This window comes from Micromonospora sp. H61, assembly GCF_018070325.1.
Lineage (GTDB): Bacteria > Actinomycetota > Actinomycetes > Mycobacteriales > Micromonosporaceae > Micromonospora > Micromonospora salmantinae.
The window spans coordinates 1-96,762 of record NZ_JAGPXY010000021.1 but is presented as its reverse complement, the minus strand read 5'-3'; the positions used below and the strand labels follow the sequence as shown (position 1 = coordinate 96,762).

The following is a 96,762-nucleotide window of genomic DNA, read 5'->3' as shown; positions in this document are numbered from 1 at the left end:
GACCCGCCACCGCGGCGGGCCGTCCGGCGCGGCCGAGTCGTAGGCGCTCAGCGTCGGCGGGTTCGGTTCGGGGTCGACGACCAGCAGCAGCGGCCCGGCGCCGAGCACTGTCGCCCGGGCGGGCACCGCCGGCCCGACCTGAGGCGTCAGGCGCGCGGGCGGGGCGGCACCGCCGAGCAGGACACAGGCCGCCACCAGCACCGCCACGCGCCACCGGCGGGACACCTGCGGCGGTGGGCGGCGCTCCTCCAGGGGCGCGCCCCGGTCGTCACCCAGCTCGATCAGCACCGACATGGGCGCCCACCCGTCCGCTCGCGCCGGCCGGTCAGCAGAGCAGGTCGAGGTGGCGGTGGGCGTCCTCGGCGATCTCCTCGTGCCGCAGCCAGCGGCGCGCCCACAGCCGGGCGGCCAACTCCGCCTGCTCGTCGCCCCACGCGGCGTGCTCGACGAGCAACGCGGTGGTCAGCGCGTACGCCAGGCGCAACGCCAGACCGCGGGCGCCCGCGAGCACCGCCGACGCGCCCGGGTCGACGGTCACCGCGGCGATGGTCTCCTCCAACTGCGCGGCGGCGGTGGCCAGGGTGTCGGCCAGCACCGGCGACAGCGGCCGCGCCAGGTCGACGGCGGCGGTCAGCCGGCTCAGCAGCGGCGCACCGGCGTCCTCCCGGGTCAGCGCGCGCAGCACGTCCAGGGCCAGCACATTTGTGGTGCCCTCCCAGATCGGCAGCACCTGGGCGTCGCGCAGCAACCGGGGCACGCCGGTGTCCTCCACGTAACCGGCCCCGCCGAAGCTCTCCACGTACTCGCTGGCGGAGCTGACGGCCAGCCGAGCGGTGGCCAGCTTCGCCAACGGCGCCACGATGCGCAGCTCGGCCGCGGCCTCCGGGTCGGCGCCGACCTCGACCCGCCCGAGCAGGGCGAAGGCGTGCCCAGCGAGGGCGAACGCGCCCGCCGCGTCGACCGCGAGGGTGCCCAGGGTGGCCCGGTGCAGAGGCGAGGACACCAGCGGGCCGCCGGCGACGTGCCGCACCTCGGCGTACGCGCGGGCGTAGGCGAGACCCCGTCGCATCCCGCCGGCCGCCGCCGCGGCGTTGTGCACCCGGGTCACCACGACCAGGGTCATCGCCCGGACCAGACCGGGCACCGCCGCGTCACCCAGCGGGAGGGCGTACGCGTCGCGCAGGCCGATCTCGGCGGTGGGCAGTGCCCGGGTGCCGAGCTTGTCCTTGAGCCGGTGCACCGTGACACCCGGCGCGGGTGCGCCCGGCGCCGCGCCGTCGGCCAGCGGTGAGTCGACCGCGTACCGGGGAACGAGGAACGGGGCGAGCACCCGGCTGCCCCGCCCGGCGCCCTCCGGCCGGGCCAGCGCCACCGCCATCGCCGCGTCGGCGGCGGAGCAGAACCACTTCTCCCCGGTCAGCCGCCACGAACCGTCCGCCGCGGGCCGGCCGAGTGTGCTGGAGCGGCCCAAGTCGGAGCCACCCTGCGACTCGGTCATCCACTGCCCGCTGGTGATCGCCGTGGCCGGGTCCGTGGAGATCAGCCGGGGCAGCCACGCGTCGCGGACCGTGGCATCGACGTCGGGCATGCTGAGCAGCGCCGCCGCCCCGTCGGCCATCGCCACCGGGCAGGAGAACGTCGCGGACTCCGGCCCGTACAGGTGCAGCAGGGCGTGTTGCACGACCCGCGCGGCGGCACCCCAGGTGCCCCGCGCGTCCGGCAGGTAGGGCAGCGCGACCACGGCGTGCCGGGCGGCGGCGGCGCGTTGCGCCTGCCAACCGGCGGAGGTGTCGATGCGGTCGATCCGGGCACCCCACGGGTCGTAGCGGACCAGCGTCGGCGGGTGCGCCTCCGCGTCGGCGTGCGCCGCGCGCAGTGGCCCGGTCACATCGGCGGCCAGGTCCGCGAGACGACCCTTCGCGGCGGCGTGCCCGCCCGGGCCGAGGTGACGCTCCAGCCAGGACCGCAGCAGGCCATCGCCGGCGTACGGGTCGACGGGGGGTGGTACCGGCTGCACGAAGCGGCTCATCGATCGGCTCCTGGCACTGCTCGGGGGTGTGCGCCGACGGTAGACGATGCGGGGCCGCCGCGAACAGGGCACGCCCGCCCATCGGGCGCACCCAGTTTCCGGCTTGTCGCCCGTCGGTGCGAGCGTGTTCTCTACGGTCGGTAGTCGTGGGTGCGGGCCAGTCGTGGAGCCGACCGGCCCGGCGTCACCGCCCGATGCGCACCGGGTTGGCGTTCGCCGGGTTCGGTGTGGCGCTGTGCTGCGTGGGGGTGGCCGGGTTGGGCGCCTGGAACCTGCAGACCGTCCGGCAGGCCGCCGGCCCGATCCGGGAGACCGCCGACGGTTTCCTCAGCGAGGTGGCCCTCGGCGACAGCGACCGGGCGTACGAGCGGCTCTGCGAGGACGCGCGCAGCCGGTGGAGCGCGATCGGCTTCACCAGTTGGGTGCGGACACCACCGATGGTCACCGACTACGAGATCACCGACGTGTCGGTCGCCACCCGCAGCGGCCGACCGCACGGCACGGTGACAGTGAAGGTGACCCGCAGCGGCGGGCTCAGCGAGGAACGTCGCCTGCCGGTCGTCCGTGAGGACGGAAACTGGCGGGTGTGCGGTGACCCCTTCTAGGCCCCCGGTCGCCGCCCCGACACGCCCACAGCTGCTGCGCCCACGCGAGGGGGTGCAGCCGACCACCTCGACGGAACTCTTCTTCGACCTCGTCTTCATCTTCAGCATCACCCAGTTGTCGCACTACCTGCTCGCGCACCTGGACTGGCGGGGCGCGGGGCGTACCGGCCTGTTGCTGGCGCTGGTGTGGCTCGTCTGGGTCTACACCACCTGGTTGACCAACTGGCTGCAACCGGACCAGGGGCCGGTGCGGACGATGCTGATCGGGGTGGGGCTGGGCAGCCTGCTGTTGTCGGCGACGATCCCGGAGGCGTTCGGTGCGACCGGCCTGCTCTTCGCGCTGGTCTACGTCACCGTGCAGGTGGGCCGCACCCTGTTCGCGTTGTGGGCGGTGCAGGGCAGCCCGTGGTTGGTGGCCGGATTTCAGCAGTCGCTGCCATGGATCACCGGGACGTCGGTGCTCGTGGTCATCGGTGGCCTGGTCGGCGGTGCCGCCCGGGACGCGGTGTGGACGGCGGTGATCGTGATCGAGGTGGTCGGCCTGTCGATCGGCTATCCGCTGCCACGACGGGGACGCAGCCGACCCGAGCGGTGGATGGTGGAGGGTGGGCACCTGGCCGAACGGTGCGCGGCGTTCGTCCTGATCGCGCTGGGGGAGTCGATCCTGGTCACCGGCAGCACCCTCACGTCGCACGTGGACCTGGTGACGTCCGGGGCGTTCCTGCTGGCGTTCGGCGGTTCGGTGGCGCTGTGGTGGGTGTACTTCGCCCGCTCGGCCCCGGCCGCCACGGAGTTCATCGCCCAGGCCGGGGAGCGCACCGGCGCGTTGAGCCGGGTCGCGTTCAACTTCCTGCACCCGGTGATCGTCGCCGGTGTCGTCGTCACGTCGGCGGCCGACGAGCGGTTGCTGCGGGAGCCCGGCGCGCCGGTCGCCACTGTCGACGTGCTGCTCACCCTGGGTGGTCCCGCGCTGTTCCTGGCCGGGCACGCCGCCTACAAGGCGCTGTTGTGGCGGACCCTGCCGATCAGCCGGGTCACGGCGGTGGCGGTCCTGCTGGCGCTGATGCCGGTAGGTGTGGTGCTGGAGGCACCCGTCGCGGTGTGCGCCGCTGTGGCGTTGGCGGTGACTGTCGCCGTGATCCTGACCGACCGGTTCCGGTCACCGGCGGCCGCGCGGTGACCGGCGCGTCTTTCGGGCAGCGAACCACTGGCAGGGTGATGGGTTGTCCGCTCAGTCGCGGGGGCCGAGGTCGCCGCTGCGGTAGTGCCGGCGGCAGAGCACCTGGTAGCGCACCTCGGCGGTGTCGACGGTGTCGCCGATGACGACCTGGGCGCCCTCACGGACGACCCGCCCGTCGACGACGCGGGCGTTGAGCAGCCCTTCGCGGCCGCACCAGCAGAGCACCTCGACCTGGATGCGGGCCACCTCGTCGGCCAGCTCGAACAGGCGTTGCGCGGCGGGGAACATCCGCGAGCGGAAGTCGGTGGCCAGGCCGAACGCGAACACGTCGACGTCGTAGCTGTCGACCAGCTCGGCCATCTGCTCGACGTGCTCGACGGTGTAGAAGCACGCCTCGTCGCAGATCAGATAGTCGACGCGTACCCCGTCGGCCCACCGGCCCCGCACCAGGGCCCGCAGGTCCAGGTCGTCGGTGACCTCGATGGCCTCGTGGGCCAGGCCGATGCGGGTGGTGACCTGCGGTCCCAGCGACCGGTCGATGCGGGTGGTGACCAGCCCGCGCCGGCCCTGCCGGGCGTGGTTGTAGTTCATCTGCAACGCCATCGTGGACTTGCCGCAGTCCATCGGCCCCCAGAAGAACTTCAACGCCGCCGCGTGCACCGGACGCCCGTCGAGCCCGCGCGCGGCCGCGCACCCGGCCGGGGCGTGTGGCTGGCCGGGGAACGGGTGGGCCAGGCAGGTCGGGGCGGTGGCGGCGTCGTCGGTCACGGTCGGGCAGCCTAGCCCATTGACCGGCCCGGATCGGTCGGGCGCGGGACCCGTGCTCAGAGCACCCGCGGTGGGGTGTTGCCCGCGGCCACGATGGCACGGCGGATCGGCACGGCGGCGAGGAGCAGGAACCCGACCACGAAGAAGATCAGCAGTGAGACCAGGCCCACCCGGTACGAGGCGGTGAGTTGGAACACCAGGCCGAAGGCGAGCGGGCCGAGCCAGCTGGTGCCCTTGTCGCTGATCTCGTAGAAGCCGTAGTACTCGCCCTCCTTCCCGGCCGGGATGAGCTGGCTGAACAGCGACCGGCTCAGCGCCTGGCTGCCGCCGAGGACCAGGCCGATGGCCGCGCCGAGGACCATGAACGGCACCGGTGCCTCGGCCGGCAGCCGGAACGCGCCGATGATCACACCGGTCCAGAGGACCAGGCTGAGCAGCACTGTCTTCCAGGCGCCGATGCGTCGGGCCAACGCGCCGAGGCCCAACGCGCCTCCGAAGGCGAGGAACTGCACCAGCAGGATGGTGATGATCAGGGTGCTCTGGTCCAGCCGCAGCTCCTCGGTGCCGTACTGGCTGGCCAGGGTGATGACGGTCTGGATGCCGTCGTTGTAGACCAGGAACGCCAGCAGGAAGAACAGCGTCAACGGGTACGCCTTGATCTCCCGCAGGGTGTGGCCCAGCTGCCGGAACCCGTCGGTGAGCACGTTGCCCCGCCGGGCCAGCGCCGCCGCCCTGCTGGGGCGTTCCCGCAGCCAGCGCAGCGGCACCAGGGTGAACACCGCCCACCACACCCCGGCGGAGACGATCGACCAGCGGGCCAGGTCCAGGGTGCGCTGCGGGTTGTCGTCCTCGCTGAACAGGGTGACCGCGACCAGGTTGAACGCCAGTAGCAGACCACCGCCCAGGTAGCCCAGCGCCCAACCGCGGCTGGAGATGCCGTCGCGTTCGTCGGGTCCGCCGAGCTGCGGCAGGAACGAGTTGTAGACCACGACGGCCGCGCCGAAGGAGATGTTGGCGACCAGGAAGAGCGCCCCGCCGAGCAGGTAGCGGTCACCGGTGACGAAGATCATCGCGATGGTCGCGCCGGCGCCGGTGAACGCGGCGCCGCCGAGCAGCCGCTTCTTGTGCTCCGACCGGTCGGCGATCGCCCCGATCACCGGCAGCACGAACACGGTGAGGAACACCGACAGCGAGATCAGGTACGGGTAGTAGGACCCGGCCGCCACCCGGATACCCAGCGGGTACACGTACCCGTCGCAGGTGTCCGCGCCCAACTCGCACCCGGCGGCCAACTCGGCGACGGTGGTGATGAACGGGCCCAGGAACACCGTGATGACTGTGGTCTGGAACGCGGAGTTGGCCCAGTCGTAGATGTACCAGCCGCGCCGCTCCCGGCGAGTGCTCGCCGGAGGCAAGGTGTCGTCCACCGTGGGGGTCACGGTCTCGGCCATCGGGGGTCCTTCGATCCTCAGGCGGCCCAGTGGCCGCGGCTGCGGTAGACGTCGCGCAGCACGCCGACGTGATCGGTCATGATGCCATCCACGCCACGATCCAGTAACTCGTGCATCTGGGCGGGTTCGTCGATCGTCCAGACGTGCACCTGCAGGCCGATGCGGTGGCAGTAGTCGAGGAACCGGCGGTCCACCACCGGCACCCGCCCGTAGCGCGGCGGCACCTGCGCGGCGACCACCGACGGCGGCAGCCGCAGTGGCCGCCCGTGCAGGGAGGCCAGCCGCAGCCGGGCGACGCCGCGCATGCCGAGGCTGGTGGCGACCCGGCCGTCGGTGAGCGCGCGCAGCCGGGTCAGCCGGGCGTCGCTGAACGAGGCGAGCAGCACCCGGTCGCCGGCGCCGGCCCGGGTCACTGTCGCGACCGTCGGTTCGACGCCGCCGTCGGCCTTCACGTCGATGTTGAAGCGGACCTGCGGCCACGCCCCCAACACCTCGTCGAGCCGGGGTACGACGGCAGCGCCGCCGACGCGTACCGAGGCGAGGTCGGCCCAGCTCATCTCGGCGATGCGCCCCGCCTCACCGGTGACCCGGAGCAGCGTCGGGTCGTGGAAGATCACCGCCACGCCGTCCGCTGTGGCGTGCACGTCGGTCTCCACGTACCGGTAGCCCAGCCCGACGGCCCGGGCGAACGCCTCGATGGTGTTCTCGTCGCCCTCGGCGGCGCCGCCACGGTGGGCGAACGCCAGCGGCGCGGGCGCGTCGAGGTAGCCGAATCGGGTCAACACGCGACGCAGTATGCCTGCGGTTGGTGGCCGGCGGGTGGCCGGCGGGGAGATTCCCTTGATCACCGGCTGCCCCCGTGCGGTGGCCTGCCGGCGTGAAGGGGTGCACAGGCCACAGGCCGTCCCCTTTGCTCTGCACCCCGATTCGCACCGGTCGCAGACCGTAGCCGTCGCACCCGCGGGTGCAGAGCAAAGGACAACCCGGCCATCACTCGCCCCAGCCGCCCCTCAGACACAGCAGCAGGGACGGTGAGTGATCACACTGGAAGCAGCGGACCGCACGCGCCGTGGTGGCTCAGTTCGACCGGCGGCGGTGGGTGCGACTGGGGTCGCTCGGGCGGCCGGGGTCGACGTGGCGCGGCACGTCCGGCTCGTCGGGGCGCAGCGGGGCGAGGGTGTCGGTGAGCGCGTCGATGATCCGGTCGGTGGCCCGGCGGGCCGCGCCGGGGTTGGCCGCCGCCGTTTCGCCCAGGTCGACGGGGGTGCCGAAGTGCACCCGGATCACCGGTCGACGCCACAGCGAGCGGGCGATGCCACGCAGCATTCCGCGCGGCGCCTGGTAGGGCAGTACCTCGTGCGAGCCCCACTGGGCGACCGGGACGACCGGGGCGCCGCAGGCCAGGGCGAGGCGGGCGGCGCCGGTCTTGCCGCGTTCGGGCCACAGGCCGGGGTCCAGGCCGATGCGTCCCTCCGGGTAGATGAGGATCACCGAGCCGCGCGCGACGGCAGTGGCGGCGTCGTCGAGGGCCCGGTGCACGGCGCTGGTGCCCCGGTCGACGCGGATGTGCCCGGCGTGGCGCATGGCGGCGCCGAACATGGGGACGCGAAACAGCCCGGCGGTCGCCATGATGCGCGGGGCGACGCCACGGGTCCGGCAGGCGGCGGCCATGACCACCGGGTCGAACGGGCTGATGTGGTTGGCGGCCAGCACCAGCGGGCCGCGACGCAGGTACGCCGGGACGTCGCCGGTGACCTCGAGGCGGGCGAGCAGGCCGACCAGGCCCCGGGCCAGCAGCAGGGCTGCGCGCCAGATCAGCGGCGGCCGCCAGGTGGTGTGTGCGGTGTTCATCAGCGCGCCATCGTCGCACGCGGCGGCGGGGCCGCGAGGGCGGGTCGGGTGATCAGGGTCATTGGTCCCGGGAGGGTGCGGGCCGTCCAACCTTCTACGACGAGCAGTAGTATTTACTACGTCTCGTAGTACGGATGGCTGGGGGTTTTCAGGTGGACGCGTTGGACGTTGCCCGCTGGCAGTTCGGTGTCACCACCGTCTACCACTTTCTCTTCGTGCCGCTGACCATCGGCCTCTCCGTGCTGGTAGCCATCCTGCAGACCATGTGGCACCGCACCGGCAACGAGCGCTACCTCAAGCTCACCAAGTTCTACGGCAAGCTGTTCCTGATCAACTTCGCCATGGGCGTGGTCACCGGCATCGTGCAGGAGTTCCAGTTCGGCATGAACTGGAGCGACTACTCCCGCTTCGTCGGGGACGTCTTCGGCGCACCCCTGGCCATCGAGGCGCTCGTCGCGTTCTTCCTCGAATCCACCTTCATCGGCCTGTGGATCTTCGGCTGGGACCGACTGCCCAAGCGGGCGCACCTGGCCAGCATCTGGGCCGCCGCGATCGGCACCAACCTCAGCGCGTACTTCATCCTCGCGGCGAACTCGTTCATGCAGAACCCGGTCGGCTACCGGATCAACCCCGACAGCGGGCGCGCCGAGTTGACCGACTTCCCGGCCGTGCTGACCAACAAGGTCGCCCTGATCACCTTCCCGCACACCCTGGCCGGCTCGTTCCTGGTCGCCGGGTCGCTGATCGTCGCGGTCGGCCTGTGGCACGTCATCCGCAACCGCGACTCCGCCGACGCCGGCGCGTACCGCTTCGCCACCAAGTTCGGCTCCTGGGTGGTCCTGGTCGCCTCCGCGGCCGTGCTGTTCACCGGCGACATCCAGGGCAAGATCATGACGGACGTGCAGCCGATGAAGATGGCCGCCGCCGAGGGCCTCTACACCACCGAGAGCCCCGCCTCGTTCTCCGTGCTCACCATCGGCAGCCTGGACGGCAGCCGCGAGGTGTTCGCCATCAAGATCCCGTACCTGCTGTCCTACCTGGGCACCGGCGACCCGAACGGCACCGTGCACGGCATCAACGACCTCCAGGCCCAGTACGCCACCCAGTACGGCGCGGGCAGCTACACCCCGATCATCCCGGTCACCTACTGGAGCTTCCGCTTCATGATCGCCTTCGGGATGGCGGCCGGCGCGATCGCCCTGCTGGTGCTCTGGAGTCAGCGCAAGGGCCGCACCCCGAGCAGCAAGTGGCTGCTGCGCGCCGGGCTGGCCATGCCGGTGCTGCCGTTGCTGGCCAACTCCTTCGGCTGGATCTTCACCGAGATGGGCCGTCAGCCGTGGATCGTCTTCGGCGAGATGCTCACCCGCAACGGGGTGTCCCGCAGCGTCTCGCTGGCCGAGGTGCTCACCTCGTTCACCGCCTTCACGCTGATCTACGCCACCCTCGCCGTGATCGAGGTCAAGCTGCTGCTGCGCTACGCCAAGGCCGGCGTGCCGGACGTCAGCGAGCAACCCCCCACCGACGACACCGACGACGCCGAGCGCCCGCTCGCCTTCGCCTACTGATCCCGGAGCCCATCGTGGAACTGACCACCATCTGGTTTCTCCTCGTCGCCGTGCTGTTCACCGGGTACTTCATCCTGGAGGGCTTCGACTTCGGCGTCGGCATGCTGCTGCCCGTGCTCGGCCGCGACGACCGGGAGCGCCGCGTCCTGATCAACACCATCGGCCCGGTCTGGGACGGCAACGAGGTGTGGCTGATCACCGCCGGTGGCGCCATGTTCGCCGCGTTCCCCGAGTGGTACGCCACCCTCTTCTCCGGCTTCTACCTGCCGCTGCTGCTGATCCTGCTGGCCCTGATCGCCCGGGGGGTCGCCTTCGAGTATCGGCACAAGCGCCCCGAGGCGTCCTGGAAGCGCCGGTGGGACGCGGCGATCGTGGTCGGCTCGCTGCTGCCGGCGATCCTGTGGGGCGTCGCCTTCGCCAACATCCTGCGCGGCGTGCCACTGGACGCCGACCACGAGTACGTCGGCGGCCTGCTGAACCTGCTCAACCCGTACGCCCTGCTGGGCGGCGCGACCACCCTCGCGCTGTTCCTCACCCACGGCGCGGTGTTCCTCGCCCTGAAGACCACCGGCGACATCCGCGAGCGCGCGGGCGCGCTCGCCGTGCGCCTGGGTGTGGGCGCCGCCGTGCTCGCGGTCGGGTTCCTGACCTGGACGTTGAGCATCCGCTCCAGCGCGGCCGCCGTCGTGCTCGCCGTCGGCGCGGCCCTCGCCCTGCTCGGCGCTCTGGCCGCCGCCCGGGTACGCCGGGAGGGATGGGCGTTCACCGGCACCGCCGTGGCGATCGGTCTGGCCGTGGCGACCCTGTTCGCGGCGCTGTTCCCGAACGTGCTGCCCTCCACCCTGGACGCGGCCGGCACGCTGACGGCCACCAACGCCGCGTCCACCCCGTACACCCTGAAGATCATGACCTGGGTGGCGGTGATCTTCACTCCGGTGGTGCTCGCCTACCAGGGCTGGACCTACTGGGTGTTCCGCAAGCGCATCGGCGTAGCCAACATCCCGCAGCACTGACCAACGCGGTGTCGCACCCGACACCCCGCCGATCTTGCAGTTTTGGTCGCCGTGATGCGTGGAATGCCCCGTATGCCGCGACAGAAACTGCAAGATCGCGTGGCGGGTTGATCATGGTGCGGTAAATCGGCTGTTGGTGCGGAGCGGCCTCGCTACGGTGTGCCGATGCCCGCCACTGTGCACGTACGCGAACTCACCGCCGACGACCTCGACGCCGCCTGGGAGTTGGGCCGGTTCGCGTTCGGCTCCGACCCGCAGCGGCCCGCGCAGACCACCGCCACGCCCGCCGGCCTGACCCGGTACGGCGCGTTCGACGACGCCGGTCGGCTCGTGGGCAAGGCAGTCGACCTGCACCACGACCAGTGGTGGTCGGGCCGGGCGGTGTCGGCCGCCGACGTGGCCGGGGTGGCGGTCGCTCCCGAGGCCCGTGGTCGGGGCGTGGCTCGGGCCCTGCTCACCGCCCTGCTGCAGGGCGCGCGCGAGCGTGGGGCGGCGGTCAGCGCGCTCTACCCGACCGTCGCCGCCCCGTACCGGGCCTGCGGGTGGGAGGCCGCCGGTGTGCTGCGTACCGTCGATCTGGCCACCGCCGCGTTGCCCCGGCACCGGCCCTGCCCGGATCTGGTGGTGCGGGCCGGCACGGTGGCCGACCTGCCCGCCGTCACCGACCTGTACGAGCGGGTCACCCGGCACCGCAACGGCATGCTGACCCGCCGGGGTGAGCTGTACGACTTCTTCGCCGCCGACCGCGGTCTGCCCGGCGACGGTCTCACCCTCGTCGAGCGCGACGGCGACCTGGTCGGCTACGCCACCTGGCAGCGGGGCCGGGGCTACGGCGCCGACTCCGTGCTCACCGTCGACGAGGCCCTGGCCGTCACCCCCGAGGCCGCCCGGGAGATCGTCGGGGTGCTCGGCAGTTGGGCAAGCGTCGCGCCCACAGTGCGGCTGTGCCCCCTCGACGGCGACGCCGTCAGCCCTCACCTGCCGTTGGAGTCGGCCCGCGACCACGAGCGGGACCTGTGGATGCACCGACCGGTCGACGTCGTCCGCGCGGTGAGCGCGCGGGGGTGGCCCGTCCACGCCCGGGGCGTCGTCGACTTCGGCCTCACCGACGCGCTCGCCGAGTGGAACACCGGTACCTGGCGGTTGACCGTCGCCGACGGCGCGGCCGAGCTGACCCGGGTCGACGGCGAGGCCGACCTGCGGTTGGACGTGCGCGGTTTCGCCCTGCTCTACGCCGGGGCGGCGCAGGCGCGCTCGGTCGCGCAGGCCGGCCTGTTGCATGGTGCCGGTGACGCCGACCCGGCCGCCCTGGACCTGCTGGGCGTCGGCGGCCCGGCGCAGCTACTCGACTACTTCTGACCGGCCGGACCCGGCACGTGGGCCGCTGACAGGTTGGCCGGGTCCGGCCCGGCGCGCGGGGCAGGACCGGACCCGCGCACCGTCGCGCTCTTGCCCGTCAGGTCGGGGTCGCGGCCAGTTCGGCATTGGCGCGCTGGGTGACCAGGGACAGCGCGCGGGCGGCGGCGCTCGCCTCGTTGGCGGGGATGTCCGCGTAGAGGCGCGCGCTGATGTTCGCGACGGCGTCGGCGATGCGGGCCTGCACGGCGTGACCAGCGTCGGTGAGCCGTAGCCGTGGGGCGTCGGCGTCGTGGTCGGCCTGGGCGAGGTTCGCGTCGACGAGGGTGGTGAGCACCCGTTGCACTTCCTGCTCGTCGACCTTGAGGGTGCTGGTGATCCGGTGCGTGAAGTGAGCGCGTTCGGTCGGGCCGTTGGCGAGGACATTGAGGGCGAGCAACTGGTTGAACTCGACGCCGAGGGCAGCGGTGGCCCGTTCGAGCAGGGCCCGGGTGGCGTAGTGGGCCTGGCCGATGACCTGGCCGTTGAGGGTGGGGATGGTGGACATGACGCCTCCTTCGACACGTTGGCAGAACCAACGTTGGTCTCACCAACGTAACATCCGATCGTGGGTCGCGCCAACGATCCCTGGTAGACTGCGCCACATGGACAACGCGGCCCCGCAGTCACCCGCCGGGCTCAGCACCACCCCGAGCTGGCTGCTCAACCAGACCGCCGGTCACGCCGCCCGCCTGCTCAGCGAGGGCCTCGCCGCGCACGACCTGCGCGGCTACCACTACCGCCTGCTCGCCACCCTGGCCGAGGACGGGCCTGCGAGCCAGGCCGACCTCGGCCGGCGCTGCGGCATCGACCGCAGCGACGTGGTGGCCGCCATCAACGACCTGGCCGGCCGAGGGCTCGTGGTGCGTGCCCCCGACCCGGCCGATCGCCGCCGCAACGTCATCAGCGCCACCGACGCCGGCGCCGACGAGGCCCGCCGGATGGGCGCGACCCTCGAGCGCGTCCAAGCCGACCTGCTGGCCCCGCTGTCCGCCACCGAGCGCGAGCAGCTGACGCGACTGCTCACCCGACTGCTGCGCCACCACAGCCGGAACTGACCCGCCTCAGCGAGCCTCGCGCAGCTCCGCCAGCCGCGCCTCGATCTCGGCCAGCTCGGCGCGCAGCTTCTCGGCCTGCTGTTCCGCCTCGGCCCGCTCGGTGCCGAGGATCTGCTCCACCGCCTCCTGCACCCCCGGCACGTCGACCAGGGCCACCATCTTCAACGCCTCCGCCGGCTTCACCACGTACGGCTTCGCCAGGGCCTTGCTGCCCTGCTGCGCGGCGACGGTCCACTCACCGTCGGCGTACGCCAAGGTCACGGTGAGGCCCGCGGGGCCCTTCGGCTTGACGGCCTTGACCGCCCGCCGCGCCGGCGGCTTCTCCGTCTGCTCCACCTTCGGCTCCTCCTGTCGCTGCGCGGGCACCCGCGGCGTGTCCAAAACGAACTCCGGCGCGGCCACCGCTGGCGGCTCGGGCTCGGGCTCCGGCTTCGGCTCCACCACCCGACGGGTGACGCCCTTGGGCGCCACGGCCAGGTCGGCGGGGGAGAACGGCAACTCGTCGCGACCGAAGCGCACCACCACGAACTCGTCGGACACCTCCGGGTCGGTCAGCTCGATCACCTGACCGACCTGACCGGCGATCTGCCCCGCCGACGCGGTGAACACCACCCGTGGTTTACGCCCGGCCGCCAACGACTCCCGGATGCTCTGCACCTCGCTAGTGGACAAACCCTGGCCGGCATCCATCACAACCCTCTTCCGTACACCTGTTTGATTGCTGTCTTGATAGCAGCCGACTGCGACACCCGCCGCACCGGGCTCACACCTCGCTCAGCCGCCCAGCGCCCGCAGCGCCCGGTCCGCGTGCTCGTTCATGCTGACCTCGCTGTGGATCACCTCGATGACCCGCTGGTCAGCGCCGATGACGAACGTCATGCGCTTCATGCTCAACGGCCCCAACGGCACCCGCCGCTTGACGCCGAACTGCTGCGCCACCGCGCCGTCGGCGTCCGACAACAGCGGATAGTCGAAGCCGTGCAGCTTCGAGAACTCGGCCTGCTTCGCCACCGGGTCGCGGCTGATGCCCACCCGCGTCGCGCCCAACGCCGTGAACTCCGCCGCGAGGTCGCGGAAGTGGCAGCTCTCCGCCGTGCACCCCCGGGTCATCGCCGCCGGGTAGAAGAACAGCACCACCGGCCCGGCCGCCAACAACTCCGACAGCCGCCGCGGCGTGCCCGTCTCATCCGGCAGCTCGAAATCCTGCACCACGTCGCCGACACCCACACCCGCCACCGCACACCTCCATCGTCTGATCGACAGCGCGGTGAGCGTAAGCGATCACGCCCAGAGCGCCGCCACCTCGTCGGCCTGGGTCCGCCCGGCCCGCGTCGCGGCGCACCGGGCCGGGTCCAGCGCATTGCGGCCGATCGCCGTGCGCGCCGCCGCGTCCGGCGTCAGCACCACCACCCGCGACCCGGCCGCCCGCAAGGCGCCCACCTGCGCCGACAGCCGTGGCATCGGCCCGAACGCCGTCGACGTCGGCGCGAGCACCAGCACCCTGCGCGCGTGCGCCGCCAGGTCCGCGTTCACAGTCGAGCACATCCGATCGTCGACGAAGCGGCGCGCGCCGATCGTCACCGGGTCCTCTGGACGACCGACCCGCGCCGGTCACGGTAGCGTCGGCACGACCATCGCGCAGCCGTCAGACTCCCCGGGAGGCAACAGTGGCACCCGTCACCGTCATCACCGGCGGCGGCCGGGGCATCGGCGCGGCCACCGCCCGCCGGCTCGCCGCCGCCGGTCACCACGTCGCCCTGTGCTACCGCCGCGACGAGGCCGCCGCCACCGCCGTCCTGGCCGACGTGCGGGCCGCCGGCGCACAGGCCGTCGCGGTACGCGCCGACACCACCGACCCCGAGCAGGTGCACGCCCTGTTCGACGCGGCCGCGCAGCTCGGCCCGCTCACCGGCCTGGTCAACAACGCCGGCGTCACCAGCCTGATCGGGCCGTTCACCGAGCTGCGCGTCGAGGATCTGCGCCGGGTCGTCGACGTCAACCTCGTCGGCTACGTCCTCTGCGCCCAACAGGCCGCCCGGCGGCTCACCGACGGCGGGGCGATCGTCAACGTCTCCTCGGCGGCCGCGACCCTCGGCAGCCCGGGGGAGTACGTGCACTACGCCGCCGTGAAGGCCGCCACCGACACCCTCACCGTCGGCCTGGCCAAGGAACTCGCCCCGAAGGGCATCCGGGTCAACGCCGTGGCCCCCGGCATCGTGCGCACCGACATCCACGCCGACTCCGGGGTGCCCGACCGTGCCGACTCCGCCGTCGGTCGCATCCCCCTGGGCCGTGCCGGCGAACCCGACGAGATCGCCGCCGCCATCGCCTGGCTGCTCGGCCCGGACGCCTCGTACGCCACCGGGACCGTGCTGCGCGTCTCCGGCGGCCTCTGACCACGCGTCCACCCGGCCGAAGACCGCCGGGCGTTCACGCGGTCGGAGACCGCCGGATCCGGCTCAGTGGGTGAACAGCTTCGCCGCGGTGACGGCGGTCTGGGCGACTCCGTAGCCGAGCAGCGCCGCCACCACCAACCAGGAGATCCACAACCGGGCCTGCTGCCCGGGTCGGCTGTCCGCACTCATCGCGTACCACTCCTCTGCGCCGTCGTGTCCTCGTCCACGTCCCGATCCGCGTTCTCATCCGCGCCCTGTTGCGCGTTCTGCTCCGTCGACGGTTCGTGGTAGCGCTGCGGCACCGGCCGCACCAGCAGGTTCGCCACGAAGCCCACGGCCAGCACAGCCACCATCGTGAACAGCGCCGGCCGGTACGCCGCGGCCGTCAGTGAGCCCGGCTCGCCCTGCGCGTCGAGGAACCCGTTGACGATCAGCGGACCGGCGATCCCCGCCGCCGACCACGCGGTCAGCAGCCGACCGTGGATCGCGCCGACCTGGAAGGTGCCGAACAGGTCCCGCAGGTACGCCGGCACTGTCGCGAAGCCACCGCCGTAGAACGACAGGATCACGCAGGCCAACAGCACGAACAGGGCCGTCGAGGTCTGCCCGACGAGCGCCAGCAGCGCGTAGAGCACCATGCCGACGCCCAGGTACACCAGGTAGATCGGTTTGCGGCCGATGACGTCCGAAGTGGACGACCACACGAACCGGCCGGCCATGTTGAACAGCGACAGCAGACCCACGAACCCGCCGGCCGCCGCGACGGTCACCGCCGAGGTGCCGTTGTCGCGGAAGAAGTCCTGGATCATCGGGCTGGCCTGCTCGAGGATGCCGATGCCGGCGGTCACGTTGCAGAACAGCACCACCCACAGCAGCCAGAACGAGCGGGTCTTCACCGCGTTCGCCGCCGACACGTTCGCCGTGGTGACCAGCGGCTTCGCCGCCACGCTCGCCGGGTCGAAGCCGGCCGGCCGCCAGTCCGGCGCCGGCACCCGCACGTTCGCCACCCCGAACATCATGATCACGAAGTAGCCCAGGCCGAGGGTCACGAACAGCCACACCAGGGCGCTGCCCGACGCCGTCGACCCCGCGTTGGCCGGGTCGTAGCCGGGGTCGTAGAACGACAACAGTTGCCGCGACAGGGGAGAGGCGACCATCGCCCCACCACCGAAGCCCATGATCGCCAACCCGGTGGCCAGCCCCGGCCGGTCCGGGAACCACTTGATCAGCGTGGAGACGGGGGAGATGTAGCCGATGCCCAGCCCGATGCCGCCGAGCAGCCCGTAGCCCAGATACAGCAGCCACAGCTGCTTCGTGGCGATGCCCAGCGAGCCCACCAGGAAACCCGCCGCCCAGAAACAGGCCGAGACGAACATGGCCTTACGCGGCCCGTTCGCCTCCACCCAGGTCCCGGCGACCGCGGCGGACAACCCGAGCATCACGATCGCGATGCTGAAGATCACCCCGATCGCCGTCTGGCTGGTGTCGAAGTGGGCGATCAGGGAGTTCTTGTAGACGCTGGTCGCGTAGACCTGACCGATGCAGAGGTGGATGGCCAACGCCGCCGGGGGGATGAGCCACCGGCTGTAGCCGGGCGGCGCGACGGTGTGCCGACGATCGAGTGCGGAAAGCATGCGCTGCTTCCTCTCCGACGAGGACGAGAAACGTCGCACCCAACGTGCCCGCAGCACTCGTAAGCGGCAAACCTCACCGTCGCCGGACGGTCGTCTCGCTGAGCTGAGCGGTCAGTCAGCGTCCGCGCGGCACGCTCCGTCAGGGAGCCGCCGGCGGCTCAGGCCGCGGCTACCGCAGGTCCGGAAGGTGCCAGCCGCCGGCCAGCGCCTCGGCGTCCGCCGGACCCCAGCTGCTCTTCTCGTACGACTGCACCGCCGTCGGCAGATCCAGGATCGGCTCGACGATGCGCCACTCCTGCTCGATCGTCTCGGCACGCGCGAAGCGCAGGTGCTGCCCGTCCATCGCGTCGTCGAGCAGCCGCTCGTACGCCTCCTGCCGGCGACCGAGGGCCGAGCCGAAGTCGACGGACAGATCCACCGGACGGCTCGCCACCTCGGCACCCGGGCTCTTCGCCTGGATCGACATGGTGATGCCGTCGCCACGCCCCAGGCGGAACCGCAGCAGGTTCGCGGCCCTCGCCGTGCCCCGCTCGGCGGGGATCAGCGAGCGCTGCGGCTGCTTGAACTCGACCACCACCTCCGTCGCCGTCCCCGGCAGCGACTTGCCGGTGCGCAGGTAGAACGGCACGCCCGCCCAGCGGGGGGAGTCGACAGTCAACCTGGTCGCCACGAACGTCTCCGTGTTCGAGTCCGCCGCCACGCCCGGCTCGTCGCGGTAGCCGGCATACTGCCCCCGGACGGTGGACTCCGGCGACAGCGGTGCGATCTGCCGCAGCACCGCGGCCTCCGCCTCCCGGAACGCCGTGGTGTCATCGCTGGCCGGCGCCTCCATCGCGATGAGCGCCACGACCTGAAGGATGTGGTTCTGCAGCACGTCCCGGGTCGCGCCCACCGTGTCGTAGAACCCGGCCCGGCCCTGGGTGCCGAAACCCTCGGCGAGGGTCACCTGGATGTTGTCGATGTGCTCGTTGTTCCACAGCGGCTCGAACAGCCGGTTGGCGAACCGGAAGGCGTAGAGACCCTCGACGGCTTCCTTACCGAGGTAGTGGTCGATGCGGAACACCCGCTCCGGCGCGAAGGCCGCGCCCAGGGTGCGATCCAGCTCGCGGGAGGACTCCAGGTCACGCCCGAACGGCTTCTCCACGATCACCCGACCCCGGTCGGCCAGGCCCACGGCCGCCAGGCCCTCGACGACGGAGCCGAACACCGCCGGAGGGATCGCCAGGTAGAACACCGGCCGCTCGGCGTCGCGCAGCCGCTCAGCCAGCCGCTGGTACGTCGTCGGGTCCGCGTAGTTGCCGGAGATCATCGAGAGGTTGTCCGCCAGCCGATCGAAGGTCTCGTCGTCGATCTCGTCATCGGCCTCGGTGACCGACTTGCGGGCCATGGTGACCAACTGCTGATCATCCCAGGCGGAGCGGGCCACGCCGATCACCGGAACGTCGAGGCGGTCGCGCCGGGTCAACTCGTACAGCGCCGGAAACAGCTTCTTCGAGACGAGGTCTCCCGTGACGCCGAACAGCACTACCGCGTCTGAGCGCACGTGCATCGCACTTCCCATTCGATCATCCGAACCTGATCTTCCGAACGGACAACGGCACGACCCACTCCAGGAATTCCCCAGCGTGCGGCGTACGTGAGGTCGGCGACAACACTGTGTCGACGAACCCCTATGTTAAGGAAGGTTTACAGTACAGGTGAAACGCCGGTAGCCTGCGACTCTAATCGACGAAGGTCGATCATCACGAGGCCTGGAGGTACCGTGCGTCGCCGACACACCACCACACGGCTGCTGGCCATAGCCGCACTCGCGCTACCAGTCATCCTGCCCGCAACGCCCGCCGCCGCCGCGGCACCCACCGCACCAACCCGACACCTCAGCGACGTCATCCCCGCACCCGTCGAAACCCACCCCGACGCGCACAACACCTTCCGGATCACCCCCCTGACCGTCATCCGCACCACCCCAGGCTCAGCCGCCGCCCGGCGCATCGGTCACCAACTCGCCACCACACTGCGCCCCGCCACCGGCCACCCCCTGCCCGTCCTGCCCGTACGCTCCACCCCGCTACCCGAGATCGCCCTGCTCATCGGCGGCGCCGACGACCGCATCGGCCAACAGGGCTACCAACTCGACGTCACCCGCCGCAGCGTCACAATCCGCGCCAACACCCCCGCCGGGCTGTTCGCCGGCACCCAGACCCTGCGCCAACTGCTCCCCGCCGACATCGAGGCACCCGACCGGCAGCGGACCACCTGGACAGTCCCCGGCGGACGAATCATCGACTACCCACGCTTCGCCTACCGCGGCGCGATGCTCGACCTCGCACGCCACTTCCACACCGTCGACGACATCACCGCCTACGTGGACCTGCTCAGCCAGTACAAAATCAACTACCTGCACCTGCACCTCACCGACGACCAGGGCTGGCGCATCCAGATCGACTCCTGGCCACGCCTCACCACCGTCGGCGGCGGACCCGGCACCGGAGTCGACGGCGTCGGCCCCGGATACCTCACCAAGGCCGACTACAAGGCCGTCGTCGCCTACGCCGCCGCACGACACATCACGATCATCCCCGAGATCGACATGCCCGGGCACACCAACGCCGCCCAGTCGACGTACCCCGAACTCAACTGCGACGGCGTCGCACCGGCCCCGCGCACCGACATCGCGGTCGGCTACAGCTCCCTCTGCATCAACGACGAACTCACCTACCGCTTCGTCGAGGACGTCATCCGCGAACTCGCCGCCATCACCCCCGGACCATTCCTGCACATCGGCGGCGACGAAGCCCACGCCACCACCGACGAGGACTACCGCACCTTCATGAACCGCGTCCTGCCCCTGGTCGCGAAGTACGGCAAGCGCGCCTCCGGATGGAACGAGATCACCCAGGCCGACCTGTCCACCGACGTCGTCGCCCAGTTCTGGGGCACCGGCACCACCAACGCCAGCCTCGCCGCGGCCGCCGCCCGCGGCAACAAGATCATCATGTCGCCGGCGAACAAGGCATACCTGGACATGAAGTACGACGCCAACACCCGCCTCGGCCTGCGCTGGGCCGGCCTGATCGAGGTGTCCGACGCCTACGGCTGGGACCCGGCCACCCGGGTCACCGGCGTCGGCGAGAACGCCATCCTCGGCGTCGAGGCCCCACTGTGGTCCGAGACGCTGCGCACCCTGGACGACATCGAATACATGGCCTTCCCCCGCCTACCCGCGATCGCCGAACTCGGCTGGTCCACCACCGCCAGCCACGACTGGGAATCGTTCCGAACCCGACTGGGGAAGCAGGCACCCCGCTGGCGACTGCAACAGGTCGACTTCTACCCGTCCCCACAGGTGCCCTGGATCTGAGCCCTACCCCCGGCGCACGACGTTCGTGGGCACCGGCCGACCCGGCCGGTGCCCACAACGGTCAGCGACCGCAGGCGGTGTCCAACGCCTTCAGCGGCGGGTCGAGATCCGGCGCCTCGATCTCGGCGGCCTTCGGACCGGCCAGGTGCTTCTCCACCCCGGCAGCCAGGGTCTCCAACGCGGTCCGCACCTGCGGATCGGCAGCGCTCGGCGCCGCCGCCTTGAGGTCCTGCAACAGCGCGGTGTAGTGGCCGCGAACCTTCACGCCCGCCTCCTTCGCGCTGACCGGCTTGTCGATGGCGGCGATCGCGTCGTCGGCCATCGCGATGTAGTGCTTCTTGACAAAATTGAGACTGGCGTCGCAGACCTGCTTGCTGTTCGCCGCCACGTCGACGGTCGGGCTGGGCGCCACTGTCGGCGACGGCGCGGCGGCCCCCGCGCTCTCCTTCTCGGCAGGCTGGCAGCCCACAACGAGGCCAACGGTCGCGACCAGGCCAACCACGATACGGACAGGCTTACTCGTCAAGGTGTTCCCCCGTGATGATGTGCGACCCCGCCGTTCGCGGCGAACGGCGGCGGCCAGAGCGCACCACTGTAGACAGCCCACGCCGATGTCGCACACCGCTTTCACGTCCGGCAACCCGCCCCGACCTCACCGGGCATGAGATGTTGGAGCACACAGCCATCCCCAGCGAGGACGCCTCCATGAACCTGGCGTACGACCAGTCAGCGGACACCGGACCAGCCGTGGTGTGCCTACCCATGTTCAGCATGAGCCGCGCCGCCACAGCCGCCGCCCTCAGCCCCGCCCTCGCGGACGCCGGCCTACGAGAGATCTACCTGGACCTACCCGGCCACGGAGACAACCCCGCGAACTGCCCACCCACCTCCCAGTCGATGCTGGACACCGTCTGCGCCTGGCTCGACCACCACGTCGACGCACCGGTCCTGCTCGCCGGCGGCTCCTACGGCGCGTACCTGGCCGCCGGCATCGCCCGCCAACGACCCGACCTCGTCGCCGGCCTGCTCCTGCTCTGTCCCGGTGTCACCATCGCCCGCCCCAGCCGGGACCTGCCCGACCAACCACCACTCGACGCACCCACAGGCTGGCTCGACACCGCTCCCACCGAACTGCACGCACACCTCGACGCCGCCCTGGGCCACCGCACCCCAACCGTCGTCGCGACGGTGCTCGCGGCACTGACCTCCGGCGGCCCCGGCGACCCGACCTTCCAACAGCAGTTGCAGAGCGGCCCCGGCTACGCGCTACCCGACGAAAACACCGAGGTCGTCTTCGACGGCCCGGTCAGCGTGATCACCGGCCGACAGGACCGGATCGTCGGGTACGCCGACCAGTTCCGCGCCATGCGCCGCTACCCGCGCGGCACCTACACCGTGATCGACGCGGCCGGACACTACCTGCCGTACGAACAACCCACCCTGCTGCGATCGCTCACCCAGGACTGGCTACGCCGTACGCGAGGCTGACAGCCCGAACTGGGGGAGCGAGCCTTGTCCAAGCGCATTCACAACTATTAATGTTCGCGGCGGCGCCAATCAATACGGGGTGCCGTACTGACCACCGGCATGACCCTCGTGCACGACTCCGGCGGCCCGTGGGACATTCACTGGCACGTCGAGATCGCTGACAACGGCGGTTACTCCACCCAGAACTACGACGAGTACGACGGCTACTACTGGCCGGGCCACACCCAGCCCGGCCAGCACCTTCGCGATCGCGCCCACTGGCACCGGCACTGGCACCATGGTGAACGGCAGCAGGGGACAGCCCGTACCGACGAGGAGGCCGGGATGAAACGCGACCCGTCGCCCGGCCCGGACGAACGCTTCGTACAACAGACCGAACGCGTCCGCCGGGAACTGCTGGACAGCGCGACACCGGTCGTTGCGCTCACCGGCCCCGACCGCCCGGCCGCCGAATGCTTCGCCGGCACCGAAACCGTCAACGGCACGATCACCGTCGTCCGGATCGTGCACGGCGACTCCACCGCCGGACCGTGGGCGAGCGTCGACACCGCCCGCTGGGCCGATCTCCCGGTCAACGCCGGCCCGTTACGCACGCACCTCGAACACGACATGCGACTCGCCGGAGACCGATTCTCCGACGTCGAATGGACCGAGAACGACACGACTGTCCTGGTCGACGAGCAGCCAGTTCCCGGCCGCACGGTACGAGCCGGCAACCGGTGGTGGGCGACCCGCTGCGAACGCGACGGTGTCGAGATCACCGTGACGGCCCGCGACTGGCACCCCGCCACCGTCCACCTACGCTCGGTCACGGACCTCACGCCACTGCTCGACGCACTGGGCACCCGACCCGCGGCGGAGACACCGCCCACGGAACCGGTCACCCTGCCGCCCGGCCTGGCCCGGGAACCACACCGGGCGCTCATCGACGCCGCCCTGCGTACCCGTCGGGATCACAACGCCTGGATGGCCGACGGGGGAGCACCACCGCAGCTGCCCCCGTACTGGTCAACGCTCTGGCAGGCCGCCGTACGCCGACAGAGGCAACTCACCGATCAGGACAAACCCGACGCCGAGCGTGCGGTGAGCGACATCGTCGCCCACGTCACCAGCCTCGCCGACGACACCACCTGGTTCGATGATCACCCGACGCTGCGTGACCGCGCCCTCAACGAGATCCTGCTGTACGGCACCGGGCTGGGCGAAGGTGTGTCCAGCCACCCGGCTCAACGCGCCTGGCGCGAACGGCAACACCTCATGCCCCGACAGGGTGCCCCCATCAGCGAGCGGGAGGTTGTCGACCGGCGCTGGCGCGACGCCTGGGCCCGGTGGGCCGACACCGCCGTCGAAGAGTTCTGACGGCTGTCCCCTTCACCCGCGACCCGAATACTGATTCGATAATGCACATTATGTAAAGTAGCGGGTTCTGGGGGTCCCCTCGCCGTCGCCCGACAGGGGTCAGTCGCGCGTCAGGCCGGGCGGACACGCATCCTCGTCCGGCCCGACGAGGCGCGCGTTGACCAGCGGGTTGCGTCGCAGGGCCGCGAGTACCGCACCGCTGGCGCCGATGTCGGTCCAGGTGTCGTCCCACAGGGCGGAGACGAGCCAGGAGCGATCCGCCGGAAAGAACAGGTCGGGCAGCGCCCCGTCGCCGCGCATGTGACCGGTCCGCCAGCTGAGGGCCTGTTCCGGCCCGGCCTCGACCAGCACGTACGACCAGTCCCAGTAGAGGGACACCCTCGGGACGTGCGGAAAGACCACGTCGTGGGTGCCGGTGTCGAGGAAGCCCAGCCACCAGGGCTGATCCGGCGTGCACGCCGCCAACTCGTCGACCACCGCGCGTTCATGGGCGTTGACACCGACCCCTGCGGGCGGGTGGAAGGTGCCGTACACCTCGAACACGGGCGGGATCGCCGTGGTGACCGACAGACCCTGCGTGGTCCGCCCGGCGAGCCAACCGACGTCGCCGGCCGTGCCGATCCGCCAGGTCCGCCCGTCCCTGCTGACGTCCATGGGCTCCGTCCGGGTGGTGGGGCCTTGCCGGTCGCTGTCGACGGCGGCGGGCGACGCATGGGGAGCCCACCCGGCTCGGCCAGCGGCTCGCCACTGGTGCCCCTCGGAGCAGACCAGATCTGTCGGACCGTCGAGGTCCCGGTACACGATGGGCGTGCCCGGTCGACCACAGGTGGGACAGGTGGTGGCGGGCGACGTCATGCCGCGCACGATACGTGCTTCTCGATCGGCTCCGGCCGTACTCGTGGCGGTCCGGGCTGAGGCCCTCTCCCCCTCGCTCACCGCTTCCCGGATACGCGAAAATGCTGCATAATATCCCTTATGCATGACAAACAGGACGAATCGCTCGCCGTGCTGATCGAGGAGTTCCTGACCGCGCGGGCCACCCGCAAGCCCTCCCCGCACACCCTGGCCGCGTACCGCAGGGATCTGCGCACGGTCGCGGCTCTGGTCGCGGACGATGCCACCTCTCCCCTACCGCTGGACGCGCTGTCGATCACCGACCTCTCCCCCAGGGTGATGCGCGCGGCCTTCGCCCGGTTCGCCGCCCCCCGGGCGCCCGCGTCGGTGCACCGGGCCTGGTCCACCTGGAACACCTTCTTCACGTTCCTCGTCGCTGACGGGTTCGTGGCGGGCAACCCGATGCCGGCGGTCGGGCGGCCCCGGGCGCTACTCCCCCAGCCGAAGCCGCTGCGCGGCGCGGACACCCCCGAGGTGCTGCTCGCGTCCGCCGCGCGCGACGACGGTCGGCAACGCGACCCGTGGCCGGAGCGGGACGTGGCGGTGTTGGCGGTGGCGCTCTGCGCCGGGCTGCGCCTGTCGGAGCTGCTGGCGTTGCGCGTCGACTCGCTCGGCGGTCGGTCGGGTGAGCGGCGGGTCGAGGTGGCGGGCAAGGGTGGGCGGCCTCGGGTGGTGCCGATCGAGGCGGATCTGGACCGGGTGTTGCGGGACTACCTGGACAGTCGGGTGCGGCGCTTCGGTTCGCGGTCGGTACGCCCCGACTCGCCGTTTCTGGTGGACCGGCGTGGTGAGCCGTTGCGCCGTGGTGGCCTGCAGTATCTCGTCGAGTCGTGTTACCGGCGGGCCGGCATCGGTGACCGGGTGCCGCGTGGTGCGCGGCTGCACGCGCTGCGGCACACCTTCGCGACCCGGTTGGCGGAGGACGGTGCGAGCGCGGCGGAGATCATGCGGTTGTTGGGGCACGCGTCGTTGGCGTCGTCGCAGACGTACATCGAGGTGACGGCCGGGCAGCAGCGTGACGCGGTTCGCGCCAACCGGACCAACCGCGCGCTGGCGGGTCTGGTGCGGCCGGGGTGAGCGTGGTCAGTGTGCGCGGTGGCCGGTGCCGTCGGCGGTGACGGGCAGTGGGCCGAGGACGGCGTTGATGATGTGGATGCGGGCGTTGGTGGCCTGGTAGTCGGCGCAGACGGTGTCGGCGCGGTCGCCGAGGCGGGCGGTGGGCCCGGTGCGGGTGACGGTGACGGTGACGCCGTCGATGGTGGTGGCGGTGCCGGCGGTGGTGAGGTCGGCGATCGGGTGGCTTCCGGTGATGAGGTGGGCTTTCAGCAGGGTGCGGAGCTGGTCGGTGTGGTGGGTCATGAGGTCGTCCCAGTTGTCCTCGGAGAACGTGGCGGCGAAGGCGTCGTCGGAGGGCGCCAGGACGGTGACGCCGTCGCCGGAGGGCAGGTCGGTGAGGACGCCGCTGGTGCGCAGGGCCGCTTCTAACGTGGTGAGGGTGGGGATCCAGCGCAGCGCCTGGTCGACGGGTTGCCCGGCGAGGAAGCTCGGGTTGCCGGGGTCGGTGCCGGTGGGCAGGGCGGCGCAGAGTGGCCCGGTGGGCTGGGGTGCGGTGCTCGCGGGCGCGGCGTTCGTGCGGGGAGCTGCGGGGTTGCCGGTGCAGGCGGCGAGCAGCAGGGTCGGCAGGAGCAGGCCGAGTGCCCGTCGGACGCGCCGAGCGCCGTGCCGTCCGCGGGATCGTCGGGGTTGTCGCTGTGGGGTGGCGGGGTGCGACACGGCGGCCTCCACGGGTGCGGGGGTTGCTGGTGAGGTGCCGGCGGCGCGGGGTTGGGCCCGCGCCGCCGGCGTGTTGGCTCGCTAGGTGTCGGTCACAGTGCCGCGCACTGGGTGGTGCGGGGGCCGTGGACGGTGTTGGCGATGCCGAGGTTGGTCGGGGTGGGATTGTTGCCGGTGCAGTTGAGTGGGCCGCGGATGGTGCTGCCGGCCAGCACTGGTGCGTCGGTGCCGGTGGTGTTGCCGGAGAGGTCGACGGGGCCGGCGATGGTGGCGTCGATGATGGAGATGGTGTCGGTGGTGGCGATGCGGACCGGGCCGTTGATGGTGCTGTCGGCGAGGAGGATGCCGGCGGCGCCGGTGGCGGTGAGTGGGCCGCTGATGGTCGTTGCGGTGGTGACGAGTGCCGCGCCGGCCCGGACGGTGACCGGGCCGTTGATGGTGGCGTCGTCGGCGCAGGTGAAGCCGGTGACGGTCAGGGGTCCGTTGCGGCGTCCGGTGACTGTGGGGTGGACGCGTTCGCCGTCGGTCAGTTTCTCCACGCCCTTGCCGTCGAGGAGCAGGGGGATGAGGCCGCGTTCGGGTTGGTTGAGGGGGACGTAGTGGTCGTCGCCGATGGTGATGACTTTCCAGCCGTGGGCGGCGATGCGCTGGGCGACTGTGGTGCCGATGCCGCCGGGTCCGTCGGTGCGGGCGCCGTTGTACTGCGCGTCGGTGAGTTTGTAGGCGCAGGGCGGGTTGTCGAGGATCAGGTCGGCGGTGGGCGCGTCGAGTGGTGGTGGGCTGTCGCCGGGGTGCGGTGCCGGGTGGGCGGGGATGGGGCGGGAGCCGCGGAAGACCAGCCGGCCGGTGTTGGCGGCTTGGGTTTCGATGGCTTCGCTGCGGGCCTTCAGGATGTCGGCGCGGTCGGCGCGGTGGTAGTCGAGGAACTGGTGGAAGGTCCACAGGGCGGAGTAGGTCTTGCGGCGTCGGTTGTTGGCGGTGTTGCCTTCGTCGGGGCGGGTCTGGCCGCCGGAGCTGCGTAGTTCCAGCAGGGAGTTGGTGACGTTCTTGAGTCCGAGGGTGTTGCGCAGGATGGTTTCCTCGCTGAGGCCGACGTTGCCGCCGCCGTCGCAGCCGTAGGGGCAGGCCCACCAGCCGGCTTCGGCGCCTTTGGCGTACATGTGGCCTTCGATCATGTCCTGGGACTGGTCGAAGATGGGTTGGGCGACGTTCTGGTGCCGTGGGGGCAGCATCGGCAGGTCGCCGGCGCGGGAGTTGCCGAACTCGTGGCCGTCGTAGCCGGCGACGGGTCGGTAGTCGCGGACCATTTTGATGTACGCGGTGGTCTCGGGTTGGCGGATCAGGGAGTAGTCGCGGTTGAGGTCCTGGCCGGTGGAGTTGCCGCGGGTGTTGTTGGCGCGGCCGTCTCCGTTGATGGTGGGGACGATCAGGACGGTGGTGTGGCTGAGCAGGTCGGTGATGCGGGGGTCGGTGCTGAAGGCGAGTTGGCGGGCCATGATGAGGCAGGCTTCGCGGTCGCCGGGTTCGTTGCCGTGCACGTTGCAGTTGATGGCCACGGGTGCGGTGGCGGCGACGGCTTGCGGGGTGGCCGCTGGGGTGGGGTGGCCGATGACGAGCATGTTGACGGGTCGGTTCTGGACGGTGCGGCCGAGTTCGACGACGCGTACGCGGTCGCTGAGGGCGTCGATGGCGGCGGTGTAGGCGTACTCGTCGGTGTCGTTCGTGTATTGCGCGGCGTGGGTGGTTTCCCAGCCGGTGCGCAGTTGCTCGCCGGGGGTGGTGGGGTTGCCCCAGGGTGCGGTGGTGGTGGCGGTGACCGGGTCGGAGTAGGGCTGTTCGGTGGTGCCGGTGCGGGCGCGTACGCGCCATTGGAAGGTGTCGCCGGGGTTGTAGCCGGCGTCGGCGAAGGTGGGCGCCTGTTGGTTGATCTGGCGGTTGGGTCGCCAGATGCCGACGATGGTGGGTGCGGCGGTGGGGGTGCCGTTGGCGTCGACGGGGGTGCGTTCGATCTGGTAGTCGGTGGCGCCGTCGACGGGCTGCCAGGCGAGGGTGGTGTATCCGTCGGCCTGGTGGGCGGTGAGGGCGGTGACCTGGTCGGGTGGTGCGGCGGTGGCGGGGGTGGGTGCTGCGGTGGTGAGGGTGATGGCGATGAGGGTGGACACGGCGATGAGGGTGGGTCGCTGGCGTCTCATGTGGCCTCCGACGAGTTGATCGTGGCGCGTGTCGACCAGCATGGTTGTCGAAGTTCGTCGATGCAATGATCTTGAGGGAATCTTGCGACTTGGCGGTCTGCTCCCCCGCCGTTGTCAGGCGTCGATGGTGGTGGGTTCGCCCGGTGGGAGCCAGTGGACGCTGTCGCGCACCGGAGGCGGTGCGGCGGTGAACACCCGCTCGATGGCCTCGCGGGGTTCCTGGAAGTGGTGCCAGCCCTCGTAGTGCACCGGGATCACGGTGTGGGGCCGAAGCTCGGCGCACAGTTTCGCGGCTCGCCGGGCCGTCATCGAGTAGCGCAACGGCCCGGTGTTGGGGAATCGCACCCCACCTAGGTGCAGCAGCACCGTGCCGACCCCGATGCGGGTGGCGACTCGGCGTACCCGGCGGGTCAGAACGGTGTCGCCGGTGACCCAGAGCGCGCCGTGTTGTTGCCCGGCCCAGCGCAGGGCGAAGCCGATGACGGTGCCGACGATCGGGCCGCTCAGCGGCGGGCCGTGCCGGCACGGCGTGGCGGTCACCTCGATCGTGGGTCGTCGGGGGTGCGTGAGGCGGGTGCTCTGCCCGGCGCGCAGGCCCCGGGTGTGGGGGCCGAGCCGGCGTGCCCCGGGCACGGTGGTGAGGACTGCGCCCGCACCGCTGAGGAGTGCTCGACCGTTGTCGTCGAGGTTGTCGCCGTGGTGGTCGTGGCTGAGCAGGACCGCGTGGACCGGCCCGAGGTCGGCGGCGGGGATCGCCGGGCCGGTGAGCTTGCGCGAGGAGGTGCCCCAGCCGAAGGTGTAGCGCCGCCCGGGTGGGTCGAACGTGGGGTCGGTGAGCAGCCGCCACCCGCCGACCTCGATCAGCGTGGTGGGGCCGCCGATATGGGTGATCCGCACCTGGTGTGCGGTGCTCACCGAGCGTGCCGCAGGGCCCAGTCGAGGGCGGCGTCGGCGATGCGCTGCCAGCCCTGCTGCGCGGGCAGCAGGTGCGCGTACCCCTCGAAGAGCTCGACCTCGGTGATGGTGTCGCCCCGGTAGAGCGCGGCGTTCGCGCGCTGCACGCTGGGCGGCATGATGTGGTCTTCCGAGCCGGAGATGAACAGCAGCGGCGCGCGCTGGTCGTTGTGGTAGTCGACGGCGATGTCCTGGGGGCCGGGCAGCAGATTGGCCAGGACGCTGTCCCAGAGAATGCCGCCGGCGGCGGGGATGGCGTAGCGCTCGTACAGGGCGCGGGCGGTCTGCTCGTCGAAGGTGTTGGTGAACGCGTAGTTCCACTGCTCGAAGGTGAACCCGACGGCGCGGTGCCGGTTGGCGGGGTTGCGCAGCACCGGGAAGGTGGAGCGCAGTTGCGAGAAGGGGATGTTGCGGACCCCTTCGGTGGGTGCCGAGTTGAGCACGACGGCGCTGGCGCCGTACCCCCGGTCGAGCAGCACCTGGGTGAACGCCCCGCCGGCGGAGTGGCCCATCAGGATCGGCGGCGTGGGCAGCGCGGCGACCACCTCGGACAGGTGCGCGATGACCTGCGGCGCGGTCAGTGTCTCCAGCGGGCTGGGGTCGGCGTTGATCGCCTCGACCTCGCCTTCCAGACCGGGGTAGGTGGGGGTGAGCACCCGCAAGCCCTTGTCCTGGTAGTGGGTGACCCAGTTTTCCCAGCTGCGGGGGGTCACCCAGAATCCGTGGATGAGCACGATCGTGTCCGGCGTGTCGCTCATGGTCAGCTCCGTGATCGTCGGGGGTGGCGATGGCGCAACGGCGGTGGTGTCGGTGAGCCCACCCTAGACATTGGTGAGCCGCGATGTGGCCGGTTGGGCGATGATGCTCAGCCGAGGTCGACCAGCAGCGGGCGGTGGTCGGAGATGGTGGACGCCGGCGCGGTGACGGCGCGTACCGGCGGGAGGTCGGCGAGGGCGTGCCGGTCGGCGAGGATGTGGTCGAGTTGGACGCGGGGCTGCCCGGACGGGTAGGTGGGGCGTCGGCCCAGGGGGTGCCAACCGGAGATGAGCCGGGCCGCGCCGGCGGGCAGGTTGAGGTCGCCGAGCAGGACGCGGGGCCCCGGTAGCGCGCGCAGGGCGCGGACGGTCTGGCGTAGTTGGCGGGCGTTCCAGCCGGGCACGAAGGACAGGTGGGTCGCGGCGACGGTGAGGGGGCCGTGCGGGGTGTCCAGGACGGCGGCGAGGACCACGCGGGGTTCGTCGTGCAGCAGGATGAGGCCGCCGCAGGGGCCGGGCACGTAGACCGGTGAGCGCACCGGCGCCGGTTTGAGTCGGGTGACCTGCCAGCTGCGTACGGGGTGTCGGCTGATCAGCCCGATGCCGTAGCAGGGCTCGCCGTGGCCGTCGTCGTCGTGGCGCAGTGGCCGGAACTGTTCGCCGGGGGTGCCGACGACGGCGGCGGCGAAGCGGTGATGCGGTGCGCCGAGGGCGCGGGCGGCGATGGCGGTGAGGTCGAGGTTGCCGCTGCGGCGTTGGTCGCGGTCGACCTCCTGCAGGGCGAGCACGTCGGCGTCGAGGGCGCCGATGGCGGCGGCGAGTCGGTCGGAGTCGACGAGCCCGTCGGTGAGGGACCGCCCGTGCAGCAGGTTGAAGGTGGCCAGGCGCACTCCTGCACCTTACGTGCCCGTGGCATGGTTGCCGGGTGGTGAAGGTGTTGCTGTGTTCGGTGCTGGTGTTCGTGGCGGTCGGAGCGTTGGGGGTGTGGTTGCGGCGTACGCGGGGTCGGTGACCGGGTGAGGCTGGCCACTCGGGTGCCGCCGCGGCGCGTCGGGTGGGCAAGAATTGCCGCCCGTGGACGCCGTGACGCTGAGTACCCTGCTGGCCGCCGCCGCGATGGCCGGGTGGGTCGATGCCGTGGTCGGTGGTGGCGGGTTGTTGCTGCTGCCGGCGTTGTTGGTGGCTGCCCCGGGGTTGCCGGTGGCCACCGCGTTGGGCACGAACAAGTTGGCCGCGATCTTCGGTACGGCCACGGCGGCGGCGACGTACGCCCGCAGGACGAAAGTCGACTGGCGGGTGGCGGGCCCGGCGGCGGGGTTCGCGGTGCTCAGCGCGGGTGTGGGCGCGGCGTTGGCCGGGGCGGTGCCGGCGTCGGCGTACCGGCCGGTCGTGCTGGTGGTGCTGGTGTCGGTGGCGGTGTTCGTGCTGCTGCGTCCCCGGATGGGGGTGGTGGCGGTGCCGGCGAAGCGCACTCCGCTGCGGGTGGCGGTGGTGATCGCGGTGGCCGGGGTGGGGATCGCCCTGTACGACGGGTTGATCGGCCCGGGCACCGGCACGTTCCTGGTGTTGGCGTTCACCGCCCTGGTGGGCGCGGACTTCGTGCACGGCTCGGCGATGGCGAAGGTCGTCAACGCGGGGACGAACCTGGGCGCGCTGGTGGTGTTCGGGGTGACCGGGCACGTGTGGTGGCTGCTGGGCGCGGGCATGGCGGTGTGCAACATCGCCGGCGCGGTGCTGGGGGCGCGGATGGCGTTGCGCCGCGGCTCCGGGTTCGTGCGGGTGGTGTTGCTGGTGGTCGTGGTGGCGTTGGTCGCGAAACTGGGCCACGACCAGTGGGTGAGCTAGCCGCGGCGGCTGGGTGAGTCGAAGCGCCCGGCTCGGATTTCGCGCAGGGCCCGGCGGCGGGTGTCGCCGCGCAGGGTGTCGACGTAGAGCCGCCCGCCCAGGTGGTCGGTCTCGTGTTGCAGGGCGCGGGCCAGGAACCCGCTGCCGGCGATGGTCAGCGGCTCGCCGTGCTGGTCGACGCCGTGGGCGGTGGCGTGCAGGGCCCGCACGGTCGGAAAGTACAGCCCGGGGATGGACAGGCAGCCCTCCTCGTCGTCCTGGAGTTCGTCGGACAGCTCCAGGGTGGGGTTGATGAGGTGGCCACGGTGCCCGTCGGCGTCGTAGACGAACACCTGCGCGCTGACGCCGATCTGCGGTGCGGCGACACCGGCGCGGCCGGGGGCACCGAGCAGGGTGTCCATCAGGTCGGTGACGAGGGCGCGCAACTCGGCGTCGAAGGTGGTGACCGGTTCGCATCCGGTGCGCAGGACAGGGTCGCCGATGATCCGGATGGGCCGCATGGTCATGGGGTTCAGCGTATCGCCGTGCGGTGCCGCGGTCAGCGCCCGGCCAGGGTGGCGCGGATCGGGGTGGTCTTCGCGGCGGCCTCGGCGACCTCGGCGCGTGCGTCGCTGTCCCAGGTGATGCCGCCGCCGGCCCAGGTGTGCAGCCGCTGGCCGTCGGCGGCGGCGGTGCGGATGGTCAGGCCCAGGTCGACGTGGCCCGGGGCGCCGGTGACCGAGGCGCCCGGGCAGGTGGCGCGCAGCAGGTCGGCGAGGCCGAGGCCGTCGGCGGCGGCGGCGCGCACTGTCGACTCGGCCTGCCACAGGTCGCACCAGCGTCGCACGGCGAACAGTTCGTCGACGGTGACGGTGCCGGTGCGGGCGATGCGGGCGAGGTCGTTGCGGGCCAGGTCGACGATCATGATGTGTTCGGCGCGTTCCTTCGCGCTGGCGAGCAGTTCGGCGCGGCCGGTGGCGGTGGCCGGGCGGGTGCCCTTGATCGGTCGGGTGATCACCTGCCCGTCGGTGACCTCGACGAGGGTTTCCGGGGAGGCGCAGCCGATGGCCCAGCCGTCGCCGGTGAGGACGCCGCCGTAGCGGGCGCCGGGGAGCGCGCCGAGGCGGCTCAGGGCGGGCAACGGGTCGCCGGCGTAGGGGGCGGCGGCGTGGCCGACGAGGTTGCTCTGGTAGACGTCGCCGCGGCCGATGGCGGCGCGGACCGCGTCGACGGCGGCGGCGTGCTGGCCGGGGGTCCAGCTCTCGGCCCACTCGCCGAGCCGCCACGACGACGGTGGGCCGGGCCGGGTGACCCGGGTGGGGCCGTGCTGGTAGACGACGACGGCGAGGTCGGGCAGGGCCGGCGCGGGTTCGGGTGCCCCGGTGGGGGCGCCGGCCAGCAGCGCCCCGGCGGCGGCGGACAGGTACAGCGCCGCGCCGCAGACCCCGGTGCCGTGCTGGCCGGTGGCCGGTCGGGTCAGGTCGTGCAGGGGTAGGCCGTGCGCGGCGAGGAACTCCTCGGCGAGGGCCGCGGGGTCACCGCCGTCGCCGCGAGACCAGTGCAGGCGGGCGCGTTCGGTCAGCGCATCCCGGCACGCGGCCGGCGCGGCGGGTACCTCGATCGACGCGGCGCTGCGGTAGGCGGCCGACGCAGCCGGGCCGCTGTCCGCGGCTGACGCAGCCGGGCCGCTGTCCGCGGCTGACGCAGCCGGGCCGCTGTCCGCGGCGTCCACGTATGGGAGCGTTTCCACGCCGTACGGTCCAACCTTCCTCATCCGTTCAGTGGATTTCCCGTGCACCAGGCGGGCACCTGCTCGATGCTGGACACTTTCGCTTGGTACTGTGCGTCACTGGTCATGTGAACCATGACACAGTGCCCCCACAGTCCGGAGAACCCGATGTGCCAGCACCAACCGACCTGCCCCTCCGCTGAAGCCACCGACCGGGAAGCCGCGCGGGTCCTCGCCTGCTTCCGTGAGCAGGGCTGGAGCCTGCTCTGCAACGGTGTCATCGTCTTCGAGGACACCGGCGAACTGCTTCCCGACGGCAGCAGCATCGCACCGCACCGCGGCCCCGCCCGCCACGCCCTCGTGGCCTGACCGACCACTCAGCGTCACCGTTTAGCCGCCGTCGACCCAGGCTAGTCCCCCGGTAAGGGACGTCCCCGCCCAGGTCGCAGCGGCTGCCGGGGCAGGCCGTACCGCCCGCCCCGGCGCGCCGTCGTCAGTGCTCGACCGGCTGCGGCGTTGTCAGTCTTCGAACGCCTCCGGCGACGGGCACGAGCAGACCAGGTTCCGGTCGCCGTACGCGCCGTCGATGCGCCGCACCGGCGGCCAGTACTTGCCGGCCCGGTCCACCCCGGCCGGGTACGCGCCCACCGACCGCGGGTACGCGTGCGACCACTCGTCACCGCTGACCATCGCCGCGGTGTGCGGCGCGTTGGCCAGGGGGTTGTCCCCTACCGGCCACGCCCCGGAACCCACCTGCTCGATCTCCGCGCGGATCGCGATCATCGCGTCGCAGAACCGGTCCAGCTCGGCCAGGTCCTCGCTCTCGGTCGGCTCCACCATCAGCGTCCCCGCCACCGGGAACGACATCGTGGGCGCGTGGAAGCCGTAGTCGATCAGCCGCTTCGCCACGTCGTCGACGCTCACCCCGGTCGCCTTCGTCAACGGCCGCAGGTCGAGGATGCACTCGTGGGCCACCAGGCCCTTGTTGCCGGCGTACAGCACCGGGAAGTGCCCCCGCAGCCGCGCCGCCACGTAGTTCGCCGCGAGCACCGCCACACCGGTGGCCCGGGTCAGCCCCTCGGCGCCCATCATCCGCAGGTACGCCCACGGGATCGGCAGGATCCCCGCCGACCCGTACTTCGCCGCCGAGATCGCCGGCGTGGCGTCCACGTGCGCGCCCAGCGGGTCACCGGGCAGGAACGGCGTCAGGTGCGCGCGGACCGCCACCGGACCCACCCCGGGGCCACCGCCGCCGTGCGGGATGCAGAACGTCTTGTGCAGGTTCAGGTGCGACACGTCCGCGCCGAACTTGCCGGGCTTGGCGAACCCGACCAGGGCGTTGAGGTTCGCCCCGTCGACGTACACCTGCCCGCCGGCGTCGTGGACCTTCGCGCACAGCGACGCGATGCCCGTCTCGTACACACCGTGCGTGGACGGGTACGTCACCATGATCGCGGCGAGCGCGTCGCGGTGCTTGTCGATCTTCGCGTCCAGGTCGACGAGGTCGACGTTGCCGTCGTCGTCGCAGGCCACCACCACGACCCGCATGCCGGCCATCACCGCCGACGCCGCGTTCGTGCCGTGCGCCGACGACGGGATCAGGCACACGTCGCGGTGCGTCTCACCCCGCGACGCGTGGTACGAGCGGATCGCCAGCAACCCGGCCAGCTCACCCTGCGAACCGGCGTTGGGCTGCACGCTCACCGCGTCGTAGCCGGTCACCTCGGCCAGCCACGACTCCAGCTGACCGATCATCTCCCGGTACCCGACGGTCTGCGCGTCGGGCGCGAACGGGTGGATGTTCGCGAACTCCGCCCAGCTGACCGGCTCCATCTCGGTGGTCGCGTTCAGCTTCATCGTGCACGACCCGAGCGGGATCATGCCCCGGTCCAGGGCGTAGTCGAAGTCCGACAGCCGCCGCAGGTAGCGCAGCATCGCCGTCTCGGAGTGGTGGCTGCGGAACACCGGGTGGGTGAGGAAGTCGCTGCCGCGCGTCAGGTCGACCGGCAGGGCGGCGTCCACGTCGGCGTCGAAGGCGGGCACCCCGAACGCCTCCCACACCTGCGCCAGGTGCGCGTCGGTAGTGGTCTCGTCGCAGGACACCCCCACCCGGTCGGCGTCGACCAGCCGCAGGTTGACACCACGGTCGGCGGCGGCGGCCACCACCTCGGCGGCCCGCCCCGGCACGGTCGCGGTGACGGTGTCGAAGAACGCGACGTCGGCGACGTCCACCCCACCGGCGCGCAACCCGGCCGCGAGCCGCGCCGCCATCGCATGGGTACGCGTCGCGATGTCGCGCAGCCCGTCCGGGCCGTGGTAGACGGCGTACATGCCGGCCATCACCGCGAGCAGCACCTGCGCGGTGCAGATGTTGCTGGTCGCCTTCTCCCGCCGGATGTGCTGCTCACGGGTCTGCAACGCCAACCGGTAGGCCGGGTTGCCGTCCGCGTCGCGTGACACCCCGACCAGGCGCCCGGGCAGCATCCGCTCCAGGCCCGAGCGCACCGCCAGGTAACCGGCGTGCGGCCCACCGAAGCCCATCGGTACGCCGAAACGCTGGGTGGTGCCGGCGGCGATGTCCGCGCCGATCTGCCCCGGTGCGCGCAGCAGCGTCAACGCCAGCAGGTCCGCCGCGACGGTCACCAGGGCGCCGACGGCGTGCGCCGCCGCCACGAGGCTGGCGTGGTCGCGCACCGCCCCGGACGCCCCCGGGTACTGCAGGTGCAGGCCGAAGAACTCCGCCGGCAACTCGTCGCGCTGCACGTCGAGGACCCGCACGTCGATGCCGAGCGGCTCGGCCCGGCTGGTGATCACCGCGATGGTCTGCGGCAACGCGTCGGCGTCGACGACGTACACGCCGCTCTTGCTCTTGGAGGCCCGCCGCGCCAGGGTCATCGCCTCCGCAGCCGCGGTGCCCTCGTCGAGCATGGAGGCGTTCGCGGTGGTCAGGCCGGTCAGGTCGGTGACCATGGTCTGGAAGTTCAGCAGCGCCTCCAGGCGGCCCTGGCTGATCTCCGGCTGGTACGGCGTGTACGCCGTGTACCAGGCCGGGTCCTCGAGCACGTTGCGGCGGATCACCGCCGGGGTGTGCGTGCCGTGGTACCCCAGCCCGATCATGGAGACGGCGACGGTGTTACGCGCCGCGAGGGCCCGCAGCTCGGCGATCGTCTCGGCCTCGGTGGCCGGGTCGGGCAGGTCGAGGGTGCCGTGCCAGCGGATCACCTCGGGGATCGCGGCGTCCATCAGCTCGTCGATGGAGTCGTGCCCGACGACCTCCAGCATCCGACGCTCATCGTCGGGGCCGGGACCGATGTGACGGGTGGCGAACTGCTCTACGGTCATAGGGGGCACTCCCGGGGCGAGGTCGACGTGTCGGCCTCCCCCTCTGTCGCACCCACAGGGGCACTCCACAGTGCCTGCCCACGAGGTCCTTTTGCCTGAGAGGTTCCGGGGAGGATTTGCCCCTTCGGCGCCGCCCTGCGCGCTGTCGGGCGGTCTCTCCCACGTGGGTGTTACCGGCGTGGTCAACGCTACCAGCGTTGGTGTTTCCGGCGGATGTCCTACCCCCGGGCCTCGTGCTCACCCGCGCGGGTAGGTCCGTCACACCCCCAGCGGTGCCCCGGCGCCGACCCGCGCGGCCAGCTGCGGCAGCACCACGCCCAGCGGCGCGTCGACGCACACTGTGGCGTGGCCGTCACCCCGGGTCGGCCCCTGGTTGACGATCGCGACCGGGATGCCCCGTTTCGCGGCCCGAATCACGAACCGGCGCCCCGACATCACCGTCAACGACGACCCGAGCACCAGCAACGCGCGGGCCTGCTCCACGGCCGCGAAACACCGCGCCACCCGCTGCGGCGGCACCGTCTCACCGAAGAACACCACGTCCGGTTTCAGCATCCCGGTGCCGCAGATCCCGCAGTCCACCGGCCGAAACGCCGCCACCTGCTCATCAGGGAGATCAACATCACCGTCCGGGTTGACCGCGGCGACGCGGGCCACGAACTCCGGGTTGGCCTCGCGCAGCCGCCGGTGCAGCTCCTCCCGGGAGGTCAGGTTGCCGCAGTCCAGGCAGGTCACCTCGTCGAGGCGGCCGTGCAGCTCGATCACCGACGGGCTGCCGGCCGCACCGTGCAGACCGTCGACGTTCTGGGTGATCACCGTGTCGACCAGCCCGGCGTGTTGCAGCCCGGCCACCGCCCGGTGCCCGGCGTTGGGCGCCGCGCCCGCGATCAGCCGCCAGCCCAGGTGGCTGCGCGCCCAGTAGCGCCGCCGGGCCAGGGGATCGCGGGTGAACGCCTGGAAGGTCATCGGCGTGTGCCGCCGCGCCACCCCGCTGGGCCCCCGGTAGTCCGGAATTCCCGACTCGGTGGACAGGCCGGCGCCGCTGAGCACCACCACCCCACCACCGGCCACCAGCGAGGTCAACGCGTCGAAGCTCTCCATCACCTCTCCATGCTGCCTCAACCGGTTCACCAACGCCGAGCCCCGCGCCGGGCAGGCGGTCCCACCCGGCGCGGGTGACCTCGGCTATACCGCGACGACGTCGGCGACGACGCAGGCGACGTTGTCCGGCGCACCCTCGGCCCACGCCAGACCGATCAGCGCCCGCACCGTGTCCCCGGGATCGTCCGTCGCTGCCAACGCCGACCCCAACTCGGCCCGGTCGACGACCGCGGACAGCCCGTCGGAGCACAACAGGTACCGGTCACCCGGCAACGCGGTACGCACCGCCAGATCCGCCTCGACCTGCCGGCCGCCACCGAGGGCACGCACCAGCACCGCGCGCTGCGGATGCGTCGCGGCCTGATCCCGGTCGAGCCGGCCCTGCTCAACCTGAGCCTGCACCCAGGTGTGATCCTGCGTGAGCAGCGACAGCTCACCGCCGCGCAGCAGGTAGGCCCGGGTGTCACCGACGTGCACCAGCGCCAGCCGGGAACCGCTGAGCAGCAGCGCGGTCAGCGTGGTGACCGGCTGGTCGGTGTCGGTGGCCAACGCGTGCACGGCGCGGTCGGCGTCGCTCACCGCGCCGGCCAGCATCGTCAGCAGGTCGGCCGCCGGCACGTCGGTGAGCGCCAACGGCCTCAGGGCGTCGACGGCGGCGGCGCTGGCGGCCGCGCCGCCGGGCCCCCGCATACCGTCGGCCACGGCGAGCAACCGCTCGCCGGCGTACGCGGTGTCCTCGTTGCTGTCGCGCACCAGCCCGGTGTCACAACCGGCGGCGCAGCGGACGGCAACTGTGGGATTCGGGTCAGACATGGTGGCGCCCCCTTCAGACAGGTGGTCCACGAGGAGGGTGGCGAGCCGGGCGCGGGCCGCGGTGTCGGCGCTGACCTGCCGCCAGTACGCGGTGACCGCCTCAGCCGCCGCCGCGGGCTCCAGGCCGCACACCACCCGGATCGTCGCCAGCGGCATACCGAGGCGACGCAACTGGGCGACCAGCCGAGCCACCGGCAGCTGAGCCGGGTCGTAGAGCCGGTAACCGGACTCCGGATCGACAGCGGCCGGCACCAGCAGCCCCACCTGGTCGTACAGGCGCAACGCCTTCGGTGTCAGCCTCGCCGCCCGGGCGAACGCCCCGATGGTCATCAGCCCCACGTCGACATCCTCCTCGCAGCCGGTCACGGCGACCGGCACCCACCAGGCTCAGGGTTCCCCGAAGGTCAAGGTCAAGCCGGTGACGCCGCCGGCACCCGCGGCGCCGGTAGGTTGGGCCCATGCGCGTCGTCATCGCCGGAGGCCACGGCAAGATCGCCCTCCTGTTGCAACGCCACCTCGTCGGGCGCGGCGACACCGCCGTCGGCCTCATCCGCAACCCCGAGCAGACCGCGACGCTGCGCGCCGCCGGCGCCACCCCCGTCGTCTGCGACCTGGAACACACCGAGGTCGCGCAGGTGGCCGAGCACCTGCACGGCGCCGACGCGGTGATCTTCGCCGCCGGCGCCGGCCCCGGCAGCGGCGCCGCCCGCAAGGACAGCGTCGACCGGGCCGCCGCCGCGCTGCTCGCCGACGCCGCCGCCCGCGCCGGCGTCCACCGCTACCTACTCGTCTCCTCCATGGGAGTGGACACACCACCCGCCCCCGGCACCGACGACGTGTGGACGGCGTACCTGCGCGCCAAACGCGCCGCCGAGGACGACCTGCGCCGCCGCGACCTGGCCTGGACGGTGCTACGACCCGGCCGGCTCACCGACGACCCACCCACCGGGCGGGTCACCCTCACCCCACACGCCGGACGTGGCGCGATCAGCCGCACCGACGTCGCCCACGTCCTCGCCGCACTGCTCGACGAACCACGCACCACCGGCGCGACACTGGAACTCGTCGACGGGCCCACCCCGATCGTCGAGGCCATCCGCGCCGCCGCCAGCTGACCGACCCGTCGCGCCCAGGAGAACCCATGGACCCGCAACCACTCGACTACCGCTTCACCGCGCCCATCGAGAAAGACGGCGCGTTCGCCACCTACGTGACAGTTCCCGACTCCGCGGACCTGCTCGGCACCCGACGCGCCGTCAAGGTCACCGGCACCATCGACGGGCACCCGTTCAACGCCACCCTGATGCCCTCCGGCGCCGGCCCCCACTGGCTGCCCATCCGCGCCGCCCTGTGCAAGACCATCGGCAAGAGCGCCGCCGGCACCGAGGTCACCTTCCACCTCGAACAACGGCTCAGCTGACCACCCGCAGCACCGACTGTCGCCCTCAGCCGCCCGGGCGGTGCGCGGCGACCAACACCGGCCCGCCCGGGACGGTCGGAAAACGCCGAACCTCACCCAACCCGGCCCCCGCCAGCACCTCCGCCATCCGGTCGGCGTCGAAGGCGTTGCCGCCGTTACGCACGGCGTTCCACCGGTCGACGGCCGCCCGCAACGGGTCCCCGGCCGGCGCATTGGTGCCCGCCACCAGCCAGCCACCGGGTCGCAGCGCCCGCACCAGCCGGGGCAGCGCGAGCGCCAACGTCTGCTGGGGAAGAAACGGCGCCGGCACCCAGACCAGGTCGTACCCGCCGGGCTCGGCCACCTCCGCGACGTCCTGCCGGCGCAAACTGATCCGATCCGCGACATCGCGCGCCTCGGCCAACTCCCCGCCGGCCAGGTCCAACGCCCGTTGCAGCACGTCGATACCCACCACCGACACCCGGGGCAACGCGCGGGCCAGGGCGACGGCCAACGCCGCCACACCGGTGCCCACATCCAACACCCGGGCGTCCGCCGAGTCCAAGCGCTGCGCCAGCCCCGGCAACTCGGGCACCACCCGGGTCGCCAACGCCCGGCCGGTCGCCGCCGACGCCCGACCCTGATGCAGCAACACCTCGTCGTCCACCTGCGCCCAGCCGGCCCCACCCCCGCCGGAAGGCTCCTGCGCCGCCGCGGCGACCGCCTGCCGCAGCGAACTCAACCGCGCCTGCACCGCGCTGCGCCCGGTCGGCCCGTCGGCAGGCACCAGCGACGGGTGCGCGACCGGCGTCCCGCCGTCTGAGGACAGCAGACCCGCGGCCTCCAGCACCGCGCTGCGGTGCGGCGACGCCGCGAGGACCTCCGCGAGCGGGGCCGACAGGGCGTCACTCATGGTGCCGACCGCGGCCGCCAGCGCCCACGCCGACGCCTCCAACGCGGCCAGCGGGTCCGCTGACCCGCCGGACGGGGACGGTGATACCGACACGACGGCGCCTCTCCCAGGGGCGGGCCACCCGTCAGCCCCGCCTGACCCCTCCGACTGTGCCACCGCCGCCAACACGCCGGGCGGGGTCCACGTCAGCGCACCCCACCCGGCGACTCAGCGCTGCTGGTGCCGCGGCAACGCCGACTGGCCCACCACGCCACCCACGAACGGCGCCCCCGGCGTCTCCGCCGCGATCCGATCCATCGTGCGCGCCAACTGCTCACTGCCGTCGTCGAGATGCCGCGCCGCCGCCTGCATGTGCGACACCATCATCTCACCGAAGATCCGCAACGCCTCCCGGGTCGCCACCGTGTCGTCGAAGCTCGACCCCGCCGCGCTGCGGTACTCCGCCACCGCCCGCTCCGCCTCCTGCTTCGCCTCCGCCTCCGCCGCGTGCAGGTAACTCTCGTACTGCACCCGGGCGTACTCGGCGACCCGACGCGCGTAGTCATGCGCCTGCGCGATGATCTGCTCGGCCTCCCGCTGCGCCGCCGACAGCAGATTCACCTCCCGCGCCGCCGGGACCTTCGCCGCCGCCCCCGTACTCGGAATCACCCCGTGCCGGTGCAACTCCACCCGGTCGGTCAGCCGCTCGTTCTCCGCCCGCAACGTCGCGATCTGCGTCGCCAACAGGTCCAACTCGTCAGCGACCTGCACCCGGAACCGGTCCACGTCAGCGTTGTCGTAACCACGCCGAGCGAACGACGCCGCACCGAACTCCCACCGCCGAACCCGGTCGGCGGTGATCCGCACCTGCACACCGCCGGAAACCTGCACCCCGTCATACCGACTGATCGGCGTCGCACTCACCTGTGCAGACCTCCGTTCGCGACCGCCGGGCTCGCAAGCTCACTGATCGCGCTCACCTGTGCCCACCTCCCGAAGTGTCACCCGCAGCCGACTGCTGCACCGCCGTCCGCCACGCCGGGCCGTACCACTGCGCGCCCAGGCCCTCGTGGTGCACCTGACCCGCGTGGAAACCCGCCTGCACCAACGTCCGCACCGCGTGCGACACCATCTCGTCCGACCCACACACGAACACGTGCCGGGACCGCCAGTCACCGTCGGCCAACGCCCGGTCCACCGCCTGCACGAACTCCCCCGGCCGGTGCACGTCGGCACCGACCACGTACGTCACCGTCAACCACGGATACGACGACGCCAACTTGTCGATCGCGTCGCTGTCGTAGAACTCGCTACGGGACCGGGCCCCCACGTACAGGTCCACCCGCCGACGGGAACCCTCCGCGGCCACCTGCTCCACCAACGCCTTCACCGGCGCCCAGCCGGTACCCGAGACCAACAGCAACAGGTCACTGGAGCCCGCCGACCACAATCCCAACCGGTCCCCCACCGGCGCCGCCAGGTGGATCCGATCCCCCACCGCCGACCCGTACACCAGCCGCGACGACACCGCGCCCCCCGGCGCGGCCCGCACATGCAACTCCAACGTGCCGTCCGCCCGCGGCGCGTTCGCCGGCGAGTAGTACCGCCACGACCGCACCGACGGGTGCGACACCCCGACCGACTGACCCGGCGTGAACGGCAACAGATACTGCGGACGCACCGTCAACACCGCCACGTCGAACGCCCGCCGCTCATGCGCCACGATCTCCGCCACCCACCACGGCGGATTGACCGCCTCAGCGGCCTGCGCGGCCTCCATCATCACCTGGGCGACCAACCCGTACGCGGCCGTCCAGTCCGCAGCCAACTCGTCGGTCCACTGCTCGGCGAGGAAATGCTGCAACGTCGCCACCAACGCCTCACCGACCGCCGGATAGTGCTCCGCGCGGACCGCGAACTTGCGGTGATCCGCGCCGAGATCCTGCAGGAAACCCACCAGCCGATCCACCTGGTCCACGTTGGACACGATGTGACCCAACGCGGTCACGAGGCGGTCCCGCTGACCGGCCATGTTCGTGGGGAACATCTGCCGCGTCTCGGGATGAGCGAGGAACAACGTCGAGTAGAAGTAGAGCGGCACCTGGTCGCCGTGACCGGCGACCACCGACCAGCTCTGCTTGAGGCGAGCGGCGTCCACGCTCAGACGCCCGACCTGTTCCCGGCAGCCACCACCTGGCCCTGCACCTGCCCCAGCACTGTCTGCACGTGGGCGAGGACGTCCGCCGGCACCCCCAGCTCGGTCAGCGTCACCGTCAGGTGCTCGCCCACCTTCGCGTAGTGCCCCACCGTGATGTTCAACGGCTGGTGCGCCTCGGCCAACCCGCGACCCGTGTACTCGTTCGGGCCACCCAGCACCACAGTCAACATCAACGCCAGATGCCGCCGCTGACCCGCCATGTCCACGCCAACGAAATAGCCCGCCAACTCCGGGTCCGCGAGCACCTTGTCGTAGAACAGCTCAACCGCCGCCTTGACCGAACTGGCGCCACCAATGCGGTCGTAGTGCGAGGCGGGAGCAGTCTCTTCCGTAACCGTCACGGTCGTTCCTTCCGGGGGTGAAGGGTCCAGAACCGTGAGGGACCATAGCGTGTCAACCGCCCCCGGTCAGCGCCCCCTTATCGGATTCCCGACAACACGCCGACACGGTGCGTCACCACTACCGATCGGTATCTCCACAATGGGCCACCAGCACAACACCCACGGTATCCACAGTGGACTGGCACGGCCGATAGATGCCTGCCACCGTCACCGACTGTCGCGAGAAAACAACCGAAAAAAAATCGAAAGACCGAACGGTCAGCCGGCGCGCCGCCGCGCCCGCCGCGCCGCCAACTCGTCACCCACCGGATCCGGCCCCGACGCCACCGCCGGCTCCACCGGGCCGCTCGTCGCCGGCTCCGCCGGCAGATGCGACAACGACCCCTGGATCTCCTTGAAAGCCCCACCGATCGCGATGCCGAAGACCCCCTGGCCACCCTGCAACAGATCGACCACCTCCTCCGGAGACCGGCACTCGTACACCGTCGTCCCATCAGAGATAAGCGTGATCCCCGCCAGATCCTCCACACCACGCGACCGCAACGCCTCGATCGCCTTACGGATGTTCTGCAGGGACACCCCCGCATCCAACAACCGCTTCACGACCTTCAACACCACCAGGTCCCGGAACGAATACAACCGCTGCGTCCCCGAACCCGAGGCGTCACGAACGCTCGGCACCACAAGCGTCGTCCGCGCCCAGTAATCCAACTGCCGGTAACTGATGCCCACCGCATGGCAGGCCGTCACACCCCGGTAGCCAACCGAACCGTCACCCTCAGCCGCCACACCTGGCGACGAGGCACCCGACTCGTCGAACCCTGCACCCGGATCGGAATCCCGCGGCTCGTGCATCCGGACAACCTCCCCGTCAGTGTGGCGACGCATCGTTTCCTCCGACGCGCACCCCTCGACATGGAAACCCTATCGCCACCGTCAGGGGTTACCACGGAGGAACCGACGCGACACGCCGCGCAGCCACCGAGAAAGATCACCAACCGAGCCCAGGCACACCTCAGCCCGCGAAATCCTCCGGACGCACCTGCTCCAGGAACTCGCGGAACTTCTCCACCTCGTCCTCCTGCTCATCAGGGATAACGATCCCCGCCTCGCTGAGGACCTGCTCCGCACAACGAATCGGCGCACCAACCCGCAACGCCAACGCGATCGAATCGCTCGGCCGCGCCGACACCCGCACCCCATCGCCGATCAACAGATCCGCGTAGAAGACGTTCTCCTTCAGCTCGGTGATCTCCACCGCCTGCAAGGGCGCCTTCAACGCCGCCAACACATCCCGCAGAAGATCATGCGTCAACGGCCGGGCCGGCTTGACCCCCTGCTGCTCATAAGCGATAGCCGTCGCCTCGACCGCGCCGATCCAGATCGGCAGATAGCGGTCCCCCTCGACCTCCCTGAGCAGGACGATCGGCTGGTTGCTGGGCAGCTCCACCCGAACTCCGACCACGCTCAGCTCGCGCACCGCCGCCTCCGTGTCGTTGTCACCTACGCCGCACCGCGCCCTTCCCTGCACGGTACACGGACCGCAACACGGCCGTCCCATGCGCTACAGCACCACGCCCGCGCCGAAAAGGGGTTACCCCGGCAAGCCTACGGCACGCTTCCCGGAAGAGATCTTTCCGCTCAGCCGCCACCCACCGGGCACCCTCACCGACCCAACGTCGACCGCAGCCCCACCCGCACCAACGCCGCGTGCAACTGCTCCGACAACGCCACCAACTCCCGCGCCGTCTCCGCAGCCCGCGCCCGCGCCGCCGGATCACTCTGCCGCGCCAACGGCGCCACCAACTGCGCGAACAAACCGACCTCCCGGTCCGCCGCCGTCCGATAACCCCGCAGGTGCCGCGGCTCCAACCCGTACGCCGCCAACCCCGCCACCGCCGACGCGATGATCAGAGCATCCGCGTCATACCACCCCGGCGGATCCGACACCAGCACACCGAGCCGCTCCAACTCCACCAACGTCGACTCGTCGATCCCACTACGCGCCACCAGATCCACCCGGCCGAGCCGCACCTGCGACGACTCGGCCGGCTCCGCCAACTCACGACCCGGCACCGCACCATCGGGACCAACCGCCACCAACGCCGGCCGCGACCGCCCCGGCTGCTCACCGGACGAATCCCACTGGGCCAACTGCTCCCGGATCACCCGCAACGGCAGGTACTTGTCCCGCTGCGCGGTCAACACGAACCGCAACCGCGCCACATCGTCCCAGCTGTACTTCCGGTAACCCGCCGCCGTCCGCTGCGGCTCGACCAAACCCTCGGCCTCAAGAAACCGCAGCTTCGAAATCGTGGTATCCGGAAAATCCACCCGCAACTGCCCAAGCACCTCACCGATGCTCATCAGCGGCTCAGACCGAGCCGCCCCGGGTGACATGGAGGCCGCAGGCTCGTTCACCCCCGGCCGGCCTCCTCCTCCGGGCGCGGACCGGCGATGAACACCACCCGGAACTTACCGATCTGGACCTCGTCACCATTGCTCAACGTGGCCGCCTCAACCCGCTCACGATTGACGTACGTGCCATTCAGGCTGCCCACGTCCCGCACCGTGAACGTCCCACCATCACGGTGGAACTCCGCATGCCGACGCGACACCGTCACGTCGTCCAGGAAGATGTCACTGTCCGGGTGCCGGCCACTGGTCGTCACATCGTGGTCCAACAAGAACCGGGCACCCGCATTCGGACCTCGACGAACCACCAGCAGCGCCATACCCGGCGGCAACGAACCGGACATCCGGCTCGGCACCACATCGGTATCCGGCCCCTCCAGCACTTCGTCGAGCGAACCGAGATTGAGCGTCGAAGTGACGTCGAGTGGGGGGAACTCGTCGTCTGGCCGCGTCATGGGACCACCTCACGGATCTGTTCGGTCGGCGTCGGGTAATGGCGGGTCTGGCCGCCGGGCACTTGAACACCCGGCGGCTGGCTCCCCGTGCCCGGGAAGGCAATTCCGCAACGCTCAACTATTGGGTTCTCGGTCGACTGGGCGAGCCTAGCCAGCGCCGAAATGCAGGGCAACCGGACGCGCGCAGACATCCCACGCACCGGATCAAGCACACTCAGCCTTCGGTGATCTTCTGATACGCGGCCGCCGTCAGCAACCCATCCGTCGCAGTCGGATCATTCGGCGTGATCTCCACCAACCAACCCTCACCGTACGGATCAGTGTTGATCAGCTCAGGCGTGTCAGCCAACGCGTCGTTGCGCGCCGCCACCGTACCGGCCACCGGCGCGTAGATCTCCGACACACTCTTGGTCGACTCGATCTCACCCAACGAGTCACCGGCCGCGACCACCGCACCCGCCTCGGGCAACTGCACGTACACGATGTCACCGAGCGCGTCCTGCGCGAAGTGGGTGATGCCGACCCGGACCGAAGCCGTGCCGTCACCCGCCACCCACTCATGCTCGGCGGTGTATCGCAGATCCTCGGGAATCACCAGACGCGTCCTTCATCCATCGGTGCCCCGGACCACCCGGGTCCGGCGCGGCCGCGCCGGTCAGGAGACCGGACGGGCGTGTTCCAACTTGATCGGCACGTGCAGCGCCGAAACCTCGGCAACCTCACGCTCCCCAAACGTCACGTTACCGCCGTCACCCCGGACCGACGCCACCACCCCACCAGGAATGTTCAACGCCGTACGCATCGTCGCCGGATCACCGATCACCGTGATCGTGTACGGCCCCGACAACCGACGCCCCTCCACCATCAACGACCCGTTGTCCCTATCGTCGAGGAAGTACGTCGACGCGATGATCCGCACCGTCGCCCGATCCCCACCGGAGATCTGCATCGCCTCGGCACCCGCACCGCGCAGCTCCTGCACCGCGTCCAACACCCGGTTCGCCGAGATCGGCTTCACCCCGGCGTCGAACTGCACAGTCAACCCCGGACCCACCGCCGGCAACGTCCCCGCCAGGATGCCCAACTCGTCCGCCCGCCGCGTCGCCTCATCCAACGCCGCCTGACGACCCTGCTCACCCGAGCGCAACTGCCGCTGACTGTCCTCCAGAGCCCGGATGTCCTGCTGCAGGCGGTTCTCCCGCGCATCCAGATCCGACAGGATCCGGACCAGGTCCTCCTGCCGGGTGGCACCCAGCGTCGGGTCCGTCGACGTCGTCTTCAACTGCACGACCAACGTGAACCCCAGCAACGCCAACAACGCGGCGATCATCACCCCGGCCGTACTCACCCGGGACCGACCAGCCACCACCGGCGCCACCGACTCCCCCACCGGCTCCGCCAACCCGTCGGAATCCGCGACCGGCTCCCCCGACCGCGACACCGCGCTCAGGTCCACCGTCGCACCATCGTCGACCGGCTCCACGCCCGGCTCCGCCGCAGGCTCGTCATCCGACGGCTGCGCCGGCCCCTGCGGCGCCAACGGGCTCAACTCATCCGGATCCGGCGCATCCGGCCGCGGATCCGGCTCACCCGCCGGCCCAGCCGGCCGCACCGGACCCGCCGGCTGCGGCCACCCGGTCCCCGTGTCGGTCTGCTCGTCACTCATCGCAACCCAACCTACGCCCGGAACAGGTGCCGACGGATCGCCGCCACGTTGCCGAAGATACGCACACCCAACACAACCACCACACCGGTGGACAACTGCCCACCCACCCCCAACTGGTCACCCAGATACACGATCAGACCAGCCACCAGCACGTTCGAAATGAACGACACCACGAACTGCTTGTCGTCGAAGATGCGGTCCAACCGGGCCCGCACCCCACCGAACACCGCGTCCAACGCGGCCACCACCGCGATCGGCAGGTACGGCTGCAACGCCGCCGGCACCGTGGGATCAAGCCACACGCCCAACACCACACCGGCGAGCAACGCCAACACCGCGATCATCGGCCACCTCCGGAGGGGCTAACAGTCGTCGCCGGACCGGACGACCCGGGACTGCCGGAACGGACACCCGACGCGGAAGGGCTCGGACTGACCGACGGCTTGGCGTAGCGTAGCTGCGGCTCCGGCGCCGCCGGCAGGGTGAGGTCATCCGCCTCCCGCACACCGAACGACAACCCCGTCCCCTGCGCGACCTTCCGCATCAGCGCCGCGTTCCGGCTGTCCTCGAACTTGCGCCGCATCGAACCCGGCCCGATCGCCGACACCTCGAACGGCCCGGTCACCGGCCGGAAATCCACCAGCATCGCCTCACCCGCCGACCGGATCGTCGACGTCGACGTCAACCGCTGCCCGTTGATGGCGATCGCCTCCGCGCCAGCACTCCACAACGCGTTCGCCACACCCTGAAGGTCGCTGTAGAGCACCCGCGGGGGCCCAGCGCCGGCACCGGTGACCGCGTCCGCCTTGTCCGGCGCGTCCGCCAACCGCACCACCACACCATCACCGCGCACCCGACCCAGCCCGGTGCTCGCCTCCAGGTTGCGCAACCGGGCGGCAGCCGACCCGCTCAACGCCGCGTCCCGCTGCCGACTGACCTCCTCGCGCAGCTGGTCCGCCTGCGTGGACAACCGATCGGTCTGGCTCTCCCGCTCCTTGATCTGCGCCACCAGACCCGAACGGGCCTGGCTGCGCCCCGGCTCGTCCGCCATCGTCTGCCGGTACGCGACCGCGAACAGGAAACCGAGCATCACCACCACGACCAGGCTCACCGACCGCGCCGGCAGGGCCCGCCACCCCCGCGCCGGAGCCGACTCCGCCGAGCGCCGACGCGCCGCAGCCGCGTCCGCGTACCCCGGATCCAGCGGGTTGCGGAACAGCTCGGTGAGGAAATCCGGCGCGTACACCCGGTCCTGGCCGGGTTTGCCCAGCCGAGGCGCGCTCACGCCGCCGCTCCCGGACCGCGCGCCGCGCGCACCAGCCGGGCCGCCTGCACCACGTACATCCCGCCGGCCACCCAGTACAGCACCAGCCCCCACCAGGCCAACGCCCAACCGATGGCGCTCGCCGCCGTCGCCACGTCGGTCGCCGCGCTGGCCAACAGCAGCACCGGGAACGCCGCGAGCAGCAGGAACGTGGCGGTCTTGCCCACGTAGTGCACCGGCGGCGGCCCGTACCCGTAGCGACGCAGCACCGCCAGCGAGGCCAGCAGGAGCACCTCACGGGCCAGCAGCGCCGCGGTGAACTGCCACGGCACCACCTCCCGCACGGTGAAGGCGACCAGGGTGGCGAGGATGTAGAGCCGGTCGGCGAGCGGGTCGAGCAGCTCGCCCAGGCGGCTGACCTGGTGCAGGCGGCGGGCGATCCAGCCGTCGACCCAGTCGGTGGTGCCGCCGATGGCCAGCACCACGACCGCGGCCACGTCGGCCCGCACCACCAGGAACAGATAGAGGAAGAGCGGCACGCCCAGCAGCCGCCCGAAGCTGATCAGGTTGGGCAGGGTGAGGACCTGGTTGCCGGGAGTCTCGTCACCGGTGTCCCGCGGTTGCTCCGCCCGAGCCGGCCGACGCGACACCGATCCTCCTCCACGGCACGCGGGCCCCCGGCCGGCGCCGGGCGCGGCTGAGGGTCGTACGCGCTGTCGGGCCGACCAGCGCCGGCTCTCCCCTGCGGCCCCGGGCGGGGCCCCTTCCCCTGATGCGGCCCGCGATCTCGATGATCGCGGGCCGGGTAGGTGCGCTGCCACTATATCGGGCTTCCTCTCGCTGGCAGGGCGCCGCCGCGGGCTGTCGGTGCGGCTGTGCCGCACTGTGGCGTGGATCACCACGCCTAAAGCGTCCTAGGATACTAGTGGAAGGGGGGACGGCGCTCAGGCCGTCTGGACGGCGGGCTCGGTCTGCTGCTCGGGAACCGAGGTCGCCGCCCGAGCGAACCCGGCGAGCGCCAGCAACAGCTCGTGCTGCATCCGCACCGGCATCCGGTCCAACACCGCCTGCACCGCGCGCTGCCGCCGCTCGGCCAACTCCCCCAACAGGGTCAGCGCCGCAGCGGTCGGCACCAACCGCACCTCACGCCGGTCACGGGGATCGGCCACCCGACGCAACAGCCCGGTCGCCTCCAGCCGGTCGCACAGGCGGCTCGCCGAGGAGGGCACCACGTCCAGCAACTCCGCCAAACCGTTGACGTTGGTCTCCGGCCGACCGCTGATCAGCGTGAGCACTCTCAGCTGGGTGGGCGGCACCTGATGCCGCGACGCGGCAGACTCCAGCACGGCGATCAGCGTCCCGGCGGCCGCGTCGATCGCCGCGGCGAGATCCGCAGGTCGCTCCACCTGATGTCCCCTGCCGTCGTCGCGCTGGTGCCCGCCCGGCAACGCGGCGGCGAATCTCACCCCGTGCCCCGTTCGCGCGGACCGTGCCAGTCCAGACAGACCACGACGGCGTCGTCGCGCAGATCGGAATCCGCGTGATAGGCGTGCAGTTCGCGCATCACCGTACCAACCGCCTCGGCCGGCGGCTGCAGCCGCGTGGCGCGCAGGGACCGAGCCATCACCCGCTGCCCGTACGGCTCCTGACCCGGCGGCTCGGCGGCCCACACCCCGTCACTGACCACGAAGAGCCGGTCACCCGGGGCGAGTTGCACCTCCTGAAGCTCGTAGCGGGTCTCGGCGAACATGCCCAGCGGCAGTTGCTGATCGAGCTTCATCGGCTCGACAGTGGACCCCCGCATCCGCAACAGATGGGGGGAGCCCGCGTCGACGGCACGCACCCGGCCGAGGCGAGTGTCCAGCTCCAACAGCAGGGTGGCCACGTACCGGGCGCCCCGGTGTTGGTAGAAGACCGTGTCCGAGGCCAGCTCGGCCTGTTCCACCAGGCCGCCACCGGAGCGCCGCGCGTTGCGCATCGCGTTGACAGTGACGGCGGTCAACAGGGACGCCGCCAGCCCACTGCCCTCGCCGTTGAGCACCGTCACGGTGAGACGGTCGCCGTCCAACGACCAGTCGAAGTGGTCGCCGCCGACTGTGTACGCCGGTTCCAGCTGGCCGGCCAGATCGAACGCGTGGTGCGACACACCACGACCGGGCAGCAGGTCCCACTGCATCTCGGCGGCCATCGTCAGTCGCTCCCGACGGCGGGCCCGCCGGTAACGGTCGGTCTCCCGGTCCGCCGCGCGCATCGCCACCGCCAGAGCGCCGGCGATGTCCGTCGCCCGACCGGTGACCGTCGCGTTGGGTACGGTCGGAAGCTCGATCAGCAGCACACCAAGCCGCTCCCCCCACACCGTCAAGGGCAGGTAGAGCCGGCAGGGGCCATCACCGTCGCGTACCGGCTGCTGGCTGCTGAAGCAGCGCTGCGCCATGGTGTGGCAGGCCAGGAAGCCGCCCGCCGGCAGGTCCGGGTCCAGCACCGGCCACAGGCCGCTGATCCGGTAGTCGGCGACGAAGACGTCGGTGCGCAGCGCGCCCATCGTGGACCGGATCGCCCGGTCCGCCGCCTCCGCCAGCTGGTCGGGCGGCGCCTCGCGCAACGCGCGCGACACCACGTCCGGCGCGTCTACCATCGTCGCCCTCCCCAGAAGCTTGCCATAGGGCAAGCATCATACGGACGCCCCCGGACAGACGATCGGCGCGGTCAGTCCTCCGCGCGGGTCGCGAGCACACCGTGAAACGCGTCGGGCACCCGCGCCGGCGGGCCGTCCGGCCGCCACTCGGCGACCGGGACGATCCCGTCCGCCGTCGGCGCCCACCGACCCAGCAGGGGCGCGAACGCCGCCGGTGGACGCATCCGGAACTGCGGCCCCATCATGGCCAGCGCCTGCGGATGACAGGCCAACTCTTCGGTGTCGAAGTCCACAGCGAGCAGGCTGCCCGGCGCCGCGGCAGCGTACAACTCGTCGAGGGTGCGGGTCAGCGTGGCGTCGTCGAGGAACGCGGCCAGGCCGAGGAAGACCACCCCGACCGGCCGCCGACCCCAGCCCGGCACGAAACGGTGCAGTTGGGCCGGGTCGATGGTGCCGATGTCGGTCGCGTCGCCGAAGCCGTAGCCGGCCCGGTCGCTGCCGGCGAGGATGCTCTGCCCCAGTCGGATGGTGACCGGGTCGACGTCGGTGTAGAGCACTGTCGCCTCGGTGGCGACCTCGTGCACGTTGCCCATCGTCGGCACCCCGGCGCCGAACACCAGGAACCCGTCAACGCCCTGCTCGGCCATCTCCCGCACCGCCCGGCCCAGGAACGCCCGCAGCTCGCCGAACACCGGAGCGCACGGGCCGTACGCCTGCTCGAACGCGTTCGCGGCGGCCACGTCCACGGGAAAGTGATGCTGCCCGCCGAGCCAAAAGTCGATCATGCGAGCGGTGCTCGGCTGGTCTGGTTCACCCATCGGCGGCGCTCCCTCCCCGGTCGTCGCCAGCGTACCGACCGGGACGTGCTCAGCGGTATCGCGGCGCGAGGGCGTCCGGGCCCGCGATACTGGCCGCGAGCGGGAGGTGGGCGGTGAACTCAGCGAACAACGCGGCGGTGGTGGTCGGCGTCGACGGCTCGGAGTCGGCGCTGCGCGCCGTGCGTCTCGCCGCGACCGAGGCGGCGCGCCGGCACCGACCGCTGCGGGTCGTGCACGGCTTCATTTGGCCGCTGCTGCACGTACCGGTCTCCCCCGCCCCGGACGCGCCGCCCGGCGGTGGGCTGCGCCACCAGGCCGAGGAACTCGTCGAGGCCGCCGTGCGCGAGGCCGAGGCGACAGTGCCCGGGATGTCGATCTCCGGCGAGATCATCGACGGTGAGGCCGCAGCGGTGCTGGTGGGCGAATCCCCCACCGCCGCGCTCATAGTGCTCGGCGACCGCGGGCTGGGTGGGTTCTCCGCCCTGCTGGTCGGCTCGGTCGCGGTGCAGGTCGCCGCGTACGCCGACTGCCCGGTGCTGGTCGCGCGCGGCACGCAACGACCCGACGAGCCGGTCCTGGTCGCGGTGGACGGCTCGGACGCCTCCCGGCGGGCGGCGGACTTCGCCGCCGAGACCGCCGTGTCGCTCGGCGTGCCGCTGGTGGCCGTGCACGCCTACCGACACCCCGGCAGCAGCGGCCCGGGCGACATGCAACCCCTGGTGTACGACGAGGCGAAGCTGCGCGGCGAGCAGGAGCGGATGCTCGCCGGGTGGCTGACCGGGCTCACCGAGGACCACAGGGGTCTGCGGTTGACCTGCCAGGTGGTGCACGGCCGACCCGGCACCGTGCTCGCCGAGGCGTCCCGCTCCGCCCAACTCGCCGTCGTCGGTGGGCGCGGGCGCGGCGAGGTGACCGGGTTGCTGCTGGGGTCGGTGAGCCAGTCGATGCTGCACCACGCGCAGTGCCCGGTGGTAGTGGTCCGCGCGCCCCAGTAGCGGCGCCGGGGTTGGTCCGCCGCCAGACGGGTAGACGGCCGCGGTACGCCCAGCGGACGGTGGGCAGCACCAGGTGCCCAGACCGACGAAGGAGGCACAGATGCCAGGACCACGGCCGGGCAGTAACGCGTACGACAAGCAGCGCGCGCGGTTGCGCAACGCGATCGACGACTCCGGGCGTCGAGTACCCGACGGCAAGGCCAACCAGGTCGCGAACCGGATCCTCCAGGAGGATCGCGGTCAACGGGGCGTGGTGCGCGGTGAGCGGACGTACGGCCCGAAGAGCGAGCGCGAACCGGGCGACCCGAAGTGAGGACTGTCGACGTTGCCGACGGCGCGATCGCGGGCGCCGTCGGCAGCACCGCGCTGAACGTGGTCAGCTACCTCGACATGGCGCTACGGGGACGGCCGGAGAGCGACGTCCCCCAGGAGACCGTCGACCGGCTGGCCGGGATCGCGCACGTGGACCTGGGGAACGGGGCCCGGGCGGCCAACCGCCGCTCGGGCCTCGGGCCGCTGATCGGTTACGGGCTCGGCGTCGCCGCGGGCGTCGGGTTCGCGCTCTACGCCGGTGGTCGACGTCAGCCGTTGCCGGTGGCCACCGGTCTGCTCGGCGCGGGCGTGATGACCATGACCGACGGGTCGATCACCGTGCTCGGGATCAGCGACCCGCGTACGTGGCGGCGCTCCGACTGGATCTCCGACATCATCCCGCACCTCGCGTACGGACTGGCGGCCGCCGCCACCTGGAACAGGTTGCGGCGGCCGCCAGCCCGCGGTCGCTAGCCCATCGGTCAGCGGGTGTCGCTGTCGTCCTCGGCCACCGGCTCGCCGGCCGGGCCGTACGGCGACACCTGCCCCTTGGGCACCGGTCGACCGGCGTCCCCGCGCGACGTCCCACTGTTGAGCGGGTGCCCGGTCGGCTTGGGCCCCTTGCTGTCCTGGCTGGTGGCGCCCTTGGCGTTGCGCCGGAACTCTTCCTGCTGCGGATTGACCACGGGTGTCTCCCTTCCGGGTACGGCAGGCGGCATCGACCGCCTCCACGCCTCGGCATACCCGCCCGCCCCGGTGGCATTCCGGCCACTGTCAGCGGTGCGACGGCTACCGAGTCCCCAAGTGGGTAACCCGACGGGGTGGGCAATGATCGAACTGTGGTGCGGGTGCTGCTCGACCGGCGTGGCCGCACGTACGCGGAGGAGGCCGGCATCCGGCTCTCCGACCGGCCGGGGCCGCTGTATCAGCTGCTGGTGCTGACCACGTTGCTGAGCACCCGGATCCGCGCGTGCGTGGCGGTGGACGCCGCGCGGGAGCTGTTCGCCGCCGGCTACCGCACTCCACAGGCCATGGAGGCGGCCAGTTGGCAGGAGCGCGTCGACGCGCTGGGCCGGGGCCACTACCGCCGCTACGACGAGCGGACCGCCACCATGCTCGGCACCGGCGCCCGGCTGTGCCTGGACCGTTGGCACGGTGACCTGCGACGCCTGCACCGGGAGGCCCAGGGCGACCCGACCGGGTTGCGGCGGCGGCTCACCGAGTTCCCCGGCATCGGCCCCACCGGCGCGGACATCTACCTGCGCGAGGCGCAGACGGTCTGGTCGGACGTGCGCCCGTACGCCGACCGTCGGGCCCTGGCCGGGGCGAAGCGGCTGGGTCTGCCGGGGTCCCCGGACCGGCTCGCCGGTCTGGTCGACGAACCGGACTTCGGCCGGCTCGCGTCAGCGCTGGTGCGGGTGGCGCTGGGTGAGGAGTCCGCCGGTGAGGTCACCCGCGTCGCCGCCCGCTGAGGCGCTCACTTGACCGTCTTGTCCCCCGGGCGGGTCAGGTGCCACACCAGCAGCGCGGCGAGCAACGCCAGGACCACCACCCCGCCGGAGATGCCACGGCCCTCCTCGGGGCTGCGGCCGGCGCTGCCGAAGTAGATCACCGCGAGGCCGGCCAGCACCGTGACGAACGTACGCAACCCTCGGTCCTTCACGTCTGGCACCGTAGGCGTACCGCGTTCCCCGTTTTGTCGATTTGGGCATTTTGTCAGTCTTCTGGGTGACGGCTCAGCGCTCGGTGACGAACCCGCAGAGCCGCACCCTGCGCACCGCCCGGTCGGCGACCTCCACCACCTGCAGGGTCAGCCCGGGCAGCCGCACCGTCTCACCCGGGGAGTCCGGCAGGTGCCGCAGTCGGGCCAGCACCAGACCAGCCACCGTCGTGTAGTCCCGGGACAACGGAAAGCTCAGCCGCACCCCCAGGTCGGGCAGGTCGTGCAGCGGAAAGTCACCGGGCACCAGCAGCGACCCGTCCGGTTCCCGGACGACCCCGCGCACGTCCCGGTCGGTCTCGTCGTACAACTCGCCAACCACCTCGGCCAGCAGATCCTCCATGGTGACCATGCCGTCGATGCCCCCGTGCTCGTCGACCACCAGGGCCAGTTGCTGATGCTCCTGGCGCAGCTGACGCATCGCGTCGGCGACCGGCAGGGTCACCGGCAACAGCAGCGGCGCCCGGACCCGCTCGCCCACCGGGGCGGTGCCGGCCCGCACCAGGTCGCGGATGTGCACCACCCCGAGCACCTCGTCCAGGCCGCCGGGGCCGGTGACGGGAGCGCGGGACCGGCCGGCGGCGGCCAACTGTCGGACCCCCTCGTCGGCGGCCAGACCGGCCGGCAGCGTGGTCACCTCCCGCCGGGCCACCAGGATCTCCCGCAGCGTCCGGCCGGCGATGTCGAACGCGCCGGTCAGGATCTCCCGCTGCTGGGCCGACAGGCCGCGCTGGCTGGCCAGCATCTCCCGCAGCTCCTCCTCGGTCGTCTCCTCCCGGTTCGCCCGCGGGTCCCCACCGGCGAGCCGCACGACCGCGTCGGTGGCCCGGCTGAGCAGCCACACCGCCGGCCGGGACAGCCGAGCCAGCAGATCCAACGGGCCGGCGCTCAGCAGCGCCCAACGCTCGGCCCGCTGCATGGCCAGCCGCTTCGGGGCCAACTCCCCGAGCACCAGCGTGACGAACGTCAGCAGCACCGTCACCAGCAGCACCGCGGCGGGACGCGCCGCCCCGCCGAGGAAACCCAACGGCCCGACCAACGGAGAGGCCAACGACACCGCTGCCGCCGCCGAGGCCAGGAACCCGGCCAGGGTGATGCCGAGCTGAATCGTGGCCAGGTAACGGTTCGGGTCGCGAGACAGCTGCACCAACCGGTCGCCGGCACGGCTGCGCCGACCCAGCCGCCGCAACTGCCCCTCCCGCAGGGTCACCAGCGCCATCTCGCTGCCGGAGAGCGCGGCGTTGACCAGCACCAGCACGGCCACCAACGCCAACTGCCCGAGCTGACCGCCCATCGCGTACCCCCGTCCGCCGTCTGAGGTCACTCAACCGCAGCGGGGCGCGGCGCGGGCCCGGTTCGCGACCGCGCCCCCGCTCAGTCGACCTCCAGGTCGTCCAGAGAGATGGCGTGGGTCATCAGCCACCGGGCCAGCGCCGACATCCCGAACAGCCACAGCGGCACCGACTCGGTGGGGCCGTTGGTGGCGTAGATGGCGAAGCGCAGGTCCGGCGCGCGGTACGCCTCGATCCGCCACCGGTGCTGCCGGTCCCGCCAGACCGCCGAAGGGTCCATGGCGTCACCGTAGGTGACCATCGCCGCCTCGGGGGCCGGTTAGCCGGGCACCGCCGTGCTGCCGAGCAGCCAACGGGCCACCGACACAAGCAGGCCGATCCCGATTCCGGCGAGGACCAACCAACCGAAGCCACGCCAGCCCGAGCCCCGGTCGGGGACCGGTGCTGGCGGGGGCCGCCAGAGCTCCCGGTACGTCCAGGCGAGCACACCCGTGCCGAAAGGCAGCAGCCCGATCCAGAACCAGAACCATCGGGTACCGGCCAGCGGTGGCGCGCCGCCGATCAACCGGCCCAGCCAGAGCAGAGTCAACACACCGGCGAGCAGGCCCGCGGTGTTCGCGATCCGGTGCGCGGTGTCGTCGCCGGCGTGCCACGGGTCGGCTACGGCGGCGAGCCGCGCATCCAGGCCGATGTGCGCCGACCGGCCCGGCTCAGCGGGGTACGACTGCGGTTCGGGCGGTTGGACGGGGGCGTACCGGGTCTGACCGCTCGGCAGCGTCCACGCGATCATCCAACCCTGCTCGGCGGGCCGTAGCTCAGGTCGACTTCCCCAGTAGGCGTCGTCGCCGGCCCAGCCATTCGCCCGTTGATAGGTCACCACCCGGCCAGCCGCGAGATCCCGATCGAGCTGGGCTCTGGTCGACTCGTGGGGCTCCACCCACCACGCCAGACCGGCCCACAGCACCCACAACACCGGCAGCCCCCAACGCAGCGCCGCCGGGACGACGACACGCCACTGGCCGCGCGAGGGTTGCGACCGAGACGGGGACACCTCGACCATCAGCCCAGCGTCGCATCGCGGCGCAAGCGTGTCAGCACCGGATCGGTCGCGGCGGTCAGCGGTCAGCGGTCAGCGGTCAGCGGTCAGCGGTCAGGTTGATCCTGGTCCGTCGGCACCGTGGCTCGTCGGACGCAATCGCGAAGCAGAGCACGACGCCGGGAATGCACGTCGTCGGGTTCCTGGCTGCTGGCCGCATAGACGTTGCTCACCGGCGACCAGGCCATGGACATCGCGATGACCAGGGCCATGACGTCGAACGGGTCACCGCCGCGGATCCGCCCGGCGGCCTGGGCCTCGGCGATGGCCGTGAGCTTGCGATCGTCGTAGTGCTGGTGGGCCTCGACGAGGTGTCCGGCGGGCCGGCGTTCCAGCCGCGTCCAGGTCGCGAGGCGGATGAGGTCGGGGCGGCGCAGGTATTCGTCGTAGAGGCGAACGGCCCAGTCGGCGAGATCGTCGGCGTCGATGGGCACGACGTTGGTGATGCGCTCCAGCGAGCTGAGGAAGATCGCGTCGAAGAGTCGTTCCTTGTCCCCGAAGTAGGCGTAGAGCTGCGCCTTGTTGGTGCGGGCCGCCGTCACGATGCGTTCGACGCGTGCCCCGGCGATGCCGTGTTGGGCGAACTCCTCGGTGGCGGCGTCCAGGATGCGCTGGTAGGTCGCGGCGCCTCGCGAGGTCAGGGGCTGCTCCGGCATGCTCCCACCCTAGCAAACAGAACGGTTGGTTTGCTAGGGCTCGCCGTCCGACCTAGGCTAAGACAGACCGAACAGTCTGTTTAAAGGAGTCGATCATGCGAAGGACCATTGGATGGCGAGCTACCGGCCCGACGGCGCTGCGGCGTACCCCGATCGAGCGCCGTGACCTACGCCCAGACGACATCGCGGTGCGGATCGACTACTGCGGCGTCTGCCACAGCGACCTGCACGCCCTGCACGACTACGACCAGCACACCAACGCACCCCTGGTGCCGGGTCACGAATTCACCGGCGTGGTGACCGGCACCGGCCCCGAGGTGACCAACTTCTCGATCGGCGAGAGCGTCGCGGTGGGCAACATCGTCGACTCCTGCGGCACCTGCGCCATGTGCGTAGCCGGACAGGAGAACTTCTGCCACTCCTTCCCGACTCTGACCTACGGCGGCAGAGACCGGCAGGACGGGTCGACGACCCTGGGTGGCTTCTCCCGCGAATACGTCGTGCGGAACACCTTCGCCTACCCGCTCCCCGCCGGCCTCGACCCGGCCGCAACCGCCCCGCTGCTGTGCGCCGGCGTCACCGTCTGGGAGCCCTTGCGCTCCCATCGCGTCGGCCCAGGCACTCGGGTCGCCGTGGCCGGACTCGGCGGCCTGGGCCACCTCGCGGTCAAGATGGCCGTGGCACTCGGCGCTACCACGACCGTGATCAGCCGTACCCAGGACAAGCGGGACGACGCCCACCGGCTCGGCGCAGACAACTTCGTCGACTCCACCGATCCCCGGGGGATGGCTGCGGCCCGCGACACCTTCGACCTCCTCATCGACACCATCTCCGCACCGCACGACCTCGCCCCGTATCTGAAGCTGGTGGCGATGGACGGCACCCTCAGCCTGCTCGGATTCCTGGGTCCGGTGACCGTCGACACCACCGACCTGCTTGTCGGCCGCAAGAAGCTCAGCTCCGCCGGAAGCGGCGGCCGCCGCTCGACAGCTGAGATGCTCCAGTTCTGCGCCGACAACGGCGTCACCGCCGACATCGAGGTACTCACCTCGGCGCAGGTGGGCACGGCACTCGACCGCCTCCGGCGAAACGACGTCCGCTACCGCTTCGTGCTGGACATGTCCGACCTGGACTGAAAGTGGTTGGCCAGGTCGCGGCGCTCAGCTGACGACGATCCGGGCGTCGTCGGGCAGTCGGCGGGTAGCGCCCCGCCGGTCCAGCAACTCCAGCAGGGGCACCGCCACCCGGCGGGTGGTGTCCAACGCCTGCCGGGCCGCCGACAGGGTGAACGGCTGCGGCAACCCGGCCAACACGCGGACCGCGTCGTCGAGCGCATCGGGCAGCAGCACCACGTTGTCGGCCAGCCGCAGCAGGGCGCCGGCCCGCACCGCGGCGCCGATCTCCCGGGGGCCCAGACCCAGGTCGACGAGGCGGTCCGCCTCAGGGGCGCGGAACGGCCGGTCGCCGTACTCGGCGCGGACCCGTTGCACGGCCAGGGCCACCGGTTCGGGCAGCGCGTCGGCGCCCGCCGCCCCGACCCGACCGGCGTGGATCCGCAGCGGCGGCCGGACCAGCGCCTCGACCAGCACCCGGTCGGGCAGGGCGAGGCGCTGACGCAGCGCGTCCACCGGCATCCCGGGCTCCAACGGGTGTTCCCGCGCGTGCCGGGCGACCTCCTCGGTCAGCTGCTCACCGAGCCGCCGCCAGTGTGCGGGGTCGGCCAGCCAGTCACCGGCCACCGCCTCGGCGTACGCCGGCCCGTCTTGCACCGCCTCGGCGTGCACCGGCACACCCATCCGGATCAACGCGCCGGCCCGGATCAACCGGCGACGGCGCAGCTCCCCCACCAGGTCGGGTCGACCGTCAAGCTCGGCCAGGACCTGGGCGCGGGCGGCGGCAGCACCCCGTCGGCCCAGCGGTGGAGGTGCCACATCCAGCACCCGCACCCCGCCGCTGACGTGGTGGCGGCCGGGGTCGCGCAACAGCGCCCGGTCACCCACCAGCAACGGCAGCGGGCGGGCCAACCGCAGCCGGACGGTGTCCGGACCGAGCGGACGCACCCGTACCGGCACCGCCGCCGAGCCGACGTGCAGGGTGAGGGTGGCCGGCAGGTCGGCTGCCGGGTCGCCGGCGAGCCGGACGTCGACCAGGTCGGTGTGGTGAAACCGGCCCGGGGTGAGCAACGCGTCGCCCCGGCCGAGCCGGTCGCGGGGCGTACCGCGCAGGTTGACCGCCACCCGGGCGACCGCCGCCGCCTCCGGTCGGGCCTCGCCGAGAGAGTGCAGGCCACGGACCCGGACCGGTTCGTCGGCGCCGGCCAACTCCAGTTCGTCGCCCACCCGCAGCCGCCCGGCGCCGAGGGTGCCGGTGACGACGGTGCCGCTGCCCCGCACTGTGAAGCTGCGGTCCACCCACAGCCGGACCGGGTCGTCCACCACCGGCGCGGGCAGTTGGGCGGCGAGCCGGCCCAGGGCGGCCCGCAGCTGCGGCAGGCCGGCACCGGTCAGGCCGCTGACCGCCACCGCCGGCACCGCGCCGAGGCTGGTCTCGGCGATCTCGGCGCGGGCGCGGGCCGTCGCCGGCCCCGGATCGGCGAGATCCGCGCGGGTCACCGCCAGCAGGCCGTACGCGACGCCGAGCGCGTCGAGCGCGGCCAGGTGCTCGGCGGACTGCGGCATCCAGCCCTCGTCGGCGGCCACCACGATCAGCGCCGCCGGGACCGGGCCGACCCCGGCGAGCATGTTCGGCACGAACCGCTCGTGCCCGGGTACGTCGACGAAGGCGACGGTGCCGCCGGACGGCAGCGTCGTCCAGGCGAAACCCAGGTCGATCGTCATCCCCCGGCGGCGTTCCTCGGCCCACCGGTCGGGCTCCATCCCGGTCAACGCCCGGACCAGTGTCGACTTGCCGTGGTCGACGTGCCCGGCGGTCGCGACGACGAACACGCTCAGTCCTCGCCGGGTACGCGCAGCACTGCCTCGCGGACGGCCTCGTCCGCGTCGGCGGGCACACAGCGCAGGTCGAGCAGGAGCCGGCCGCGCACCACCCGGCCGAGGACCGGCGGGTCACCGGTGCGCAGCGGCGCCGCGTACCGCTCGGGCAGGCTCAACGCCCACGAGTCCAACTCCACCCCGGGGGCGCCGCCCCCACCGACCACCGCGACGGCCGGCACCACCTCCGCCTTGCGGCCGTCCGCGCCGAGCCGGTCCCGCAGCCGCTCCACCCGTTCCCGCAGGGCACCCGGGTCGGTGTGCAGCGCCACCCGGGTCGGAGTGTCCGGTTGGTTCAGGGTGGCGGCCAGCGCGGCCAGGGTGAGTTTGTCCACCCGCAGCGCCCGCGCCAGTGGATGCCGACGCAACCGCTCGATCACCTCGACGTCACCCAGCAACAGCCCCGCCTGCGGCCCACCGAGCAGCTTGTCGCCGCTGGCGGTGACCAGCGCGGCGCCCGCGCGCAGGGTGCTGGCCGCGTCCGGTTCGTCGGGCAGCAGCGCGTCCGCGCCGAGCAGCCCGGAGCCGATGTCCGCGACCACCGGCATCCCGAGCGTGGCCAGTTGCCGTACCCCGACGGCGGAGGTGAAGCCGGTGACCCGGAAGTTCGACGGGTGCACCTTGAGCACGAAGCCGGTCTGCGGGCCGAGCGCGGCGGCGTAGTCCGCGAGGGTGGTGCGGTTGGTGGTGCCCACCTCGCGCAGCCGCGCGCCGGTGCTCTCCAGCAGGTCGGGCAGGCGGAAACCGTCGCCGATCTCGACCAGCTCGCCCCGGCTGACCACGATCTCCCGGCCGGCGGCCAACGCGGTGGCGGCCAGCACCAGCGCGGCGGCACCGTTGTTGACCACGTGCACGGCGCCCGCGTCGGGCACCGCGGCGGCCAGCGCGTCGAGCGCGCCCCGGCCGCGGCGGGCCCGCCGGCCGGTGGCCAGGTCCAACTCGACGTCGGTGTGCCCGGCGGCGGCCACCACCGCGGCGACCGCGGCGGACGACAACGGCGCCCGGCCCAGGTTGGTGTGCAGCACGACACCGGTGGCGTTGAGCACCACCCGGGGGCCGGGCGTGGGCAACGCGGCGACCGCCGCGTCGCGTACCTCGTCGGGTTTGAGCTCACCGCGGCGGGCGCGGCCCTGCGCGTGGGAGACGATCGCCTTGACCCGCTCCCGGCCGAGGGTCACGGTGGCGGCGGCCAGCACCGGGTCGGCGAGCAGCGTGTCCGTACGGGGCACCCGACGTCGCGGGTCCACCGGGCCGTCGCCCATCACGTCATCTCCTGCAAGCGGTGTGGCGGAGACGGACGGGAATCGAACCCGCCTGGCCCGGGTCCCGGACCACTCCGGTTTTGAAGACCGGGAGGGGCACCAGCCGCCTGAACGCCTCCACCGGACATTCGATCACACCGCGGGCGGGACCGCCCGATCAGCTGGAAGATCCATGCCGGCTCGCCGCGCCTCGACCCGTTCGCGCTGCGGCACCACCGTGTAGCGGGGGTCGCGGGCCGAGGCGACGCCACCGTAGAAGATGCCGAACCGGGTCAGCACCGACGCGGCCAGCAGCGCGGTCCCCGAGAGCGCACCGACCACCCGGCTGCGCCGGCCCAGCAGAGCACCCGCCACCCCGCCGGCGGTCAGCAGCCGCCCGGCACGCAGCAACCGGCCCGGCCGACCCAACCGGTAGGGCTCGCTGAGCAGGCCGAGGCGGGTCTCCACCCGATGCGCGCCGTACAGCTCCAGGGCCGCGCCGGCCACCGCCATCCGGCGGGCCGGCCCGGCCTGGGCCGGCGGCGCGGCGAGCAGACCCACGCCGGCGCCGCTGGCCAACGCGCTGCCCGCGAAGATCACCGGCAACTCGGGGTACGCCTCATGCCAGGACGGCACCGCCGTGTCGGCCAGCAACACCCCGGTGTACGTGGCCAGCGCCGGCGCGGTGCCGGCGGCGAGCAGCCCGGCGGCGTGCCCGATCGGCGGCAACGCCCGGCCGGCCAGCCCGAGCAGACCGTGCCGGGGCAGCAGACCGGCCGCCTCGGCGATCGCGGCGACGCCCGCCGCTGGCCCGTACGCGGTGAGAATCCAGGTACCCATCGACATCGGCGAGGTCGGCTTGGCCACCCGCAGCATGTGGTGGAACCGCGCCGGCCGGCCCAGGTCCCTGATCAGGAAGACGGCGCTGGCGCTGACGGCGGCCAGGGCTGTCACCCGACCGGCGCGACGCAGCGCGGGCCGCCCGGTGAGCTGCCCGCCCGCAGCCAGCAGCGACGAGCCGGCTGCCAACCCGCCGGTGAACAGGTACGCGGCGATGTCCCACTTCCAGACCGGTCCCTTCAGAACGGGCCGACCGTAATAGGAGGTGAACTCGGCCTCCGGCACCCGCAGTTCCTCACCGCCGCCACGCCGCCCGCCCCGCCGGCCCGTCCGGCCCCCGGCTTCGGTGCTGCCGCTGGCGGTACTGGGGCGGTCGTCGCTCACCGGTGGTCGGTCGCCGCCCTCGGCGGCGAGGCGCTCCCGGAAGCGACGGAACCGGTCGCCCACAGGGCCCGGTGGGGTCATGAGGAACCTCCGACGAACGCGGCGACAGTCGCCGCCGCCATGGCGAGAGCGGCGAGGCCGGCGCGCTTCCACATCTTCGGCAGGTCACGGGTGGTCACGACCGGGTCGGGCGGCAGCCCGTACACCTCGGGTTCGTCCAGGAGCAGGAAGAACGCCCCGTCACCGCCCACGCCGTCGTTCGGGTCGTGCCCGTACAGGCGGGCCTCGGGGACCCCCCGCTCGTGCAGCGTCGCCACCCGGGCGGCGGCACGTTCACGCAGCTCGTCCAGGGGCCCGTACTGGATCGACTCGGTCGGGCACGCCTGCGCACACGCCGGAGTCATCCCCGCGCCCAACCGGTCGTAGCACAGCGTGCACTTCCACGCCCGACCGTCGTCCTTACGCTGATCGATCACCCCGTACGGGCACGCCGAGATGCAGTACCCACACCCGTTGCAGATGTCCTCCTGCACCACCACGGTGCCGAACTCCGTGCGGAACAACGAACCCGTCGGACACACGTCCAGACACGCCGCATGCGTGCAGTGCTTGCAGACGTCCGACATCATCAACCACCGGAAATCCGTGCGTTCCTCGACGCCCGTGCCCCGGCCCGGTGGCTGGGCCCCCGGCATCCCCAGGAACTGCGGCCCCCCGTCGACCGGCCGGGCCGCGTCGGCGTCGACCGGCGCGCCGAGGACATCCGCCGGTGCGGCGCCGTGCCCGGCCGGGCGGGGCTGCTCGATGAACGCGACGTGCCGCCACGAGTTCGCGGTCAACGCGCCGGTGTTGTCGTACGACATGCCGAGCAGGTCCAGGCCGCTCTCCGGGACGCCGTTCCACTCCTTGCAGGCGACCTCACAGGCCTTGCAGCCGATGCAGACGCTGGTGTCGGTGAAGAACCCCATCCGGGGCGGCGCGTTCTCATAGCCCGCATCGGGTGCCGGGTCCAGCGGACCGTACAGGCTGTTCGGGTCAGGAAGCACCGTGCTCCTTCCCCTCATCGTCGGTGGTCACGGCCGGCGCGTGCTGGCCGGGGACGATCCCGGCGCGCCGCTGGTAGTCGGCCACCAGCTCGAGCAACGCCGGGCCGATGGGACGACGGCCCGGCCGCACGTCACAGGTGCCGACCTTGCTCTCCTGGATCAGCACGTTCGGGTCCAGGCTGATACCGAACAGGTCGTTGGCCGAGTCACCGGTGACCAGACCCTCGAAACCGAAGTGGTACGGCAACCACACCTGGTGGATGATCCGACCGTCCACCCGCAGCGGGGTGAGCCGGTCGGTCACCAGCACCTTCGCCTCGATCACCGCACGGCCGCTGACCAGGTGCGCCCAGCCCAGATGCGTCAACCCGACCTCGCCGGCCAGGGCCGGGGACACCTCGACGAACATCTCCGGTTGCAGCTCGGCCAACGGTGACACGGTCCGGCTCATCGCACCGGCGGTGTGGTGCTCGGTGAGCCGGCTGACAGTGAACACGTACGGGAACACCTGAGCGTGCTCCTGCGGCGGGCTCGGGTTCACCGAGTTCACCGGATGCGCGTACATCTTGCGGGTCGGATTGGCCTGCTGACCGTAGAGCGGGTTACGCACCGGCGACTCCACCGGCTCGTAGTGCGTCGGCAGCGGCCCGTCCAGGACACCGCTGGGCGCGTACAGCCAGCCCTTGCCGTCGCCCTGCATGACGAACGGGTCGTCGCCCGCGATGCCCTCCGGCCCGGACGCGCCGGCCGGCGGCCGGTACGACGGTGGCTTGGTCTTCTCGAAGTCCGGCACGTCGTAGCCGGTCCACTCGGACTTCTCCGCGTCCCACCACACGTACCGCTTGCGCTCAGACCACGGGTTGCCGTCCGGGTCGGCGGAGGCACGGTTGTAGAGGATGCGCCGGTTCGCCGGCCACGCCCAACCCCACTCGGCGGCCACCCAGTCCTGTTCGTGCCGGGACCTGCGCCGGGCCGCCTGGTTCACCCCGTCCGCGTACACCCCGCTGTAGATCCAACAACCGATGGCGGTGGAGCCGTCCGCACGGGCCTCGGCGAAACCGGACAGCGGGCGGCCGGTCGCCACGTCGTACCCGTTGATCTCGCGCAGCACCGCCTCGGCGCTCGGCTCCGCGTGCGGACCGTGCGTGGGGTAGTCCCAGGTGAGGTCGAGCAGCGCGCGGTCGCGCGGCAGCGGCGAGTCGGCCAGCTTCTCCCGCAGTTTGTGGCCCAGGTGATAGAAGAACCACAGCTCGGAGCGGGCGTCGCCCGGCGGCTCGACGGCCTTCTCCCGCCACTGCAACAACCGCTGCGTCTGGGTGAACGTGCCCTCCTTCTCCACATGCGACGCGGCGGGCAGGAAGAACACCTCCGTGCGGCACTCCTCCGGCACGATCTCCCCGGTGGTGACCTCGGGGCCGTTCTGCCAGAACGTCGCGCTTTCGATCATGAAAAGGTCCCGGACCACCAACCAGTCGAGGTTGGCCATCCCGAGCCGCTGCGCGCGACCGTGTGCGGAGCCGACCGCCGGGTTCTGCCCGAGCAGGAAGTACCCCTTGATCTTCCCGTCGATCATGTTGAGCACCTGTTGGTACGTGCCGTGATCACCGGTCAGCCGGGGCAGATAGCCGTAGCAGAAGTCGTTCTCCGGCGTCGCCGCGTCACCCCAGTACGCCTTGAGCAGGCTGGCGGCGAACGACCGCGCGTTACCCCAGAACCCCTTCTGCCCCGGGTGGCGAATGCTGTCCACCCACTCGTCGAAGCTCGGGTGCTCGGCGTGGTGCGGCATCGGCAGATAACCGGGCAACAGGTTGAACAACGTCGGGATGTCGGTCGAGCCCTGGATGCTGGCGTGGCCACGAAGCGCCATCACCCCGCCACCCGGGCGACCCATGTTGCCCAGCAGGAGCTGGATGATCGCGCCGGTGCGGATGTACTGCACGCCGACGCTGTGCTGCGTCCAGCCCACCGAGTAGATCAGCATGCCGGTGCGGTTCCGGCCGGAGTTCGCCGTCCACGCCCGCGCCAACTCCAGGAACTGCGCCTGCGAAATGCCACAGACCCGCTCCACCATCTCCGGGGTGTAACGGGAGAAGTGTCGCTTGAGGATCTGATAGACGCAGCGCGGATGCTGCAACGTCTCGTCGCGCCGGGTCTGCCCGCCCACCGGCGCGCCGTGCGACTCGTGCGTCAACCCCGCGGCGCTGTCCCGCTCCTGGGCGGTGTGCCCACTGCCCGACGAACCCTCGTGCCCCTCGTACTGCCAGCTGTCCTGCACGTAGGTGCCGGTCTCCGGGTCGAAGCCGGAGAAGAAGCCGTCGCCGTCCTCGGTGTCGCTGAACTCCTCGCTGACGATCGTCGCCGCATTGGTGTACGCGAGCACGTACTCCCGGAAGTCCAACTCGTTGTCCAGGATGTAGCGCACCACCCCGCCGAGCAGCGCGATGTCGGTGCCCGCCCGGATCGGCACGTACTCATCCGCGACCGCACTCGTCCGGGTGAACCGTGGATCGACGTGGAAGACCTTCGCACCCTTGCGCTTGGCCTCCATCACCCACTGGAAACCCACCGGGTGCGCCTCAGCCATGTTCGAACCCTGGATGACGATCACGTCAGCGTTGGCGATGTCCTGCTGGAAATCCGTCGCACCGCCACGACCGAAGCTGGCCCCCAGACCGGGGACGGTGGCGGAGTGTCAAATACGGGCCTGGTTCTCGATCTGGAGCGCCCCCATCGCGGTGAACAACTTCTTGATGAGGTAGTTCTCCTCGTTGTCCAGCGTCGCCCCACCCAGACTGGAAATACCCAACGTCCGGTTGAGCGGTCGACCCTGCGTGTCGACGTCCTCCCAGGTCTGCTCGCGGGCGGCGAGGATCCGGTCGGCGATCATGTCGAGCGCGGTGTCGAGCTCCAGATCCTCCCACTGCGTCGAGTACGGCCGGCGGTAGCGGACCGTGGTCTGCCGCAGCGGGCTGGTGACCAGGCTCTTGCTCGCCGAACCCTTCGGGCAGAGCCGACCCCGCGAGATCGGACTGTCCGGATCACCCTCGATCTGACTGACCCGCCCGTCCTTCACGAACACCCGCTGACCACAACCCACAGCGCAGTACGGGCAGACCGACCGGGCCACCGAATCGGCGGTATCGGTGCGGGCGGTGAGCGCGCGGGACACGTCGGACTTCGCCGCGGCACCCCGGCCCAGCGGGTCCGTGCCGGTGAGCTGGCGATAGACCGGCCAACCCTCGATAAAGGTCCGTAACCCCAACCCCGACACCCCCTCCCACGCGAGCGACCCTCTGAAGATAGGTCAACTGAGACAGGTTCGCGAGCGGGAGGATCGCTCGAGGCCGGATCAAGGGGGAACCAGATTAAGTCAGCGACCCGACAGCGGCGGAGTACACAGTGGTTGATGCTCAACCGAACCTGGCTATCACGGGAGGTTTGATGCCAACCGAGTTGATGCGTGTCTGCACCGAGGACGGCGACGAGGTCGTCTTCGAGATCGACCGGCGAGAGGCCGGTTTCGGCGAGGCGGGGCTCGGTGCGGACCAGATCGTCGAGGCTCGGAAGCGATTTGAGGCGGGCCTGCGAGAGATCAACATAGCGGCGCAGAAGGCGCTCGCGACCTTCCGCGAAGCCGTCCATCGCCCGGATGACATCGAGATCGAGTTCGGGGTCAACTTCAATGCTCAGGCCGGCGCCGTCTTCGCCAAGACAGGCGTCGACGCCCATCTCACGGTCAAGCTCACCTGGTCAGGCGGTGCCCCGCGCAGCGAGGTCGCCGCACTGTGAGTGCCGCGCCGCGGTGGCAGGTGAGAGTCGACACTGCTGGCGGATCTGGCAGCGGCTTCCTGATTGACGCCCAACACATTCTGACCTGCGCGCACGTGGTGGGTGACGCAATGGCCGCCAGGGTGTCGTTTCTGCAGCCCAGCCCGGGCGGACTCGACGGTGCCGTGGTGTTCCGGGGGCCCTGGTCACCTGGCGAGGTCGACGAGGGTGACGTCGCGGTGATCCGCCTGACCGAGCCCGTCGAGGTAGAACCTGCGCGGCTCGCGCCACTGAACGGGGTGGAGATCTTCGCGCGACAGGAGCTCGGTGCGTTTGGCTTCCCCGACGGCTACCGGAAGACCGGCCAGATCGCCCACTTCCACGCTGACGCGTACCCCCGGCTGGCGGGGCAGGCGTGCCAGACCACCGCGAGCGAGACCAGGGGCACCCGCCTGGAGCGCGGTTACAGCGGTTCGGCCGCCTACGTGCAGGGGACCTACGAGGTGGTCGGCATGGTGATCTCCGCCGACCGGGACCCGGACATGCGGACCGGCGTGGTACTGCCGCTCGACGAGATCGGCCGCCACTGGCCGTTCATCATCGATCGTATGCGCCTCGGCCCATTCGACTCGATCGCGTACCGGGAGCTGCGGGCCATCCTGGACGACCTGAAGCTTCCCGACATGCGCCGGCTACCGATGGAGGTGCTGGGGCACCCCACCCGGCTCTCCCCCGACCCGCCGCAGCAGCCGTTGAGCAGCGTGCTCGCCATGGTCGAGTGGCTGGCGGTGAACACCACCTTCCCCGAGGATGAGGTTGTCGACCTCGTGGTCACCCTGCTGCGACGGATCGGGTTGAAATCCCCCGACCACAGTGCGGCTCTGCACGAATGGGTGGGACGACACGGTTGGAGCGCGGGCGACGCGACATCGGTCGAGCCGGCAACCGAAGACGCCGGTACCCGGCCAGGGTGGGTGGTAGTCCGGATCGCGCCGTCGGCGGAAGGACGCAAGGCACACCACGTCACCATCTGGACCGCCACCAACCCCGACGGTGGACTGGACGAACGGACCCTGGAGGAGACGGTCACCGAAGACAAGATCCAGGAGACCATCGAGCAGCACCTGCCCGAGGCGTACAGGAAGATGATGCACGCCACGTACGAGACGATCGCCGTCGAGTTCGTGCTGCCCCGTGGTCACCTGGGCTGGCCCGTCGACTCCTGGCGTGCCCTCGACGACCACGACCAAGTGCCGCTCGGTTGGAGCCGGCCGGTCGTGGTCCGCGCCCTGGAATGGTTCGACACCACCGATCCGCGCATGATCGAGGAACGGACCCGACAGCTTCGCGATCGCCCCGGCCACCTGAACGCCACGATGAGCTGGCTCGACTGCTCCAACCGCACCGGGGAACTGCGGAAGTTCAAGGCATGGCTGCGCTCCGCGAAACGCCCGCTCGCGCTGGGGCTGGCGGGCCGCTGGACAGAGCCGGACCGGATCGGCTCCGCGGTGGCGAGTGGCCTGCCGGTCCTGCTGTGGCAACGAGCCGCCTGTGCCTGCCCCGAAACCGAGACCATCTGCGCCAGCAGGCGTTTCAGTGACACCATGGCTACCCGGTTGGGCGACATCCGCAGCGAGGAGTTGCCCGCGCGGGTCCGCGACCTACGGGTGGAGGCCGCCGAACTCGACGACGAGGACGAACACTGTGGCCGCGACGTGACCCTGCTGTGGGACGAACCTCGGCGTCGCCCGACCCGCCTGAGTTTCGCGGAGTGAAGAGTTAGGAGTGAGCGTGTCCGAGAAACCGGGCTGGTGGATCTATGAAGGCACCGGAGTCCCCCACGACGGTATCGATCGGCTGCCCGCTCCACCGCCATGGCGGGTCTTCGACGAATCCGCCACCCCCACCGCGCCACGTGTCGAGGAAACCGAGGCGGACATCCGTCGAGGCGCGAACTATCGGCCGGATCCGGATACCGTAGAATTGGTGAACGCCGCCCTGTACCTGCGTCGTCCACTGCTGGTGACGGGCCACCCGGGCACCGGAAAATCGACGCTTGCGACGGCGGTCGCCCATGAGCTGAAGCTCGGCCGACCATTGCGCTGGAACATCACCAGCCGGGTGACCCTGAAGGACGGCCTCTACCAGTACGACCCGTTGGCACGGCTCTACCAGACCAAACGGCATGCCGACGACACCGCTGGACATGACCACGGTGAGGACCTGGGCCGTTTCATCCGGCTGGGCCCGCTGGGCACCGCCCTGCTGCCCTCGGCGAAGCCCCGGGTGTTGCTGATCGACGAGATCGACAAAGGCGACCTCGACCTCCCCAACGATCTGCTCACCATCGTCGAGGACGGCGCGTACGAGATCGCCGAGCTGGTGCGGCACGCGGACCGGACCGCCGACGCCCAGGTGATGACCGCGGACAGCACCGAACGAGTGCCCGTCCATCAAGGGCAGGTCAGTTGTCGCGCCTTTCCGGTCATCGTCATGACCAGCAACGACGAACGGGAGTTCCCACCCGCGTTCCTCCGGCGGTGCATTCAGGTCACCCTTCCGCAGCCCGATGGGGACAAGCTGACAAGCATCGTCGACGCGCACCTCGACGGTCTCGCCCAGGGCAGCACCGACCTAATCGACACCTTCCTCACCCGTCGGGAGCCGGGCGACCTAGCCACGGACCAACTGCTCAACGCGATCTACCTGACTGACCAGGCAGGCCGCTCCGGCGGTGTCGACCGGGTGCTTCTGGCCGAGAAGGTGATGACTCACCTGTCCCGCCGGTCCGATGACGATTGACCTGCTCCGCGACGCCATTGTCGCGGCGGGTGGTGATCCGACCGCACGGGAACTCGCGGAGGCGCTCTGGCTGGGCCACCATCTGCGACCACGCGCCCCCGCCGTACAGCCCGGGCCGGAAGCGGACACCGCGGCCGGGCCCGGGCCGGCTGACGACGCGGTCGCCGACGTGTCGGCACCGCTCAGCGGGGCGGAACCGGCACCCGCGCCGGTTCCGCCCCGTGCGCCGACACCCACCAGCCTGCACATACCCCCGACCCGGACCGGAACAGCGACGGCCGCCGAAGTCGCGGTACCCCGCTCGATCGCGCTCGCCGACCGACTGAGATTTCAGCGGACGTTGCGCCCGTTGATGCGGCGGGTGCCAAACCGGCGGCTCGACGTCCTCGACGAGGATGCGACGGTACGCGCCGTCGCCGAACACATGCTGGCCGACCAACCCTGGCGTGCGGTGCTGACACCGTCGACGGAGCGGTGGCTGGATGCCGCGGTGGTGGTGGACAGCACCGCTTCCATGACGCTGTGGCGTGACCTGTCCACCAGCGTGGCCGACACCCTGGCCTCCTCGGGGGTCTTTCGCCAGGTCAGCAGGTGGCGGCTGCACGGCGATGACGCCGGCGTCGACGCTGCGCTGTCGACCTGGCGTGGTGAGACGCGTCGCCCCGCCGAACTGATCGACCCCACCGGACGGCGCATTGTCATCGTCATCAGCGACTGCGTCGACCGGATCTGGCACACTGGCGCGGCGGGCGCGTTCCTGCATCGCTGGGCCCGGCACGGTCCGGTGTCGATCCTTCAACCGTTGCCGGAACGCATGTGGTCCCGTACCGGCGGACGGACCATGGTGGGGGCGCTCAGCGCTCCACGCCCGGGTGCACCCAACACCGACCTGCGATTCGCCGCCTTCGACGGCCTGCCCGCCCCCGACGGCACCGTGGTGCCGGTGCTGGAGGTCTCGCCGCGCTGGGTCGGCCGCTGGACGCGGCTCCTCTCGGGCGTGACGGCGGTGACCGCAGCGGTGACCGTGGTCACCGGCGAACGAGTACCCAACATCCCGGTCCGGGAACGGGCGACGCCCAGCCCGACCGACCGTGTACGGCACTTCCGCTCGTCGGCATCACCCGAGGCGTTCCGCCTCGCCGGGTACGTCGCGATGAGCGAGCCGGTGCTGCCGGTGATCCGCTACATCCAACACGCCATGTTCCGCTCCGCCCCGCCGTCGCAACTGGCCGAGGTGCTGCTCAGCGGCCTGCTGCGGGTGGTGGACGGGCAGGCTGGACGCTACCGGTTCGTCGACGGAGTCCAACCTCTGCTTTTGGACACGCTGCAGCGTCCCGATCTGTTCCGGGCCGGGGAGCTGCTGGACGAGCTGTCCCAGGCGGTGCAGGCCCGGGTGGGGGTGGCTCGCGAGCATTTCACCGCGCTCACCCCGGGCCCCGGTCAGGCCGGGATCACGACCGACAGCCGCCCGTTCGCGGTGATCAACAATATCGGGAGGGCCCGGCTGGACCGTATCGCGGCCCGGCCGAGCGCGCCCGCCGCAGCTCCGCCCACCAGCCCTGCAGAATTGGCTGACACCGGCCCTGCCGCCCCAGACCTCGACCCGGAACCGGGTGATGCGGGCCCCGATGGTCCCGCGACGCGCGACGCGGCCACGGCGACGGGCGCACCGGCGGACCTGCTCGCTCCACACCACCGGGTGGTGCGCTTCAGCGGTCGTACGGCCGACCTGGCCGATCTGCGGCGATGGTGTGACAGCCCCGGCTCGGCGGTGCGGGTAATAGCTGGCGGCGCTGGTCAGGGCAAGACCAGGCTGGTGCTCGAACTTCTCGACAGCCGTTCGGGACGCTGGCGGGAGGCGTCGGTGTCCGGCGCCGACATCGAGGACGGCGGGCTGGTCGTGGTGGACCACGCCGAGACGCGACTGGACATGGTGCGTAGAGAGCTGACCCGTGCGGCCCACGGCGTGAGACCGCTGCGTCTGCTCCTGCTAGCCCGTTCCGCCGGCGACTGGTGGCAGGAATTGCGCCGTACCAATGTCCTGTTCGGGGAGGGGACGGTCCAGCAGTTGCAGGCGCCCTGGGCGGCGGGGAACGCCCGGCAGGCCGCCCTCCGGGACGCTCTGACCGACCTCGCGACACGGTTGGACACCAACTCCGGCACCGACTACTGGCAGCGTCACGCCGCCTCGATGAGCCTGCCCAGCGCCGACGATGACCACTACTCCGCCCCCGTCACGCTTCACCTGGCCGCGCTGCGACTCCTCGTTCGCACCGGGGCGGAGCGGCCCCCCGTCTCCGTACCGGAGGTGGTGGCCGCGTTGGTCGCCCAGGAGCGCCGGTACGGCGAGGGCACCGCCGTGGCCGCCCGGATCTCCTATGCCCGACCGGGCCAACTCGACGAGTACGTGGGGGCGGCCGCCCTCTACGGCGCGGAGCGGATCACCGACGCCCACGAAGTCGTGCGGCGGGTCCGCCCGGAGGACGCCACCGACCGGGCCACCGTGCACCGCCTGGCGACCTGGCTGCATGAGCTCTATCCGGGCGCCGACGGCGAATACTGGGGGCCGGTCGAGCCCGACGCGGTGCGGCACGACCTCGCGGTGACCGCCGCATCGCGCAACCCCGCCTTGGTCACGGGCATCATCCCGTTCTGTACGCCGGCGCAGTCGGGTCGAGCGATGACGGTGCTCGGCTCGGCGTGTCACCGGCACCCACACCTCGCCGAACCGCTCTGGCAGGTGGTACGCGACCAGCCGGCCCTCTTGGTGACATTGCTGCAGGCGCTCAAGGCCACCGCCGCGACCCCACCGCCGGCCCTGGCGGCCCGGCTCCGCACGTTGGTGCAGGATCCCCGCACCCCGCACCCGATGGTGCGGGCCGTGGCCGAGGGCATGCCCGACCCCGGGTTCCTCTTCGCCGACCAGCCAGCGGCCGAGTCCGCCAAGCTCGTTCAGGGTGCCCGTCGGCTGGGCGAGATCGACCGTTACCTGCCCTGGCTGGCGGAAGCTCTCGGCCATCATCGTCGAGTACTGCTGGCCCACGGATCGGACGCGGACGTGCTCGACGTGCTGACCGACGAGGTCGACCTGTGGCAACGGATCGTCGACATCGCCGGGCAGTCGAGTTCCGCGCGGTTGGTGCAGCGGCTGACCTCGGCCCTGGACGCCCAGGCCGACCACCTGCACCGTGCCGGTCTGACAGTGCAGGCGCTCAGCGCCACGAACCGGGCAGTGGCGCACCATCACCACGTTCACCTCGACGAGCCGGACAGCCATCTCACCCCGGTGTGCGCCAGTGAGATCCGGCAGGCCTGGCTCCTCGGTGAGCTGACCCGCATCGAGGAGGGCCTTGCTGCGGCGGAGTCGGCCGTACGGCACGCGCGCGCGCTCTTCGACGCGGAACGACGCCGCAGTGACCGGACGACCGATACGCGCAAAGAATCGGCGCACGCCCCGGCAGCCGTCCTCGTTCACCTCAGTGACGCGCTCGGCGCACTGGCCGCGATGCATCGGCTTCGCCACGATGCCGCGTCCGCTCTCGCGGCGGAGGACGAGCGGGTGGACCTGCACCGCCAACTCGTCACCGGCGACCAGATCCGCCGCGCCCCGGCCCTGGCGAAGGCCCTGCTGAGACAGGCCATGGACCTCGGAGAGGTCGGCTCGCCGCAGGTGGCGCTGACGGCTGCGGACGAGGCCGTCGCGATCTACCGCACCCTCGCTGCGGAGGGGAGCAGCGATGTCCTGGCGGCACTGGCGACGGCCCAGCACTGTCGAGCCGTCCTGATGCACGACCTCGAACGGCACGACGAGGCCGCTCTGGCATTCCGCGACGTGGTGGTCATCCACCGCCGACTGGCCACCGCCGACCCGGCCCGCTACAGGGAGGACCTGGCGACGGTGCTGAGGCAGCAGGCCGGGCTGCTCCTGGAGGCCGGCGACGTCGGAGCGGCCATCGAGGCGCTCACCGAGAGCTGCGAGATACGGGGTCGGCTGTTCCGCGACGACGCGGCGAACGCCACGCTGAGCACGCGCTTGGCACGGGAGCACCGCCAACTCGCCGGCCTGTGGGAGCGGGTCGGCGACGAGCCGAACGCCAACCGCCACCGGTTGCAGGCTCGCCTGCTGGACGAAGGACGACGCTCCCGCGGTTAGCTGAACGGGCTCCACACCCACCAGGAGGCCCGGAGTACGCCTGCCGTGGTGTGGGCTACCGCCTGCGGCAGGCCGACCCACACAGACCATGCCGCCAACGCCATCATGACGGCGAACATCAAGACCAGAATGGACAATCGGGTCGCCTTGTAGGAGGTGGGCAGGTCAGCGGAGCGCATTCGTCACCTCCGGGCGCAGGGCGCGCTCCCCGCGCAACAGCCACATCAGCGGGTCGGGCGACGGCGGGCCGGTCTGGCCGTGCAGGAAGTAGCGAACCTCGCCGAAGTCTCGGCCGGCTGACGTCAGGAGACTGTCGAGGCCGTGCTCGACCAGAAATCGCCGGACGTCCGTCGAACCCGCCCGAAGCGGTGCGCCGACCGGCAGCAGGCCGAGCAGATCACCCTTGGACACCACGATCGCGAGTCGGCACCGGCTCGTGTCGACCCCTCGATGCCGCATGCCGATGACAACTGCCTCGTACGAGTCCACCAGATCGTGCCGGGCGACCCGCACGACCGGCACCAGGTGCGGCGGCAGCCCCGCCAGTTGTTCGCGCAGCGCCGGCAGTGACAGGGGGTCGAGGACGAAGACGAAGTTCCGTGTCCCGTCCAGGTAACCGTAGGTCGCACAGGTTTCCCTGTCGACGAGTGCCGGTCCGGGCGCGTCGAACACCTGCACCCGTTGCGGAGCGCGGTGGGCCTGCAGTGTCACGCCGACGGCTTCCGGCCCACCGCGTCCGTCCCGCCGTCGCACGATCGCGCAGCGCTCCGGGGGGAAACGGGCGACAAGTGCGGCCACCATGGCGTCGACAAGTGTCGACTTCCCCGCGTCGGGCGCACCGAAGAGGGCGACTCTGATCTCAGTGGCTCGTCCGGTGCCGGTGGCGAGCGCGGTGTCACACTTGGGACACAGCGCCGTGAGCCGTGCGCCCGCCGACGCCTGGCGGACCGGCATCGACGTTCCGCAGCCACACCGCCGCCGCCACAGTCCCTGGGCGCCGGGCCGCAGAGCCCGGTGTCGATCAGACCCAGACGGCGCGGTCGACGGGTGCTCCGTCGGGCAGGCAAAAACCGGGAGGTCGACCAGGTAGTAGCAGTACGGGCAGCAGGTCTCGGTGTGCCAGGAGGCCCGCCATCGCCGGTCGGCAGCGCGCAACCCTGCGGTCGCCGCGGCCCCGAGGACCCAGGTCGGCACGACGACCACCACAACGACGACACTCAGCACGGCGATGCTGGTGACGACACCCACGGTGAGGCCGACGAGCCCCGCGGCAGGCAGGGCGAGCACCGGCCAGGTCAGCAGCACCGTCCAGGTTCGGGTCCGGGTCGACCCGTCCGGGCCAACGCCGTCCGGGGAACTGTCCAGGAAACGCTTGTGGTACCGGGGCAGTCGGGGCAGCGATCGCCACGTGGAGATCCACGACCGGGTCACGTGCCGGTGGCAGCGCTCGACGACGGCCCACAGGTCGTACCCCGCCTGCCAGACGGCATAGTGCGACCAGGCGAAGTCACGGTGATACGACAATGACCCGCGACGTCGCACCGCAGTGAACTGGTCCCGTGGGCTGCGCACCCGCGGCGGGTCGAGCAGCCCGCCGTACATCCGGGCGGTCTCGACCAGGGCGAGGACCAGCCCTGCGAGGTAACCAGCTGACAGGGCATAAAGGACGTACGGCGTCAGAATGATCACGACCAGGCTGTACGCGGTCACGACGATAAGCAGCGCCAGCAGGAGGAGCGGGACGGCGATCAGGCCAGACATCAGTCACCCCCGTCCGCCCGGCCGGAGACGCCGGACCAGCCCACGTCGGTGCGAGCGCGAGAAGGTCTTCCACAGTGCTGACCACATCGGGCCCAAGCCGTCGATGTGCATCGTCATCTCCCGGAACCGCTTCTCCGAACAGCGGGAAACCACAGTGCGCACCAACCGATCAAGGTCGGCGTGTGTGCCCGCGTGGATCATCGAGGCCATCGCGGCCGACTGCGACTCGATGTTCAGCAGCACGAATGCCAGGGCGACGTGTGCGGGGTTGGAGTTGTTCATCAACTCACCGCGCAGCTTGCGGGAACACGGTTCGGTGAGCTGCTGGACGTGCATGTGGGTGAGCACGGTGAAAGCCACCGCGACCACCGGCGCCTGCGTTATCGCCTCACACAGGTCCGGCATCTGTGCCCGCACCAGGTGTGGTGGCACGTCGTTTAGAGCCTTGACGAGCGCCACCGGGTCGAACGTCGTGTCCGCCAGTCTGTCGAGCACGAAGACCAGTGCGCGTTGCGCGGCGATGGCGCGGAGCGTGTCCACCTGAGGCGCCCACAGGCCGTGCGCTATCACGACGAGCGCCGCGTCGACGTACTCCCGCTCCGATCGGTAGTCGGTAACCTTCCGGTGCAGCGGCGCGAACACCCGCGGGTCCAGTGGTGTGTCGCGGGGCAGAAGATGCGTCAACAGGTGCGCTTCGGCACGGCTGACCGCACGGTGTGTCCAAATGACCGAGGCGGTGCGATTCACCATCGCCGCCGGACGTGTGGCGGCCATCGCGGTGCGCAGGCACTGTTCGATCAGGTCGATCTGCTGCCGCGTTGGTAGATGGCGCAGGGCGGCCTCCACCACCGCCGCGTCCAACGGCTCGTCGAGTCGCATGGGTTCACGCAGCAGCACGTCCCACCACTTGTCGCCGAGTTCGTAGGCCCGGTCCGGCTCGTCCGCCAAGCGCTCGCCGAGCTCGTGTCGCAGGAGCCGCTGAATCTCGTCCCCGCAGGCCCACAACGCGACCCTGTACGCGTGATCCGGGTTGTTGGCCCAGTCCAGGACGAACCGGTCCAGGCCGGGTTGCAGATCGGCAAGTGCCGGACGGAGCCCGAAGCGCCCGCACAGTCGGAGCAGGGTCTCGAACAGGGGCGGCTCGGCGAGGCGCATCTCCCTGGTGATCGCGACGAATGACCGCTCGTGCTCGGCTGGAGTCCATGCACCGTTGACCGGGGCGACCGGCTCCGGACGGACGACGCCGGCCACCGTCGCCTCGCGTACCTCGGCGTCGATCAGCGAGAGCCGCACCTCCGCCGCCCGGTGCGGGAATGTGGCGGCACGGCTGACCTCGTCGAGGCTGCGCAGCACCTCCACCGGCCACTGCGACGCCGCGGCCACCAGCAGGTCGACAATGCCGCCGCCGTAACGCCTGACCAACTGTGGCGGTCCGTGCCGCAGCCAACTGACCAGCCCGGCAACCTTCTCAGGAGGTGGGCGGCGGCCGAGGATGGCGGCGAGAGCGACCGCGGTGCCGTTGTCACCGTCCATCCCGGCCGCCGCTGCGACCTCCACAGCGTCCACCACGTCCATCGGGTCCTCGGCGAGGAACAGCTCCGTCCACTGCCGCGCCGCCTGTGTGTGCGTGACCCGACTCCAGTCGTGCCGGACCAGGTCGAATACGGCGTAGCCCTGATCGTTGTCGAGGGCGGCCTCGGCCCCACCCCAGTCGGGGTGCACGGCGAGGATTCGATGCGGCGCGTACGCGGGATTGAGCGTGAACACCTTGAATCCGATCCGCAGGGCTTCCCGCTGCGGTATCAACAGCGTGACCGCTGTTATCCATCGGATTACCTCGGCCGGCTCGCGGGCGACGAAGAGGACGCGCCGGCCACGCTGATCGGCTGGCGGGCGCAGGGTCGACAACAGCGCCGCGAGCAACTCGTCACCGTCGGGCGCGCTGCGAACGAAAGCCTGCGCCTCCACCGCGCCGAAGGAACCCGGATGCCAGCCTGGTTGGAGTTCCGGGCATCGCGTGGTCAGTGCCGGCTCAGCGGTCCAGAACGGCGCACCGAACATCTGGGCCGGGCGCACGAGGCCGTACGCGGCAGGGTCGTCGGTGACGATGGCATGGGTCAGCTGGTTGCCCTCCCTGCCGCCCACGCTCTCCCGCCCCAGGTAGACCCCGGCGGCGGTAGCGAACAGCCCGTCCCAGACATGTGCGAACGAAGCGGGGTAGTCGCTGACCGGACGGCGCTGCCCCATCAACCGCGGCGGTGGTTCGTAGAGCAGGTTCCGCTGCACCACGGCCTCGGCGTTCCGGTCCGCGCCCGCCGATCGCGACTGAAACTGGAGGCCGGGTGTCCCGCGGAGCCCTTGGCCCTCGCGACAGTCCGTCCAGATCAGCGCCTCGAACCGCCCTGTCATTCAGCGCTGCCTCGGTACGACGCCGAAACGGCGTAGGCTGAGCAACCAGAGCAACGGCTCGTCGACTCGGTACGGGCGAACGCCACCGGGCTCGACCATGGCGTTGTCGTAATCCGGTGGGGCTCCCAGCGCGGAGACGAAGAAGTAGCGGAAGGTCGTGTAGTTCATCCGCAGGTGCTGCTCGATGTCGTCGCCCCGCCAGTCCCGGAGCAGGGCAGCGACCTGCTCGTGGGTGGCCCGACCCACCTGTTCGTCGTACGCCGGCCCGCGCCGCGGCTCATTGCACAGCGGGTGATCCCGGCCCAACACGTCGAAGAAGGCGTCCATCTTGGCGAACGCGACGGCGACCGGCTTGGTGATCCGCTGACTGCCGCCCACCCCGTTGCTGGAACGCAGACTCTGGGTGAGCCGGTCGACTACCGCAATGGTGTCCTCGGTCGAGCGGATCGCCGAAGACGGTAATCGAAGCCGCTCCCGCGCCTCGGGCAGCATGAAGGGGTCGAGCAGCAGGATCAGACCGTCGGCGGCACCGATGTAGGCCAGGTCGTTGGCGCCGCTGAGGGTGCCGACATCCTCGCCTGCGGTGTCGTGGAACGACAGGTAACTGGTGCGGTAGACCGGCTTGCGCCGCCACCGACGGCGCTCACCCCGCCACTCGAACACCAGCGGATTCTGCCGGCCACCGACGGCGGGCGGGGTGGCCTCGAACAGTTTGTGCTCGGTGAACATCCTGTCGACGTTCTGCTCCAGCCACGCCAGCGGGGACTTGAAGCCACCCTGCCCGTCGCCGGTCATCCTGATATCCGCGGCGAACCGGCGACGCAGGTCGGAATAGCGCATCTCGTGGGCGAGAACGGTCAGATAGACCGTCTTGCCGGTGCCCTTCCCACCGAACATGGCGATCATCGGGCTGGACGCCTCCCCGAAGTTGGCCGGCACCGGGGTGTGGCAGGAGGGGCAGGCGCGAATCCCCGTACGGCCACCGCAGTCCGGGCACCAGGCGATCCGTGCCAGCCGGAGCCGTTGGTTGCGTGGGGGTGGGAAGACCGGACGCATCGTCTCGGTGAAACCGGTCATGTTGTGGCGGACCGTGTCGGTGCCGGGCGGGCAACCCTTCCGATCGGCGTCACCCTTGCCCAAGCACTGGAACCACAGCGCTGAGCCGTCGATGCGCTGATAACAGAACGGACAGGCGACGTTGGCCACTATGTCAACCTCATCGATTCGACGGGAGGGCCGGTGAGCACTGTCGGTACCGGACCACGCAGGAAACACCGAACCCAGTACGGATCCTGACGCCGGGGCAGCACCGGAACGGGGATGGTCAGCTCTCGGGCCTGGTGGGCGACTAGGTCGACACCCTCGTGCTCGACGAGCACGGTCCCGTGAGCCGCGGACGGCGGCATCGCGAGATCCGTGCCGAGCACAACTGTGACGACGAGGTCGGCGAGATCCGTCTCCGTCCGCAGCCGGACAGCGAGATCCCGCCGGCCGAACCTCCACAGTCGGTGCCGGGTCAGGGTGTACGAGACCGGTATCGACCGGGGCGGTAGCTCGACCTCACGGCCTCGTGAACATGCCTCGTCGGCGGCGACGGCGGTGAGCACCGAGACCCGGACCACCCCGGGATCCAGGGCAGCGGGTATTCGGAAACCGTTGGACCCCGCGTACCCGGCGCGGGTGATCTGGTCCTGTCGTACGCCGCCCGGCGCTGTCCACTCGACAATTGCCAGCCGCGATCCCTCCGGCCAGACCCAGGTAACGATGACGTCGTCCCCGCGGCGCTCGGCCCTCAGCCTCCGGACTGGCTCAGCCAGACCGAGCGCAACGAATCGACCCACCACAGCCTGGTCCCGCTCCACCACGTACGGCACGTAGAGGTGGTAGCCCACTGGCACCTCGGCGAGGAGCGCCGCCTCGCCGTCGTGCACCTGCCTGGTACCGGCCAGCTCGGTGCCGAAGGCCATCAGCGTCGGCACGGGAAGCACGCTCCCGGATGCCCATGGTGGTGGCGTCTCGGCCCAGCGGATCCTCAACCGCTCGGCATCCGTCGCCGGCCAGGACACCCGTACCTGACAACTGTCGTCGCGGGCACCGAGCGCCTCGATCGTGAGTTCGGCTGGTTGGACCAGGCGCGCCAAGTCGTCCGAGTTCGGACGTTGATCTGCCTGCCGCCTCGCGGCCGCCGCATCTGACGTCTCGTTCGGTACCTGCGGCACATCCTCCGCGGAGCCGCCGCTCTTGGCGACCCGGCTGCGTCGAGCGACAGGTCGAGTCGATTCACGCGCGTCAACGGCGCCGGAGTCATCGAGGCGGGCACGGATGAACTCACGTGCCTCAGCCCGCCACCCAGGGGCGTCGTCCGGGACCTCAGTGGGTGGTTCGGCATGCCGGGTCGGCTCCGCCCGCACCAGATTCGGTGGGCGTATCCGCGTCGTCCGCCCCCCGCCGCCCTGCGTCGCCGTCGCCTGGTCCTGCCACCACGCAGGGTCGCTCATCAGGTCACCGACGTTACGGCTGAGTTCCTCGTCGGCCCGAATCAGCAGCCGACAGATCTCCGCCCGACTGTCCGGCCCCACGGCGCGGTCCTGCCAAAACTGTCGTAGCTGCTTGAGATGGACGGCAAGTTGGTCGACTGTCCAGTCTGGCTCCACCGCGTAACGCAGAATGAGGTCGCCGACGGGAAGTCGCCCGTGTCGACCACGCAGCGGCTTGATGACCTCGCGGTCGTAACGCTCGGCGTCGAACGCCATCGAGTTAGCAAACGCCGATAGGCGGCTGAACGAAACCGTCGAAAGCACCAGTCGCATCCACTGTGAACCTCACCGCCTATTCATTCACGTTAGCGACTTGAGATCATCACAATCCTGAGGGTGATTACAAGCATCTGTCAGTCCACGGACACTCCGACTTCGCGGGGGACGCCGCTGGCCGGCACCCCGAGTGCGGGTGCCGGCCAGTGGTCGGTGCGGTGGTGCGGTGGTGCTGGGTGCTTGTGGTGTGGGGTCAGCTGTTCCAGTGCTGGGCGACGAGGTCGGTGGCCTGCTGCTCCCACTGGGCGTAGGCGTCCGGGTAGGCCGACACCTGTACGGTCTGCGCGGCGTCGGTCAGCGGCATGTCCTGCCACCCGTCGACCTGCTTGAGGCCCTTGAGGAACGCGGTGGTGGAGTAGGCGGGGTCGGTGATCTGCTCCGGGGTGCCCCAACCCGAGCTCGGGCGCTGCTGGAACAGGCCCAGCGAGTCGTGGTCGTTCCGGTCGCCCAGGTGACCCAGGTTCTCCAGCTTGGACTCCTGCAGGCTCGTCGCGATCGAGATGACCGCGGCCCGCTCGGGGAGGCCGGCCTTCTTGGTGGCCGCGATGATGGCCTTCACGTTGGTGGTCTGCTCGTCGTTGAGGGTGATGTGGGACTGCTCGCCCTGCGGCTTCGGCGCCGCCGACTGCACGGCCACCGCAACCGCCTTGGCATCCACGGCCGGGGTAGCGGCGTGGGCGGCGATCGGGCCGGCGAACACACCACCGGCGAACGCGAGACCAGCAACAGACAGCATGCTCTTACGGAAGATCGTGTTCATGGGGGTAGCTCCTTCGGGGGTAGAACACCCACACCGCCAAAGAGGGGGACGGCGGTGATGGGTGTGAGCACCTCGTCCGGCGCTGCACTAAGGGGAAAAGTCTTGGGGGGTGACACCCGGTCGGGCGTCAGGGTCGGCGACCTGACGAGCGGAGGGCTCGTGGCGCCGGGTCCATCTGTAACGACCGGCGGGCCGGGGTCATTCCGGGGTCGGCCCATCCATCGGCACCCTCATCGAGGCGGTGCCTGCGGTCGTTCGTGGGGACTGTAACGACCGGGTGGAGGCTGGCATTCCACCCTGCGCGACCAGCCCTCAGGGGTCCGGCGGCCGGTCGGTGGTACTGCGATCGTCAGGGTGTGTAACGACCCTGAGCCCGCCATGATTCCGGCCCACGGGTGCGCCCGGCCACACCCCACAACCATCCACCAACGGGCAAACCACCCATGCGGCGTGGCTCGTGCGACCCCAAACCACCCCCTGGCCGGGCGTGATCCACTCGGTTTCACGGAAGTCGGGGCATCCCGGACACCGCGACTTCATGAAACCCGAGCCGACCACGATTGGGCCGATCGCAAAGGCCAACAAACCGGACAGACGGCCTGACCGGGGCATGTCGGCGCGCAGCGCGCTGGGATCGACCTGAGCGACACCGGCTCTGGTGGGCGTTACCCTGACACCATGCAGGCCGTCTCCCCCACCGCGACCGGCGTGGCCTTTCTGGCCCGCCCGGGTCGCCCCGCTGTGGTGGCGCGGACGCTCGCCGAGCTTGCCGGCCCCACCCGAGGTGTGGTGGAGCTGCCGGTACGGCTGATGTGGAACGCCGAGCGCACCTTTGACCTCGGCGACCCCGACCAACTGCTCTGGATGTACGAGAACGTGCTTCGCGAGACCACTCGGGCCGAGGATCTGCGCGCCCTGATCAACGGGCGGACGCTGCGTCGGGTGTGGCGACTGCTCAACCTGCCTCGGGGCGTACGCCAGGCGTGGGAGAGCCGGCACCGCGGCCTGCGCGCGGCGTGATCGAGCCTCATCTGCACGAGTTCTACCGGGAGGTGGCCCGGGTGGCGCTTGCCGCCGCCGGGCCGTACCGGTTCGTTCTGGGTGGTGGGGTGGCGTGGGCGGCGCACGGGCTGGTCGCCCGACCGACGGAGGACGTGGACCTCTTCGCGGACGTGGAGGGTGCCGCAGCGGCGGCGTCCGCCGGGGTCCGGGTGGCCCTGGAGCGGGCCGGGTTCATCGTCAGCGACGCCGACCCGGACAGTGAGCTGGCCGAGCTGTTCGACGGGTACGAGCAGGACATGAAGGATTTCGTGGTGAGCCGCGACGGTCGGCAGATCCGGCTCAGCCTCGCCCGGTTGGACCGCCAGCAGAGCCCGGTGGTGATGGACCTGGGCCCGGTGATGGACGTTCGTGACCTGGTGGCGAACAAGATCGCGGCGTTGGTCAACCGGCGGGAGGTTCGCGACTTCATCGACGTGGCCGCAGCTCTCGACCACTACGACGTGACCGAGCTGTTGATGCTGGCACGGCAGGTCGACCCCGCGCTGGACCCGGACGACGTACGCGCCGCCGGCCGTTACCTGGACCGGCTCGCCGACCAGCGTTTCGGCCGGTACGGCCTGGGCGCCGCCGACGTCGCCGAGATCCGGCAACGCTTCGCCGCCTGGCCACGCTGACCAGCGGGCCGCAGCGTCGGGTGGGCATCCTGAGCGGGCGCCCACCCGACGGCGGGTCACTTGGTCGGTCGACCGCCCGTGACCCCCAGGATCTCGCCCGTCACGTAGCTGGACTCCTGCGAGGCGAAGAAGACGTACGCGGGTGCCAGCTCAGCCGGCTGCCCGGGACGCCCTTCCGGGGTGTCGGTGCCGAACTGCTTCACCTTCTCCTCCGGCATGGTGGACGGGATCAGCGGCGTCCACACCGGCCCCGGTGCGACAGCGTTGACGCGGATGCCCTGCTCGGCAAGGTCGGCGGCGAGGGCCTTGGTGAAGTTGGCGATCCCCGCCTTCGTGGTGGCGTAGTCCAGCAGCTGCGGCGACGGGTCGAACGCCTGGATCGACGACGTGTTGATGATCGCCGACCCCTCGGCCAGGTGCGGAATGGCGGCCTTGCAGAGCCAGAACATCGCGTACAGATTGGTCTTGAACACCCGGTCGAACTGCTCGGTGCTGATGCCGAGGATCCCCTTGTCCTGCGACATCTGGTACGCCGCGTTGTTCACCAGGATGTCGAGGCCGCCCAGGTCGCGCACCGCCCGGTCGACCAGTTCCTGGCAGTGCGCCTCGTCGGTGATGTCACCGCGTACCGCGACGCCCCGCCGGCCGGCGGCCTCGACCAGCCGGATGGTCTCCCGGGCGTCGGCGTCCTCCTCCTCGCCGAGGTAGGAGATGAGCACGTCCGCGCCCTCCCGGGCGAAGGCGATCGCGACCGCCCGGCCGATCCCCGAGTCACCGCCGGTAATCAGTGCCCGCTTGCCGTCGAGCTTGCCGCTGCCCCGGTACGACTCCTCCCCGTGGTCCGGCTTCGGGGTCATCTCCCCGGTCGAGCCGGGCGCTGACTGCTGCTGTGCGGGCTGACCGGACTGCTGGCCGTACTGGCTGGTCGGGTCCTGCTGGGTGTGCTGGTCCTCGCTCACTGAAATCTCCTCGCTGCGCGCGGGAAGCGGGGCTCTCCCGCGAATGCCGTCCCTGACGGCCCTACCCTGCGTCGGCCTGCGGAAACCCCTGCGCTGATCTGGGCTGCCGTGGCGTGAGTGCCGGGTGCTGGTTATGGTGCGCAAGGCGCTCACGAGGCGCGTCCACCCCCATGGAAAGGCACGTCATGACCTCTCCCTCCGGCCCGTCGCGCCGCCAGGTGCTCGTCGCCGCGGCGGCCGCGGCGACCACCCCGCTGATCGCCGCCGCGCCCGCGCAGGCGGCCGGCGCGGCCCGGCCGCGCACCTGGGACCTCACCCTCCTGGGCACGTCGGACACGCACGGCAACGTCTACAACTGGGACTACTACCGCGACGCCGAGTACGATGACAGCAAGCAGAACGACATCGGCGTGGCGAAGCTGGCGACCCTGATCAACCAGATCCGTCGGGAGCGGCGCGGCAAGGCCACGCTCGTGCTCGACGCCGGCGACACGATCCAGGGCACGCCGCTGGCCACGTACTACGCCAAGCAGGAGCCGATCACCGCCACCGGGGAGAAGCACCCGATGGCACGGGCCATGAACGTCATCGACTACGACGCGGTGACGCTGGGCAACCACGAGTTCAACTACGGGCTGCCGTTGCTGGACCTGTGGATCCGTCAGCTCGGCTTCCCGGCCCTCGCCGCGAACGCCGTCAACGCGAAGACCGGCAAGCCGGCCTTCCTGCCGTACGTCATCAAGAAGGTCTCCCTCGGTTTCGCCGCGCCGACCCTGCGGGTCGGCATCCTGGGGTTGACCAACCCCGGTGTGGCCATCTGGGACAAGGGCAACGTCGAGGGCAAGCTGCGCTTCGACGACATGGTCGCGACCGCCGCGAAGTGGGTGCCGATCATGCGGGCCCGCGGCGCGGACCTCGTGCTGATCTCGGCGCACGGCGGTGACAGCGGCACGTCCAGCTACGGCCCCGAGCTGCCGAACGAGAACCCGGTGGCGCTGATCGCCCAGCAGGTGCCGGGGATCGACGCGATCCTCTTCGGTCACGCGCACAACGAGGTGGTCGAGCGGTTCGTCACCAACGAGCGCACCGGCACGCAGGTGCTGCTCTCCGAGCCGTCGAAGTGGGGCCAGCGGCTCACCCGGATGGACTTCACCCTCACCCGTGAGCGTGGCCGGTGGGCGATCACCAAGAAGGCCGCCACCATGCTGAACACCAACACCGTGGTCGAGGACCCGAAGGTGCTCGCCGCCGTGCGGGCCCAGCACCAGAAGACCGTGGCGTACGTCAACCAGGTCGTCGCCACCTCCACAGTGGAGTTGTCGGCGGCGGAGTCGCGGTACAAGGACACGCCGATCCTGGACTTCATCAACCACGTGCAGACCGAGGTGGTCGGCGCGGCGCTGGCCGGCACGGCGTACGCGGAGCTGCCGGTGCTGTCGATCGCGGCGCCGTTCAGCCGGACCGCCGTCTTCCCGGCCGGCGACGTTAAGATCCGCGACGTGGCCGGCCTGTACGTGTACGACAACACCCTCGAGGCGGTCGTGCTCAGCGGTGCCGAGGTGCGCGCCTATCTGGAGTACTCGGCGAAGTACTTCCGTACGTTCGCGCCGGGCGCCCCGGTCGACCCGGAGCAGATCAGCGACCCGGCGGTGCCGGACTACAACTACGACGTCTTCTCCGGCCTGGACTACGACATCGACATCTCCAAGCCGGTCGGGCAGCGGATCACCCGGCTGGTGCTGGCCGGCACCGACACCCCTGTGGCGGACAACGCGCAGTTCGTGGTGGCGGTGAACAACTACCGGCGCAGCGGCGGCGGCAACTTCCCCGGCATCGTGAAGACCCAGGTCTACAACGCGCAGCAGGAGATCCGTCAGTTGCTCATCGACTGGGCGCAGGCCAAGGGGACGATCGACCCGGCCGACTTCTTCCAGCCCAACTGGCGTCTGGTACGCGAGGGCGTGCCGGTCTTCTGACCGCAGCGCATCACCAACGGGCCGTGGGTGGCGACACCTGCGGCCCGTCGCGCGTTTCTCAGCCCTGCACGTTCCAGCGGATCGGGTCCTCGGACTCCTCCGGCCGGTCGCGCCCGGGATCGGTCTCGGTCAGGGCCACCCGCTCGTCGGGACGGACGGCGGGCGGCAACTCCCCGAACCGCGCGTGGCGCAGAAACGCGTACTCGTCGTCGGTGAACGGCTGCTCGGTCATCAGCGCCTCCTCTTGCTCCAGTGTGATTGTCCGGCGGCCGGGCCGGTCGACACCAGTAGGCGCGGGCACACCCCGTAAGGCGTCCTAGGATCCTGGGTGAGCCGTGATGGCCTGGCGCGATGGATGGGACAACCGGTCCAGCACCGCGAGGGCCGCCCGGATCGGGCGGCGGCGCAGCATCTCGTCGAAGCTCGCCCGCCCCTGGCAGAACTGCACGAACATCCGCCAGCCCGGCGGGGTCGCCAACAGGGCGTGGAACACGTCCGGGCGTCGGGTGAACACGTCGAGCAGCCGGAACCCCGCCCGCATCTCCGGCAGCAGACGCTCGGCCACCGCCCGCTCGTACCCGGCCAGGTCACCGTCCGCGACCGCCGCTCCGGCCAACTCCCCGGAGCGCAACGCGAAGCTGATGCCCTCCCGGCTCCACGGCTCCAGCAGCCCCGCCGCATCCCCCACCACCAGCACCCGGCCGTTGCGCAACGGTGAATCCTCCGCGCGGCAACGGGTCAGGTGACCGGAGTCGTGCTCCGCCGGCAACCCGGTCAAACCCAACCGGTCGACGAACCGCCGCAGGTACTCGCGGGTCCCCTCCCCCGCCCCCCGCGCGGCGATCACACCGACGGTCAGCCGGTCACCCTTGGGAAAGACCCAGGCGTACGAGCCCGGCATGTCGCCCCAGTCCAACAGCAGCCGGCCCCGCCAGCGCTCCTGCTCCGCGGGCGGCACCGGAATCTCCAACTCCAGACCCAGATCCACCTGCCGGTACCGCACCCCCACGTGCCGACCGGTCACCCCCGACGAGCCGTCCGCCCCGATCACGGCACGAGCCGCGATCGTCGTACCGTCGGCCAGCCGCAGGCGTACCCCCTCGGGGTCCTGCTCGATCGCGCGGACCGCGACCCGCTCCCGCAGCTGCGCGCCGGCGGCGACCGCCGCCGCGCGCAGCCGGTCGTCGAACTCCTCACGGCGCACCATCGTCACCACCGGACTGCCGTTGCGGCGGGTGAACTCCCGACGGCCGTCGCGGGTGAACGTCACCCGGTCCACCCGGTCGTGCGCGGGCACCTCGATCCGATCCTGAACGGCCGCCAGCGAGGTGCCGATCAGGCCGCCGCCGCAGGTCTTGTACCGCGGGTGAACTGCTCGCTCGACGACAAGAGTGGAGACGCCCGCACAGGCAGCGGCGTGCGCCGCGGACAGCCCCGCGGGGCCGGCGCCGACAACGACGAGATCCCAAACGATCACGGAAGCAGCCTAGGGCACCTCCCCGGCCGCACCGCCGGACCCGCCCGCCGTCGCGACCGCCCGATCGGGTGTGCATCTTCGGGCACCGAGGGGGTAACCGGCGCACGGCAACCGCCACCGCGGTGGCGGACGAGCACAAGGAGGAACCATGCAGCAGGTGCAACTGTCGGAGGCCGAGCAACGGGTGTACCAGGCGGTCACCACCCTCGAGGCACGCGGGCAGGTGCCGTACCCGGACCTGATCGCCGAGGAATCCGGGCTCACCCAGGAGCAGGTGGGCAGCCCCCTGCACCTGCTCACCGAGAAGGGCCTGCTGCACCGCGAGGACTCACCGATGGCAGGCCTCGACTTCGGTCCCCGGTTCTGCGCCCGCCAGATGGCGTGACCGACGGAACCACCCGACACGGTTCGCCCCCCGAAGACCCGGGTAGCGGTCAACCATTGACGACCGAGGGTCGACGGGGGGCGCGATGAGCGCGGCGCAGACGCCGCAGCCGGTGACAGCGGCCGAGAATCGCCGACGCTGGCAGGCGGTCGGCGTCGGACTCGTCGCCGCGTTCATGACGCTGCTCGACGTGAGCATCGTCAACGTGGCCGTGCCCTCCATCGACCGGGCGCTGCACGCGTCGTCGAGCGACCTGCAGTGGATTCTCTCCGGGTACGCGCTCACCTTCGGCCTGGCGCTGGTGCCCGCCGGCCGGTTCGGCGACGCCCGCGGTCGGCGCAACGCGTTCGTCTTCGGCATCGCGCTGTTCACCATCACCAGCGCGCTCGCCGGCCTCGCCACCTCCCCGACCTGGCTGGTCATCGCCCGACTGCTGCAGGGCGCCGCCGCCGGCGTCGTCAACCCGCAGGTCATCGGGCTGATCCAGCAACTGTTCCGGGGGCCCGAACGTGCCCGGCCGTTCGGGTTGCTCGGCGCCACCATCGGTATCTCCACCGCCGTCGGGCCGTTGCTCGGCGGACTGCTCATCGCCATCGGCGGCGACGAACACGGCTGGCGCTGGGTCTTCTTCGTCAACGTGCCGGTCGGTGTCCTCGCGGTGATCCTCGGCTGGCGGCTGCTGCCCGGCCGAGCCGGCGGCCAACCCGGCTGGCATCGACTCGACCCCGTCGGCGTCCTACTGCTCGGCGTCGGTGTGGTCCTGGTCCTGCTGCCACTGGTGCAGGAGCAGCAGTGGCGGACGCCGTGGAAGTGGGCGCTCATCCCGGTCGGCCTGGCGGTGCTGGTCGCCTTCGGGCTCTGGGAACGACGGTACGCACGCCACCACCAACCCCTGTTCGACCTCCGACTGTTCAGCTTCCAGTCGTACACGCTGGGCTCGATCCTGGCGCTCGTCTACTTCGGCGGCTTCACCGCGATCTTCTTCATCTTCACCCTGTTCCTGCAGATGGGGCTCGGCTACAGCGCCCTCGTCGCCGGCCTGGCCATCACCCCCTTCGCCCTCGGCTCGGCGGCCGCCGCCGTGCTCGGTGGCCGCATCGTCAACCGTTTCGGCCGACCACTGGTCGCCATCGGACTGCTCACCGTGGTGGTCGGACTGGCCGCCACGGTGATCGCACTGCACCTCTTCCCGGGCGCCCCCGCGCCCTGGGTCACCGCCGGCCCACTGCTCGTCGCCGGCATCGGCAGTGGGCTGGTGATCGCCCCCAACCAGACGATCACCCTCTCCGAGGTGCCGGTCGGGCAGGCCGGCAGCGGCGCTGGCATGCTCCAGACCGGCCAGCGGATCGGCGCCGCCGCCGGCATCGCCGCCGTCGGCTCCTTGTTCTTCTCCACGTTGGCCGACAGCCGCGGCGACTGGACCAACGCCTTCGAACAGTCCCTCATGCTCGCCACCGGCATCATCGCGCTCGCGCTGATCACCGCGCTGCTCGACATCTGGCGGAGCCACAACCACAAGAACTGACCGGGGTACGCCGCTGGCCGGCACCCGGGTTGCGGGTGCCGGCCAGCGGTCGGTGTCGTGCGGTGGTGCTCAGGTGCGCGGGTTTCCGCAGGTGCCGTGGGTCAGCTGTTCCAGTGCTGGCCGACGAGGTCGGCGGCCTGCTGCTCCCACTGGGCGTAGGCGTCCGGGTAGGCCGACACCTGTACGGTCTGGGCGGCGTCGGTCAGCGGCATGTCCTGCCAGCCGTCGACCTGCTTGAGGCCCTTGAGGAACGCGGTCGTCGAGTACTCGGGGTCGGTGATCTGCTCCGGGGTGCCCCAACCCGAGCTCGGGCGCTGCTGGAACAGGCCCAGCGAGTCATGGTCGTTCCGGTCACCCAGGTGACCCAGGTTCTCCAGCTTCGACTCCTGCAGGCTCGTCGCGATCGAGATGACCGCGGCCCGCTCCGGCAGACCGGCCTTCTTCGTGGCCGCGATGATCGCCTTCACATTCGCCGTCTGCTCATCGTTGAGGGGGATCCGGGACTGCTCGCCCTGCGTGCCGTGCGGGATCAGCTTGCTGATGTCGGGCTTGTCGGCCTGCACCGCAACCGCCACGGGCTTGGCGTCGACCGGGTTGGCCACGTGGGCGACCGGGCCGGCGAACACACCACCGGCGAACGCGAGACCAGCAACAGACAGCATGCTCTTACGCATGATCGTGTTCATGGGGGTAGCTCCTTCGGGGGTAGAACACCCACACCGCCAAAGAGGGGGACGGCGGTGATGGGTGTGAGCACCTCGTCCGGCGCTGCACTAACAAGGGGGAAAGTCTTGGGGGTGACGCCCGGTCGGGCGTCTAGGTCGGCGACCTGGCGAGCGGGGCTCGTGGCGCCGGGTCCCTGTGTAACGACCGGCGGGCCGGGGTCATTCCGGGGTCGGCCCACCCATCAGCACCCTCATCGAGGCGGTGCCCGGTGGTCGTTCGTGGGGACTGTAACGACCGGGTGGAGGCTGGCATTCCAACCTGCGCGACCAGCCCTCAGGGGTCCGGCGGCGGGTCGGTGGTGCTGCGATCGTCAGGGTGTGTAACGACCCCGGCCCGGCCATGATTCCGGCCCACGAGTGCGCCCGACCACACCCCACAAACACCCACCAACGGGCAAACCACCCATCCGGCGCCGGGCCCACGGCGTCGAACCGGCCGCCGCCCGCTTGATCCACTCGGTTTCCCGGAAGTCGGGGCATTCCGGGAAACCGGACACCCCGACTTCACGAAACCCGAGTCCATCACGAATGAAGCGACCTGCGCAAAGGCGGCAAGGCGGACATCGTGCCCATCGGAACATGGCGGGCGCACAGACCGGGCGGCGCCCGCACGGTGATCGCGGTGACGGCCATTCGCGGATGTGACCCACCCCGCCTGGGAAGAGACTGTCGCCGGCGAAAAGGTTCGGGCCGGGCTGAGGCTCGACGCGACGGCGCTGGACGTCTGAACAGGCTGGCGCCCGTCGGAGTGTTCCGACGGGCGCCAGCTTGAGTGCTAACCGGGCGCAGCCCGGTGGTGTGGATTAGTGCGCCGCACCACCGAAGCGCTGGCGGCGACGCCAGGCCAGGGTCAGCAGCAGCATCACCGCTCCGGCGCCGACCAGGCCGCCACCGAGCTTCATGGGCGTGCCGAGGCTGTCACCCGTGACGGGCAGCGGCTGCTTCTTGTGCAGCACCCGCAGCTCGGTGGTGGCGGTACGGCCGGACTCCCGGCCCGTGGCGGTGAAGGTCAGCAGACCCGTCACCGACGGCTTGTAGCTCTTGGTGAAGCGACCCTGACCGTCGGTGTACGCCGTGAAGTGCAGAGGCGCGCTCGCCTGGTAGGCCACCGGGGCCATGGCCACGGTGCTGCCGTCGCTGCGGCGAGCCGGAGCCGCACCGCCGGCCGGAGCGGCCTGCGGAGTGACAGTCACGGTGATGTCGACGGTCTCGTTCGGGCCGAAGTTGGTGCCGGTCAGCACCACCGTCTCGCCCAGGAAGATCGTCGGGCGGTTGACGGTCAGCGACGCGGCGGTCGGCGGGTACGGCGGCGGTTGCGGCGGGTCGGTGGTGGCGCTGGGCGTCGGCTGCGGCTGTGCCGCCCCCGCTGCCGTCGGCACGGCCACCACGGCCAGGCCGACCGTGAGCGCCATGATGATGCGGGATAGCCGCATGATTGGTTCCCTCCTACTGATCACAGCTTGGTGCGGAATGAACTTGGGTGGTCCAGGGGCTGGCGGTGGGGGTCAGCCACAGCTCGGCCTGCCCGACGCCGGTCTTGGCCGTCAGCACGGTGACCTCCAGCGCTCTCTCGGCGCCGGGGCCGACGTCGACGCTGGCCGTGGCTACCTGGCGGCGGCGTTCGGTGCCGCTGCCAAGCGCCGTCTCGGCCCCGTCCAGTCGGGCCTCCAGCACCGCTCCACCAGCCGGACTGAAGATCGACACCAACGTTCGGGCGGTGTACGGATCGCCAGCCAGGCCGAGGCCGAGCACGGATTTGCTAAGTCCGGACTTCGGCGCCGTTGAGCGCAGGGTCACCCGCAGCCGGAGCTCACGGCGACCGTCCGATCGGCATTCGCCGACCGTCAGGTTCGCCGTCGGCCGCAGGTAGTAGCCGAGCTTCGCGCCGCTGCCGTCGTTGAGGAACACGCCGACGGTCGGCACGGTGTCCTGTTCCGGAAGCGTCCCGGCCATCCGGCTTTCGCCGAATGTCCGCTGTTCCTCAGGTCGGGCACTCCAGAACAATATCCGGCGTTCAGTGATAGCACGGTCAAATGCGGACAACAACACCCGTGGGTTGACATTCTTCTTGAAGAAGGCGTCGAACACCGCCGACGCCGACGCCGCGAAGAACTCGTCCTGCTGTTTGACGTCGAGGCGCTGGTAGCTGTCGTTCAGCAGGGTCTGTACGACCTTCTCGCTGGCGAGCGGGACGCCGCCGGGCACCAGCACCGGACCGGTCGCCTTGAGCAGGTAGGACAGCACCACCGGATCGACGGCGAGCACGCCGTCGACAGTGGTGCCGGTCTTGCGCCGGAACATCTCGCGGTACAGCGTGGCGGCGGTCGGGAAGTGCGGGGACAGGTTGACGTCGGCGGGGTAGATGCCGGGCAGGTCCGTCCAGAGGGCCCTGGTCTCGGCGGGCACCTTCAACGCCGGGGTGAACTGACCGAGCGAGGACGTGCTGCCCTGCTTGCCCATCTTGACCTTGCCGTTCTCCGCCTCGATCATCGCGTACGCGCCGAACATGCCGCCGGTGGCGCGCAACTCGGCGAGGTTCTGCGAGACGAGCAGGTAGCGGCGTGGGCCGTTCGCGCCGAGCAGCGGCGGGAGGAGGCGGGCACCCTGGTCGGCAGCCGTGGTGAGGCTGGCCAACCGGTCGATCTCGTCGCGCAGATCGCTCAGCGCCTGCCGGATCTGGCTGACCAGGCTGTCGGCTGGCACCGCCGCCAGGTTCTGGCGGGTACGTTGCACCGACTCGTGCACCCCGGTCAGCTCCGTGGAGACGGCGGCGAGCCGGGCGAGGTCCACCCCGCCGCCGGTCGGCACCAGGCTGGCCAGGTCCGTCCGGAGCAGGGTCGGGAACGCGTGCCGGGCCAGTTCGTCGATGGCGACGGCGATCTGCGCGACGGCGTCGAGGTCGTCGCCGGCGATCGGCGTACGCCGTCCGAGCTGCCAACCCGGGTCGGCCGTTGCCGAGCGGGCCGCGCCGGCCTGCTCCTGGAGGGCGGCGAGCGTCCGCAGGGCGCGGTCGGTGTCCCCACCGACGATCTGGGCGCTCAACTCTCGGGCCAGGCCAGCGGCGTTGAGCAGGTGAGTGCGCGCCTGCCAGCCGCGGAAGCCGATCCACCCGGCCGTCGCCAGTAGCAGCGAGCCCACCACCAGGGCGCCAAGGAGGGCCCGTCGCAGTCGGGCCCGCCGACGACGCCGGGACCGGCTCCGCCGCCGGATCGGACGTTCGCTCACCGTCACACCTAACTCCCATTCGCGGAACCGGACAGAAGGTCGATTCCCTGACGTTCTTAGCACGCCTGAGGGAAGTTCGTACCGTTATTGCATTTCTCGTCCTTTAGGCGAGCTTTCTTCGTGGTGCCGTGGCGGGCTCAGTGACCCGTCCGGCCGCCTCGTGCAACAGCCGTTCGATCTGGTCCACGCCGGCCGGCAGCGACATCTCGCGCAGGTACGCGGCCCGCCCCCGGCGACCCATCTCGGTGCGGGTCGGCGGCGCAATGGTGGCTGCCAACCAGAACCTGTCGGCCAATGCCGCCCAGTCCTCGGGCGGGCAGGACAACCCAGCCCGAACCCGTTCGACAAGCTCGGCCGTGTCCCCACCCGCTGACGCGATCACCGGCGCGGCGCAGGAGAGCGCGGCCTGGAGTTTGCCGGGTACCGTGCCGCGCAGCTCCGGAAGGTCGCGCAACATGACCAGCTGGTAGTCGGCGGCGGCGTACAGCTCGGGCATGTCGACCGGTGACCGCCGCTCCAGGAAACGGACGTTCTCCGCGCCCAACTCGGCGGCGAGCCCCCGCACCCGCCGCTCCGCCGCGCCCGAACCGACCAGGACCAGATCCATCGTCCGGTCCAGTGCCGCGGCCGCACGGACCGCTGTCTCCAGTCCCTGCCGCGCCCCGATGGTCCCGGCGTGCATCACCACGCACCGACCGTCGCGACGGACCAACTGGCGGGCCGCCGCGCCGGGTGTCGCCGGGTAGAAGATCCGCTCGTCGGTCCAGTTCAGCACCAGCCGGACCCGGGCCGGGTCGGCGCCGGCGGCGACCACCAGGTCCCGCATCGACGGCGCCGCGACCGCGATTCGCGCCGCGGTCCGGTAGATCCGGGTCATCGTGCTGCCCATCCGCGCCGCCCAGCGCCCCTCGCCCCCCTCGTCCGCGCCGTCGCTGGTCCAGACGTCCTGCACGTGCAGTACCGCCGGCACCCGCCCGAGCAACCGGAGCACCGCGGCGGCGGCGAACGTCGTGGCGGGCAGTTGAAAGACGTAGAGCGCGTCCACGTCGCCCAGGAACCGGCGTGCAACGAGCCCCGCGCTGCCGGCGAAGGAGAGGTAACTGGCCATCCGGCCACCGACGGACGCGGCAGCCCCGGGGTACC

The 96,762-nt window shown here is 71.2% G+C and carries 93 protein-coding genes, 1 tRNA gene, 1 pseudogene and 1 riboswitch; of the genes and pseudogenes, 29 read left to right on the top strand and 66 right to left on the bottom strand.

Translation table 11 applies throughout. From position 1 onward, the window contains the following. Both KBX08_RS13725 and KBX08_RS13720 read right to left on the bottom strand, forming a co-directional pair. A pseudogene (locus tag KBX08_RS13725) lies at positions 1-294 on the bottom strand (hypothetical protein); the annotation flags it as partial. Between the two features lie 31 nt (positions 295-325). Beyond that, positions 326-2,029, bottom strand: a complete 1,704-nt coding sequence (locus tag KBX08_RS13720) for an acyl-CoA dehydrogenase family protein (protein WP_210783867.1) — start codon at positions 2,027-2,029, stop codon at positions 326-328. Between the two features lie 146 nt (positions 2,030-2,175). On the opposite strand from KBX08_RS13720, the gene KBX08_RS13715 reads away from it, so the two are divergent. Then, complete coding sequence (locus tag KBX08_RS13715; RefSeq protein WP_372488361.1) at positions 2,176-2,634, top strand: hypothetical protein; 459 nt, start codon at positions 2,176-2,178, stop codon at positions 2,632-2,634. Continuing rightward, positions 2,621-3,814, top strand: a complete 1,194-nt coding sequence (locus KBX08_RS13710; RefSeq protein WP_210783866.1) for a low temperature requirement protein A — start codon at positions 2,621-2,623, stop codon at positions 3,812-3,814. Before KBX08_RS13715 ends, KBX08_RS13710 begins: the two co-directional genes overlap by 14 nt. Before the next feature lie 51 nt (positions 3,815-3,865). Here the strand turns inward: KBX08_RS13710 and KBX08_RS13705 are convergent, their stop codons facing one another. From KBX08_RS13705 to KBX08_RS13690, 4 genes are all read right to left on the bottom strand, one after another. Then, positions 3,866-4,582 (bottom strand): thymidine kinase, encoded by a 717-nt coding sequence (locus KBX08_RS13705; RefSeq protein ID WP_124821847.1) that lies wholly within the window; start codon positions 4,580-4,582, stop codon positions 3,866-3,868. Between the two features lie 56 nt (positions 4,583-4,638). Continuing rightward, on the bottom strand, positions 4,639-6,033 hold the full coding sequence (locus KBX08_RS13700) for an MFS transporter (protein WP_210783865.1): 1,395 nt from the start codon (positions 6,031-6,033) through the stop codon (positions 4,639-4,641). Positions 6,034-6,050: 17 nt separating this feature from the next. Continuing rightward, positions 6,051-6,818 (bottom strand): glycerophosphodiester phosphodiesterase, encoded by a 768-nt coding sequence (locus KBX08_RS13695; protein ID WP_210783864.1) that lies wholly within the window; start codon positions 6,816-6,818, stop codon positions 6,051-6,053. A 292-nt stretch (positions 6,819-7,110) separates the two neighbouring features. Further along, positions 7,111-7,884, bottom strand: coding sequence for a 1-acyl-sn-glycerol-3-phosphate acyltransferase (locus KBX08_RS13690; RefSeq protein ID WP_210783863.1), 774 nt, complete (start codon positions 7,882-7,884; stop codon positions 7,111-7,113). 152 nt (positions 7,885-8,036) lie between these two features. On the opposite strand from KBX08_RS13690, the gene KBX08_RS13685 reads away from it, so the two are divergent. From KBX08_RS13685 to eis, 3 genes are all read left to right on the top strand, one after another. Then, entirely contained in the window at positions 8,037-9,449 is a 1,413-nt protein-coding gene (locus KBX08_RS13685) for a cytochrome ubiquinol oxidase subunit I (RefSeq protein ID WP_210783878.1), read from the top strand. Positions 9,450-9,463: 14 nt separating this feature from the next. Beyond that, complete coding sequence (gene cydB / locus KBX08_RS13680; RefSeq protein WP_210783862.1) at positions 9,464-10,462, top strand: cytochrome d ubiquinol oxidase subunit II; 999 nt, start codon at positions 9,464-9,466, stop codon at positions 10,460-10,462. A 165-nt stretch (positions 10,463-10,627) separates the two neighbouring features. Next, positions 10,628-11,821, top strand: a complete 1,194-nt coding sequence (gene eis / locus KBX08_RS13675; protein ID WP_210783861.1) for an enhanced intracellular survival protein Eis — start codon at positions 10,628-10,630, stop codon at positions 11,819-11,821. A 97-nt stretch (positions 11,822-11,918) separates the two neighbouring features. On the opposite strand, the gene KBX08_RS13670 is transcribed toward eis, so the two are convergent. Beyond that, positions 11,919-12,365: a hypothetical protein gene (locus tag KBX08_RS13670; RefSeq protein ID WP_210783860.1), complete on the bottom strand. Its 447-nt coding sequence runs from the start codon at positions 12,363-12,365 to the stop codon at positions 11,919-11,921. Between the two features lie 97 nt (positions 12,366-12,462). On the opposite strand from KBX08_RS13670, the gene KBX08_RS13665 reads away from it, so the two are divergent. Beyond that, complete coding sequence (locus KBX08_RS13665) at positions 12,463-12,915, top strand: MarR family winged helix-turn-helix transcriptional regulator (RefSeq protein ID WP_210783859.1); 453 nt, start codon at positions 12,463-12,465, stop codon at positions 12,913-12,915. A gap of 6 nt (positions 12,916-12,921) precedes the next feature. Here the strand turns inward: KBX08_RS13665 and KBX08_RS13660 are convergent, their stop codons facing one another. The 3 genes from KBX08_RS13660 to KBX08_RS13650 all read right to left on the bottom strand — a co-directional run bounded on the left by KBX08_RS13660 (position 12,922) and on the right by KBX08_RS13650 (position 14,496). Further along, entirely contained in the window at positions 12,922-13,605 is a 684-nt protein-coding gene (locus tag KBX08_RS13660; RefSeq protein ID WP_210783858.1) for a hypothetical protein, read from the bottom strand. Positions 13,606-13,689: 84 nt separating this feature from the next. Further along, the gene (locus KBX08_RS13655; protein ID WP_307850541.1) at positions 13,690-14,151 is read right to left on the bottom strand and encodes a peroxiredoxin; all 462 of its coding nucleotides are present in this window, start codon (positions 14,149-14,151) and stop codon (positions 13,690-13,692) included. A 45-nt stretch (positions 14,152-14,196) separates the two neighbouring features. Further along, entirely contained in the window at positions 14,197-14,496 is a 300-nt protein-coding gene (locus KBX08_RS13650) for a hypothetical protein (protein WP_247669342.1), read from the bottom strand. A gap of 86 nt (positions 14,497-14,582) precedes the next feature. On the opposite strand from KBX08_RS13650, the gene KBX08_RS13645 reads away from it, so the two are divergent. Next, positions 14,583-15,311: an SDR family oxidoreductase gene (locus KBX08_RS13645; RefSeq protein ID WP_210783857.1), complete on the top strand. Its 729-nt coding sequence runs from the start codon at positions 14,583-14,585 to the stop codon at positions 15,309-15,311. A gap of 63 nt (positions 15,312-15,374) precedes the next feature. Here the strand turns inward: KBX08_RS13645 and KBX08_RS34445 are convergent, their stop codons facing one another. From KBX08_RS34445 to zwf, 3 genes are all read right to left on the bottom strand, one after another. After that, positions 15,375-15,500 carry a hypothetical protein gene (locus tag KBX08_RS34445; protein WP_282102825.1) on the bottom strand — a complete coding sequence of 42 codons (126 nt, stop codon included), beginning with the start codon at positions 15,498-15,500 and terminating at the stop codon, positions 15,375-15,377. Further along, entirely contained in the window at positions 15,497-16,945 is a 1,449-nt protein-coding gene (locus KBX08_RS13640; RefSeq protein WP_210783856.1) for an OFA family MFS transporter, read from the bottom strand. The genes KBX08_RS34445 and KBX08_RS13640 overlap by 4 nt, the downstream gene beginning before the upstream one ends. Positions 16,946-17,114: 169 nt before the next feature. Beyond that, positions 17,115-18,494 (bottom strand): glucose-6-phosphate dehydrogenase, encoded by a 1,380-nt coding sequence (zwf, locus tag KBX08_RS13635; RefSeq protein WP_210783855.1) that lies wholly within the window; start codon positions 18,492-18,494, stop codon positions 17,115-17,117. Between the two features lie 213 nt (positions 18,495-18,707). Here zwf and KBX08_RS13630 point away from each other — a divergent pair, with 213 nt between their 5' ends. After that, positions 18,708-20,306: a beta-N-acetylhexosaminidase gene (locus KBX08_RS13630; protein WP_307850540.1), complete on the top strand. Its 1,599-nt coding sequence runs from the start codon at positions 18,708-18,710 to the stop codon at positions 20,304-20,306. A 61-nt stretch (positions 20,307-20,367) separates the two neighbouring features. Here the strand turns inward: KBX08_RS13630 and KBX08_RS13625 are convergent, their stop codons facing one another. Then, complete coding sequence (locus KBX08_RS13625) at positions 20,368-20,808, bottom strand: hypothetical protein (protein ID WP_210783853.1); 441 nt, start codon at positions 20,806-20,808, stop codon at positions 20,368-20,370. A 164-nt stretch (positions 20,809-20,972) separates the two neighbouring features. On the opposite strand from KBX08_RS13625, the gene KBX08_RS13620 reads away from it, so the two are divergent. After that, entirely contained in the window at positions 20,973-21,794 is an 822-nt protein-coding gene (locus KBX08_RS13620; protein ID WP_247669341.1) for an alpha/beta fold hydrolase, read from the top strand. 99 nt (positions 21,795-21,893) lie between these two features. Next, on the top strand, positions 21,894-23,153 hold the full coding sequence (locus KBX08_RS13615) for a hypothetical protein (RefSeq protein ID WP_210783852.1): 1,260 nt from the start codon (positions 21,894-21,896) through the stop codon (positions 23,151-23,153). Between the two features lie 99 nt (positions 23,154-23,252). Here the strand turns inward: KBX08_RS13615 and KBX08_RS13610 are convergent, their stop codons facing one another. Further along, positions 23,253-23,807: a hypothetical protein gene (locus tag KBX08_RS13610; protein WP_210783851.1), complete on the bottom strand. Its 555-nt coding sequence runs from the start codon at positions 23,805-23,807 to the stop codon at positions 23,253-23,255. Between the two features lie 321 nt (positions 23,808-24,128). Here KBX08_RS13610 and KBX08_RS13605 point away from each other — a divergent pair, with 321 nt between their 5' ends. Beyond that, on the top strand, positions 24,129-25,124 hold the full coding sequence (locus KBX08_RS13605; RefSeq protein WP_210783850.1) for a tyrosine-type recombinase/integrase: 996 nt from the start codon (positions 24,129-24,131) through the stop codon (positions 25,122-25,124). A 6-nt stretch (positions 25,125-25,130) separates the two neighbouring features. On the opposite strand, the gene KBX08_RS34700 is transcribed toward KBX08_RS13605, so the two are convergent. From KBX08_RS34700 to KBX08_RS13580, 5 genes are all read right to left on the bottom strand, one after another. Continuing rightward, a complete protein-coding gene (locus KBX08_RS34700) occupies positions 25,131-25,820 on the bottom strand; it encodes a fasciclin domain-containing protein (RefSeq protein ID WP_210783849.1) in 690 nt (229 codons plus the stop codon). Positions 25,821-25,912: 92 nt separating this feature from the next. After that, on the bottom strand, positions 25,913-28,012 hold the full coding sequence (locus KBX08_RS13595) for a M14 family zinc carboxypeptidase (RefSeq protein ID WP_210783848.1): 2,100 nt from the start codon (positions 28,010-28,012) through the stop codon (positions 25,913-25,915). Positions 28,013-28,126: 114 nt separating this feature from the next. After that, positions 28,127-28,927, bottom strand: coding sequence for an MBL fold metallo-hydrolase (locus KBX08_RS13590; RefSeq protein WP_307850537.1), 801 nt, complete (start codon positions 28,925-28,927; stop codon positions 28,127-28,129). Next, positions 28,924-29,724: an alpha/beta hydrolase gene (locus tag KBX08_RS13585; protein ID WP_210783847.1), complete on the bottom strand. Its 801-nt coding sequence runs from the start codon at positions 29,722-29,724 to the stop codon at positions 28,924-28,926. Before KBX08_RS13585 ends, KBX08_RS13590 begins: the two co-directional genes overlap by 4 nt. 107 nt (positions 29,725-29,831) lie before the next feature. Then, complete coding sequence (locus KBX08_RS13580) at positions 29,832-30,611, bottom strand: endonuclease/exonuclease/phosphatase family protein (RefSeq protein ID WP_210783846.1); 780 nt, start codon at positions 30,609-30,611, stop codon at positions 29,832-29,834. A 184-nt stretch (positions 30,612-30,795) separates the two neighbouring features. Between KBX08_RS13580 and KBX08_RS13575 the strand changes: the two genes are divergently transcribed. Beyond that, positions 30,796-31,566: a TSUP family transporter gene (locus tag KBX08_RS13575; RefSeq protein ID WP_307850536.1), complete on the top strand. Its 771-nt coding sequence runs from the start codon at positions 30,796-30,798 to the stop codon at positions 31,564-31,566. Here KBX08_RS13575 and def read toward each other — a convergent pair. Together def and KBX08_RS13565 are read right to left on the bottom strand one after the other, a co-directional pair. Next, positions 31,563-32,072, bottom strand: coding sequence for a peptide deformylase (def, locus tag KBX08_RS13570; RefSeq protein WP_210783845.1), 510 nt, complete (start codon positions 32,070-32,072; stop codon positions 31,563-31,565). The genes KBX08_RS13575 and def overlap by 4 nt on opposite strands. Before the next feature lie 32 nt (positions 32,073-32,104). Beyond that, a complete protein-coding gene (locus tag KBX08_RS13565) occupies positions 32,105-33,166 on the bottom strand; it encodes a chorismate-binding protein (protein ID WP_307850543.1) in 1,062 nt (353 codons plus the stop codon). 276 nt (positions 33,167-33,442) lie between these two features. Here KBX08_RS13565 and KBX08_RS13560 point away from each other — a divergent pair, with 276 nt between their 5' ends. After that, the gene (locus tag KBX08_RS13560) at positions 33,443-33,643 is read left to right on the top strand and encodes a DUF5999 family protein (protein WP_007460326.1); all 201 of its coding nucleotides are present in this window, start codon (positions 33,443-33,445) and stop codon (positions 33,641-33,643) included. Between the two features lie 150 nt (positions 33,644-33,793). Here KBX08_RS13560 and gcvP read toward each other — a convergent pair whose 3' ends face one another. The 3 genes from gcvP to KBX08_RS13545 form a co-directional block, all read right to left on the bottom strand. Continuing rightward, a complete protein-coding gene (gene gcvP, locus KBX08_RS13555) occupies positions 33,794-36,616 on the bottom strand; it encodes an aminomethyl-transferring glycine dehydrogenase (protein WP_210783843.1) in 2,823 nt (940 codons plus the stop codon). 73 nt (positions 36,617-36,689) lie between these two features. After that, positions 36,690-36,788: riboswitch (glycine riboswitch) on the bottom strand. Between the two features lie 86 nt (positions 36,789-36,874). Beyond that, positions 36,875-37,717, bottom strand: a complete 843-nt coding sequence (locus tag KBX08_RS13550) for an NAD-dependent protein deacetylase (protein ID WP_210783842.1) — start codon at positions 37,715-37,717, stop codon at positions 36,875-36,877. Positions 37,718-37,801: 84 nt separating this feature from the next. After that, positions 37,802-38,869 (bottom strand): MerR family transcriptional regulator, encoded by a 1,068-nt coding sequence (locus KBX08_RS13545; RefSeq protein WP_210783873.1) that lies wholly within the window; start codon positions 38,867-38,869, stop codon positions 37,802-37,804. Positions 38,870-38,988: 119 nt separating this feature from the next. Between KBX08_RS13545 and KBX08_RS13540 the strand changes: the two genes are divergently transcribed. Together KBX08_RS13540 and KBX08_RS13535 are read left to right on the top strand one after the other, a co-directional pair. Further along, on the top strand, positions 38,989-39,645 hold the full coding sequence (locus tag KBX08_RS13540; RefSeq protein WP_210783840.1) for an NAD(P)-binding oxidoreductase: 657 nt from the start codon (positions 38,989-38,991) through the stop codon (positions 39,643-39,645). Positions 39,646-39,671: 26 nt separating this feature from the next. Next, a complete protein-coding gene (locus KBX08_RS13535) occupies positions 39,672-39,950 on the top strand; it encodes a DUF1905 domain-containing protein (protein WP_112587027.1) in 279 nt (92 codons plus the stop codon). Between the two features lie 25 nt (positions 39,951-39,975). Here KBX08_RS13535 and KBX08_RS13530 read toward each other — a convergent pair whose 3' ends face one another. From KBX08_RS13530 to KBX08_RS13455, 16 genes are all read right to left on the bottom strand, one after another. Further along, a complete protein-coding gene (locus KBX08_RS13530; RefSeq protein WP_210783838.1) occupies positions 39,976-40,935 on the bottom strand; it encodes a cyclopropane-fatty-acyl-phospholipid synthase family protein in 960 nt (319 codons plus the stop codon). Positions 40,936-41,049: 114 nt separating this feature from the next. After that, positions 41,050-41,745: a DivIVA domain-containing protein gene (locus tag KBX08_RS34440; RefSeq protein ID WP_210783836.1), complete on the bottom strand. Its 696-nt coding sequence runs from the start codon at positions 41,743-41,745 to the stop codon at positions 41,050-41,052. A 52-nt stretch (positions 41,746-41,797) separates the two neighbouring features. Then, positions 41,798-42,979, bottom strand: coding sequence for a globin domain-containing protein (locus tag KBX08_RS34435; protein ID WP_210783834.1), 1,182 nt, complete (start codon positions 42,977-42,979; stop codon positions 41,798-41,800). A gap of 2 nt (positions 42,980-42,981) precedes the next feature. After that, positions 42,982-43,380: a group 1 truncated hemoglobin gene (locus tag KBX08_RS13515; RefSeq protein WP_210783832.1), complete on the bottom strand. Its 399-nt coding sequence runs from the start codon at positions 43,378-43,380 to the stop codon at positions 42,982-42,984. 258 nt (positions 43,381-43,638) lie between these two features. After that, positions 43,639-44,235: a MerR family transcriptional regulator gene (locus tag KBX08_RS13510; RefSeq protein ID WP_210783830.1), complete on the bottom strand. Its 597-nt coding sequence runs from the start codon at positions 44,233-44,235 to the stop codon at positions 43,639-43,641. Positions 44,236-44,395: 160 nt separating this feature from the next. Then, complete coding sequence (locus tag KBX08_RS13505) at positions 44,396-44,860, bottom strand: bifunctional nuclease family protein (RefSeq protein WP_030327706.1); 465 nt, start codon at positions 44,858-44,860, stop codon at positions 44,396-44,398. A gap of 185 nt (positions 44,861-45,045) precedes the next feature. Then, positions 45,046-45,747: a MerR family transcriptional regulator gene (locus KBX08_RS13500; RefSeq protein WP_210783828.1), complete on the bottom strand. Its 702-nt coding sequence runs from the start codon at positions 45,745-45,747 to the stop codon at positions 45,046-45,048. Between the two features lie 50 nt (positions 45,748-45,797). Then, positions 45,798-46,250: an FHA domain-containing protein gene (locus tag KBX08_RS13495; RefSeq protein ID WP_007071101.1), complete on the bottom strand. Its 453-nt coding sequence runs from the start codon at positions 46,248-46,250 to the stop codon at positions 45,798-45,800. Positions 46,251-46,464: 214 nt separating this feature from the next. Then, positions 46,465-46,845 carry a glycine cleavage system protein GcvH gene (gene gcvH, locus KBX08_RS13490; RefSeq protein ID WP_091397961.1) on the bottom strand — a complete coding sequence of 127 codons (381 nt, stop codon included), beginning with the start codon at positions 46,843-46,845 and terminating at the stop codon, positions 46,465-46,467. A 60-nt stretch (positions 46,846-46,905) separates the two neighbouring features. Further along, positions 46,906-47,916 carry a DUF881 domain-containing protein gene (locus tag KBX08_RS13485; protein WP_210783826.1) on the bottom strand — a complete coding sequence of 337 codons (1,011 nt, stop codon included), beginning with the start codon at positions 47,914-47,916 and terminating at the stop codon, positions 46,906-46,908. Between the two features lie 11 nt (positions 47,917-47,927). Further along, positions 47,928-48,260 (bottom strand): small basic family protein, encoded by a 333-nt coding sequence (locus tag KBX08_RS13480; protein WP_030327710.1) that lies wholly within the window; start codon positions 48,258-48,260, stop codon positions 47,928-47,930. Beyond that, entirely contained in the window at positions 48,257-49,201 is a 945-nt protein-coding gene (locus KBX08_RS13475) for a DUF881 domain-containing protein (protein WP_210783824.1), read from the bottom strand. The genes KBX08_RS13480 and KBX08_RS13475 overlap by 4 nt, the downstream gene beginning before the upstream one ends. Beyond that, on the bottom strand, positions 49,198-49,830 hold the full coding sequence (locus KBX08_RS13470; RefSeq protein ID WP_210783822.1) for a CDP-alcohol phosphatidyltransferase family protein: 633 nt from the start codon (positions 49,828-49,830) through the stop codon (positions 49,198-49,200). The genes KBX08_RS13475 and KBX08_RS13470 overlap by 4 nt, the downstream gene beginning before the upstream one ends. A gap of 294 nt (positions 49,831-50,124) precedes the next feature. Further along, positions 50,125-50,586, bottom strand: a complete 462-nt coding sequence (locus tag KBX08_RS13465) for a MarR family transcriptional regulator (RefSeq protein ID WP_210783872.1) — start codon at positions 50,584-50,586, stop codon at positions 50,125-50,127. A gap of 56 nt (positions 50,587-50,642) precedes the next feature. Next, complete coding sequence (locus tag KBX08_RS13460) at positions 50,643-51,815, bottom strand: PP2C family protein-serine/threonine phosphatase (RefSeq protein WP_210783820.1); 1,173 nt, start codon at positions 51,813-51,815, stop codon at positions 50,643-50,645. Positions 51,816-51,886: 71 nt separating this feature from the next. Then, a complete protein-coding gene (locus KBX08_RS13455; RefSeq protein WP_210783818.1) occupies positions 51,887-52,633 on the bottom strand; it encodes an SAM-dependent methyltransferase in 747 nt (248 codons plus the stop codon). Positions 52,634-52,746: 113 nt separating this feature from the next. Here KBX08_RS13455 and KBX08_RS13450 point away from each other — a divergent pair, with 113 nt between their 5' ends. The 3 genes from KBX08_RS13450 to KBX08_RS13440 all read left to right on the top strand — a co-directional run bounded on the left by KBX08_RS13450 (position 52,747) and on the right by KBX08_RS13440 (position 54,414). After that, positions 52,747-53,628, top strand: coding sequence for a universal stress protein (locus KBX08_RS13450; RefSeq protein ID WP_210783816.1), 882 nt, complete (start codon positions 52,747-52,749; stop codon positions 53,626-53,628). Positions 53,629-53,728: 100 nt separating this feature from the next. Further along, positions 53,729-53,941 (top strand): phosphatidylethanolamine-binding protein, encoded by a 213-nt coding sequence (locus KBX08_RS13445; RefSeq protein WP_088948250.1) that lies wholly within the window; start codon positions 53,729-53,731, stop codon positions 53,939-53,941. Beyond that, a complete protein-coding gene (locus KBX08_RS13440; RefSeq protein ID WP_210783814.1) occupies positions 53,938-54,414 on the top strand; it encodes a hypothetical protein in 477 nt (158 codons plus the stop codon). Before KBX08_RS13445 ends, KBX08_RS13440 begins: the two co-directional genes overlap by 4 nt. 8 nt (positions 54,415-54,422) lie before the next feature. Here the strand turns inward: KBX08_RS13440 and KBX08_RS13435 are convergent, their stop codons facing one another. Then, positions 54,423-54,626, bottom strand: coding sequence for a hypothetical protein (locus KBX08_RS13435; protein WP_210783812.1), 204 nt, complete (start codon positions 54,624-54,626; stop codon positions 54,423-54,425). Positions 54,627-54,761: 135 nt separating this feature from the next. Between KBX08_RS13435 and KBX08_RS13430 the strand changes: the two genes are divergently transcribed. Then, positions 54,762-55,412: a hypothetical protein gene (locus tag KBX08_RS13430; RefSeq protein ID WP_210783810.1), complete on the top strand. Its 651-nt coding sequence runs from the start codon at positions 54,762-54,764 to the stop codon at positions 55,410-55,412. Positions 55,413-55,417: 5 nt separating this feature from the next. Here KBX08_RS13430 and KBX08_RS13425 read toward each other — a convergent pair whose 3' ends face one another. The 5 genes from KBX08_RS13425 to KBX08_RS13405 form a co-directional block, all read right to left on the bottom strand. Next, positions 55,418-55,603, bottom strand: coding sequence for a hypothetical protein (locus tag KBX08_RS13425; protein WP_036410487.1), 186 nt, complete (start codon positions 55,601-55,603; stop codon positions 55,418-55,420). A 73-nt stretch (positions 55,604-55,676) separates the two neighbouring features. Continuing rightward, positions 55,677-56,954, bottom strand: a complete 1,278-nt coding sequence (locus KBX08_RS13420; protein ID WP_210783871.1) for a hemolysin family protein — start codon at positions 56,952-56,954, stop codon at positions 55,677-55,679. A gap of 80 nt (positions 56,955-57,034) precedes the next feature. Continuing rightward, positions 57,035-57,232 carry a hypothetical protein gene (locus tag KBX08_RS13415; RefSeq protein ID WP_030327722.1) on the bottom strand — a complete coding sequence of 66 codons (198 nt, stop codon included), beginning with the start codon at positions 57,230-57,232 and terminating at the stop codon, positions 57,035-57,037. A gap of 39 nt (positions 57,233-57,271) precedes the next feature. Then, the gene (locus KBX08_RS13410; RefSeq protein ID WP_210783808.1) at positions 57,272-58,012 is read right to left on the bottom strand and encodes a hypothetical protein; all 741 of its coding nucleotides are present in this window, start codon (positions 58,010-58,012) and stop codon (positions 57,272-57,274) included. A gap of 83 nt (positions 58,013-58,095) precedes the next feature. Further along, complete coding sequence (locus KBX08_RS13405; protein ID WP_210783806.1) at positions 58,096-58,704, bottom strand: TetR/AcrR family transcriptional regulator; 609 nt, start codon at positions 58,702-58,704, stop codon at positions 58,096-58,098. A 95-nt stretch (positions 58,705-58,799) separates the two neighbouring features. Here KBX08_RS13405 and KBX08_RS13400 point away from each other — a divergent pair, with 95 nt between their 5' ends. Continuing rightward, positions 58,800-59,840, top strand: coding sequence for an NAD(P)-dependent alcohol dehydrogenase (locus KBX08_RS13400; RefSeq protein WP_210783804.1), 1,041 nt, complete (start codon positions 58,800-58,802; stop codon positions 59,838-59,840). Positions 59,841-59,864: 24 nt separating this feature from the next. Here the strand turns inward: KBX08_RS13400 and selB are convergent, their stop codons facing one another. From selB to fdh, 6 genes are all read right to left on the bottom strand, one after another. Then, positions 59,865-61,649: a selenocysteine-specific translation elongation factor gene (gene selB / locus KBX08_RS13395; RefSeq protein ID WP_210783802.1), complete on the bottom strand. Its 1,785-nt coding sequence runs from the start codon at positions 61,647-61,649 to the stop codon at positions 59,865-59,867. 2 nt (positions 61,650-61,651) lie between these two features. Next, positions 61,652-62,956 (bottom strand): L-seryl-tRNA(Sec) selenium transferase, encoded by a 1,305-nt coding sequence (selA, locus tag KBX08_RS13390; protein ID WP_210783800.1) that lies wholly within the window; start codon positions 62,954-62,956, stop codon positions 61,652-61,654. A gap of 23 nt (positions 62,957-62,979) precedes the next feature. Then, positions 62,980-63,075: transfer RNA gene (locus tag KBX08_RS13385), tRNA-Sec, on the bottom strand. A gap of 13 nt (positions 63,076-63,088) precedes the next feature. Beyond that, positions 63,089-64,240: an NrfD/PsrC family molybdoenzyme membrane anchor subunit gene (gene nrfD / locus KBX08_RS13380; RefSeq protein ID WP_210783799.1), complete on the bottom strand. Its 1,152-nt coding sequence runs from the start codon at positions 64,238-64,240 to the stop codon at positions 63,089-63,091. Then, positions 64,237-65,205 (bottom strand): 4Fe-4S dicluster domain-containing protein, encoded by a 969-nt coding sequence (locus KBX08_RS13375; RefSeq protein ID WP_372494728.1) that lies wholly within the window; start codon positions 65,203-65,205, stop codon positions 64,237-64,239. The genes nrfD and KBX08_RS13375 overlap by 4 nt, the downstream gene beginning before the upstream one ends. Further along, positions 65,195-68,467, bottom strand: a complete 3,273-nt coding sequence (gene fdh, locus KBX08_RS13370; protein WP_282102824.1) for a formate dehydrogenase — start codon at positions 68,465-68,467, stop codon at positions 65,195-65,197. Before fdh ends, KBX08_RS13375 begins: the two co-directional genes overlap by 11 nt. 179 nt (positions 68,468-68,646) lie before the next feature. Here fdh and KBX08_RS13360 point away from each other — a divergent pair, with 179 nt between their 5' ends. Genes KBX08_RS13360 through KBX08_RS13345 form a run of 4 tightly spaced genes read left to right on the top strand, consistent with a single transcriptional unit; the run spans position 68,647 to position 75,928 of the window. Then, on the top strand, positions 68,647-68,994 hold the full coding sequence (locus tag KBX08_RS13360) for a CU044_2847 family protein (RefSeq protein ID WP_210783790.1): 348 nt from the start codon (positions 68,647-68,649) through the stop codon (positions 68,992-68,994). Then, positions 68,991-70,748, top strand: coding sequence for a trypsin-like peptidase domain-containing protein (locus tag KBX08_RS13355; RefSeq protein WP_307850534.1), 1,758 nt, complete (start codon positions 68,991-68,993; stop codon positions 70,746-70,748). The genes KBX08_RS13360 and KBX08_RS13355 overlap by 4 nt, the downstream gene beginning before the upstream one ends. A gap of 16 nt (positions 70,749-70,764) precedes the next feature. After that, positions 70,765-71,775: a MoxR family ATPase gene (locus KBX08_RS13350; protein WP_238688921.1), complete on the top strand. Its 1,011-nt coding sequence runs from the start codon at positions 70,765-70,767 to the stop codon at positions 71,773-71,775. After that, on the top strand, positions 71,765-75,928 hold the full coding sequence (locus KBX08_RS13345) for a tetratricopeptide repeat protein (protein WP_210783786.1): 4,164 nt from the start codon (positions 71,765-71,767) through the stop codon (positions 75,926-75,928). The genes KBX08_RS13350 and KBX08_RS13345 overlap by 11 nt, the downstream gene beginning before the upstream one ends. Here KBX08_RS13345 and KBX08_RS13340 read toward each other — a convergent pair. From KBX08_RS13340 to KBX08_RS13315, 6 genes are all read right to left on the bottom strand, one after another. Further along, complete coding sequence (locus KBX08_RS13340) at positions 75,925-76,107, bottom strand: hypothetical protein (RefSeq protein WP_210783784.1); 183 nt, start codon at positions 76,105-76,107, stop codon at positions 75,925-75,927. The two genes, KBX08_RS13345 and KBX08_RS13340, sit on opposite strands and share 4 nt — an antisense overlap. Further along, positions 76,094-77,689: a hypothetical protein gene (locus KBX08_RS13335; protein WP_210783782.1), complete on the bottom strand. Its 1,596-nt coding sequence runs from the start codon at positions 77,687-77,689 to the stop codon at positions 76,094-76,096. The genes KBX08_RS13340 and KBX08_RS13335 overlap by 14 nt, the downstream gene beginning before the upstream one ends. Before the next feature lie 3 nt (positions 77,690-77,692). Continuing rightward, complete coding sequence (locus KBX08_RS13330; protein ID WP_210783780.1) at positions 77,693-80,098, bottom strand: GTPase-associated protein 1-related protein; 2,406 nt, start codon at positions 80,096-80,098, stop codon at positions 77,693-77,695. Next, a complete protein-coding gene (locus KBX08_RS13325; RefSeq protein WP_210783778.1) occupies positions 80,099-81,304 on the bottom strand; it encodes a zinc ribbon domain-containing protein in 1,206 nt (401 codons plus the stop codon). Then, complete coding sequence (locus tag KBX08_RS13320; RefSeq protein ID WP_210783776.1) at positions 81,304-82,851, bottom strand: hypothetical protein; 1,548 nt, start codon at positions 82,849-82,851, stop codon at positions 81,304-81,306. Before KBX08_RS13320 ends, KBX08_RS13325 begins: the two co-directional genes overlap by 1 nt. A 253-nt stretch (positions 82,852-83,104) precedes the next feature. Further along, on the bottom strand, positions 83,105-83,671 hold the full coding sequence (locus KBX08_RS13315) for a hypothetical protein (protein ID WP_210783774.1): 567 nt from the start codon (positions 83,669-83,671) through the stop codon (positions 83,105-83,107). Between the two features lie 678 nt (positions 83,672-84,349). Here KBX08_RS13315 and KBX08_RS13310 point away from each other — a divergent pair. Next, entirely contained in the window at positions 84,350-84,691 is a 342-nt protein-coding gene (locus tag KBX08_RS13310) for a hypothetical protein (protein WP_124770765.1), read from the top strand. Then, positions 84,688-85,347: a nucleotidyl transferase AbiEii/AbiGii toxin family protein gene (locus KBX08_RS13305; protein WP_307850532.1), complete on the top strand. Its 660-nt coding sequence runs from the start codon at positions 84,688-84,690 to the stop codon at positions 85,345-85,347. Before KBX08_RS13310 ends, KBX08_RS13305 begins: the two co-directional genes overlap by 4 nt. Before the next feature lie 56 nt (positions 85,348-85,403). Here the strand turns inward: KBX08_RS13305 and KBX08_RS13300 are convergent, their stop codons facing one another. Beyond that, positions 85,404-86,306 carry an SDR family oxidoreductase gene (locus KBX08_RS13300; protein ID WP_112673355.1) on the bottom strand — a complete coding sequence of 301 codons (903 nt, stop codon included), beginning with the start codon at positions 86,304-86,306 and terminating at the stop codon, positions 85,404-85,406. Between the two features lie 185 nt (positions 86,307-86,491). Between KBX08_RS13300 and KBX08_RS13295 the strand changes: the two genes are divergently transcribed. Further along, positions 86,492-88,282, top strand: a complete 1,791-nt coding sequence (locus tag KBX08_RS13295) for a bifunctional UDP-sugar hydrolase/5'-nucleotidase (RefSeq protein ID WP_210783772.1) — start codon at positions 86,492-86,494, stop codon at positions 88,280-88,282. A 58-nt stretch (positions 88,283-88,340) separates the two neighbouring features. On the opposite strand, the gene KBX08_RS13290 is transcribed toward KBX08_RS13295, so the two are convergent. Together KBX08_RS13290 and KBX08_RS13285 are read right to left on the bottom strand one after the other, a co-directional pair. Next, positions 88,341-88,514 carry a hypothetical protein gene (locus tag KBX08_RS13290; RefSeq protein ID WP_167362358.1) on the bottom strand — a complete coding sequence of 58 codons (174 nt, stop codon included), beginning with the start codon at positions 88,512-88,514 and terminating at the stop codon, positions 88,341-88,343. 84 nt (positions 88,515-88,598) lie between these two features. After that, positions 88,599-89,759 (bottom strand): geranylgeranyl reductase family protein, encoded by a 1,161-nt coding sequence (locus KBX08_RS13285; RefSeq protein ID WP_210783770.1) that lies wholly within the window; start codon positions 89,757-89,759, stop codon positions 88,599-88,601. A 148-nt stretch (positions 89,760-89,907) separates the two neighbouring features. On the opposite strand from KBX08_RS13285, the gene KBX08_RS13280 reads away from it, so the two are divergent. After that, entirely contained in the window at positions 89,908-90,144 is a 237-nt protein-coding gene (locus tag KBX08_RS13280) for a hypothetical protein (protein WP_112587077.1), read from the top strand. Positions 90,145-90,229: 85 nt separating this feature from the next. Next, entirely contained in the window at positions 90,230-91,669 is a 1,440-nt protein-coding gene (locus KBX08_RS13275; protein ID WP_210783768.1) for an MFS transporter, read from the top strand. A 101-nt stretch (positions 91,670-91,770) separates the two neighbouring features. Here the strand turns inward: KBX08_RS13275 and KBX08_RS13270 are convergent, their stop codons facing one another. The 4 genes from KBX08_RS13270 to KBX08_RS13255 form a co-directional block, all read right to left on the bottom strand. Beyond that, positions 91,771-92,355, bottom strand: coding sequence for a hypothetical protein (locus tag KBX08_RS13270; RefSeq protein ID WP_210783766.1), 585 nt, complete (start codon positions 92,353-92,355; stop codon positions 91,771-91,773). Positions 92,356-93,197: 842 nt separating this feature from the next. Continuing rightward, complete coding sequence (locus KBX08_RS13265) at positions 93,198-93,827, bottom strand: hypothetical protein (RefSeq protein WP_210783762.1); 630 nt, start codon at positions 93,825-93,827, stop codon at positions 93,198-93,200. Between the two features lie 13 nt (positions 93,828-93,840). Continuing rightward, positions 93,841-95,619: a DUF4012 domain-containing protein gene (locus KBX08_RS13260; protein WP_238688910.1), complete on the bottom strand. Its 1,779-nt coding sequence runs from the start codon at positions 95,617-95,619 to the stop codon at positions 93,841-93,843. Positions 95,620-95,722: 103 nt separating this feature from the next. Beyond that, the coding region (locus KBX08_RS13255; protein ID WP_210783758.1) for a glycosyltransferase family 4 protein at positions 95,723-96,762 on the bottom strand (1,040 nt) is incomplete at its 5' end.

Coding starts and splice junctions, on each gene's coding strand:
- KBX08_RS13720 (WP_210783867.1), bottom strand. CDS start 2,029: ATGAGCCGCTTCGTGCAGCCGGTACCACCCCCCGTCGACCCGTACGCC.
- KBX08_RS13700 (WP_210783865.1), bottom strand. CDS start 6,033: ATGGCCGAGACCGTGACCCCCACGGTGGACGACACCTTGCCTCCGGCG.
- KBX08_RS13690 (WP_210783863.1), bottom strand. CDS start 7,884: ATGAACACCGCACACACCACCTGGCGGCCGCCGCTGATCTGGCGCGCA.
- eis (WP_210783861.1), top strand. CDS start 10,628: ATGCCCGCCACTGTGCACGTACGCGAACTCACCGCCGACGACCTCGAC.
- KBX08_RS13670 (WP_210783860.1), bottom strand. CDS start 12,365: ATGTCCACCATCCCCACCCTCAACGGCCAGGTCATCGGCCAGGCCCAC.
- KBX08_RS13665 (WP_210783859.1), top strand. CDS start 12,463: ATGGACAACGCGGCCCCGCAGTCACCCGCCGGGCTCAGCACCACCCCG.
- KBX08_RS13660 (WP_210783858.1), bottom strand. CDS start 13,605: ATGGATGCCGGCCAGGGTTTGTCCACTAGCGAGGTGCAGAGCATCCGG.
- KBX08_RS34445 (WP_282102825.1), bottom strand. CDS start 15,500: ATGAGTGCGGACAGCCGACCCGGGCAGCAGGCCCGGTTGTGGATCTCC.
- KBX08_RS13640 (WP_210783856.1), bottom strand. CDS start 16,945: ATGCTTTCCGCACTCGATCGTCGGCACACCGTCGCGCCGCCCGGCTAC.
- zwf (WP_210783855.1), bottom strand. CDS start 18,494: ATGCACGTGCGCTCAGACGCGGTAGTGCTGTTCGGCGTCACGGGAGAC.
- KBX08_RS13620 (WP_247669341.1), top strand. CDS start 20,973: ATGTTGGAGCACACAGCCATCCCCAGCGAGGACGCCTCCATGAACCTG.
- KBX08_RS13615 (WP_210783852.1), top strand. CDS start 21,894: ATGACCCTCGTGCACGACTCCGGCGGCCCGTGGGACATTCACTGGCAC.
- KBX08_RS13610 (WP_210783851.1), bottom strand. CDS start 23,807: ATGGACGTCAGCAGGGACGGGCGGACCTGGCGGATCGGCACGGCCGGC.
- KBX08_RS13605 (WP_210783850.1), top strand. CDS start 24,129: ATGCATGACAAACAGGACGAATCGCTCGCCGTGCTGATCGAGGAGTTC.
- KBX08_RS13595 (WP_210783848.1), bottom strand. CDS start 28,012: ATGAGACGCCAGCGACCCACCCTCATCGCCGTGTCCACCCTCATCGCC.
- KBX08_RS13585 (WP_210783847.1), bottom strand. CDS start 29,724: ATGAGCGACACGCCGGACACGATCGTGCTCATCCACGGATTCTGGGTG.
- def (WP_210783845.1), bottom strand. CDS start 32,072: ATGACCATGCGGCCCATCCGGATCATCGGCGACCCTGTCCTGCGCACC.
- KBX08_RS13560 (WP_007460326.1), top strand. CDS start 33,443: ATGTGCCAGCACCAACCGACCTGCCCCTCCGCTGAAGCCACCGACCGG.
- gcvP (WP_210783843.1), bottom strand. CDS start 36,616: ATGACCGTAGAGCAGTTCGCCACCCGTCACATCGGTCCCGGCCCCGAC.
- KBX08_RS13550 (WP_210783842.1), bottom strand. CDS start 37,717: ATGGAGAGCTTCGACGCGTTGACCTCGCTGGTGGCCGGTGGTGGGGTG.
- KBX08_RS13540 (WP_210783840.1), top strand. CDS start 38,989: ATGCGCGTCGTCATCGCCGGAGGCCACGGCAAGATCGCCCTCCTGTTG.
- KBX08_RS13535 (WP_112587027.1), top strand. CDS start 39,672: ATGGACCCGCAACCACTCGACTACCGCTTCACCGCGCCCATCGAGAAA.
- KBX08_RS13510 (WP_210783830.1), bottom strand. CDS start 44,235: ATGCACGAGCCGCGGGATTCCGATCCGGGTGCAGGGTTCGACGAGTCG.
- KBX08_RS13500 (WP_210783828.1), bottom strand. CDS start 45,747: ATGAGCATCGGTGAGGTGCTTGGGCAGTTGCGGGTGGATTTTCCGGAT.
- KBX08_RS13495 (WP_007071101.1), bottom strand. CDS start 46,250: ATGACGCGGCCAGACGACGAGTTCCCCCCACTCGACGTCACTTCGACG.
- KBX08_RS13485 (WP_210783826.1), bottom strand. CDS start 47,916: ATGAGTGACGAGCAGACCGACACGGGGACCGGGTGGCCGCAGCCGGCG.
- KBX08_RS13480 (WP_030327710.1), bottom strand. CDS start 48,260: ATGATCGCGGTGTTGGCGTTGCTCGCCGGTGTGGTGTTGGGCGTGTGG.
- KBX08_RS13460 (WP_210783820.1), bottom strand. CDS start 51,815: ATGGTAGACGCGCCGGACGTGGTGTCGCGCGCGTTGCGCGAGGCGCCG.
- KBX08_RS13455 (WP_210783818.1), bottom strand. CDS start 52,633: ATGGGTGAACCAGACCAGCCGAGCACCGCTCGCATGATCGACTTTTGG.
- KBX08_RS13445 (WP_088948250.1), top strand. CDS start 53,729: ATGCCAGGACCACGGCCGGGCAGTAACGCGTACGACAAGCAGCGCGCG.
- KBX08_RS13420 (WP_210783871.1), bottom strand. CDS start 56,954: ATGGGCGGTCAGCTCGGGCAGTTGGCGTTGGTGGCCGTGCTGGTGCTG.
- KBX08_RS13415 (WP_030327722.1), bottom strand. CDS start 57,232: ATGGACCCTTCGGCGGTCTGGCGGGACCGGCAGCACCGGTGGCGGATC.
- KBX08_RS13410 (WP_210783808.1), bottom strand. CDS start 58,012: ATGGTCGAGGTGTCCCCGTCTCGGTCGCAACCCTCGCGCGGCCAGTGG.
- KBX08_RS13405 (WP_210783806.1), bottom strand. CDS start 58,704: ATGCCGGAGCAGCCCCTGACCTCGCGAGGCGCCGCGACCTACCAGCGC.
- KBX08_RS13400 (WP_210783804.1), top strand. CDS start 58,800: ATGCGAAGGACCATTGGATGGCGAGCTACCGGCCCGACGGCGCTGCGG.
- selA (WP_210783800.1), bottom strand. CDS start 62,956: ATGGGCGACGGCCCGGTGGACCCGCGACGTCGGGTGCCCCGTACGGAC.
- nrfD (WP_210783799.1), bottom strand. CDS start 64,240: ATGACCCCACCGGGCCCTGTGGGCGACCGGTTCCGTCGCTTCCGGGAG.
- KBX08_RS13360 (WP_210783790.1), top strand. CDS start 68,647: ATGCCAACCGAGTTGATGCGTGTCTGCACCGAGGACGGCGACGAGGTC.
- KBX08_RS13345 (WP_210783786.1), top strand. CDS start 71,765: ATGACGATTGACCTGCTCCGCGACGCCATTGTCGCGGCGGGTGGTGAT.
- KBX08_RS13340 (WP_210783784.1), bottom strand. CDS start 76,107: ATGCGCTCCGCTGACCTGCCCACCTCCTACAAGGCGACCCGATTGTCC.
- KBX08_RS13335 (WP_210783782.1), bottom strand. CDS start 77,689: ATGTCTGGCCTGATCGCCGTCCCGCTCCTCCTGCTGGCGCTGCTTATC.
- KBX08_RS13330 (WP_210783780.1), bottom strand. CDS start 80,098: ATGACAGGGCGGTTCGAGGCGCTGATCTGGACGGACTGTCGCGAGGGC.
- KBX08_RS13320 (WP_210783776.1), bottom strand. CDS start 82,851: ATGGCGTTCGACGCCGAGCGTTACGACCGCGAGGTCATCAAGCCGCTG.
- KBX08_RS13315 (WP_210783774.1), bottom strand. CDS start 83,671: ATGAACACGATCTTCCGTAAGAGCATGCTGTCTGTTGCTGGTCTCGCG.
- KBX08_RS13310 (WP_124770765.1), top strand. CDS start 84,350: ATGCAGGCCGTCTCCCCCACCGCGACCGGCGTGGCCTTTCTGGCCCGC.
- KBX08_RS13295 (WP_210783772.1), top strand. CDS start 86,492: ATGACCTCTCCCTCCGGCCCGTCGCGCCGCCAGGTGCTCGTCGCCGCG.
- KBX08_RS13290 (WP_167362358.1), bottom strand. CDS start 88,514: ATGACCGAGCAGCCGTTCACCGACGACGAGTACGCGTTTCTGCGCCAC.
- KBX08_RS13280 (WP_112587077.1), top strand. CDS start 89,908: ATGCAGCAGGTGCAACTGTCGGAGGCCGAGCAACGGGTGTACCAGGCG.
- KBX08_RS13275 (WP_210783768.1), top strand. CDS start 90,230: ATGAGCGCGGCGCAGACGCCGCAGCCGGTGACAGCGGCCGAGAATCGC.
- KBX08_RS13270 (WP_210783766.1), bottom strand. CDS start 92,355: ATGAACACGATCATGCGTAAGAGCATGCTGTCTGTTGCTGGTCTCGCG.
- KBX08_RS13265 (WP_210783762.1), bottom strand. CDS start 93,827: ATGCGGCTATCCCGCATCATCATGGCGCTCACGGTCGGCCTGGCCGTG.